Source organism: Streptodolium elevatio, assembly GCF_053592165.1.
Genome location: NZ_JBSFVE010000011.1, coordinates 131317 through 242937, shown reverse-complemented (window position 1 = coordinate 242937; position 111621 = coordinate 131317). Strand labels below are relative to the sequence as shown.

The following is a 111621-nucleotide window of genomic DNA, read 5'->3' as shown; positions in this document are numbered from 1 at the left end:
CTCACGGGCCGGATATGGTCGGGGCGGAGCGGTGGTCAGCGGACGCGTGCGTCCGTACCGCGGTGAGGCGCGCTCGGCGCGGGCCGGGTCATCAACACCTCCGGTGCTCGGGGCTCGGGCGAGCCGGGTCCGTCGGGACACGGGCGCGTCCGACAGAGGGACTGTAGGCGGCGAAGACTTCGCGTGCCACCGGTTTTCCGCCGTCAGGCCGTCGGGAACCAGCGGGCCGGACGTCCCAGCCGGGGCGGTTCGCCGCGCAGTTCCCCGCGTGTGCGCAGCGCGTTGAGGCACGCCGTCGTATCCACCAGCAGGGACTGCAGCGGGAACCCGGACACGGATTCCAGCGGGCGGCGGGTCGTCCGCGACGCCACCTCCCAAGCCGTCGACGCGCCGTCGCGCACCGCGCCCATCGCCTGCGCCAACTTGCCCTCGTGGTGCTCGCGCAGGGCGGCGAGGCGCGGGGCCAGGTCGGTGAACCGGTGCTCGTGTGCGGGCAGCACCTCGTCGGGGTCCAGTTCTTCGAGGCGGTCGAGCGCGCCCAGGAAGTCGGTCAGCGGATCGCCGTGGTAGCCCGCGTCGTGCATGCCGACGGGGAAGCGCGGCAGGACGTGGTCCCCGGAGAACAGCAGTTCGCGGTCCTCGTCCCAGAAGCACAGGTGGCCGGGCGAGTGCCCGGGCGTCCACACCGCGCGGAGGTTCCAGCCGGGTACGGGCGGGCGTTCGCCGTCCTCCAGGAGCAGGTCGGGGCGCGGCAGTTCGACGCGTCGGCCGGGGCGGGCCAGTTGCGCGGCGGCCTCGACGACGGCGTCGGGGGCGCCGGCGGCGGCGAGGATGTCCACGTGCCGCTGCGCCGCGTCGGTCTCCCACAGGGTGAGGACCTCGGCGTCCAACGGGTGGAGGGACACCCAGGCACCCGATTCCGCGCGGATGCGCCCGGCCAGGCCGTAGTGGTCGAAGTGCGCGTGCGTGACGACGACGCCGCGGATCTCCGCGATGGAGGTGCCCAGTTGCGCGAGGCCGCGCGCGAGGCCCGCGTAGCTGTCGTCGTTGTCCCAGCCACTGTCGATGACGTACGGCCCGCGCGGGGTCTCCAAGACGTAGACGACCACGTAGCGCGGGAGTCCGGGCAGCGGCACGGGCACGCTCCACAGCCCCGGCCGCACCTCCTCGACCGGCGGCAGCGGTCGTTGCGGTGCCACGGACACCTCCCTCTCGCCTGGACTTTCCTTCTCTTCTGTATAGATCACCGGCGCGTACGCCTCGACACGGCCCCTGCCGACGCACGCCGTGCAGGGCCGTCCGCCGTGGCTCGCGCTCTTGCCTTCCCCTTCCCAGCGCCTTAGCTTAACGAGCGTTCATTACGTCGCAGCGTGCCGCGCCCGTACGGCAGTTGGCGGGCGCGGCTGCCCGAAGCGGGAGTTCTCCATGCGCATCGAAGGCATCTCGGCACTCGTGACCGGCGGCGCGTCCGGCCTGGGACTGGGTACCGTCAAGCGGCTCGTGCGGGCCGGGGCACACGTCGTCATCGTCGACCTCCCGCAGTCCGCGGGCGACAAGGTGGCCGCCGAACTCGGGGACGGCGCACGGTTCGTGCCGGCCGACGTCACCGATCCCGATCAGGTCCAGGCCGCGATCGACGCGGCGGGCGAGGCGGGCCCGCTGCGCGCGGTGGTGCACTGCGCGGGCATCGGCAGCGCGATCCGGGTCGTGGACCGCGCCGGGAACCCGGGGGAACTGGCGGCGTTCGAGCAGGTCATCCGGGTGAACCTGATCGGCTCGTACAACATGCTGCGGCTGGGGGCGGCGGCCATGGCGGCCGGCGAACCGGTGGACGGCGAGCGCGGCGTGGTGGTGCTCACCGCGTCGGTCGCGGCGTTCGAGGGGCAGATCGGCCAGATCGCGTACAGCGCGTCCAAGGGCGGCGTGGTCGCCATGACCGTCTGCGCGGCCCGCGACCTGGCCGGCCGGAACATCCGCGTCAACACCATCGCGCCGGGGCTGATGGACACCCCGCTGTTCGACCTGCTGCGCGACGACATCCGCGACTCGCTGGCCGCGAGCGTGCCCAACCCGCGCCGCTTCGGCACACCCGACGAGTACGGCCAGACGGCCCAGTTCATCATCGAGAACGGCTACGTCAACGGTGAGACCCTGCGCCTCGACGGGGCGATACGCATGGCGCCGCGCTGATCCGCGACCGATCCGCGGCTGGTCCGCGGGCTTGTCACCCCCCGCACCGCCCCCGCCGGGCGCCGGGCGCCGCGACACCCCGCGCCCCGCTCCCCTCGCCCCGCTCCCCTCCCCCGGCTCCCCTCGCCCCGGCACCCCCGACTCACGAGAGGCTTCGCATGTCCGACGAGGTACTGGTCGAGCACACCGACGGCGTCATGCTCGTCACGATCAACCGCCCCCAGGCCCGCAACGCCGTCAACCGCGCGGTGAGCGACGGAATCGCCGCCGCCGTGGACGAGTTCGAGTCCCGCAAGGACCTCTCGGTCGCCATCGTCACCGGCGCGGGCGGGACTTTCTGCGCGGGCATGGACCTCAAGGCCTTCGTCGCGGGCGACAACGCCCTGCACCCGAAACGCGGCTTCGCCGGCATCACGAGCCGGCCGCCGCGCAAGCCGGTGATCGCCGCGGTCGAGGGGTACGCGCTGGCGGGCGGCTGCGAGATCGCCCTCGCGTGCGACATGGTCGTGGCGGCCGAGGACGCCAAGTTCGGCATCCCCGAGGTCAAGCGAGGTCTTGTCGCGGGGGCCGGCGGACTGATGCGGCTGCCGCGGCGGATCCCGTACCAGATCGCCATGGAACTGGCGCTCACCGGCGACCCGCTGACCGCGGCGGAGGCCCACCGGTACGGCCTGGTCAACCGCCTCACGGCGATCGGCGGCGCGCTCGCGGCCGCACGTGAACTGGCGGCCCGGATCGCCGCCAACGGGCCGCTGGCGGTCGCGGCCACGAAGGAGGTCGTCGTCTCCTCCGCCGACTGGCCCGCGGACGAGGCGTTCGCCCGCCAGCAGGCGATCGTCGGCCCGATCTTCACGTCCGCGGACGCCCGCGAAGGCGCGATCGCGTTCGCCGAGAAACGGCCGCCCGTGTGGAAGGGCGAATAGGCCCGCTTCCGAGGCGGCGATCCGCCGGGCGGTAAGCGCGGCACAACAACACGGGTCCCACACCGGCGGACGCGGTGGCGCACGGGTGGCGCCCGGGACCGGCGAACGCCTCCTCGGGTGTGATTTGCGGGTCCCGGGCCGGTTTCGGGAGGGACGACAGGGGCAGCGGCGCGGCAGGCCACACGCTTGCCGTACGGAAGGACTCTCCCCATGCCCGACCGCACGTTCGACGCACGTGACACCCAGATGGACGAACTCGCTCGCGAGCTGCGCATCGACGCGGTCCGGTCCTCCACCGCGGCCGGCTCCGGCCACCCCACCTCGTCGCTGTCCGCCGCCGACCTGATGGCCGTGCTGCTCGGGCGCCACCTGCGCTTCGACTTCGACGACCCGGCCCATCCGGGCAACGACCGGCTGATCTTCTCCAAGGGCCACGCCACTCCGCTCCTGTACGCCATGTACCGGGCCGTCGGCGCGATCGACGACGACGAACTGCAGAGCTTCCGACGCCGCGGCAGCCGCCTCGAGGGCCATCCGACGCCGCGCCGCCTCCCGTGGGTCGACTTCGCGACCGGCTCGCTCGGCCAGGGGCTGCCGCTCGGGGCCGGCCTCGCCTGGGCGATGGCCCGCCTCGAACGCCCGTCCGGGTCCGGCGGTCCCGGGGGCTCGGCGGGATCCGACGGCTCGGACGGTTCCCACCGCTCCGGCGCCTCCTCGTCGTCCTCGTCGTCCTCGTCGTCCTCGTCCGAGGGCGTCCCCCGCGTCTGGGTGCTGAGCGGGGACGGCGAACTGGCCGAGGGTTCTGTCTGGGAGGCGGCCGAGTTCGCCGGATTCCACCGGCTCGACAACCTGGTCCTGGTGGTGGACGCGAACCGGCTGGGCCAGCGCGGCCCGACCCGGCACGGCTGGGACCTCGACGCGTACACCAACCGGTTCAACGCCTTCGGCTGGCACACCCGGGCCATCGACGGCCACGACACGACCGCGATCGACGACGCGTTCGTCAATGCCGAGGACACCCTCGGCCGCCCTACGGCGATCATCGCGCGGACGCTCAAGGGCCGCGGCGTCCCCGAGGTCGAGAACCGTGAGGGCGCGCACGGCAAGCCCGTACCACAGCCCGACCTGGCGATCGCGGCCCTCGGCGGCGAGCCGCGCGAACGGGTGACCGTACGCACGCGGCCGCCGGTGCGCATGCACGCGGTGCCGCGCCCCGGCGACCGGGACGCGGACCGGGACAAGGACGCCGGGCTGCCGACGTTCGAGATCGGCGAGAGCGTCCCGACGCGCAAGGCCTTCGGCGCCGCCCTGGCCGCGCTCGGCAGCGCTCGCGGCGACGTGATCGCCATCGACGGCGAGGTCGGCGACTCCACCGGGCTCCAGCCGTTCGCCGAGCGGCACCCCGAGCGTTTCCTCGAGTGCTACATCGCCGAACAGCAGCTCGTGTCCTCCGCGGTCGCCGCGCAGTCGCGGGGCTGGGTGCCGTACGCGGCGACCTTCGCGGCGTTCCTGACCCGGGCGCACGACTTCCTGCGCATGGCCGCCATCGGCCGCGCCGACCTGTGCATGGTCGGCTCGCACGCCGGAACGTCGATCGGGCAGGACGGGCCGTCCCAGATGGGCCTGGAGGACCTGGCGATGTTCCGCACGCTGCACGGCAGCACCGTGCTGTACCCGTGCGACGCCAACCAGACCGCCCGGCTCGTCGCGGAGATGGCCGACGGGACCGGCATCCGCTACCTGCGGACCACGCGCGGCGAGACGCCGGTGGTGTACGGGCCGGACGAGGACTTCGTGATCGGGGGCAGCAAGCTGCTCCGCTCGGGCGACGCCGACCGGGCCACGCTCGTCGCGGCCGGGATCACCGTGCACGAGGCGCTGAAGGCCGCCGACCGGCTCGCCGAGCAGGGTGTACCGGTTCGGGTGATCGACGCGTACTCGGTGAAGCCGATCGACGCGGCCGCGCTGCGCGAGGCCGCGGCCGCGACCGGCTGCCTGGTCACCGTCGAGGACCACCGGCCCGAGGGCGGGCTCGGGGACGCGGTGGCCGAGGTGTTCGCGCGGACGGAGGCCGCGGAGGACGGGGCCGGCGGCGTCGGCGAGGGGACCCCGCCGCGGCTCGTACGGCTGGCGGTCCGGCACATGCCGGGGTCGGCGGCACCGGACGAGCAGCTCGCGGACGCGGGGATCGACGCGGCGGCGATCGAGGCCGCGGTGCGGGACGTGGTCGGCGGCGGGGAACGGGCGAAGCGCGGCGGATGACGCCGTACGACGGCACAGGCGACAAGTCGCGCGACCCATTCGCACGAGCCCCACTTGCACGAGACCGACTCGCACGAGGCCCACTCGCACGAGACCGACTCGCACTGACACAACCGCTCACACCGGCTCAAGACACAGACACAAAGCGGCGGCCCCCGGAGTTCTCCTCCGGGGGCCGCCGCCCGACTGCCTTGGTACCTCTGTGTAGTTCCTGCTGTTCCTGCAGTTCCTTCCGTGCCTGCCGTGTCTGCTGTTCCGGCCTCAGACCTCGCCGCGCCAGGCGCCCGTGGACCGGCCGTCCCTGGCCTCGATGAAGGTGCGGAACCGGTCCAGGTCCCCGCGGACCTTGCGAGTGATGAAGCCGAGCTTGTCCCCCACGGTCTCCGCGATGCCCTCGGGATCGTGCTCGAGTTGCAGCATGATCCGCGTGTGGCTCTCGTCCAGGCGGTGGAACGTCACCACACCGCCCTGGTCGGGGCCGGAGCGGCTGCGCCAGGCGATGCGCTCGTCGGGGATCTGCTCCGTGATCTCGGCGTCGAACTCCCGCTCGATACCGGCGATCCGGGTGACCCAGTGGGTGCTCGTCGCGTCGACCTGGTCGACCCGCTCGACCCCTTCCATGAACCTCGGGAAGTCGCGGAACTGCGTCCACTGGTCGTACGCGGACCGCACCGGCACCGCGACATCCACCGACTGCTCGATCGTCGTCATAGGCTGCTTCTCTCCTCTGGGACTTCTGCCGACGGGAGTTCAGTCACGACCGCTCAGGCGCTCGCGCTCCTCGTCGGTCCATTTGCGGGTGTCTCGCGGGCGTGCGTACGGCTCGGCGTCCTTGGGGAGCCCGTCCTCGACGATCGCGCGTTCGCGGACCAGTTCGGCGTCGAGTTCCAGACCGAGCAGGATCGCCAGATTCGTGATCCAGAGCCAGGTGAGGAAGATGATGACGCCCGCGAGGGTGCCATACGTTTTGTTGTACGAGGCGAAGTTGGCCACGTAGACCGCGAATCCGCCCGATGCCAGCATCCATATGGCCAGCGCCAGAACGCTGCCCGGAGTGACCCATCGGAAACCACGCCCTTTCGCATTCGGCGTGGCCCAGTAGAGAATCGCGATCATCGCCATGACGATGACCACCAGAATGGGCCATTTCACCACCGACCACACGGTCATGACGTGGTCGCCTATCCCCAGCGCGGTGCCGACCTTTTCGGCGATGCCGCCGGTCAGGACGACGATGAAGGCGCTGGTCGCGGCGAGGACCATCAGGACCATGGTCACCACGAGCCGCAGCGGGGTGGTCTTCCACAGCGGTCGGCCCTCGGGTACGTCGAAGACCACGTTGGACGCCCGGATGAACGCCCCGACGTACCCGGATGCCGACCACATCGCCAGCGCCAGGCCGATCATCGCGACCGTGGACCCGGTGCCGCTCCCGGAACGCAGTTGCGTGACCGCGTCGCTGAGCACGTCACGGGCCGAACCGGGGGCCAGTTGTTGGAGGTTGGTGAGGATCTCGCGTGCCGCCGCCTCGCCGACGATGCCGATCACCGAGACCAGCACGAGCAGTGCGGGGAAGAGCGAGAGTATGCCGTAGTAGGTCAACGCGGCGGCGCGGTCACCGAGTTCGTCGTCCTTGAACTCCGTGACGGTGCGCCGCAGTACCGCCCACCACGACCGCTTCGGCGAATCCGCGGGCCCGCTCATCGGCGATGCGGGACTACCAGCGGTACCACCGGCGGCGACCGCCGCCGGTGCCCGCGCCCCGGAAAAGGAAGCCGAGCAGCCACACCACGATCACGATGAGGGCGAGCCACCACAGCACCTTGAGCGCGAAACCGGCGCCGAAAAGGATGAGGGCCAGGAGGAGTACGAGTATGAGAGGTATCATGCTCAACCGCTGCCCCGAATTCCCGGTTCAACTCCGATGCCTTTGGGGGGCCGAGTACTCGATTGTTTCCGGTCGCCCCGGACCCGGTTGCCACCGCCGTCATACGTCGTACTCGCTTTCCTCCGGCCTTCTCGGTGCTTTGTGCGGGCCGGTGTTTGCCGATTCCGACCGAGGGCAGCCTCGCGCATGCGAGACCGGTACGGTCCCGTCGCCGCGACGCGACCGGGAGACACCCGACCGAGAGACACCGGACCCAAGAAAGACGAAAGCAGGTGGCATCCCATGGCAGCGGCACTCGACGGACGCAAGATCGCGTTCCTCGTCGCGCCCGAAGGCTTCGAGCAGGTCGAGCTGACCTCGCCGTGGCAGGCGGTCGAGGGGGCCGGCGGCACACCGAAGCTCGTGTCGACCAAGGGCGGCAAGGCGCAGGGCTTCGACCATCTGGACCGGTCGGACCTGTTCACCGTGGACGCAACGGTGGCCGACACGTCCGCGGACGATTTCGACGCCCTCGTCCTGCCCGGTGGCGTGGCGAACCCGGACTTCCTGCGTACCCGTGAGGGCGCGGTGGCCTTCGCCAAGGCGTTCTTCGACCAGGGCAAACCGGTCGCGGTGATCTGCCACGGTCCGTGGACGCTGGTCGAGGCCGGTGTGCTGCGTGGCCGACGGGTGACCTCGTGGCCGAGCCTCGCCACCGACATCCGCAACGCGGGCGGGGACTGGGTCGACGAAGAGGTGGTGGTCTGCAAGGACGGGCCGAACACCCTTGTCAGCAGCCGCAAGCCGGCCGACCTCCCGGCGTTCGACAACGCCCTCGTCCAGGCCGTCGCCGCCGGCTGAGCCCGGCGTCCGCGACGTGTGCGCTGCCGAAGACGTGCCGCCCTCCAACCGCGAGAACAGCGAAAGGCCCCCTGATGTTTGAGGACAGCAAGGCGTTCAGCGGCTTCGCCGTGCGCGACGTCGCCGCCGCCAAGGAGTTCTACGACCGCCTGCTCGGCGTGTCCACGATCGAGCGGAACGGTCTGCTCGAACTCCACCTGCCGGGCGGCACCACGGTCATGGCCTATCCCAAGGACGACCACACCCCGGCGACGTTCACCATTTTGAACTTCCCGGTGTCGGACATCGACAAGGCGGTCGACGAACTCACCGCCCGCGGTGTGACGATGCAGCGGTACGAGGGGTTCGAGGCCGACGACAAGGGCATCTGCCGCGACCCGGCCGGACCGCCGATCGCGTGGTTCACCGACCCGTCGGGCAACATCCTGTCCGTGCTGCAGGTCGACTGAGGCTCCGTGGCGTCGTCGTCGACGGCTCCGCGCCGCCGCCCTACCGAACGGCCCCGGCAGTCCTGAGCCTCCGGTCAGGCGACCCCGACAGCCTCGTCGGGGTCGCCTGAAGTCCGGTGGGTGCAGCGGGAGAGCGTACTCCCGATCCGCCTACCCCATCTCGGCGGCAAGCCGGTCGAGGCACTGCCGCCATCCGGCCGCGACCCCTTCGGCGTTGCTCGTGTCGGTCGGCACGTGCGTGAGGACGACGACGCTGCCGCCGCCCTCCCCCGCCCGGACCTCGACGCGCACGTGGTCGTCGAACTCCCGTTCGCTACCGCCGAGGTCGTGCTCGTCGAAGGCGAACACCCGCCGCTTGGGGTCGAAATCGGTGAGCGTCGCCTCGATGACGCCGCCTTCGTAGTCGAACGCGAGGCGGCCGCCGACCCGGGCCTCGAACGCCGCGACCGGGAAGGGGTACCAGCGGCCCAGTCGATCGGCGGTGCTGACCACGGCCCACACCTGCTCGGGATCGTGCGGCAGGCGGCGTTCGAGACGCAGTGCGGAGCGGCCGTTGACGACAACAGTGGACACCATGGGCAGCTCCTTCGACGACGGGTAAGGACGTTCTCATTGTCCGACCGGCAATACCCGCAAACCCGGCCACACCGGATCCCCGCGCGTGTCGCCTCAGTGGCCGGGCGCCCGCGTACCGAATCTGCGCACGTACCGTTTCTGCCAGGGCGTCTCGACCGCACGTTTGGCGTAGTGGGCCCGCACGTAGGAGACCGCTTCGTCGGCGGCGACGCCGTCGAGCACGGCCAGACAGGCGAGCGCGGTGCCGGTACGCCCGACCCCGCCCCCGCAGGCGACCTCGACCCGTTCGTCGGCGGCCCGCTCCCACGTCTCGCGCAGCGCGTCGACGGCGTCCACCCGGTCGGCCGGCAGGCGGAAGTCGGGCCAGCGGAGCCAGCGGCTGTCCCAGTCCACGGGCGGCGGTTCATGGCCGAGCAGGTACAGCCCGAATCCGGGGCGCGGGCCGTCCGGGAGCGGGCGCCGCAGGCCGCGTCCGCGGACCCGGCGACCGGAGGGAAGCCGCAGTACACCGTGGGTTTCGGGGTCCCAAGAGGCAGTCATGCGGCCACCCTAGCGGCGCACCGGAAGCGGGTCGGCCGAGGTGCTCGGAAAGATCGCCGAAAACGGATCATTCGCCCGTGATCGGGTAGCCGAAAAGTATGAGGACTCAAGAACTTGCCGCGAGCTTGGCGGTACCGCTGACTCTTGCGTTCATCGCCGCCGTGATTGTGGCGGGCTTGCTCATCTGGCCGGTCGTGAACGGCGTCCGGCAGCGCCGACGTCCGCCCCCGGACAATGCCCGCGAGGTCGCCTGGACCGCGCACGACGACAACGTGAGCCATGCCCGTGAACCCAACGAGATGCCGCAAGACGGACGTCGGCGGCTCCCGCACGAGATCGCCGGGTTCGGGACCTTGAGTTCCCGCCCGCGCCCCGACGAGCCGGCCCCGCCGGTCCAGTCTGCCCAGCCGCCGCCCGCGGACGGCGGGTCCACCCGCGAGTCCGCCCCGCGGCCGCCCGAATAGCGGGCGGTCAGCGCACCGAGTGGCCCGCCTTCGCCCTCGATCCGGCGCAGTTCCAGTCCTCGGGCCGCCGACCCGCGGCCCTGCTCGCGATCCGGATTCGGATTCGGGCCGATGATCCGCCCCTCGAATCGAGCGGGCCGGACCTCGAAATGCTCTTGTCCCGTGGGCATGTGCCTGTGAACCCTTCTCCCCGAGTTCTCGGTGCGCCGTCCGTACGGCGACGACGGCCGCCCGAGCACGCTCGGACCGGGAGGTGTGTGAGGGTTGCGCGCTACCCACTGGGACGGGGGTGAAGCGGCCTGACCGGCGCAATTTGCGGTGCCCCCGCAAGAAAACGTCGTTGCCGGAGCAAACAGCATCAAACTCTGGCAAAGAGACGACAATGGGTGGCAGTACCCGGGTAGTCGAGGCCGGGCGATCACGCGCACCGCCCCGGTGGAGTCCAGGAGGCCGCGCGATGCCGCCCACAGCCGATCGCTACGCCGTCACCCTCACGGGCGGCAGCGGCGGACCGCACACGCCACCGACGGTGCTGACCGTGCACCGCACCGAACTCCACGGTCCGGGCGGCTTTCCCGTCTACGCCGACGCAAGCGGGCTGTTCCGCGTCCAGATCGCCGGGGACATCGCGCGGCCGTTGACGGGGACGGACTCCTTCGGGCACAAGCTGCTGCACGCCGTACCGCTTCCGTGAGCGGCCGACACGGCGCGGCGCCATGTGCGGGTCTCCCGGCAAAGGATCACCCGGCCGCATCGGTCCGCCCGACACGGGTAGCCCCGTGGCAAGGCACGCTGTGCGCAGGACTCCGGAAATTCGGAAAGGAGCCACCGATGTCGGACCAGGAACGGGGCGACGACGTCTACCAGCCCGCGAACTCGGACGCGGGGAATCCCCCGAACGACGACCTCGACCTGCAGAACGCCCTGGGCGAACGGACCCTCGACGACACACTGGACGAGGGCTACTCGCCGCCCGAACGCCCTCTCGCGGTCGAGGACTACGGCACGACCCAGGGCGAGCAGGAGGCGGGCGAGTCGTTGGACCGGCGCCTCTCGCGAGAGCAGCCCGAGGTGACACCGGATCCCGGCGACGGCATCGGCGACCTGGCGGGGGGCAACGGCGAGCCGGTCGACGGGCAGGTGGGCGACGAGCGCACCGGACGACTGGCCGACGACGAGGCGGCGTCGCAATACGGATACCGGGGGCTCGGGCACGACGTGGGTATCGACGGCGGCGCGGCGACCGCAGAGGAAGCGGCAGTTCACACGATCCCCGACGAGCCGGGTGCATAGCTGCGTGATCGCACAACTGACCTGCGTGCGTGTGCCACGCAGATGAAGTACCGCTGGCTGCAAGGGTTTTGCGGCGTCTGACCGGGCCGCTCGGGCTGCCGCGGGCCCGGTTTGCCCGACGCCGTCTGCGCCGGTCGCCGAACGGGTCCGCGGGCGCGGCGGGGCGGCGCAGCACCGATTGTCCGCACCGGAGGACGCGCGTGGACAGGGACGCGGGGAGATTCCGCGGCGATTCCGGGGTGTTTCAGGGACCTCCGAGGGAGAAGACTCCTGATGCCGGGAGACGCCCTGGGTGCTCCGAGACCACGTCCCAGCAGGTCGGAAGCAGGTCGGGAGCAGGTTTGACACAGGTCGGAAGCAGGTCCGAAGCAGGTCGGTAGCCGCGCTCTCCACCGAGCCGCCGACGGTCGTCTTGCGCGCACGGTCCCCGACGAAGGGTAGGTCCGAGTACATGCTCGACGAGTCGGCTCCGCCGTGGGACGCGACCCTCGGCGTCGAGGAGGAGTTCCTCATCGCGGACCCGGTGCGGCTCGAACCGGTGGCGGCGGTACCCGACATCCTGCACACCCTTGAAGGGCGGGCCGTGGCCGCGGACCTGAAGCCGGAGTTGCTGGCCTCCCAGGTCGAGGCGGCGACCGGCGTGTGCGGCACGCTGGCGGCGCTGCGGGCCCAACTCGCGCAGTCCCGCCAGGTGCTCGCGGAAGCCGCCGAGGTCCACGGGGCCGTCGTGCTGTCCACGGGCTTCGCGCCTGACTCGCCGGACGGTGCCGTGCACGAGGTGTCCGCGGGTGAGCGCTATCAGAAGGTGGGCGACCTCTACCAGGCCGTGGCCACCGACTATTCGGCCTGCGGGTGCCACGTGCACGTGGGCATAGACGACCGCGAGACGGCGGTCGCCGTCGTGAACCATTTGCGGCCGTGGCTGCCGACACTGCTGGCGCTGTCGGCGAACTCCCCGTTCGCGGGCGGGCGCGACACGGGGTACGCCTCATGGCGCGCGGTGACGCAGTGCCGGTTCCCGGGCTTCGGCGTACCGCCGTGGTTCGCCGATCTGGCGGCGTACGAAGAGGCGTTGGCACGGCGCTCGGACCTCGGCATCACGGTGGACTCGCGGATGACGTTCTGGTGCGCGCGGCCGTCCGAACATGTGCCGACCGTCGAAGTGCGGGTCGCGGACGCCCTCGCGACGGTCGACGAGACCGTCTTGCAGGCGGGCCTGGTACGGGCGTTGGTGGTCCGGGCGCAATTGGACCTGAAGGCGGGCCGGGAAGCGCCGCCGGGCGACCCCTTCGTCGCGGAGGCCGCGATGTGGTCGGCGGCCCGGTACGGGCTGGACGGTCCGGGCGTCGACCCGCTGTCCGAATGCCGGGTGCCCGCAGGCCAGTTGGTGGACGACCTGCTCGCCCACGTCGAGGACGCGCTGACCGAAACCGGCGACCGCGATGAGGTGTTCGACCTCGTCGCGGCGGTGCGGTCGGCCGGGAACGGCGCGCGGCGGCAACGGGACGCGGCGCGGGCGGGCGGCGTTCGGCGGGCCGCGGACCTGGTGACGCTCAGGGCCGAACCGGGCGACACCGACGGCTGGTAGAGGTAAGGGTCTCGGGACGCCGCCGCCCCCGAGGGTGCGCGTCCGCGGGTGGACTGGCCAGACGTAGGCGTCAGACGTCGCAGAGTTGCGGGGCGAGCGTGGCGTACATCCACTCCTCCCACTCCCGCGGCGTCCAGCCGCGTTCGCGCACGAAGAGCAGGTACAACTCCGTGCTGAGCATGGCGTAGAGCAGGTCGGCGGCGTGCGCCGGCGGGACGTCGGGCCGCGCGCCGGGCTTGGCGGTGAGCGCCTCGGCCGCCGCGGACTGCACGATGAAGCGCGGGTCGGTGCCGCCGGGCCACAGGGCCGCCACGTCGGGGTCGGTCGCGGCAGCGGCGGCGAGCATCTCGGTGATGGGCGCGACCCGTTGCAGGACCGCGCGGGTCCCGGCGATGTGTGCGCGCAGGTGCGCGGTGGCGGTCGGGGCGGCGAGCGCGTCGCGGAACCACGCGCGGTCCATGGTCGCCACGGGTTCGTCGTCACCGGCGATGGTGACGTCGACCAGTTCCTTGAGCAGCGTGCGCTTGTTGCCGAAGACGAAGTAGATGGTCTGGACGGCGACGCCGGCCTCCTTCGCCACCTCTTGCAGCGTCGTGGCCCCGTAGCCCTGGGCGGTGAAGAGGCGGTGCGCCGCGTCGATGATCCTGCGCCGCGTCTGCCGCGCCTTCTCGGCCTGCTTCGCGCGGCCGCTCTTGACTGGAGTCATGGCTGGAGTGTAGCTCTAGAGCATCTACTAAAGTTTAACTCTAGATATAGGCACTAGACACGAGAACTAGCAGTGAGCACTAGTTGTGAGCACTAGTTGCAGCCGCCAGAGATGGAGCCCAGTCACCATGAGCGTTGTCCGCATCGTGCGCTTCAAGACCGACCCCGCCGACACCGAGGAGATGCTGACCCGGCGCGCCGCCATGGTCGACGTCGTCCGCGCCAAGGTCCCCGGCCTCGTCGAGGCCCGGCTCTCGCGCCTCGAGGACGGGACCTGGATGGATCAGTGGCACTACCGCACCCCCGAGGACGCCGCCGCGGCAGTCGCGGACGCCGACCGGCTCCCCGAGGTACGGGCCGCGTTCGCCCTCGTCACCGAGCCGGTCGGCGAAATGGCCGAGATCGTCGACGTCCGCTGACGCAGCGGACACACGGGATTTCAACGGGGCCTCAACCGACGCAAAGCGACAAGAAGGGACCGGGGGAACCGTGCGATGAAGGTTCTTGTGCTCGGCGGCTACGGGGCCGTCGGTCGGCACGTGGTGGCGGCGCTGCGCGAGGCGGGCGACACGGCGTACACCGCGGGCCGCGACACCGACAGCGCCGACCGCGTCGTCGATCTGCGGCACGGCGATCTGCCGCCCGCGGCCCTCGACGGCATCGACGTCGTGGTCAACGCCGCGGGCGTGGAGTTGCCCCGGCTGGTCGCGCGGGCGACCGACGCCGGCGCCGCGTTCGTCGACATGACCGCCTCCACCGGCTACGTATACGCGGTGGAGGCGATGTCCCCGGCGGCGCCCGTCGTGCTGAGCGTCGGGTTGGCGCCGGGGCTGACGACGCTGCTGGCCGCCGCGGCGTACGCCGACTCCCCCGGCCCGGTCGACATCGCCCTCGTCCTCGGCGCGGGCGAGAAGCACGGCCCGGCCGCGACCGCGTGGAGCTACGACCTGCTCGGCCGGCGGTTCCCGGACACCGGCGGCGGTCCGCCCGTACGCAACTACACGCGCGGCCGGCCGTTCGCGCTGCCCGGCCTGGGGCGACGGCGGCTCTACCGGGCGGACTTCTCCGATCAGCACACGCTCACGCGTGACCTGGGCGCTCCGGTCCGCACGTACTTCGGTATGGACTCGCGCGCCGCGACGGCGGCGCTCGCGCTGCTGACGCGCGTGCCGGGCGGCTCGCGGGCCCCGCGCGGGCTGCATCTGCCAGGAAGCGACCGGTGGTTGGCGTACGCCCGCACTGCCACCGGTCGCGCCTGCTGGGCGCAGGGCCGCTCGCAGTCGCGTGCCACCGCCGTCGTCACCGTGCGGGCCGCGCGCCGGGCCGTCGGGCTCGACGCCGGCGTCCACCACGTGACCGGGATCCTGTCCCTCGCGGAACTGGCCGCCGGGGACGAAGGCATCGGGATCCACACCCCGGCCGACTGACTCCCCTGGGGTCGGCCCCGCGGCAACAGCGCCGCGCGGTCGGGCAGCGGCATCAGGTAACCGTGCGTGCCGCGCCTCGGCTCACTCGGGCCAGTCCGACCCTTCGATGACCTCCACGAAGTCGATGCGCCGGAACCCCGGGGCGAAGTGCGCCAGCACATCCGCCTTGACGTTCCCGAAGGTCGTCACCGGGCGGTGCGCAATGCCGTCGGTGAACGCCGCGAGGATGCGCTTCTTGAAGTCCGGGCGCGGGTGCGCGGCCACGACGGCGTCGCGCGTGGCCGCAGGCAGGTCGGCGTACCCGATGCCGAGCACGTCGAGCTCCACGCCCGCGGTGACCAGCGCGACTTCGGGGGCCATCCAGTGCGGCACCTCCGGCGTCGTGTGGAGGGCGATCGCCTCCCAGACGAGGCGCACCGAGTCCTCCGGTACGCCATGCGACCGCAGGAACGCGGCGGCCTCTTCGGCGCCGTCGATCTCGAAGCGGCGGTCGTCGGTGCGGTACGCGGGGGTCAGCCCGAGGTCGTGGAACATCGCGCCCACGTAGAGGAGCTCGGGATCGAACGCCAGTTCCTTCCGGGTGCCCTGCCAGGCGCCGAACAGGTAGACGCGGCGGGAGTGGTCGTACAGCAGGTCGTCGGTGACGTCGCGGACCAGCGCGGTGGCCTCGGCGGCGATACGGCTGTCGGGGATGGCGATGTCGGCAATGCGCGTCATGGGAACTCCTCGGTTCGGTTGCGGCTGCGGCTGCGGCTGCGGCAGGTTTCGCGGCATCGGTCCCGGCCGGGCCGCGGCTTCTGCCGCCGTACGTTCCACCCTCCGCTCCCGCTGCTTCGCACGCGATGTCCGAACGGCCACGTATCCCTCGGATCAGGCCATCCCCGCGGCGTAGGCTCGCACCATGACCGCACAACCGCGCCACATCGTCTTCCTCGCTTTCGACGGCATGCGGCAGCTCGACGTCACCGGTCCGCTCGAAGTGTTCGCGACCGCGCGTGAGTTGGGGGCGCCGTACCGCTGGACGGTCTGCTCGGCGGACGGGGCGGACGTGACCACAGCCTCCGGGCGCCTTGCCGTGGACTCCCGCGCGGACGCCGTCCTGCTCGGCCCGATCGACACCGTGGTGGTCCCCGGATCCGCGGAGCTCGCCACCGGCCCGGCGCCACGCGCGCTGACGGCGCCGTTGGCCGAACTCGCCCCCGCCGCCGGGCGGGTCGCCTCCGTGTGCACGGGAGCATTCGCCCTCGCCGAGGCCGGCCTGCTGGACGGGCGGCGCGCCACCACCCACTGGCGCCACGCGGCGGCGCTGGCGGGCCGGTTCCCGCGGGTACGCGTCGAGCCCGACGCGATCCACGTGCGGGACGGGCGGGTCCTGACCTCGGCCGGCGTCACGGCCGGCATCGATCTCGCGCTGGCCCTGGTCGAGGCCGACGCGGGTGCCGCCCTCGCCCGCGACGTGGCCCGCGACCTGGTGGTTTTCATGCAGCGGCCGGGCGGCCAGTCGCAGTTCTCGGCCGCGCTGCGGGGCCCGGCGCCGCGGCATGACGCCTTGCGGGCGGTCCTGGACGCGGTGTCCGCGGACCCCGCCGGGGACCACTCCGTACCGGCGATGGCGGCTCGGTCGGGTTTGAGCGTGCGGCACCTGACCCGGTTGTTCCGGGACCGGCTCGGCGAGTCCCCGGCCGGGTACGTCGAGGCCGCCCGGGTCGAGGCCGCGCAGGCCCTGCTCGCCGACGGCGAGGCCGTGACGGCGGCGGCGCTGCGCAGCGGGTTCGGCGGGGACGAGTCGATGCGGCGGGCCTTCGGGCGGCGCTTGGGGGTGACCCCGTCGGCCTACCGGGCGCGGTTCCGCACAACGGCGACAGGCGCGACCGCCGAGACGGCCGAGACGGCCGCGACCGCCGCGGCTGCCGAGACGCCGCCTATCGGCGCGGACCGGGCGACCCGTTGACCGTCCTGCCCCCGAGCCCCGCGTCCCCCGGCCCTGCACCACCCGGCCCCGCTGCTCCCGAACCTGGTTCACCAGAACCCGGTTCACCGGGATTCGCGTCGCCCGGACGACCCCGGTCTCCCGGCCCGGAACCGCCGTCCGCCGCCGTGCCGTCGCCCGTGACCCGGGTCCCCGGGTGGAACAGGCAGGCCACGAAGCTCAGCACGAGTGCGGCGGCCATCCCGTAGAAGACGGCCTGCGTCGCCTCCGCGTAGTCCTTCTGGATCGCCGGCCAGACGCGCTGCACGAGTTCCGCGGTGGGTCCGCTGCCGGTGTGGTCGCCGCCACCCGCGCCCGTGATGCTGTCGCCGATCGAGTCGCCGACCGCACGGGCCTCGGTGCCCGGGAGCCCCTGGTCCCGCAGCGTGTCGGTGATGCGGTTGGCGGTGGAGTGCACGAGGAGTGTGCCGAGCGCGGCCATGCCGAGGGCGGAGGAGAAGTTGCGTACCGTCTGGGTGATCCCGGTGACCTCGCCGTACGACGCCCCGATCGACCGGTTGACCGCGTCCGTCGACGCGGGGCCGAGCAGCAGCCCGATCCCGGCTCCGGCCATGACGATGTAGATCCACTGCGCGCCGAGCGACAGGTCGGTGGCCTTGTGCCCCCACAGCGCGAACCCGGCCGCGCTGAGGAGTGTTCCGGCGAGCATGGCGGGCTTGGCGCCGCGTTTGTCGAGGATGCGTCCGCCGACCTGTGCCGCGGGTCCGAAGCCGGCGAAGAAGATCAGCAGGTACAGCCCGGCCTCGGAGGCGGACGAGCCCAGCGCGACCTGCGAGTACACCGACGCGAAGAAGAAGACCGGGACGAACGCGATCATCGCGAAGAACAGCACCGCGTTGTCGGCGGCGAAGGCGCGGTCCTTGAAGACGCGCACCTTGATCAGCGGGACCTCGGTGCGCAGTTCAATTACCACGAACACGGCGAGCAGCACCAGCCCGCCGATGATGCACGCCCAGGTGCCGGCGCTCCCCCAGCCCCAGGACTGGGCCTGCTGAAGTCCCAGCACCGCGAGCGCCATGCCGGCCGCCACCAGCGCGGCGCCCGGCAGGTCGAGGCGTTCGCGCCGGTGCTCGGTGCGGATGTCGGCGCGCAGCGTGAGCACGAGGGCCACGATCGCGACCGGGATGTTCACCCAGAAGATGGCGCGCCACGTCCAGGTGGTGAGCCAGCCGCCGAGGATCGGGCCGAGCGCGGTGAGTCCGCCGGACAGGCCGAAGAACAGCGCGAGGGCGCGCCCGCGTTCCTCGACCGGGAAGACCGAGACGACGATCGCGAGTGCGGCCGGGAACATGAGCGCGCCGCCGATGCCCTGCGTGGCCCGGAACACCACGAGCCACGTCTGCGCGATGTCGCCGGACGGCGCGGCGCCGCACAGCGCCGAGGACACCGCGAACACCGCGATGCCGATCAGCACCATCCGGCGGTGGCCGAGGACGTCCGACAGCCGCCCGCCGAGCGCGAACGCCGCCGCCATCGCGAGCAGGTACGCGTTCACCACCCACTGCACGCCCGAGGCGGTGAGCCCGAGTTCGCGCACGATGTCCGGAGCCGCGATCGAGACGATCGACTGGTCGATGAACGTCATCGAGACGGCGAACAGCATGGCCGCGAGCGCGGTGTACTTGCCGCCGCGGGCGGCGAAGCGGTTCATGCGGAGGCACTCCTTCGAGGGCCGCGCCGGGCGGCCTCGGGGCGTGGCGGCGCGCTCTTCCCGGGCGAGCCGTACGGTGTCGAGGCGTGGGCCCGAGGGCCCGGACGGTGTGGGCGAAGTCGCGCGGCTGGGCGCTACGCGTTGAGGACGTCCGCGAGGTCATACCGTGCGGGCTCGGCGAGTTGCGCGTAGGTGCAGTCGGCGGCGTCCTTGTCGGGCCGCCAGCGCCGGAACCGCGTCGTGTGCCGGAACCGGTCGCCCTGCGTGTGGTCGTACGCTACCTCGCACACCAGCTCCGGCCGCAGCGGGACCCAGTCGAGCGTGCGCCCGCCCGTCCAGCGGCTCACCGCCCCCGGTAGGCGGTCCGTCTCGTGCGCCTCGGCCTCGGCCCAGCGTGCCCAGGGGTGCTCCGCGAGGTCCTCGATGCGGTAGGCCGCGAGTTCGTCGACGAGTTCGGCGCGGCGGGCCATCGTGAAGGACGAGCTGACGCCGACGTTCTGCAGGCGCCCGCTGTCGTCGTACAGGCCCAGCAGCAGCGATCCGACGATCGGTCCGGACTTGTGCTCGCGGAAGCCCGCCACCACGCAGTCGGCGGTGCGCTCGTGCTTGACCTTGACCATCGCCCGCTCGTCGGGCCGGTAGCGGCCGGCGGGGTCCTTGGCCACGATGCCGTCGAGCCCGGCACCCTCGAACCGCTCGAACCAGCCCGCGGCCACCTCGGGATCGGTGGTCGCGGGTGCGAGGTGGACCGGCGCCGGCGTGTCGGCGAGCGCCCGCTCCAGGGCCGCGCGGCGTTCGGTCAACGGCCGTTCCATGTAGGACTCGTCGCCGAGCGCGAGCAGGTCGAACGCGACGAACGAGGCCGGGGTCGTCGCGGCCAGGTGCCGTACGCGCGACTCCGCCGGGTGGATGCGGTCCTGCAAACGGTCGAAGTCGAGGTGGTCGCCGGTCGCGATGACCAGTTCGCCGTCCACCACGCAGCGCTCCGGCAGCAGCCGCAGCGCGGCGTCCACGACGTCGGGGAAGTAGCGGTCGAGCGGCTTGGTGTTGCGGCTGCCGATCAGCACCTCGTCGCCGTCCCGGAAGACGATCGCGCGGAAGCCGTCCCATTTCGCCTCGTAGTGCATGCCGGGCGGGATCCGGGCGGCGGCCTTGGCGAGCATCGGCTTGACCGGGGGCATCACGGGAAGACGCATGGCCCCAGTTTGCAACTACAAACCCCCATAAACCCCGATCAACACCAACAATCATTAATTGCCATCAAATACGGCACTCGTCACATAGTCCTGGTTACCCTGAGGCATGAGCGCTGCCGAGCAACTGGAGATCGACGGCAGGTCCGTCCGCCTGAGCAACGCCGACAAGGTGTACTTCCCGGAGCGGGGCTTCACCAAGGGCGACGTCGTCCGGTACGTCATGGCCGTCGGCCCGGGGATGCTCCGGGCCCTCGCCGACCGGCCGACCACGCTGGAGCGCTACCCGGACGGCGTGCACGGCGAGTCCTTCTACCAGAAGCGCGTTCCGAAGTACCTGCCGGACTGGATCCCGACCGCGCGCATCCGGTTCCCGAGCGGGCGTACCGCGGACGAGATGTGCCCGGACAGCGTCGCCGCGCTCGTCTGGGCCGCCAACCTCGGCTGCCTCACCTTCCACCCCTGGCCGGTGCGCCGCCACGACACCGAGCACCCCGACGAACTGCGCATCGACCTCGACCCGCAGCCCGGCACCGATTTCGCGGACGCCGTACGCGCCGCCCACGAGATGCGGGACGTCCTGGCGGACCACGGCCTCACCGCCTGGCCCAAGACCTCCGGAGGCCGCGGCCTGCACCTGTTCGTCCCGATCCGCCCCGAGTGGACCTTCGTCGAGGTACGCCGCGCCGTCATCGCCCTCGGCCGCGAACTCGAGACCCGCATGCCCGACCACGTGACGATGTCGTGGTGGAAGGAAGAACGCGGCCAGAAGGTCTTCGTCGACTACAACCAGATGGCCCGCGACCGCACCATTGCAAGCGCCTACTCGGTCCGTGCCAACCCCAGGGCCACCGTCTCCGCCCCGCTCACCTGGGACGAACTCGACGACGTCCACCCCGACGACTTCGACATCGCCACCATGCCCGAGCGTTTCACCCGCCTGGGCGACCTCCACGCCGACATGCCGAACAACCCCTGCGACCTGGGCCCGGCCCTCGCCCTGGCCGACCGCCACACCCAGGACGACGAACTCGGCGACCTGCCCTATCCCCCGGACCACCCCAAAATGCCCGGCGAACCCCCCAGAGTCCAACCCAGCCGAGCCCGCCACCCCGAGACCTCCTGACCCCCCGCTTCCAGGTGCCGGAGGGCGGCTGCGGTGACAGCGGATCTTGGGGGACGGGCGGGGGGTGTGCGTGACAGGATTGGGGGGTGTTGGGATATGGGCGGTTTGAGACTCCGTTCGTCGGGCGCGGGGCGGAGATCGCCCGGCTGGACGAGGCGCTCGGGCATGCCCGGGCGGGCGACCCGCAGGCGGTGCTGGTCGCCGGCGAGGCCGGGGTGGGGAAGACCCGGCTGCTGACCGAGGCGACCGGGCTCGCGGCCGAGGCCGGGATGACCGTGCTCGTGGGGCACTGTGTCGACCTCGGCGAGGTGGGCCTGCCCTACTTCCCGTTCACCGAGATGCTGCGGACCGTGGAGGCCGACAGCGTTCTGACCGGGACGCTCGACGGGCATCCCCCCGTTCAGCGTCTGCTCTCTCCCGGCGCGCAGGACCAGGACTCCGGGCGCGAGACGGGTGTGCGGCTGCGGCTGCTCGACGACGTCGCCGCGCTCGTCGCCGATCTGGCGGAACAGGCACCGGTGTTGCTCGTGGTCGAGGACCTGCACTGGGCGGACCAGTCGACGCGGGACCTGCTGCGCTTCCTGCTGACCCGGCTCGCCCCCCAGCGTTCCGGCGGCACGGCGAGCCAGCGGGTGGCGCTGCTCGCCTCGTACCGGTCCGACGACCTGCACCGCAGGCATCCGCTGCGGCCGCTGCTCGCCGAGTTGGTGCGGCTGCCTTCGGTGACGCGCCTCGACCTCGGGCCGATGGACGACGACGCGGTGGCCCGGCTCGTACGGTCCTTCGACGCCGAGCCGGTGCCCGAGGAGACCGTGCGGCGCATCGTCGAACGGGCGGAGGGCAACGCCTTCTACGCCGAAGAGCTCCGTGCCGCGGCGGCCGAGGACAGCATGGGCGGCGTGCCGCCGGGCCTGGCCGAGGTGTTGCTCACACGCATCGAGCAACTGTCGCCCACCGCGCAGCGCGTGCTGCGCACCGCCGCCGTGGGCGGGCGGCGCGTCGAGCACCGCCTGCTGAGCGACGCCGTCGAACTTCCGGAGGAGGACTTGGAGTCCGCACTCCGGGAAGCCGTCGGACGGCACCTGCTCGTGTCGGACGCGGACGGCACGTTCGCGTTCCGGCACGCGCTCACGCGCGAAGCGGCGTACCGCGATCTGCTGCCCGGCGAACGGGTGCGCATCCACGGCCTGTACGCCCGCCTCCTGGCCGCCGACGACCGCCGCGCCGGGAGCGCGGCCGAGCGCGCGCACCACCACCGCGAGAGCCACGACCTGCCCGGCGCGCTCACCGCGTCGCTGGAGGCCGCCGACCACGCGGCGCGGGTCGGTGCGCCCGCCGAGGAGATGCGCCACGTCGAGTCGGCCCTCGACCTGTGGGACGCCGTGCCCGACGCCGTCGACCTCACCGGCACGGACGACGTCGCGCTCATGCTGCGCGCGTCGGCGGCGGCCGTACGCATGGGCGAGGCACACCGCGCCGTCACCCTCGCCCGCGCCGCCCTCGGCAAGGTCGCCTCGCACGCCGACACCAACCTCGCGGCGAAGGTCCGCTACACGCTCGCGTCGAACCTGATGAGCGTCGACAACCTCCAGGCGGCGTACGAGTTCAGCAGCCAGGCGCTTGCCCTGATCCCGGCCGACCCGCCGTCGCTGACCTGGCTGTGGGCCGCCGCCACCCACGTGCAAGCGGCCTACTACGTCAGCGAGTTGGACATCGCCCAGGAGCTCGGCGACCGCGTCGTCGCGGCGGCGACGGAACTCGGCGCGGACGACGTGCGCGCCGACGTTCTCATCAGCACGACCGGGATGAGCAAGGACAACCGGCAGACCGAGGCCGGCCGCGAACGCCTGCGCTCGGCGCACGACCTGGCGCGCAAGGCCGGCAACGCGGCGATCGAGCTGCGGGCGGTGTTCAACCTGGCCATGGGCTCCTACGAGGCGGGTCGCCTCGACGAGGCCCTCCGCTGGCTCGACGAAGGCCACGAACGCGCCCGTCGGACCGCGCAGTTGACGTCGCCGTACCCGCTGGAGATGCGCTACCTGCGCGCGCTCACTCTCTACACCGTCGGCCGCTGGGACGACGCGCTGACCGCCGCAGGAAAGGCCCCCTCGGCGTTCGGCCACGTCGACGGCGCGGGGCTGTACGTCCCGCTGGGCCGCGGCGAGCCCGGCGTCGCGGAGCGCGCCGAAGCGCTCTTCACCCGCAGGCCGTTCAACTGGATGGCCTCACTCGTCGGCGGCGCGGTCATGACCGAGGAGGCCGCGCTGCGGGGCGACGCCCGCGCGGCGGCCGACTGGGCCCGGCGTACGCTCGCCGCGCTGGAGGAGGACGGCCTCCCCTACCCCGACGTCGGGATCCGGCTCTCCGCGCTGGCGTTGGGCGCGATCGGCGACGAGTCGGCCGCGCTGCGTCGGACCGGCGACGCCGAGGCGGCCGCCGAATGGGCGGCGAAGGCCGACGAGTTCATCGAGCTGGCCCGGACCACCGAACGGCACCCCAAGCGCAACAACAGCACGGGCCCTGAGGGTACGGCGTGGTTGCTGCGGGCGGAGGCCGAACATGTCCGGATCGCGGGCGAGCCCGGCGTGGAGGCGTGGCGCAAGGCGGTCGCGGCGTTCGCCTACGGCAACGTGTACGAGCACGCCCGCACCCAACTGCGCCTGGCCCAGGCTCTCGTGGCCGCCGACGAGCGCGACGAGGCGGCGTCGGTCGCGCGGGCGGTCCGCGAGACGGCCGACCGCCTCAAGGCCGCTCCGTTGCGCGAGGCGGTGGACGCGCTGCTGCGCCGCGCCCGACTCGGCCCCACGGACTCCCGCGAACCGTCGGGCGACGCCACCGCGTTGACCGGGCGCGAGCGCGAGGTCCTGGAGTTGCTCGCCCTCGGGCGGACGAACCGCCAGATCGGCGAGGAGCTGTTCATCAGCGCCAAGACCGCGAGCGTGCACGTGTCCAACATCCTGGCGAAGGTGGGCGCGGCCTCGCGGACCGAGGCGGTGGCCATGGCGTACCGGAAGGGCCTCATCGCGGACGCCGGGCGCGGCGGCTCCTGATCCGCCGCGCTCGGCGCGCGCTGTCTGCCCGGCGACCGGTGCCTGCGCCCGTGCCGGGCACCGGCTTCCCGGTGCCCGTGCCCGCGGCGCGTGACGCCAAGTCCCGTCCCGTGCTCAGCCGTTCGGGAGGATCACGGCGCGGCCGTTGACCTTGCCGTCGTGCAGGCGCTCGTACGCCTTGGGCGCCTCGTCGAGCGTGTACGTCTCCACGTGCACGTCGACCGCTCCCGCGCGGGCGAGGTTCAGCACCTCGATCAACTCGCCCCGGCTGCCCCAGTACGGGGACGTCACGGCGACGTCGTACGGGATCGCCCCGAACCCGACCGGCACGGTGCCGCCGCCGAGGCCAACGATGGTGACATCGCCCTCGACCGCCACGCACGCGGCGGCCGTTGCCGTGGTGGGCGGCGCGCCGACGAAGTCGAAGACGGCCTCCGCCCCGAGACCGCCGGTGAGCTCGCGGACCTTGTCGGCCGCGGCGGCGTCGGACAGCACGGTTTCGTGGGCGCCGACCTGCTTGGCGAGCGCGAGCTTGTCGTCGTTGACGTCGAGGGCGACGACGCGCGCGGGGGTCATGGCGCGCAGCAACTGGATGGCCACGTGCCCGAGTCCGCCGGTGCCGATGACAACGGCGGTGCTGCCCGCGACGAGCTTGGGCACCGAGCGCTTGATGGCGTGGTACGGCGTGAGCCCCGCGTCGGTGAGCGGCACGGTCGTGACCGGGTCGAGCCCGTCGATCGGTACGAGGTGGCGGGCGTTGTCGACGAGCATGTACTCGGCGATCGCGCCGTCCGCACCGAGACCAGGCGGCCGGATGCCGAGCTCGTCGGCGCGCAGGCAGTAATTCTCCTTGCCCTGGGCGCACTTGGCGCACGTACCGCAGCCCCACGGGCCGTAGACGGCGACCGCGTCGCCGACGGAGAGGCCGGTGACCCCCGAGCCGAGCGCGGCAACCGTGCCGGCTCCCTCATGGCCCAGCGTGAACGGCAGTGGAAAGGACAGCGCTTCGGCGGGCATCGACATGACGGCGATGTCGGAGTGGCAGACGCCGGCCGCGGTCACGCGCAACAGCACCTGCCCCGGGCCGGGTTCGGGATCCGGGACGCTCACCAACTCGGGCGCTCCGCCGATCTTCCGGTACTGCAATGCCTTCATGTGCCTGCCTCCTTGGTGCGGCCTGGTGGTGGACCTTCCGGATCCGCGTGTGACGCGGCACCCGCGGCATCCGGGGCATCCGCGGTTTGCGCGAACGCCCCGCCTCCCGCGGCTTCCCCGCGGGCGTCGACGACGGCCGCGAGTGCGTCGAAGTACGCACCCACCAGCCGGGCCGGCGATTCCGGTACGCCGTGCCGCGCCCAGGCGCGCAGCACGGCCATGAGGGTTCCCGCGCCCGCGCCGACGGCGACCGCCGGGCGCGGGTCGTGGGCGGGGTCGACGCCCATGCGGGCGGCGATGATGCGTACCGACTCCTCTTCGGCGTCGGCGCGGATGCGCTGGTACGCCGCGATCAGCGCGGGCTCCCGGTCGATGCGCCGGAACAGTTCGAGCCGTCCGCGCAGCAGCGCGTGGCGGTCGCCGCCGAACTCCGCGGTGAGCCAGTCGACGACGGCGCGGCGGTACGCGGTTATCGGCCCCTCGCCCGGCGGACGCAGCCGCAGGGCGTCGTTGATGCGGTGCACGTCGTCGGCGACGACGGCCAGCACCGCGTCCTCCTTGCCGGTGAAGTGCCGGCTGAAGGTACGGCGCGTGACTCCGGTGCGCTCCGCTATGGCCTCGACGGACACCCCGGCGAGGCCGCGTTCCAGCAGCAGGTCGAACGCGGCGGCGCCCATGGCCTCGCGCGTACGGCGGGAGCGCTCCTTGCGGCGGTCCCGGTCCTGCTCGGTCGATGCGTTGTCCGCTGCGTCGGCCGACGCGGCAGTCCACCGGGCGGCCGGCGCCGCCGACTCCGCCGACTCCGCCGGCGCCGCCGAGGCCCGCGTATTGGCCCCTCCGGGGGCGGACGCGGAAATCTCGGCGGAAGCAACCATGGATCAACCATAACCCCGAAACTGTCCCAATGGGACATAACTCCTCCGGGGTGACGCCCGCGTGCCGGTCCGGCCGTCCCGCGGGCCGTCAGTAGGTCAGCCCGTGCCCGAACCGGAACACCGGCTCGGCGGTGTCGAACGGCACGTCCGGCCGGCTCTCGCGGACCGCCCGCATCGACGACGGCATGTCGAACGGCAGCTTCGCCGTCGGGGTGTGCCGCCCGAAGACCACGTCGAGCACGGCACCGTCCTCGGCGCCGAAGTCCGCGAGGAGCGCCGCACACGCGCCGGCCAGCTCCGTCGCGACGGCGGGCCGGTCCAGTTGCAGCACGACGACCGTGGGCACCGCGGCCGCGATCGCCAGGAGCCGGTCCCGCTCGGCGTCCGGGAATTCGAGCGAGCCCTGCCGGAACATCGACTCCATGAACCCGTCGCGCGGCTCGAACGGCGCGTTCACCCGCAGGACGGCCACGTCCGCCTGCGCCGGGTCGGCGACGATCTCGCCCGCGTAGCCGGCGGCCACGTCGGGGTCGATGCGCTCGACGTACACGCGCAGGCCGTCGGCGAGCGGCAGGGCCGGGGTCTCGCCGCGGTTGGTGAGCAGGACGGTCGAGCGGCGCTGCGCGTCCAGGCCCCGGGCCCGGTGCTCGGCGTGTCCGACCACGGCTTCGGCGGCGTCGGGGTCGACGTACCGGCGCTCGTCGAACAGTCCGAGCCGGAACTTCTCGCGCAGCACGCGCCGCACCGACCGGTCGACGCGGTCGGCCGTGAGGCGACCGGATTCCAGCAGGTCGACGACCACGGGCGCGCAGCTCTCGCCGCCGAACTGGTCGACGCCCGCCTCCAGCGCCTTCACCACCCGGTCCGGGACGTCCAGTTCCTCGACGCCCCAGCCGCGTGCCTCGATGTCCACCGGTCCGAGGCTCTTGGCCGTCAGCACGTTCCAGTCGGCGCAGACGATCCCGTCGAAGCCGTAGCGGCCGCGCAGCAGGTCGCGGATCACGTCCGCGTTGAAGCAGAACCCGACCTCCTCGTACTCCGTGCCGACCGGCAGCCCGTAGTACGGCATGATCTGCGAGCCGCCGACCGCGAACGCCGCCTCGAACGGGATCAGGTGGTGCTCGAACATGCCGCCCGGGTAGACCTGTTCCCGCCCGTACGAGAAGTGCGGGTCCTCGCCGTCCAACTGCGGTCCGCCGCCCGGGAAATGCTTCGTCATCGCGGCCACCGAGTCGGGCCCGAGGGTCTCCCCCTGAAGGCCCTTGACGTACGCCGCGACCAACCGCGCCGCCAGGTGCGCGTCCTCCCCGAACGTGCCGGAGATGCGCGCCCAGCGCGGCTCGGTGGCCAGGTCGGCCATCGGGTGCAGGGCCACGCGCAGCCCCACGGCGAGGTATTCGCGGCGCACGATGTCGGCCTGCTCGCGCACGAGTTCGGCGTCCCCGGCGGCGGCCATGCCGATGAACTCGGGCCACCGTGAGAAGTCCCCCGCGAACACGCTCGCCAGCGGGTTGTCGGTGAACGCGTGGCGCGGGTCCGACGACAACGTCACCGGGATGCCCAACCGGGTATCCGCCGCCCGCTCCTGGAGCCGGTTGTGCCACTGAGCGGTGGTCCTGGGGTCGGCGAGCTTGTGCACGTTGAAGTGTGACAGGCCCAACTCGCCCACGAGCCGTTCGGTGGCGTCGCTCAGCGTGCCGTCGGGCCCCTGCACGATCGGCGGGTGGAACAGCAGACCCGCCTTCTCCTGCGGCGTCATGCGCGCGATGAGGTCGTCGACACGCGCCTCCACCGGCACGCCCGGGTCCTGGTACGGCAACAGCGCCACCGCTCGCTCCTCACGCCGCGGCGCCCGTCATCCGCAGCCCTCAGGCCTGAGCCCGCAAGCCTGAGCCCGCAAGCCTGAGTCCTCGACCCTTCGGCCCGGCGGCGACCCACGCCCGTTCCTTGATGGTGTCAATGGGACCTTAGGCCATCATGATCACGACGGGAACGGTGACGATCGTCATGCGGCATGAGACCGGGGATACGGCATGGGCCCCGGGCGCACGTGCCCGCTCATCGGCCCCGGGGACCCGCCCGGCCCGCCGCCCGGCGCCTCACACCTCACCAGTCGACGTCGAACGCGTTCAACAGCGCTGCCGTGGACGGGACTTCCACGCCCTGTTCGGTCCAGATCGTCTTGCCCGACCTGCGGTAGCGGCTCCCCCACCGCGTGGTCAGCTGGGCGACCAGGAACAGGCCGCGCCCACCCTCGTCGGTGGCGACCGCGCGGCGCAGGCGCGGCTGCGTGTTGCTGGGGTCGGACACCTCGCAGACCAGGATCTCGTCGCGGACCAGCCGCAGGCCGACCGGCGCTCCGGCGTACCTGATGGCGTTGGTGACCAGCTCGCTTACCACCAGCTCGGTGGTGAAAGCCAGTTCCTCCAGACCCCATTCGCGCAGTTGACGGGAGGTCAGCTCGCGCGCCCGCGACACCACCGAGGGGTCGGCAGGCAGCTCCCACTCCGCGACCGCGGCGGCGGGGATGGCTCGGGTCCGGGCGAGCAGCAGCGCGATGTCGTCGTCCCGGGCCGGGGTCAGCCGCGCGACGACCTCCGGTCCGATCGCCTCCAGCGGCCGGTCGCGGTTCTCCGCGAGCACGTCGCACAGCAGGTCCATGTTGTCCCCGACGTCGACGCCGCGACGCTCCACCAGGCCGTCGGTGAAGAACGCCAGGACCGAGCCCTCCGGCAGGTCGATGTCGACCGCCTCGAACGGCATTCCGCCGACCCCCAGCGGCGGGCCGGGCGGCACGTCCACGAGTTCGGGGTCCTTGCCCGGCCGGAGCACGACGGGCGGAGGGTGGCCGGCACTGGCGATAGAGCAGCGCCGGGCCACCGGGTCGTAGACGGCGTAGAGGAACGTCGCGCCCTGGGCGGCCAGTTCGGAGGTCGGGTCGTCCGGGTCGTGCTCCGGCCAATAGCTCAGCACCAAGTCGTCGAGGTGGCTGAGCAGTTCGTCCGGCTCCAGGTCGAGGTCGGCGAGCGTCTGGACGGCGGTGCGCAGCCGCCCCATCGCGGCCGTCGCCCCCAGTCCGTGGCCCACCACGTCGCCGACCACGAATCCGGTGCGCAGCGACGACAGGGCCAGTACGTCGAACCAGTCGCCGCCGACCCCCGCTTCGCCTTCCGACGGGAGGTACGTGCCGGCCGTCTCGGCGGCGGCCGTCCGCGTGACCGGGCGCGGCAGCAGGCTCCGCTGCAGGGCGACCGCGGTGCGGTGCTCGCGGGTGTAGCGCCGGGCGTTGTCGACGCCGATCGCGGCACGGGAGGCGATCTCGGCGAGAAGGTCGGCGTCCTCGTCGTCGAAGTTGCGTTCGGTCCCGGTACGCCACAATGTGACGGCTCCCAGCACCAGCCCGCGGGCGAACAGCGGGATGGCGAGCATCGAGTGCGCGCCCTCGGGGATGATGCTGCGCAGCCCGGGCCCGTCGAGGCCGAGCGCCTCGGCCAGCACCGCCATGTCGGACACCGCCACGGCCGCGCCCTCGGCCACCGGCCGCAGCAGATTGCTGTCCGCGAACTCGGGCAGGAGGTCGCCGATTCCCGCCACTTCGCTGGGCCATTCGGCCTCCCCCGACGGCGCCACCGCGACCCGCCGCAGTTTGGGCGCGGTGGTGTCGATGACGCCGGGCTCGTCGCCGTGCAGCACGGGCTCCGCCAGGTCCACGGACGCCAGGTCGGCGAGGTCGGGGACGAGCACCTCGACCAGGCTGCGGGTGGTCTGGACGAGGTCGAGGCTGGCCCCGATACTCGCGGCCGCCTGATGCGCCAATCGGGTGTAGCGCTGGGTGCGCTCCTGAGCCGCCTCCCATTCCGCGGCGCGCTCGCGCGGCAGCAGCAGGACGAGCCACCCGTGTTCGTCGGCGTTCCCGGCGAGCGGCTGGGCGGCGTACCGGAAGTCGAGCGAGGCGCCGGTTCCGGAGGCGGCCCGGAACCTGGCGGAGCCGGCGCGGGTGGCCCCGGTGCCCGCCGCCAGCGCGGCACGCAGCCCGTCGGCGAAGTCCAGGCCCGCGAGCAGACGTCGCGCGGCAGGAGTCGACCACGCGACCGTCCCGTCCGCGCCGAGCACTACCGCGGCAGCCTCGACACCGTCGACCAGAAACGGCACCTCTCCGGTACCGGTCCCGCCGGGTGATCCCATCCTCGCTCGCCTTTGCCGTCGCGTTGCCGGAGCTTCAGTGAATCCCGGTGACCCGGGTGTTTCCACCCGAATGACCCGCTGAAGGACTCGTGCCGGTGGCACCACAGGCTACGTGCCCGATCCGGCGGCGAACGATGCGCGCGGAGCGGACGACTCCTCCTTGCGAGGTGTCCGGCGCGGTCCTTGCGAGGTGTCGGGAACGGGCTCGGGACAGGGGCCGGGCGAGGGTTCGCACCGGGGGCTGCGGAACCCGCGTCGAGGAGCGGCCGGCGTACGCGGCGTCAGGCCGTCCGGGTGACGGGCGCGGCGTCGCGGCGGTAGCGCGTCATGGGGCCGAGCAGGCCCGGGACGGTCTCGTAGGGGACAAGACCCAGACGCGTGACGATCGCGGCCGACGCGGTGTTCGCCTCGTCGACCTCGGCGAGCACGAAGGGCAGGCCGAGGGGACCGAGGGCGTGCCCGACCACCGCCCCCGCGGCCTCGGTCGCGTAGCCCTTGCCCCACACTTCGGGGGCGACGCTGTAGTACACCTCGAGCCCGAGGTCGTCGAGGGGTCGCAGGCCCGCCGTGCCGATCAGCGGCCCTCCGTCGGTGGTGCGCGCGATCCAGAGTCCGGCCCCCGCGGCGGCGAAGTCCCGTGTGCTGTCCTCGATCAGGACGTCGGTCTCCCGCGCCGTGGGCGGTACGCCGTCGAACAGGAAGCGGCAGACGTCGGGTTCGCTCCAGTGCCGGCGCAACTCGTCGCGGTCCGCGGTGCCGACGGCCCGCAACCGCAGGCGCTCGGTGCGCAGATCGTGATCGTGTGGCATGCCGCAGACCCTACGCCGGTTCCGGGCCCGCGCACGTGACCGGAAGGCCGAAGCGGGCGCGTACGCCCGGCGAGTAGAGCACGCTCACCGGCGGGTCCAGGGGCGCGGGCAGTCCGGCCGCGGTGATCAAGTCGTCGTCCAAGTGCAGGAGTTCCGCCTCGTGCAGCGGCCAGTGGCGGTGTGTGTTGGGCAGGTAGAGCGTGCGGCCGTGCCAGGCGACGTGCAGGCCCCAGCGGGCGGTGAGGAAGTCGGTGAGCGGGTCCGGGTCCGCGATGCGGTCGTGGACGCGGATGTGCACACTGCCCCCGGCGCCGCGCGGGCGCGGTGCGCGGCGCCGCGTCGTGTAGCGGAACTCGGGCGTCGTGCGCGTGCCGAGGCGGCAGACGTCCATACGCGCCCACATGTACGGGAGCCCGAACACCCCTCGCGCGACCAGGACGGGCACCAGGCGTGCGGCCTCCAGCGAGCGGAACACCACGCCCCGGCGGCCGGCCTCGTCGACCGAGTAGAGGCGTACGTTCGTCTCCGCGAAGCTGCCCAGGTACGGGATGCCCGGCCCCCAGCCGATGCCCACGCGGTCCATGCGGAACGGCACGAGGCCGACGTACGTGCGCCCTTCGAACGTGTCGGGCACGGTTCCGCGCGGCAGCAGGGGCGCCACGGCTGCGGGGTCGACCGGCCAGTGCAAGAAGGTCAGGTCCAGCCAGCTCTGGCTGAGCACGACCGGGCGCACCGGCCGCGGCGCGGACCGCGTCACCGGTTCGGGTTCCGGTCCCGGTTTCGCCCCCGGTTCCGGTTCCGGTCGCAGGCCACCCGGTTCGGTCGTCATGACTCCAGTTTGCCGGGGCGGATCAAGTCCCGTGGCCGCGCATCGGCACCAGGTCGCCACCCCACCCGTCGAGCACCGCCCCATCCCCGTCGGTCCTGGCCCCCGACTCCAGTTCGGCGAGCGCGTTGCCGTCGCGGGCGTTCTTCGCGGCGCGGTACAGGCTGTCGAGAAGGGCATCCAGTGCTTCCGCTGCCGTCCGGCGGGATTCCTCCGGGGTCGCCGTCCCCTTCTCCGTCACGAGGCCCTGGATCTGGCGGTCCGGGGTGTCTGCAGGACTCGCGCGTGCGCAAAGGCGTACCGGTTCCATTCGGTTCCGGAGCCGGGCAGGGCGTGCGCGCGTGCGGAAATCGGCGACGGTCATCGCCCACGCGTCCATGCGGTCGTCGCGCCGCGTGTGTGCGGCAATATCGCCGGCCCGGCGGCGGACACGGGAAAGCCCCGCACGCCTTGACGCACGGGGCTTTGCACGAGGTATATTGGGTGATTCTGCATACCGTTGATTCGCCGGTTACGTCACGGTCGAATTCGCGAATGCGGAATGATTAATGTAGTCATCGTAGCCGTCCGGGAGTCGAATTGTCAAACGCGGAATTGCGACACGAACAGGAATTCATCGACGTCCTGTACGCGCGCCTCGCGGACCTGCGTGCCGAGGCCGAGGCCGCGGTGACGCGCGAACTCGGGCGCGAAGACGACGGCACCCGGCAGGCGCGCGTGGAGCGCGACATCGCGGTCTTCGAGCAGTCGGCCCTGGTCGCCGCGCTGACCGCCGGCGAGAACGGCCTGTGCTTCGGACGCCTGGTGTTCCGCGACGGCGCGGACCACCACATCGGGCGCATCGGCATCCGCCGCGACGACGCCGAGCACTCCCCGCTGGTGATCGACTGGCGGGCCGAGGTCGCCCGGCCGTTCTACCTCGCGACCGGGCACACGCCGATGGGTCTGCGCCGCAGACGGCACATCACCACGTCCGGCAAGCGGGTGACCGCGCTGCACGACGAGATCCTCGACCTCGCGGACGACACCCGCACCGGCTTCGAGGGGTCGGACGCCGACGCCGTCCTGCTCGCCTCCCTGGACGCGGCGCGCACCGGGCGCATGCACGACATCGTGCAGACCATCCAGGCCGAGCAGGACCGCATCATCCGCGCGCCGCACCGCGGCGTCCTGGTCGTCGAGGGCGGCCCCGGCACCGGCAAGACCGTCGTCGCGCTGCACCGCGCCGCGTTCCTGCTGTACGCCAACCGCGAGCACCTGACCCGCCGCGTCGTCCTCGTCGTCGGCCCGAACCCGGCGTTCCTCGGCTACATCGAGGACGTCCTGCCGTCGCTCGGCGAGACCGGCGTGCTGTTCGCCACGCCCGGCGAGCTGTTCCCCGGGGTCACCGCGACCGCGATCGACACGCCGGCGGCGGCCGAGGTCAAGGGGCGGGCCGCGATGGCGGAGGTGCTCGGCCGCTTCGTCGCCGACCAACAGCGGGTGCCGGAGACGCCGTTGGTCATCGGGCACGACGACGGGGACCTCTTCCTCGACGCGGCGATCGCGGAGGCCGCCCGCCGCAAGGCGCGGGCCACCCTGCTGCCGCACAACCTCGCGCGCCCGGCCTTCGCGTCGCGCGTGATCGACGGGCTCACCGAGCAGTTGGTGGACCGGCTGGGCGCGGACCCGTACGGCGGACCGAACTTCCTGGGTTCGGAGGAGGTCGCGCAGTTGGCCATGTCGGTCGCCGAGAGCCCGGCCGTGCAGCTGGCCGTCGACGAGCTGTGGCCGCGCCTGACCCCGCAGGGGCTCGTCGCGGACTACCTCGCGGACCCGGTGTACCTGACCGACGAGGACGCGGCGGCGATCCGGCGCCCGGCCGCGTACGACCCCGTCTTCGGGACGCCGGCGACCGCCGAGACGACCGTCGAATGGACGGTCGCCGACGTGCCGTTGCTCGACGAGGCCGCCGAACTCCTGGGCAAGGACGACTCCCTGGCCCGGGCGGCGGCGGAGGCCGAGCGCCGGCGGCAGATCGCGTACGCGCAGGGCGTGCTCGACCTGTCGTACGGCTCGCGCACCCAGGAGTTCGAGGACCGCGAGGACGAGGACTCCGAAGTGCTGAGCGCGCACGACCTCGTGGACGCCGAACGACTCGCGGCCCGCCAGGAGGAACTGGACTTCCGCACCTCCGCCGAGCGGGCGGCGGCGGACCGCACCTGGGCGTACGGCCACATCGTGGTCGACGAGGCGCAGGAACTGTCGGCGATGGCCTGGCGGTTGCTCATGCGGCGCAGTCCGACCCGGTCGATGACGCTGGTCGGCGACCCCGCGCAGACCTCGGAGCCGGGCGGCTGCGGGTCGTGGGACCGCATCCTGATGCCGTACGTCGAAGGGCGTTGGGAGCGGGTCCGGCTGGGCGTGAACTACCGTACGCCGACCGAGATCATGGAGGTCGCGGCCGACGTCATGCGGGCGGGCGACCGGGCGTTCGAGCCGCCGGAGTCGGTGCGTTCGACGGGTGTGAAGCCGTGGTCGCGGCACGCCGCCGACGTGCCCGCGGCGGTGGCGCAGGCGGTCGCCCGGGAAGGCGTGGGCGCCGACGGCGGAGGCGCCGCGGGGCGCGTCGCGGTGATCTCCCCGCCGGAGTTCCTTGACGCGGTGGCCGCGGCGGTCCCGCACGCCGAGCGCGGCGTCGAGCCGGATCTGACGCGCCCGCTGGTGCTGCTGGACCCGCGGCAGGCCAAGGGCCTGGAGTTCGACTCGGTGATCGTCGTGGAGCCGGCCGCGTTCGCCCTGGCCGACCTGTACGTGGCGCTGACCCGTGCGACGCAGCGGCTCGGGGTCGTGCACGCCGGCGAACTCCCGGCCGGACTCACCGGACTCGCCCCGGCAAGCTGACCGGACGCCCGTGGGCGGGATTGCCCCGCCCACGGGTCCCGGCGCAGGTCGGCCGCGCATGGGCCGCACTTGCACTGCACATGGGCCGCACGTCCGGCACACGCCGGTGGCATCGGCCGCGGAGACACCCGGTAGCGTCGCGGCATGACCGACGAGTTCGCGTACGCTCCGGGCCAGATCGTCACCGTGTTCCGCTCGCGCCTCCGTCCGGACGCCGCGCCCGACTTCCAGGTCGTCGCCGCCGAAATGCTGGAGACGGCCCGGGCGATGCCGGGATTCGTCGACTACAAGGTCTACGTCGCCGAGGACGGCGAGCGCGTGTCCGTCATCGTCTTCGAGACCGCGGAGCAACAGCGCGCCTGGCGCGAGCATCCCCGCCACCGCGCCGCGCAACAGGCGGGTAAGGAACGGTTCTACAGCGACTACAGCATGCAGATCTCGGTCTGCGCGGCCGCGTGGCGCTTCCCGGACGCCTGAGCCGCGGCGCACGGCGGCGCTACTCCGTGATCCGCTCCTCAAGGCGTACGGTCACCCTGTCGCCGACCTCTTTGCCGATCACCTTCCGGACGTCCGCCTTGACGGGCAGCATGTGCGTGCCGTCGCCGCGTGCCATGAACGAGCCGCGGAAGGGCTTCCCGTCAATCGTGCCGCGCACCTTGACCAGGCCGCGTGTGCCGAAGAACTCGACCGATTCGGGCCAGACGACGTACGTCCAGCCTCCCGGGCTCGGGCTCTTCACCAGGTCGGCGCTGAACTTCTTGTCGATCCTGTGGTCCGGGGTCATGGCGGCCTCCAAAGTTTCCGTGTCCGGTCCCCATTTGACTTCGCGGACCGCCGAAACTCATCGGTCGGCGAGCTGCCCGGACTCGGATTCCGGCCGGACGGCCGCGGGGAACGCGTACTTCTCCATCAGCGCCCGGCGCTCCGGCGGTACGGCGGTCGGACCGGATGAGGTCATGTGGACCAGCACGGATTCGCACAGGCCGACGCATTCGGCGTCGTGGAAGAGTCCGAGGCCGTACTCGAAGGACGACCGGCCGAAGCGCGTGATGCCCACGCCGACGCGGTACGTGGCGGGGAACGGGGCCTCGCGCAGGTAGCGCGTACGCGTCTCCAGGACCACGAACCGGAATTCGCGCACCTGCGAGAAGAGCCCCTCGCCGAACATGCGCATGTTGAGGTTGGCCCGGCCGTCCTCGTAGAACGAGGCGATGGCGACGTTGTTGACGTGCCGCTGGATGTCCATGTCGCCGAACCGGGCCGGGACCTCGCGGACGAACGGATAGCTGTCCAGGCGCAGACGCGCCGGGTCGGGGACTTCGCGTACCTGTGCCACCGGGCAAGCATGCCGTACGTGTGCCGCGCACCCGTCAGGCGGGGACCAAGGGCCTGCTGGGAGGCACGAAGCCCCGCCGGCTACCCGGCGGGGCTTCGAGGGCGTGTTCTGCGTCGAGGACGCTTCCTAGAGCATCGTGGCCTTCATGCGTCGCGGCGCGTCCAGGATGCGGCTGATGATCTGGACGATGATCGGCGGCTGCTCGCTGGAGTCGTGGTCGCCGCTCAGCACGTAGTAGACCTGCTCGACCGACGGGGGCCCGACGGCGAGCGTCTGCTTGGCGGCCTCGACGGATCCGGCCTCGCCGGTGCGCATCATGTACGCGGCGCTCATCGAGCCGGTCCGGCCCACGCCGGCGCCGCAGTGCACGTACACCGGTCCCGCCGAGGCCTGCACGGTCCGCAGGAACTCGTCGACCTGCGCGGGCGTCGGGGTCTGGCCGTCGCGGATCGGCAGCCGGACCAGGTCGAGCCCGGCCTGCGTCGGACGCGCGATGTCCTCGGCGCTCATGTGCTCGGCGCGCAGGTCGACCACGGTGCGCACGCCCATCGCGGCGAGTTCCTGGTATCCGGCGTCGCCGGGCGCCGAACCGCGGTAGACGCGGTCGTCGACCTGCTTGAAGTGCTGCATTCCGGCGACGGTCTGGCCGGATCCGCCCGCGGTTTGCGAGGACGCCCAGGCGTGGACGCCGAGCATGCCGAGGAAGGCGAACAGCCACACGGCCGCGTAACCGAGGGCGGAGAAGACCAGCACCTTGGCGGTGCGCTTGGCGATCCGGCGGGCACGCGCGCGGGGGGCGGGCGGCTTGGGGGCGGGCCGGAGGACGGTGGCCTGGGAAGGTATGACGGGGGTGGCGGGTGCTGCGGAGGACTGCAAAGGAAATCACCGGGAGGGGCAGGCATACCGCAGCGCGAGACGCGACGGTCGGGCGAGCCCCGACACTAACCCGCATCGCCGGGGTGCACAATGCTGACCAACTGGAAATCGGCCCCAAAACGGCCTAAATGGCTACGAAATTAAAGAAAAAGGCCGTGACATTGCTCACGTCTCCGGCCAAACCGTGCTCCTGTCAGGGCAGCCACGGCGACGGCGGGGCCTGCCCTTCACCGAGGAAACTCGCCTGGATACCGGGGGCGTTGGCGTCCACGAGGCAGCCGCGCAACCGGGCGAGGTCGTTCTCGGTGAGCGCGGGGCGGACCACCAGGGCGAAAACATCCGAGCCGAGCTGGCTCAGGTCCGCGTTGTCGAGCGATCCCACCGTGATGCCGTGGCGGCAGCCCTCCCACAGATCGCCCGCGGCGCGCGCATTGTGCTGGGCGTCGCCCGGTGACCTGGTGTCCACCCGGAAGACCAGCGTCGTCGCCGCCGAGTCGGGCGGTGATCCGGGACGGGACTGCGTCGCGTCGCCGAGTGCGTCGATTCCCGCCGTGAGGCCGACGACACCGGCCAGGGCCACCGCGGCGAAGGCGGTCGTACGCCCAGGGCGGGGCGGCGGGATCGCCGGGGTGTCCTCCAGCCGCGGACCGGCCCGCAATGCCCCCTCGCTCGGCGCGGCCAGCGCCGCGAGGCGTCCGGCAAGGTGCCGGTCGGCGCCGGGCACGACCGTCATGCGGGCGATGCGCTGCACGACCCAGCTGATGCCGGACAGCACGACCCCGGCCGCCAGCAGCACCGGGATGAAGACCCGCTGCCCGGCGGCCGGATCGGCGAGGCGGGCCGCGTCCAGCCAGCGGAAGCGTTCGCCGGCGGCGTCGCCGGGCTGCTCGCCGGACTGTTCCAGACGGGCCTGCGCCAGGCGGCGGCGCACCTCCTCGCCCCGGCTGTCGGTGTCGGCGATCCGGTGCTCGAGCCGCGACATCCGGCTGAGCACCACGACACCCAGCAGGAACACCTCGATCGCGACGAACAGCACCCCGCAGATCAGCGCCCGGTTCCACTGCCAGCGGTAGAGGTAGACGACCAGGTAGAACAGGGTCGCCGCGGCGGAGAGGCCGCCGATGAGGTAGCTGACGTACTTCACGGCGAAGCTCCCTTTCCGGGCAGGGGACGGGGTGGTCGGGCGGGAACGCGGAGCCGCTCGGGATCCGCCGCACGGGCGGGGTCCCGGTGGCCGCCGGCGCCGGTGCCCTCGGCGTCGTCGGCGTCGTCGGCGGTGACATCAGCGGCGGCGGCGACCCTGGCGCCCCTCTCGGCCCTGCCGTCCGTGTGGCCCGCGTCGCCCGCTTCGCCCGCTTCATCCGGATCACCCGCATTGTCGGCGGTCCAGGTCGTCGTGACGGCCCTGACCTCGCCTGTGCCGCCGTCGACGGCGACCTGGGTACCTGACGGAAACCGCCCGACCGCATCGGGCACGGCCGTCGCCGTGGGGACGTGGTACTCGCGGGCCAGTACGGCGAGATGGGACAACGGGCTGCCGGTCTCCGCGACGAGCCCGGCCAGGCCCGGGAGGAGGGCGGCGAGCGCGGGGTCGAGCACGCGTACGACCAGCACCGCACGCTCCGGCCGCGGCCCCAGTCCGTCCCACACCGTGCCGGCACCGCTGCCGCCGCCCGCGCCCTGCCCCCCGGCGTTTGCCTCGGCGCTCCCGCGCCTCGTGCGCCGGGCGGGCTCCGGCACCGGTTCGCCGTCGGCCAGGCGGAAGGCCGCCGGCAGGGCCTCGCGGTCCGGCCGCGGCAGCCGATCCGCCAGATCGGACGGCACGGTGCCGCCGTCTCCGACGGCCACCAGCTCCGCCCAGCGCAGCAGGCCCGTCCGGTCGACGTCGTCCAGCAGCCCGGCCGCGACGAGACGCACGCCGAACGCCCGGATCATGCCGGCCTGCATCTCCTGCACCCAGCGAATGCGCAGGCGCAGACCCTCGCGTACCGGCAGAGACGACACACCGCGCGGCACGCCGGTCCAGGCGGTCGCGGGAGGCATGCGCGCGGGCGCGGTCAGCGACGGCGGGAACAGCGCCAGCAGCACCGGATGGGCGGTGAGCAGTGCCGCGTCGTCCAGCCCGGCCGCGCGCCCCTCGGTGAGCACCGCCAGCGCCTCCGCGGCCACGGTCGTCTCGTCGCCCGGCCCCAACAGGGCCCCGGCCAGCGACTCCTGGGCGTGCAGCGCGGACAGCACGCGGCGGCCCCACGACGCCGCGTCGAGCACCTGACCGCTGGACAGCCGGGAAGGCGACGGGAGTTCGGTGAGCTGCCGGTCCACGTCGGCCATCAGGTCGAGGGCGAGCAGCGGGAGCGTCGTCCGCAGCCGCCCGAGGCGCCACGCCGCACGCACCTTGCGGGCCGGCGGCACCGGATTGAGCACGTTGAGGGCGCGGTGCCTGGGCGGGACGACGCCGAGCAGCGCCAGGTCCGCCGCGGCCCGGCCGTCGACGGCCACGACCGGCGGAACGGATCGCAGCGTATGCCGCGACGCCGCCCCCAGGATGTCCAGCGCCACGGTGAGCCCGTGCGCCATCGGCTCCAGCCACAGGTCCTGTTCGAGCGGCTGCAGCACGCCCGGGAACGTCTCGGCGACCGGGCCCGGGCCCAGCAGCCGCGCGCCGCGCGGTACTTGTGCGGCCATCGCGGTGATGGGACGCGACTGGAGCAGCCACAGGCGGTCGTCGGCGTCGAACGCGAACTCGATGTCCTGCGGACCGCCGAACAGATCGGCGGCGCGCCGGGCGAGCACGGCCAGACGCCGCAACCGGCTCGGGCCCAACAATCGCTCTCCGTGCGGCTCGACGGGCTCCCGGTCGAGCAGCCGGCCGGCCCGGGTCATGCGGTAACGGACGCCTTGCGTGGTGCCGTCGACCAGGGCCGCGGGCCCGCCCGCGGCGACGGCGACCACGATCCGGTCGGTGCGCCCGCTGACCGGGTCCGCGCCGAACATCACGCCGCCCAGTTCGGGCCGGAGCATGGGTTGCACGAGCACCGCCATGCCTTCGTGCGGCGGGCGGGGTGTCTCGACGAGGGCGGCGGAGTCGAGGACCTCGCGTACGGCGTCCGTGAACGCGTCCCATCCGCGTACGTCGAGCACCGTGCGGAAGCGGCCGGCCATCGACGATCCTTCGGTGTCCTCGTACCGCGACGACGACCGCACCGCCAAAGGGCGTTCGTCGCTTCCGGCGAGTCCGTGCCACGCGGCCCGCACCGTCGTCGCCGTCGTCGCGTCCAGGAGGCGGCCGTTGCCGCCGGGGTTGGTCGCGACGGTGTCGGTAGTGACGGTGTCGGCAGTGACGGCCGTGCTGGCCTTGTCGGCGGCGCGGCCCGCGTGGCCGTTCGCGGACGGCCCCGGCACGAGAGCGAATCCGGGGAGTACGGGCAGTCCGGCCGCCGCGGCACGCGCCAGGTTGGCGGCCTTGGCGCCGGTGAGCTCCGGGTGCCTGGCCCGCTCGGTGTCCAGAGGGACCACCGGGGACGTCTGCGCAGCCTCTGCCGAGTCGGGCCGCATGTTCACGGCTCCCTTCCACCGCCGGGTCGCGGCCCGGCGCCCGGGGAGCTCCCGTCAGGCGTGGCGCGTCGGGAGCCTGGCGTTCAAAAGCCGCGGCCAGACATCAAGCATCGCTCTTACCCCCACCTAGTGACAAGAAGTGACAAATAGCGCAAATATCCCGGTCATCACCGGTCTACGCGTGGCCACCCACCGTGACCGGACCGATGGTGAGATCCGGGCGGCCTTCGAGCACGACACCGACCCGATCAACCTGCTCCTCCAGATCGGCGCGCTGCCGTCGCGTGAGGGTGACCAGCGGCTCCACGGTGACGTGCAGCTTGCGGCCGGAGCGGCGCACGTGCCACAAGCCCGCGACGACACCGTCCACGACGAGGTTCTGGAAGTTGCCGCGCAGCACACGGTCGGCGGCCTTGCCGGGATACAGCAGTTCCGGCGGCTGGTTGCCGACGCGGTAACTGTAGGTGTCGAAGTACGGGAGCAGCCGTACGCCGAGGTGCTCGGTGGGCGGGGCCGCGTCCGCGGCGGCCTCGAACAGGACGTGATCGGCGGGAAGCCACGCTTCGCCGCTCCCCTCGCCGTCCAACTCGACCTGGACCGGCCGGAGACCGTCGCCCGCCTCGGCGAACACCTCGGCGGCCCACGGCTTCGGGGCGGCCAGCCAGTGGGCGAACCGCTGCGGCGTGGAAGGGCCGTAGGCGTTGAGATAGGCCCGCAGGACGTGCCCGAGCGCCTCACGTGGCTCTGCGGGCTCGAACGGATTCAGGCGGTGCGGATTGGTGTACGTCACCTTCCGCCCCCTGTTGGGCCCGAAGGCCAGGACACCGCGCAGGCCCGCCAGGTGCTGGGCCTGCCGCCAACGCGGCCACATGGTCTGGAACGCGGGCATGACCAAGTCGCCCGCCCACTCCCCCGCCCGCTCGACAACCGCGTCGCCCAACTCGTCGATGGTCAGGTCGGCCGCCTTGAGGCTGTCCGCAATTGCCTCGATGACGGCCTCGGTCTGGTCGTCTGTCATGCGCACGCCTTCCGGGAAGGCGTTCGACGCCATCGGCGGCGCCGACGACAAGGCCCCGACCCAGTACGGCATTTCGGCGGCGGGGAGGAAGTGCACCGTGCCACGCGGGCCATACGTCTTGACGATGCTGTGGTGCTGCCACAGCGCCTCGCGTACGTCCTGCCGGGTGGCCCCTTCGACGCGCAGTCCGATGCCGAGTTCGGCGGCGGACATCACCTGGGCGTGCGCACCGGCCATGGCGGTGACGGCCACCGGCACCAGCGTGGCGGGCGTGTCGCCGGCGAACGGCGTGCCAAGCCCTTGGGCGGCGAAGCGCGCGGCACAGACCTGCCCGCCGGTGAGACGCGGCGCTGCTTGCTCGTTCGTCATGATCACATCCGACCCCATATGCCGGCTCCGTGGCCAGCCTGCCGGCCGCTGGACGCGCGGCAGTGCGGCGGATCGGTCCTGGTCAGGCGGGATCCGCGAGGCGTCGTGTCATCCGAAACCCACCCAAATCAGCAGCGTCCGCGTACTGCTGTGCGGCGGTACCGAGGCGTAGCCTGGGACATGTGAGGAAGTCGGTCGTTCCTCGTTTCAGCTTGCGCGTGCTGCTGATGCTCCTGCTGGCTCTGTTGATGCTGCCGTTGACCGCCGGTACCGCCCGGGCCGCCGGGGTCAGCGAGATCGCGGCGCACTTGCGCGGAGACCCCGTCTACACGGAGCCGGCGGCGTCCGACGTCCTGCCGGCGTCGACGGCGGACGCGCTGCGCGCGACGATCCGCGACTCGGGAAAGCCGGTCTTCGTCGTGGCCGTCCCCGCGGATTCGCCGCTGGCGGCCTCGGGTTCGCGGTCGGCCGTGCTGTCGGCGCTGCGCGAGGAGGTCGGCCGACCTGGCGTGTACGCGGTCGCCGTCGGCCGCACCTTCGACGCCGCCGCGGACGCGTCCGTCATGTCGCCGTCGCGGCTCGCCACCCTCAAGAGCGACAGCATCGCGGCACACCAGGGCGACGGCCCCGGCCTCTTCACCGAGTTCGTGGACGGCGCGGTGGCCGACTCCGGCCCCGGGACGGCATCGTCGTCCGACGGCGGGTCGAGCGGCGGGGCCATGGGCTTCGTGGTGCTCGGAGTCCTGCTGGCCGTCGGGGTGTTGGGCGTCCTGCTGTACCGCCGCCGCGGCCGACGCCGCCGGGCGGACCGCGAGCGGGCGGCACTCGAACAGGTGCGCCCCACGGTCGACGAGGACATCACGGCGTACGGCGAAGCCCTCGACCGCACCGGCTTCGACCCGGGCGCGCCCGCATCGGACGACGCCATGCGGGAGGACTGGGCGACGGCACTCGACGCATACGACCGGGCCAAGTACGCGATGGCCCGCGCCCGCAAACCGGACGACGTACGCGACGTCAGCGAGGCCTTGGACGACGGCCGGTTCGCACTCGCCACGCTCGACGCGCGGCGTATCGGAGAGCCGCTGCCGGAGCGGCGTCCGCCGTGCTTCTTCGACCCGCGGCACGGCGTGTCGGTGCGCGACGTGGAGTGGGCGCCGGCCGGCGGAGCCACCCGTACCGTCCCGGTGTGCAGTGCGGATGCCGCACGGCTCGACGACGGTCTGCCGCCGTTGGGCCGCCAGGTGGAGACGCCGGAGGGCCGGCGCCCCTACTGGGAGGCGGGACCGGCGTACGCCCCCTGGGCGATGGGCTGGTACGGCGGCATGCTGCTCCCCGGCCTGCTGATCGGCACGACGCTCGGCACCGCGGCCGCGGCACCCGACCCGTACGGCGCGGGGTTCGGCGACGGCGGAGGCGGCGGGGACTTCGGTGGCGGATTCGGCGGTTGGGGTGACGGCGGAGGAGGAGGCTGGGGCGGCGATGGTGGGGGCGGCGGGTTCTGACCGCGTGATGCCCACTGCTCCGCTGCTTTCGCCGAGTCGGTGCCCTCGTCGAGCCGGTGTGATGTTTTGTCGGTGGGTGTCGACGAAAAGGCGGCGGAGGCCTGTTACTTATTGCTGTTGATGCGTACTGCGCCTGTCGACTTTACGCTTGCGCGCGCGTCACTCGCTGGGTCGGGAGCGAAACGCGGATGCCTGAGCGCGTGGGACCAGGCGCAGCTTGTCGTCCGGCCCGTCGTGCCGGGTCCACATCAGGATCCAGCCCATCGGCTCCGCGATGCGAGCCACTTCCTCGGCGGTGAGCAGGCGGCGGTCCATCGGGTCGAGCGTCACCACCGGGGGCGGTCCCGTCTTGCCCGGGTCCTTCTTCGCCCGCAACGTTGTGCTGCGCGCGAATGCGTTCGCCAGGGTCTGCGTGGCCCAGATCTCCCACTCTTCGCGGGTCCCGTCCAGTTCCAGGCGCATTTTGCGGCGGCTCAGCCACATCGAACCGGTCTCGACGTCGGCCGAACGTGTCCCTCCCGGGCCGGCAGCGGCGGCAACCAGGGCCACCAGCCACAGCACCCCGATCGCCGCCGAGTAGAGCGGCTGGAGGACGAACTGCGCGTACACGCTCGCCCGCGAGCGCTTTTGGAACGGCCCCAGGGGAGTTCCGGCCGGCGGCTCCCCGACCCAATACGGCTTCCTCGACTGCTGGCCCACGCCCCCATCCTGCCCTCACCCGCGCCACTCACGCGGCCCCGCCCCCAATACCGATCACCCCATCGCCAACTCGCCCCGGCCGCCGGGCAAACGGCGACGGCCAGACGGCGTGGCCCACGACGCGGGCACCGCGGCGGAGCACATGGGTCGGCACCCAGGGCAGGAGCGCCGTGGCATCATCGTGGCACCACGATCTGGCACCACCTGACACCAGATGACGTCATTGACTAACTACCTTTATCATCCCGCTAGTTCATCGATATCGGCCTCTCTCGACGCAGCCGTGACGCCATGAAAGCGCCAGAAAATTTGCAAGTGGCGCCATCGTGATGCCATGATGGCACCATGGACCTGACACCGTACGTCGACCACCTCCGCAACGATCTCGCGGTCGCCGCCGAGGCCGGCGGCGACGAGGCCCGCGCCCTCGCGGACCGCATCACCGCGCCGCTGGAGTCGGCGGCCCGGCTGATGCTGCTGAACGCGCTGTCCGCGGCGGCCGACGAGATCACCCGGGACCTCGCGCCGGGCTCGGTGGACGTGCGGCTGCGCGGTCTTGACCCGGACTTCGTCGTCAACCTGCCGTTCGACCTCGTGGTCGAGGAGCACGGGGGCCCGCACGAAACACCGAGTGCGGCAAAGCCCGTGCCGCCGTCCGAGGGCGACGAGGGCAATACCTCACGCATCAACCTGCGCCTTCCCGCGCATCTGAAGCAACGGGTCGAGGAGGTCGCCGGGCGCGAAGGCCTGTCGGTGAACGCGTGGCTCGTCCGCGTGGCCGCCGCGGCCGTCGAGCCCTCCGACGAACGCAGGCCGCCCCCGCGGCGCGTCGCGCGGGGCGGCGACCGCTTCACCGGCTGGGTGCACTGACCGCGGCCGGCCAGGCGGCCTGCCACGCAAGGCCGTTCCACGCGCACGCGGTGGATTCGGCGTGTTGTTCTTCCCGGGGTCCGACCCGAGGTATCCGGTCCGCCCGGTCGGCGGCGGCCGTCAAATCAGCGATCACATCACCGGCGAAAGCCACTTGGAGGGGACCGCTATGCCTACGTTCGACACTCCCAAGCCCATCTCGATCGACATGCACCTCGAGGCGGGAATGGTGCGCATCCACGCCGAGGACCGCACCGACACCGTCGTCGAGGTCCGACCGAGCAACGGCGCACGCGACAACGACGTGCGCGCCGCCGAGAACACGCAGGTCGACTACGCCGACGGCAAGTTGACCATCAGGACGCCGAAGCAGCGCTCGCCGTTCTCGCGCGCCAACTCGGTCGACATCACCGTCACCGTGCCGTCGGATTCCAGCGTCCACGGCAATGCCGCGCTCGCGCACTTCCACGGCGACGGGCGGCTCGGGGCGGTACGCCTCAAGGTCGCGATGGGCGACATCCACCTCGAACGCACCGGCGAACTGCACCTGACCACCGGCTCGGGCGAGATCTCGGTGGACAGCGCGGCGGGGCGTACCGACATCAACACCGCCTCCGGCAGCGTGGACGTCCGCGACATCACCGGCGACGCGGTGATCCGGAACTCCAACGGCGAGACCCGGGTCGGCGAGATCCTGGGCGAGCTGCGCGTGCGGGCGGCCAACGGACACATCGAGATCGCGCGCGCCGGCGAGAGCGTCCAGGCCAGGACCGCCAACGGCGACGTCCGGATCAAGGAGGTCGTCCGCGGCAGGGTGGCCCTGGAGACCGCGCACGGCGAGATCGAGATCGGCGTACGCGAGGGCAGCTCCGCGTGGATCGACGCCAACACCAGCTTCGGCAACGTCCGTAGTTCGCTGACCGCTTCGGACACCGCCCCCGGCAAGTCGAGCGACAAGGTGGAGGTCCGCGCCCGCACCCAGTTCGGCGACATCGTCATCCACCGCTCCTGACCCCCGGTACGGGGGCCACCGCCCCCGAGGCTCCACTCGTCCACTCGTCCACTCGCCCCTCGCCGCGATCCGCCCGTCTCCCCAGGCGAACCGCACTCGGCTCCAAGGAGACAGCATGGCCCCGCAAGTCGCGTCCGCCTTCGCCGAGCAAGCGCGGATCGGTGTCATCTGGGGAGGCATCTTCGGCCCGCGCCGGTTCTCGGCCCGGCTGTCGGCGGTCGCCGCGCAGGTGCTGCCGAAGCACACCTCGGACCCGGGTACGTGCCCGGCCGCCAAGATCGCGTCAGGAACGCCCGGCTAGCGGTCAAGACCGCGCCAGGACCCCCTTGTGCGGGGGAAAACTCCTGGTCAGACGCCTACCGTCGAAGTCGTCAGGCCCACCGGCGGACCCCGGTCCGCGGGCCCGCCAACCCGACGGAGGCAACCGTGTTCCGCACCGCCAACCCCGACCCCCGCAACGAGGGCCCCGACGATCGTCGGCGGGACCGGACCGTGTTCGCCCCCGGCCGCCCCGGGCCCGCGCCCGCCTGGCAGCCGATGTGCGCACGACGCGCCGCCTGCGCAATCACCGCGGACAACGGTGTCGAGCCCAAGGCCGGGTACGACGCCTCGGCCGCGCCGTCCTCCACTGCTCGGTCCGACGCATCGTCCGCCGCAAGGTCGGTGACCCGATCGGCCCCCCCGTCGAACCCGCAATCCGCCGCCGAGGCCCTCCCGCCGCGCGTGCCGCTGATGCCGCATGTGCGGACCGCAGGAGCGCGTTACCTCCTGGTCCCGGTGCACACGACAAGCCACGGCACTGATGTGGTGCGCTTCTTCCAGGATCCCGTGGGGCACCGGGTGGCCGTGGCGTTCACCTCGGTGGCCCTGCTGCGCAACGTCTGCGGTGCCGACCAGCGTTGGACGGAGATGGCGGAGGAATGCCTGCGCGAGACCATCGCCGGCCACGGCGTCGGAACCATCGTCCGCGACCCGCGCCTGGGCGCGGCCCCGGTGAAGAGCGCGGCCCCCGGCACACCTCGGCCGCCCGCCGCCTGATCCGCGGCCGGGTTCCACCCGGCAAACCCGGCGCTCCGCACGAGCACGGCGCACACCGGGGCACGGGAACACGAGGTACGAGATGACAAGGCTCACCACGCCCGGAACGCGTCTGCCGCGGCCTCGCTGCCCGGCGGACCCCGCAAGGGCAGGCGACAGGCGGCGGGGCCGCGGGCAGCCGGACGACAGGCGGATGGGAACTCCGCCACCCGCAGGCGTACAGGTCAGGAACTCTTCTCCAGGAAGCCCAGCATGTCGTCGGCGTGCTCCTCCTCGACCGACAAGATGTCCTCGAAGACGCGGCGCGTGGTCGGGTCGGCGTCGCCGAGCCACCCGATGATCTCGGTGTACGACTGGATCGCGATGCGTTCCGCGATCAGGTTCTCCCGGATCATCTCGGTCAGGTCCGTGGACGTCTCGTACTGCGAGTGGGACCGCTGGGCCACCGTCGCGGGGTTGAAGTCGGGTAGGCCGCCGAGCTGGGTGATCCGTGCGGCGAGCTTGTCGGCGTGCTCCTGCTCCTCGTTCGAGTGCACCAGGAACTCCTCGGCGACCGTCTCGCCGTGCACGCCCTTCGCCGCGAAGTGGTGCTGCCGGTAGCGGAGCACGCAGACGATCTCGGTCGCCAGCGCGGTGTTGAGCACGTCGATGACCCGCTCCAGGTCCGCACCGTAGGCGGCCGTCACCGGCCCCTTGCCGATCTCCTGCCGGGCCTTCTCCCGCAGTGTCCGCACATCGCTCAGGAACTCAGCCATTTGCTTCAGCGCCCTCTTTGCTCGGTGGTCAGCGTCCGGCGCCCGGCCGGGTGCACCGCACCCGCCGCACGCGATCTCGCGACTACCCGTTGGACCGTGAAGCAATCACGCCCGCACCTGCACCCCCGTCCGTGTCACGTGTCGGCTCGCGCGCGGTCACATCCCCGACAGCGGTCGCCAGATCGCGCGGGAGACCCGCTGCGGGTCGCCGGCCACGCGCGGGGGCAGGTCCCACATCCGCGTTTTTCCGCCGGCCCGGGCGAGCTTCGTCCCGTCGTACATCGGTACCGCCGATCGGCCGAACCGCCAAGCGCCGCCGTAGATCCACACCATCACCGGCATGCCGGCGGCACCGAGGTCGGGCGTCCAGACGTTGGTCGTCAGGCAGTCGAGTCCGTCCTCGGGTTCCCATGGGGAGGCCTCCCCCGGCACCATTGCGGTCTGCGGCAGCGCCGCGCCGAAGACGTACGCGGGCCGGATCCCCGACCACGGTTCGCGCGGCGCCGGAGCGACGGCCAACTCGCAATGTGGCGGCGGGTCCTGACGAATCCGGCCGCCGAATTGACGCACTCCCGCGAGTGCGCCGGGCCACCGGCGCCGCCCCGTCCGTGCCGGCCGCCACGGCCTCCCGCGTACCTGCGTGGCTTGCCCGACTTGCGCGCCTTGCGCGGACCGACATGGACGCACCGAACGCGGCCTCCGGTGCCAGTGCGTCCGCGTGCCGTCAATCACATTTCGGAAGGGCAACGCGGCCCGGAGATCGCGGCGTCGAGCAGGACGGGAACGCGGTACGACAAAGGGGTAATTCATGGCAGCGGTGAACGCACGCGGAGCACGGCGCCTGCGGCGCGGGTGGGTCGGCGCGGTGGTGGTGGTCGGGCTCGCCCTGACCGGGTGTTCGGGCGGCGGATCGGACTCCGGTGACGGTTCCGGGGGCAAGCCCGCGGGCAAGGCCGCGCCGCAGGATCCCGGCAGCGCGGCCCCGGCCGCCGCTCCCGCCGCGGTCCTCACCATCACCCCCGGGGACGGCGGAGTCCTCGCCCCCGGCGAACCGGTCACGGTGAAGGTCGAGGGCGGCAAGATCGGCGCCGTGACGGTGACCGGCGAGGACGGCAGCGAGATCGCCGGGGACACCGCCGACGACCTCGCCTCGTGGCGTTCGACCGGCGCGCTGCACACCGCCACCCGCTATACCGTGAAGGCCTCCGCGACGAACACGGCCGGGCAGCAGGCGCAGGCCACGGCAGCGTTCCGGACCGAGCAGGCGGACAAGAAGGTCCGCTACCAGGTGAACGTCGCCGATGGCCGGCAGATCGGCGTGGGCCTGCCCATCTCCGTCGTCTTCGACTCGCCGGTCAAGAACCGCGAGGCGGTGGAGAAGGCGCTCTCCGTCGTCGCCGACACCCCGGTCACCGGCGCCTGGAGGTGGGTCAAGGACCGCAACCTCAACGACGGCCAGCGCATCGACTTCCGCCCCAAGGACTACTGGAAGCCCGGTACGAAGATCACCTTCAAGGCCGACCTGGACGGCGTCGACATCGGGGACGGCCGCTTCACCATCCGGGACTCCGAGGCCAAGGTGACCGTCGCCCGCTCGCTGGTGGCGACCGTCGACGTCAAGACGCACCAGATGACCGTGGTCGAGGACGGCAAGCCCGACACGGTCATCCCGATCACCGCGGGCGCGCCGGGGATGGACACCTGGAACGGCACGATGGTCGTGATGGACCGCAACTCCAGCGTCCTCATGGACGGGCAGACGGTCGGCTACGGCGGCCAGTACCGGGACTACTACAACTGGGCGCTGCACACGACGGCGTCGGGCACGTATGTCCACGAGAACGCCAGCGCCAACGTCAACGCGGGCAAGAAGAACGTCACGCATGGCTGCGTCGGCCTCGCGAACGACGGCACGGCCAAGAAGTTCTACGACCGCGTCATCGTGGGCGACGTCATCAAGGTGGTCAACTCGGCCTCGGAGACCGTCGACGTCGGCAACGGCTACGGCGACTGGAACCTGTCCTGGGAGCAGTGGACTTCGGGCGACGCCGCGGTCGCGGCGGCGGCCGGCTGACGAAGGGCCGCACCCGGTACCCGGGCCCGCCGCACATCCCCCGCAGGTCCGGTCGCCGCCGCCCCCCGGCGGCGACCGGACCGCCTGCGGTCAGAGCCCTGAACTCCGTTGCCAGATAAGGCGTGACGGTGCGAGTGGATCGGCCACCACGGACGGCTCGCGGTCCCAGATGCGCACACCCGGGTCGGCCGCGGCGTGCCCTTCCGCCAGCCACGTCGAAGGCATTGGGAACAGCGAGTCGGAGTTCATGGCCGTGTAGAGCCGCCCGTCCGAACTTCCCGGGTAGCCCGTCCGGTAGGCGTCAGGGGCGTCCGCCCCCAGGCCGAGGACCCGAGCCGTGTACGCGAGGCCGATGTCGCGCCGCGCCGGTCGAGGGGCCGACTTGTCGCGGCGGGGGCGACTGCGCGCCATCGTGAGCATGAACGGCGCGACATGGCCTCGGGTGTCGTCCACGCGTCCGGGTCCGACGCCATCGCGGCCAGCGGTACGTCCTGGACGGCGAGCAGGCGTTCCGGTGCGGCGTCCGCGAGCGCGCCCGGGTCGGCGCCGGCCGCGGCGCAGATGGGCCGCGAGACGCGTTCCGCCCCCTCCTCGGGCGGGTAGCGTCCGGCCGGGCTCTGCACGATCGCGCGGCGGAACGGGCCGCGCGCCGGGGGCGGTCAGCAGCGCCGCGATGGACGCGCCGCCGCCGGACTCGCCGAACACCGTGACGTTGTCCGGGTGTCCCCGCCGAAGCCCGCGATGTTGTCGTGCACCCAGGCCAGGGCGGCCGCCCGGTCCAGAAAGCCCCCGATTGGGGGGTGCGCCGGGCGCCAGGCCGAACCCCTCGAAGCCCACCTGTAGTTGAAGGTCACGACGACGACGCTGTCACCTGCCGGCACGGCGCCGTCGTGGGCGGGGTCGGCGGCATGCCCGCGCTTCCACCCGCCGCCGTGGATCCAGACCAGGCGGCGCGGCGAACGGAGTTCCCTTGAATACGGTGAGGCCGTCGAGCACGACGCCTTCGACCGCGCCTGCGGTGGTCTTCACGACAGACCCCATGATGGGCGTCCTTTCGGGGGATCGGGCCCATCCGTATCCCACGCGCGACAACGCGGCAAAGGGGTCGAACGAGGGTCGTCCGGATTATCGGGTCGACGCGCGGTGGATTCATTTCCTGCATTCACCGGGTGAATTCCCGATTGCCGCCCGTGCTCGGAGGCAGCACCCCGGTGACCCGTCCTTGACACGTTCCGACAACGCTGACGAGCATGAGCGCCATGACCCTCGAGGCGGATCGCAGCAGGTGCTGCGCGCCTGGAACCTGCGTCGGCTGCTGGAGTGCCTGGAGCACGGCCCCACATCGCAGGTCGAGCTGGCCGCGACGTCGGGGCTGTCCGAAGCAACCGTCTCCAATCGGGTCCGCGTGCTGCTCGAGGACCGGCTAGCGGTCCAGGAGGCGGGCCTGCGGAACGGGCGGCGCGCCAAGCTGCTCCGGCTGCCCGATCCGCACCGTGCCTGGCAGGTGGGGATCGACATCGGCCGCACGCGCATCAGGGTGGTGGCGTCGCCCGGACCGGCGGATCCCGAGGGTGCGCCGGACGGCCGGGGGCCGACGTACGAGGCGGCGATCCCGGTGCCGTGCCCCTACTCACACGCCATTGACACGGTCGCGCGCCTGGTCGACCGGTGCGCGGCGGACGGCCGGACCCGGGCAGACCTGTCCGGCGCCGTCATCGCCGTACCTGGCCTGGTACGGGTGAGCCGGGCGCGCAGGGCCTGTTGGGCGAGGGCTACCACCAGCACATGGGCTGGGGCAGCGTGCCCTTGGCCCGCGACCTCGGTGCCGCGCTGGGGACCGAGGTCGCGGTGGAGAACGACTGCAACCTCGCGGCGCTGGCGGAGATGCACGCGGGGGCGGCGCGGCCGTACCGCGACTTCATGTTCGTGCTGGGCGAGGCCTACACCGCCGGCGGCCTGGTGCTGGGTGGGGAGATCTACCGGGGCGGCGGGGGTGTCGCGGGCGAGTTCGGGCACTGCGTGGTCGAGCCGGGCGGGCGGCCCTGCTGGTGCGGCCGGCGCGGGTGCCTGGAGACGGTGGCGGGCGAGGCGGCGCTCCTCACCGAGGTCACTGGGCTCACCGGCGGCTCCGGGATCGCCGGCGTCACCGGGGTCACCGGGCTGTCGCCGCGCGCGGGGTTCGGGACGCCGGCTGCCGGTGCGGAGGCCGGGGAGCCGGGTCCGCAGGGCGCGCGGGTCGACCCGGCGCGCCGCGGGACCTGGCGGAGATCGTGGCGCGGGCGCTGGCCGGCGATCCGCCGTGCCAGGCGGCCGTCACCAAGGCGGGCATCGCGATCGGCTCGCTGGTGGGCGCGGTGGCCACGCCGCTGGACCTGGACTGCGTGGTCGTCGGCGGCACTCTCGCCCGCGCCGGAACCCTTCTGCCGGAAGCCGTCCGGGCGCATCTCACGCTGTACGTCGGGCGCCTGCACCCGGCCACCGTCGCGGTCCTCGCCGCCGAGCTGGGCGACGACGCCCCGTTGCGCGGCGCGCTCCTCCAGGCACGGCACACGAGCCTCGCCCGGTCCGGCGGACCGAGCCGGTCCTGAACTCCCGCGGGCGGGCGGCCTCGTGGCTGGGACGCCGTCCGAGATGCCGTCTGCGGCACCGTCCGTGATGCCTGCTGCGACGCGGCACGAGGGCAGTTCGGGAGATGTACGGGAGAGGCGTACGAGAGGCACGGGATAGGCACACCCTGCGCATTGACTGCCGGTCTGAGCGAAAAATACCTTCGCGTCATGACAACGGTGGGGGACATTCTGGTGATCGGTGCCGGTCCCGGCGGCGTCGCGGCCGGTGCCCGGCTACGCCGGGCGGGGTACGACTTCCTGATTCTGGACCGGGGTTCCGAGGTCGGCGGGACCTGGCGCGACAACAACTATCCAGGCTGTGCCTGTGACATCGCGTCCTCGCTGTACTGCTTCTCCTTCGCGCCGAATCCCGACTGGAAACGGGCCTACGGCGAACAACCGGAGATCCGCGACTACTTGCAGCGCACCGCACGCGATTTCGACGTAATGCGCTCGATCCGCTTCAACGAAGAAGTGAAGTCGGCCCGGTGGGACGGGCAGGCCTGGGAGGTCAAGTCAACCGGCGGCACCTACTCCGCCCGCGTGCTGATCACCGCGACCGGGCCGTGGAGCGCGCCGCTGGTCCCGGAGTTGCCGGGTCTCGACCAATTCCCCGGCGAGATCTTCCACTCCGCGCGCTGGAATCACGATTACGACCTCAAGGGGAAACGGGTCGCGGTCATAGGGACGGGCGCGTCGTCCGTACAGTTTCTGCCGATGGTGCAGCAACAGGTGGACAATCTCTATCTGTTCCAGCGCACCGCGCCGTGGATACTGCCGAAGTCGGACTACCGGCTGTCGAAGCTCGAGAAGGGCCTGTACCGCAAATTCCCCCGGTCGCAGAAGGCGATGCGGACGGTGCAGTACGGCATCCTGGAGTCGCTGAGCTACTTTTTCCGCCACCCGCGGGCGATGCCGGCGCTGCAGAAGGCGGCCCTGTGGAACATCCGCCGCGGGGTCAAGGACGAGGCGCTGCGCGAGATCCTCACACCGGATTTCGTCATGGGCTGTCGGCGCGTGCTGCTGTCCAACACGTACTATCCGGCGGTCGCCGCGGACAATGTCGAGGTCATCCCGCACGAGTTGGTGCGCGTCGAAGGCGACCGCGTGATCGGGGCGGACGGCACCTCGCGCGCGGTGGACGCGATCCTCTTCGGCACCGGATTCCACTACAGCGACCCGCAGATCGCCGCGAAGGTCAGCGACGAGAAGGGCCGTACGCTCGAAGACCTGTGGAAGGGAAGCCCCGAGGCCTACCTCGGCACGTCCGTGCACGGCTATCCGAACCTGTTCATGCTGCTGGGCCCGAACATGGGCTCCGGCACCGGTTCGGCGATAGCCGCGATCGAGGCCCAGGTCCGGTATGTGCTCAGTGCGCTGGACACCATGCGGGACAGGGGCTGGCACAGCGTGGACGTACGCGCCGGGGTGCAGGACGAGTACAACGCCGAGGTCCAGAAGGCGCTGAGCTCGACCGTCTACAACCCGGTGGGCTGTACGGGCAACTACATCGACCGCAACGGCCGCAACAGCACGATCTGGCCATGGTCGTTCGTCCGACTGAACCGGCGCATCAAGGAGTTCGTCCCGGACGAGTACCACGCGGTCGCCGGCAAGGAGTCCGCGATGTCCTGACCGCAGCTCGGCACGGACAAGCCCCGCGCGCCCGGCGCGCGGGGCTTCGCGTGTGCTCAGGCGTCGGCGGACGTGAGGGGCCCGCGGGACGCGTCGGACCGGTACCGGGCCTCGACGGGGCCGTCCAGTGTCTCGTGCCGGGGCCGCAGTGCACCGGTGACGAACAGTTCGCGCATGTACGTGCGCCGCTTCTTGCCGCTCGTGCTGTGCTTGATGGTGCCCGGTTCGACGAAGCAGATGTTCGCGACCGCGACTCCCGCGTACTTGCTCAGGTCGGCGATCGCGATCCCCGCCAGGTCGGCCGGAGACAGGTCGGGCGCCGCGGCGCCGCGGTCGTCGCCGCCGGACTCCCCCTGAGATCCCGTGAGTTCGGGTCGTTCGGCCGGGGCGGGGCGCTCGGGGCGTGGACCGAGTTCGTGGAGCATGACGACGTGCTCGCCGTCCGCGCACTCGACGCCGAAGGCGACGGTGTTGCCGGCCGCGAACGCCGGGTGCAGCGTGCCGAACCGCGCCTCGAGGTCCTGCGGGTAGATGTTGCGGCCCCGGACGATGATCAGCTCCTTGAGTCGCCCGGTGATGTAGAGCTGTCCGGCGGAACGGACCGCCAGGTCGCCGGTGCACAGGAACGGGCCCTCGCCGCCGGCGGTTTGCCCGCCGAAGACCGCGGCCGTCTCCTCGTCCAGCCCCCAGTAGCCCATCGCCACGCCCGGACCGCGCAGCCAGACCTCGCCCACGCGCCCGTCCGGCAGCTCGCGGCGGGTGCCGGGGTCGACGATGCGCGCGTCGTAGCCGAAGGGGTCGGGGCCGCTGGAGACCAGCGCACGGTACGCCGACTCGTCCAGCGGGCCGCCGTCCGGTCCGGTCTTGCCGGTGGCCACCGGCACGAACTCCCCCTGTTCCAGGGCCTCCGCGTGTACGTCGGTCACCACCGGGTCCTGTCCCGGCGAACTTCCGGTGATGAACAGCCCCACCTCGGCCATGCCGTAGCACGGACACATGGTCTCGGCCCGGAACCCGGCCGGTGCGAACCGCTCGCGGAAGGCGGCGATCGTGCCGGCGTGCACGGGTTCGGCGCCGTTCGCCGCCACCAGCCAGTTCCGCAGGTCGAGTCCGGCGGCACGCTCCGGGGACACCCGCCGCACGCACAGGTCGAACGCGAAGTTGGGGGCGGGGCTGAGGCCGGAGTGGTATCGGCTGATCAACTCCAGCCAGCGGGAAGGGTCCCGAAGGAATGCGGTCGGCGTCATCTTGACCGCCTGCCCTCCTTGGCGAAGCGCGCTCAGCAACCCGCCGATCAGGCCCATGTCGTGGTAGAGCGGGAGCCAGCTGACCGTGTTCATGCGCGGCGGCAGGTGGAACGATCGCTCGATGAGGTCGATCGTGAAGACCAGGTTCTCGTGCGAGAGCATCACTCCCTTGGGCTCGGTGGTCGAGCCCGAGGTGAACTGAAGCATGGCGAGGTCCTGTCGACGCACCGGCCGGGGCCGCCAGTCGGCCGCGCCGCCGAGTGCCGCGGCGTCGGTCGCGACGCAGCGCAGTTTGCCGCCTTGGGCCAAGTCGGCCACGAGCGGGAGGTGTTCGGCGTCGATGAGGACGACCGATGCGCCGGACGCATCCAGGATCCGCTGGAGACGGCGGAGTTGGCTGCCACTGCTGTTGAGCGGCAGCGGCGCGGGCACCGCGGCGACGCCGGCGTACAGGCAGCCGAAGAAGGCCGTGGCGAAGGCGGTCCCGGTCGGGTAGAGCAGCACGGCGCGGTCGCCGGGTGCGCAGTTGTCGGCCAGCCACGCGGCGATGCCGCGTGCCCCGGCGTCGAGTTCGCCGTACGTCAGGGTCGCGTCCGGGTGCGCCGGGTCGTCCGGCACACAGGTGACCGCGTGGCGCGACGGCACTTTCGCGGACAGGTTCCGGACGTCGCGGACTATGGTGTCGAACTCGTCGGCGCCGGGGCCGTGTGCGGGCCACCCGGGATGCGGGCCGCTGTCCCAGGCCCCTCCCGGGTCGGTGACGTCGACGGGCACGACGTGGTGCTCACGCATGGTTCCTCCTCGGATCCGCACGGTTCTGGTGGTCCGGCCCGGTGACGCGGTCCGGCCCGCGAACTCGCGGGCGGAAACGTGTCGTTCACCCGCCTCGGGCGGCGCCCGCACAGGGCCGGGGAGCGTCGGCGCCGCACTTGCTCCGGCAGGACTCGGGCACGGAGCACAGGCATCGGGACGGGGCATCGGGGACCGGACGTCAAGGACGAGGCATCCGGGGGAGGTAGCGGGGGAGCAGACGGCGGAGTCCGTGGACCGGGGCCGTCTTCACCCGGTCCGCGGTGGTCGAACCGCGGGATCCCCGGCGGACGCCGCCGCTGTACTGCACGGGCGGCATCGCCGGGGCGGCGGGGGTCAGCTGTGCTCAGGCATGTGTTCCCTTCAGGTCGGCGTGGTCGCCGGGCGCCGCGGGTGTGGTCTCCGCGGGTACGGCCGGCTGCGGCCGCCGGGGCATCCAGACCATGGCGATGACCGCGCTGACGAGGGCGACTCCGGCACCGACCCACATGGCCGCGGACAGGGCGTCCAGGAACGCGGCGTGCGCGGGCCCGGCGAGTTCCGGCGCCGCGCGCAGCGTGCCGCTGAGCGACGACGCCGACTCGTCGGACAACCCGTCCCCGGCGGAGCCGAGTTCGCTGCGGTACACACTGCCGAGCACCGACCCGAGGACGGCGATGCCGAGTGCGCTGCCGGTCTGCCGCATCGTGTTCGCGATGGCGGACCCCGCCCCGGCCCGCGCGCGCGGCACCTCGGAGAGCGCCACCGCGATGACCGGGGAGAGCGTGAGCCCGAAGCCCATGCCGGTCACCGTCTGCGCGATCTCGAACGCCCACAGCGGGGTGTCCCGGTCGACCGTCGCGTAGTACGCCAGCGCCGCGGCCATGAGCAGCGCGCCGGTGGCGACCACCGCCGCATGGCCGAACTTGGCCGTCAGGGCGTCGCTGCGCGCTCCGCTGACGAGCGCGCCGATCGCCACCGGCAGCATGAGCAGACCCGACTCCAGGGGCGTGTAGCCGCGCGACACCTGGAGGTAGAAGACCATCACGAAGCCCCCGCCCAGCACGGCGAAGGCGGAGGAGAACAGGACCGTCGACCCGGCCGCGAACGAGCGCTTGCGGAACAGGGACAGGTCCAGCGAGGGGTTGTCGATGCGGCGCTCCACGGCGAGCAGCACCACCAGGATGACGACGCCCGCGGCGATGGGCACGAGCACGACCGGGCGCAGCCAGCCGTCCGGTTCGCCGCCGGAGATGATGCCGTAGACCAGCGCGCCCACCCCGGCGATGGACAGCGCGACACCGGCCAGGTCCAGGCGGCCCGGCGACGGGTCCCGGGTCTCCGGCACGTACATCACGATGAGCACGACGGCGGCCAGCGCGAGCGGCACGTTGACCAGCAGTACCGATCCCCACCAGAACCCGCCGAGCAGCGCGCCGCCGACCACCGGGCCGGACGCGATGGCCAGGCCCGCGGACAGCGACCACAGCGCGACGGCCTTGGCCCGCTCGGCCTCCGGGAACACGTTGGTCACCACGGCCAGCGTGCAGCCGGGGACGACGGCCGCGCCGATGCCCATCGCGCCGCGCCAGACGATCAGTTGCGTCGGGTCTCCCGACCACGTCCCGATCGCGGACGCGACGGTGAAGAACAACAGGCCCGCGACCAGCACCCGGCGGCGTCCGTAGCGGTCGCCCAGGACGCCGGCGGTGAAGAGCAGGGAGGCGTACACGAGGGTGTACGAGTCCATCGACCACTGCAACTCGGCGTTGGACGCCGAGAGTTCCTTCTGCACCTCGGCCAGCGCCGCCGTCATGATGTTGTTGTCCATCACCGTGATGAACATGCAGAGCATCATCACGAGCAGGATCAACTTGCGGCGCGGGTGCCCGGTGTCCTGCGGCGTCGCCTCGGCCGTCACCGGCGTACCTCCTTGACGTCCGCCGGACGGGCGGCGGTGCCCCGTGCCGCGGCGTGCGGCTCCCGCGGTGTCCTTCGCAACGCTTCGGTGCTGTGCCGTGGCACTTCGGCGCCCCCTCCGTCGGTCCAGCCGATTGGTCGCGCCGGGGATCGAGAGCGCCGGAACTGCCCTCTGAGCGTGCGTGACGGACCCGGGGCATTTGCCGGGCGCCTCGGGCCCCTGGACGTCTCCACGCACCCGACGCTGTGCTACCCCCGTGCCGAACGGCCAGTCCTCGCAAAGGAATCCGGGCCGTCCGGGCCGTGTGCTGAAGGCTACCGCCGGGTAGGACGGTCGGCAACGACCCCGCCCCGGCCAAAATTCGGCGTCGTCACGTGTCGATCCGGCCCCCGCTCCGCGCAGGTGGCGCCCGGCGCGGAAGATCGGGAACGGCGTTCCGATCTTGGCCTGTTCACGACGCCGGCACCCGCGCCCTCCGGCGTTCGCGGCCACGCGAGCGGCACCCGCGGGCCGCCACCGGTCGCCGGCACGCCGTCCGGCCATGCCGCCGCAACGATTCTTCCGACGCACCGGCCGACTCGCGGCAAGCTCCCCGAGCCATCCGGAGAAAAGCCCTCCGAAAGCCCGCGGGCGCGCCGGATATCCGGCGGCAAGTCCGACAACAGTTCCCGGGGCATGTGGGTCACGAAGAGCCCGGCCCCCATCCCGACCGAGACCCCGGCCTCGGGACGCATCCCGAAGTTCCGCCTCCCGCCGGAGTATTCCGCACCGCGCTCGCTTCCACACGCCGGCTCCCCGAAATCCATTCCTTGACCTCTTGAATTCAATGAATTCAATTCCCGAAAAGCCGCCCATTCGTTATCGCGAATCATTGACGGACGCAGTTCTTCCTCTATACGTTGCGGCGAGTCCCGCTCGTTGAGGAAGGTGGGCATGGCAATCCTCCGCCTGGTCCTGCGACGACTCGTCTCCTCGGTCCCACTCCTGTTCACCGTCTCCACACTCACCTTCGCCCTCGTGTCCCTCGTCTCCAGGGTCCCCGGCGATCCCGCCCGGACGATCGTGGGACAGCACGCGACCGAGCAGCAGTACGCCGAGGTCCGCGACCAACTCGGCCTCGACCATCCCCTGCCGGCCCAGTACTGGAACTGGCTCGAGCGCGTCACCGGACCGCATCCGCCGCAGTCGCTCGCCGACGCAGTGAGCGGCGCGTGGGCGTCCTTCGCCCGGACCTGCGAACCGGGCCCCGGCCGACCGGTGTTCGCCGCGGACCGCGCGGGGGACGCGGGAGCCCCGCAGATCATGACCTTCGACGCGCGGTCGCACGTGGCAGCCGGTCCGCTCGCGGACGTTCGGCAGCTGACGGCCAAGGACACAGCCCCGCATCCGCCCACCGAGGAGGGACGCCCCACATGACCGATTCCCCGCCCCTGCCGGCCGGTGGCTGCTGCCGTTCTGGCCGGTGCTCGACGGCGTCACTCTCGACCGCGACCCGCTCGCCGCGGCGGCGGCCGGAGCCGCGCGGGACGTCGACGGGCTCCTCGGCTGGACGCGCGACGAGGCCACGTTCGCCTTCGCGTTCGACCCGCATGTCGACGCCGCCACGACGGCCGGGGGTTACCGACGGGTTCTTCCGTACCCCGGGCCTGGCCCTGGCCGAAGCCCGTGCGAAGGACGATGTGCCGCTCAGGCTCTACCAGTTCGACTGGGCGACCCCGAGCGCGGAGGGCCGGTTCGGCGCAACCCACTGCCTGGACCTGCCGTTCACGTTCCACAACGCCGAACGCTGGTCGCACGCCCCGTTCCCGGCCGGCGCGGACCCCGAGGAGGTCGAGGCACTCGGCACCGCGATGCACCGGGCCTGGATCGCGTTCGTGCGTACCGGCAACCCGGACCATCCGGGGATCCCGCACTGGCGGCCGTACGACGAGGACACGTGTGCTGTGCTGCGCTTCGACACGGCCATCACATCGAGCGCACCGTTCTCCCTCGAGGAGCAGTCGACGGACGGCGAGGACCGACTGCGTTGAGGGGGTGGCCGCGCACGAGCGCACTACCGTGCGGCGGTTCGCCGACGGTCGGCGCGCGGCCTCCGGGCCGGCGCCGCTCAGTCCTCGACCGGCAGGCCCGTCACCAGGTGCACATGGTCGAGGCTCGACGGGGCCAGGTGCTTGTGCAGGGCCTGGAAGACCCGGCGGGCATCGACGGCGTTCCAGTCGTCGGGCAGGAGTTCGGTGGGCAGGCCCGGGTCGAGGTAGGGCAGTCGGCGCCATTCGGTGAGCATGGGGACGTACACGCGGAAGGCGGGGTCCGGGCCGACCGGCGGGCCGGTGGCCAGGGCTTCGGCGAGGGGGCCGTACGTGGCGGTGAACTCGGCGTACTGGTCCTCTATGGCCTTGAAGTCCCACCATTCGCTGACCGCGGTGTGCAGGTCGGAGAACGCGGCGTAGTCGCCGGCGAAGAGGTGGACGTAGTCGCTGAGCCCGACGCGCGTGAGGGTGGAGCGCGCGTCGTCCAGGAGGCGCCCGGGGGCGACCCAGACGCCCGGGGACGCCTTGCCGAAGCCGAGCCAGGTCAGCCGCGAGCGCAGTTGGTGGCGGTGGGCCCGCTCGCTCTCCGGGACGGAGAAGACCGCCACCACCCAGCCGTCCGCGAGGGCGGCGGGCTCCAGGTTGCCGAAGATGCGGCGGTCGCCTTCGTCGAAGACGGGGCCCATGGCGTCGCCGAGGCGGTAGCCGGTGCCCGTGCGGCGCTCCTGGACGAGCGTGCCGCGCTTCTTGAGGCGCGAGATCGCGGACCGGACGGCCGGCGCGTCGACGTCGAGTTCGGCCATCAGCGTGATCAGGTCGGCGATCGAGATCCAGCCGCCGCAACGTCGGACGAACGCACCGTAGATGGTGTTGATGAGGGAACCGGGTCGCGTCGCGCTCTCGCCCATGACCGCCTTCCTGGATTGTGCCGCGGTGATCCTACCCAGGGCCGGTCCCGAGGGTGGTTCCGGGCCGTGATCTCGGCGCCGGGTGCCTGACGGAGGGTGCTGAACGACGGGTGCTCACTGACGTATGCTCAGCTACCGGCTCGGCCCGTGCCCGCCGACACCGCCCCGCTCACCTCGGCGGCGAACCGGCGGTCGGAGATGGCGACGACGGGCCGGCTGATGCCGCACAGCGTCGTCAGTTCGTGGGCGCGCAGCAGCGGCATGGTGGTCACGACCACGCCGCCCGCCCGCAGTACGCCGAACCAACAGGCGACCAGCCAGGGGTTGTTGGGTCCGCGCAGCAGGACGCGGTTGCCGGTCACGAGGCCGAGGTCCTCGGTGAGGACCTGGGCGACCTGGCGTGCGCGGTGCAGGAGGCCGCCGTACGTCCAGGTCTCGTGCGCGGTGACCAGGCAGCGGCGGTCCGGTCCGAATTCCGCGATGCGGTCGTCGAGCAGGGACGTCGCGCAGTTGAGCCGGTCGGGGTAGTGCAACTCGGGCAGTTCGAAAAGCAGTTCGGGCCACTGTTCGGTGGGCGGTAGTCGATCGCGACAGAAAGTGTCCGCGTGTGCGGATGGGGACAGCTCCATGCATGCCACCTCGTCCTGGTGTCAGCGGGTCCACCGTCAAGTTATCCCTCAATCCTGACGACAATCAACGGTACGCGATATTTGTTCGGTGCCAACCTGCGAAAATCACCCGGTCGGCCCCGTACGACGCACAGCGCTGGAGCGTGAGATGGACGTGATCGTCGGCACCGCGTACGGCAAACTCCGTGGGACCGCCTCGGACGGCGTCACCCGTTTCCTCGGAGTCCCCTACGCGGCACCGCCGTTCGGCGCGAACCGCTTCCGGCCGCCGCGACCGCCGGCCCCCTGGGACGGCGTCCGCGACGCGGACGCCGTCGGCCCCACCGCCCCCAAGGCCCCCTACCCGGCACCCCTGCACGACCTGCTCCAGGAGATCGCCGTCGACGGCGAGGACTGCCTCAACCTGAACGTCTGGGCACCCACGGGAACGGTGGCCGCTCCGGTCATGGTGTGGATCCACGGCGGCGCGTTCCGCAACGGTTCCGGGTCCGCGCCCGTATACGACGGATCGGCTTTCGCGCGCGACGGCGTCGTGTTCGTGACGTTCAACTACCGCCTCGGCGTCGAGGGCTTCGCCGAACTCCCCGGCGCGCCGCGCAACCGCGGCCTGCTCGACCAGATCGCGGCACTGACCTGGGTGCGCGACAACATCGCGGCGTTCGGCGGCGACCCGTCCCGCGTCACCGCCTTCGGCGAGTCCGCGGGCGCGATGAGCGTGGCCACGCTGCTCGCCATGGACCTCGGGCTGTTCCACCGGGCGGTCGCGCAGAGCGGGGCGGGGCAGATCCTCCAGGAGCCCGAGGACGCCCTCAAGGTCACCGCCGCCGTCGCCGCCCGGCTCGGGGTCGCCCCCACCGCGGAGGCCCTCGCGGCCGTCGCCCCCGAGGACCTCGTCGCCGCCCAGGCCGAGGTCGCCGCCGAGGTGGCCGCCGCTCCGGATCCGCGGCGCTGGGGCGCCTCGACGGTCCACTCCGGCATGGCCTTCATGCCGGTACGCGACGACGCCCTCGTCCCCCGCCCGCCCGTCGAGGCGATCAGAGCGGGCGCGGGCCGCGGCGTCGACCTTCTCATCGGCTCGAACACCGACGAGTTCCGCCTCTACCTCGCGCCCGCGGGCCTGACCAAAGTGCTCTCCGAGGCGACCGCCGCGCGCGTCCTCACCGGGCTGGGCATCGACCCGGGACTGGCCGCCGCGTACGCCGCGAACCGGCCCGACGCCCGCCCGGGGGACGTGGCCGCCGCCGTCGCGACCGACGGGTTCTTCCGGATCCCGGCGTACCGCGTCGCGGAGGCCCGGGCCGGGCACGCCGCCACCTGGGTCTACGAATTCGCCTGGCAGTCCGGCGCGGTGGGGCTCCCCGACGAACTCGGCGCGTGCCACGCCCTGGAGATCGGGTTCGTGTTCGACACCCTCGGCCGACTGGACGGCGCCGGCCTCGCCGGACCGAACCCGCCGCAGTCCGTCGCCGCGCGATGCACGCCGCGTGGGTCGCCTTCGCCCGGGACGGCGATCCGGGCTGGCCCGCGTACGACACCGCGACGCGCCCGGTGCGGGTCTTCGACACCGAAACGCGGCTCGACCACGACCCCCGCCCCGACGAACGCGCCCTGTGGGCGGACCGCTGAGGCGTCCCGCGGAAGATCGACTTCACCGTTCCCCGGCGCATGCGGACGGGCCTGTGCCACGATCAACGTGTGGAGCACATCCGACGGTGACAGCGGCGGACGCCGACCGAGGCGCAATGCCCGGTGCGTCCGTGCACCCGGACGGAGGGGGGAAGACACATGGGGATCAAGGGCTATGACGTCTCCGACTACCAGCAGTCGATTCCGGACGACGCGCAGTTCGTGTTCGTCAAGGTCACCGAGGGCCGCGGCCACATCCAGGACAACTGGAGGGCGAAGGTCAAGGAAGCCCGGGCCCAGGGCTGCGTGATCGGCTACTACCACTTCGGCCGCAGCGACGTGCCGCCCGCCCAGGAGTTCGACAACTTCCGGCGCGAGGTCGTGAAGGAACTGCGGGCCGGGGAACTGCTGGTGTACGACTTCGAGCCGTACAACCAGGACGTCTCCGCCGCGACGGCCACCACCCGCAAGAACGAGTTCCTGCGCCTGATGAAGGACGCGTTCCCGGGCCACCGGTGCGGGATGTACACCAACGTCGACTGGTGGACGCGCACCGACGACAACCACGGCGACTTCCTCTGGATCGCCGACTACGTCGAACCGGGCAAGCCCGGGATCCGCGCACGGTGGATGTTCCACCAGTACACGGAAGACCCGATCGACACCAACTTGTACCCGGGCACCCTTGCCGAACTGCGCGCGTACGCGGGAGGCGGCACGATCGGCACCACCGCCGCGGGCGGCGGCACGGTCCTGCTGCCCGTCAACGGCTACCTCGCGGCGGCGGCCTGGCAGCCGGGCGACGGCGAGCGCGTCACGTACGGCAAGCTCATGAACGTCCGCACGCGCCGCATGCTGCAGGCCGCCGAGGCGATCCTCGGCCGCAAGTTCCGCGTCACCCAGGGCAGTTTCAGCACCGGCGTCAGCGCGAGCGCGGGCACCCACGACGGCGGCGGCGTCCTCGACCTCGTCCCGCTGGGCTACGACGAGGTCAAGGCCCTGCGCCGGGCGGGCTTCGCGGCGTGGAACCGCCTCAAGGCGGACGGCTTCCCCGACGAGCACATCCACGCGATCGCCGTCGGCGACCCGACCATGTCGCCGTCCGCGAAGGACCAGGTCGACTCGTTCTTCCGCGGACGCAACGCGCTCCGCGGCCAGGGGCCCGACAACTTCAGGCTTCGGGAGGCCGACCGCGTCCTCACCGGCATCCACCCCGACGAACCGCCGCCCGCCGCTCCGACCCCCGAGGAAGACGCCGAAATGTTTGCCCCGTACGAGTTCACCTCCGGCGCCACCACCATCCCCCTGGAGCCGTCCAACGGCGGGGCGATGAAGTGGGGGAGCCTCTACTTCGCCTTCAAGGTCGCGGAGGGCGACAACAACAACAAGCCGGTCGCCAGCGTGCGCATCGAGCTCCAGCACGACGACGGCCGCTGGTCGCTGTGGAAGCCGAACTTCGAGCAGACCGTGGACAGTCCCCGCTGGGTCGCGGTGCTGCCCGACGGGTACGCCGCGCTGCGCTTCTACACCAACGTCCGCTGTCACGGCTACGTGACGGGCAAGTCCAACGCCTGACCGCCACGCTGTGCGGCACCGGTCACCAGGCGAAGGCCTCGGGGGACGGGCCCGGGCCCGGGAACACGGCGTCCAGGTCGGCCAACAGGCTTTCCGGAAGCGTGAGTTCGACAGCCCGTAGCGCCGAGTCCAGTTGCTCGCGGGTGCGCGGCCCGAGGATCGGTGCGGTGACGCCCGGGCGGGTGAGCAGCCATGCGAGAGCGACTTCGGCCGGGTCGAGGCCGTGCTCGGCGGTGAGGTCCTCGTACGCCTGGACCCGTGCGCGCGTCGCGGGGTCCGCGAGGCCCTCCGCCGAACGGCCGCTCACCGACCGTGATCCGCCGCCTTCGCGCTCCTTGCGCAGCGCGCCGCTCAGCAGGCCGCCGCGCAGCGGGGACCACGGGAGCACGCCGAGGCCGTAGTCCGTCGCGGCCGGGATCACCTCCATTTCCGCGCGGCGTTCCGCGAGGTTGTAGAGGCACTGCTCGCTGACCAGGCCGAGTCGGCCGGTGCGTGCGGCCGACTCGTTGGCCTGCGCGATCTTGTAGCCGGGGAAGTTCGAGGACCCGGCGTACAGCACCTTGCCCTGCGCGACGAGGACGTCGATCGCCTGCCAGATTTCTTCGAAGGGCGTGGCGCGGTCGATGTGGTGGAACTGGTAGATGTCGATGCGGTCGGTGCCGAGCCGGCGCAGGCTGTCCTCGACGGAGCGGCGGATGTTGAGGGCGGAGAGCCGGTCGTGGTTGGGCCAGGACGGGCCGCCGGCGGCCATGTTGCCGTACACCTTCGTGGCCAGCACGACCTTGTCCCGGCGCCCGGCCCCCTTTGCGAACCACGAGCCGACGATCGACTCGGTGAGGCCCTTGTTGTCGCTGCCGCCGTAGGCGTTCGCGGTGTCGAACAGGTTCACGCCGGCGTCGAGGGCGGCGTCCATGAGGTCGTGGCTGTCCGCCTCGCCGGTGAGCGCACCGAAGTTCATCGTGCCCAGCACGAGGCGCCCGACGCGGAGGCCGGTGCGTCCCAGTTGCGTGTATTCCATCGCTCCAGCCAACGCCGCTCGCGGCGGGCGGGCAAGCGGGACGCGCCGGGCGGCAGGCGCAAACGAAGCCTGCGGGGCGGGCCGGTGCCCAGCGGCAGCCGAGTCTGCGAATGCCGATGCGGGCAGGCCGTCGGTTCTCCGGCCTGCCCGCGCCCACGCTCCGGTGCCGTACGCGGCTACTTCTTCCAGCGCCCGTCCTGGAGCAGCTTCCATGCGGTGTTGCAGCTGTCCGTCCGGCACTGCTTCAGGTACCCGAGGGTGTCGCCGTAGTGCTGTCCGGGGAACCGCTGACGGATGCCGGCCTTGCGGCATCGCGAGATGAAGTTGTTGGCGATCTCGCCGAGGTTGTCGCGGGCGTCGCAGACGCCCCGGGCGAGATCGGGGGCGGCGGCGGACGCCGCCGGCAGGCCCGGTGCCGCGGCGCCGGCCACGGCGGGGGCGCCGGCGAGCGTACCCAGCGTCAGGGCGGCGGCGACCAGGCCGCGGACGAGGTTGGCGCGCACGGTCAGCAGCTCACGAACTTGGCGTAGGCGATCCACACTTCGCCCTTGCCGTTGAGGCTGACGTTGCCGGTCTTGTGGAGGCCGGTGTACTTGCCCTGGTAGTGCCGCAGCTCGCCGAACTGCGATTCGAGGGTCATCGACGGGGAGTCGAGCGCCCAGTCGCCGGAGTACTCGGCCCAGACGCCGTCGATGCCGTCGGTGCCGCTCCCCCAGCAGGCGCGGCCGCCGTGGTACAGGACCAGGTTGCCGTCGTACTGCATCTCCAGGCGGTAGCCGCCGTTGGTGAGGCAGCGCCCGGGGAGCAGCTTGTCGGTGAACGACGAGCCGACGCCGCGGCAGTCGCTGCGGGCCGCGGAGTCGGCGGCCGGCGCGGCGGGCGCACTGCCGGAGGCGGCGCCGGTGGTGCCGGTGACGGCGGCGAGCACGCCGACCGCCAGGAGGACACGGGCACGCGAGAACTTCCTCATGCGGGACCGCCCTTCGTTACAGTGCGAGTTCGAATGAGCACTGAACGTAGCAGCCCCCGTCCGGGCAAGTCACCGGTTGGTTGCCCGGTTCGCCAGTACGTGTGAAGACTGTTCAGCCGTGTGCGGCCGGCTCAGGCCGGTGTGCCGCCCCAACTTCCGGGCGTATACCGCTTGGTCGTCGCTCGGCGTGCGGTCACGAAACCGGCGTGCCGGCGGCGACCGCCATCCGGGCGACGAGCGCGCGGACCTCGTCCCGGATGTCCTCCTCGGTACGGTCCCCCAACCCCGCGGCGGGGATCAGGAACGGTGCGAAGAGCCCCCAGCCGAGCACCGCGAGGACCGCGGTCGCGGACACCACGCGCGGGTCGAAACCGGACGCCTCCCCGGTCCCCGGGATGCGGCCGGACGCCGCGGTGCTCCCTGCCTCGGTGCGGCTCGCCTCCGTGCTCCCCTCCTCCGTGCTCCCCGCCTCCGCGGCCGCGGCCTGCCGTGCCCACTCCTCCTCGATGAGTTCGCGCACCCGGGTGACCGCGGGCGTCTCGTCGGTGAAGACCTGCGAGGTGTCGCTGTCGAGGATCGCCCACGCCAGCATGCGCGCGTACGCACGCGGGTTGCGGCCGAGTTGCCCCAGAGCGGTGTCGAGGTCGTCGGCGCCCGCGACCACCTCGGCGCCGCGGGCGGAGGAACGCCGGAACACCTCGGCGAGGATCGCTTCCTTGGTGCCGAAGTAGTGGTGGATCAGGCCGTAGTTGACGCCCGCCTTGCGGGCGATCTCGCGCAACGAGACCGAGGCCGGGCTGCGCTCGTGGAACAGCTCGGTCGCGGCGTCGAGGATCTTCGCGGCGGCTGCCTGTGCGTCGTTCGCGCGGGGCCGGGATGCGGCCGCCGTACCGGCGTGGGCCGGTGCGGGCTCGGGCGTGCGGTTGTCCATACGGAGAAGTCTGGCGGATCCGCGGCGCTCGCCGGCACCTGCCCTGTTGCCGCGTGTTCGGTGTGCCGTCCGGCTCACTGCCGGACGGCGGTCACGTCCAGGTTCAGGACGACCTTCCGGCTGATCGTGAGTGCGGTGGCGGCGTTCCAGTTCACTCCCCAGTCCGTGCGGACGATCGTCGTACCGCCGGCGAACGAGATCCGGCATGCGCCGCGCGGACCGCTGGGGTCGTGCTCGGCGGCGGTGAGCACCAGGTCCAGCGTGACGGGGTTCGTCACGCCGCGGATCGTGAGGTCGCCGGTCAGCTTGAAGGCGTCGCCGTCGAGCCGTTCGACGGCGGTCGAGGCGAAAGTGACCAACGGGTGGCGTTCGGCGTCCAGGAACTTGCCGACCAGCAGGCCGTCGCGCTGCGCGTTGCGGGTGCGGATGCTGTTCGCCTCCATGGTGAACCGCACCTCGGACCGGGCGGGATCGTCGCCGTCGAGGTATCCGCCACCCTCGAACGCGCCGAACCAGCCGGGCACCCTGGTGGCCATCGTGTGCCGGGCCACGAACCCGATGCGGGTGCGGACGGTGTCCAGGACGTAGTGGCCGGTCAGCTCGCTGAGCTTGGTGGTGGTCGCCATGGTCGGGTCACTCCTTGCGGGAAGATGCGCTGCTCACGGATGTGGGCGCGGGCGCGCATGCCGGTGCGGGCGTCGCGGACGTCCGCCGGGTGCCGCGCCCTCACCCGTACGACGACGGCGGTCCGCAAAATGTGAGGTCGGTGCCCGCGTCACATTCCGGCGGGCTGTCTCGTCGTACCGGTGACGGCACATGCGGCGACGAGGAGCGGCGACACCATGGAGAGTGCGGGAGAACCGGGGAACGGCCGGCCCGATCCGAGGCTCGGCGCGATCATGAGCGAGCGGCGGCACCTCTTCAACCTGGCGTACCGGATGCTCGGCTCACTGGCCGATGCCGAGGACGTCGTCCAGGAGACCTATGTCCGGTGGTACGCCATGCCCCGCGCGCGCCAGGACGCCGTCGACTCCCCCGCGGCCTGGCTCACCAAGGTCGCCGGACGCATCTGCCTGGACGTGCTCGGCTCCGCACGCGCCCGTCGCGAGAGCTACGTGGGCGAGTGGATCCCGGAACCGCTGCCCGACCGCGGGGAGTGGGCGTTCGGGCGTTCGGACGCCGCGCTGGCCGCCGATCCCGCCGACCGGGTCACCCTCGACGAGTCGGTCGGCATGGCGTTCCTGGTCGTGCTGGAGTCGATGACGCCGGCCGAGCGGCTCGCGTTCGTGCTGCACGACGTCTTCCGCTATCCGTTCGGCGAGGTCGCCGAGATCGTCGGCCGGTCCCCGGCGGCCTGCCGCCAGTTGGCCACGTCCGCCCGCCGCCGACTGCGCGCGACGCGGATCCCCGCCACCCCGGCGGCCCGGCGCGCCGAGGTCGTGCGGGAGTTCAAGCAGGCGTGGGAGGCCCAGGACATCGACGCCCTGATCGGCCTCCTCGATCCCGATGCCACCGCGGTCGGGGACGGCGGCGGCCTCGTCGAGGCGTCCCTGCGGCCGATCGACGGCAGCGAGCAGATCGCGCGCTATCTGATCGACACGGTGGGCATGCCGGCCGGGCTGACGCTGCTGGAGCGTACGGTCAACGCCCAGCCGGGCCTGGTCGCCCGGCAGGACGGCGTCACCGTGGCGGTGTTCGCGTTCGACGTCGCGGGCGACCGGATCACCCGCATCTGGGGTGTGCGCAATCCCGAGAAGCTCCGGCCGTGGACGACCCCGTCCGCGGGCGAGTCGCCGCCGGGGCGGGCGCCGTCCCCGGAGCGGGAGTCAGACGAGTCCTAGCATGTCGAGGGCGTTGCCGCGGGCGATGCGGTGCAGGTCCTCGGGGCCGACCATGCCCGCGATGCGCTCCAGGATCTCCCGGGTGCGCGGCCATGTGCTGTCCTGGTGCGGGTAGTCGGTCTCGAACGTGATGCGCTCGATGCCGACGGCCTCGCGGGACAGGACGCCGAAGTCGTCCTCGAAGAAGCATCCGAACACCCGTCCCGCCGCATAACTGCTGGGCAGTTCGGTGATCGCGGGGTCCAGTCCCGCCCACGCGGCGCTGTGCCGGAAGATGTTGTCGACCCGTTCCAGCACGAACGGCATCCAGCCGATCTGGCCCTCCGAGTACGCGATGCGCAGTCGCGGGAAGCGCGCGAGCACTCCGGACATCAGCCAGTCCACCAGGGAGTACTGGGCGTTCGCGAACGTCAGCGCCATGCGCACGCCTTCGGGCGCGTCCGGCGAGGTGACCGGCATGCGCGAGCTGGACCCGATGTGCATGCACACCACCGTGCCGGTTTCGTCGCAGGCCGCGAAGAACGGGTCCCAGTGCCGGTCGGGGTCGTGCACGGAGGGCAGGCCGAGATTGGCGGGCAGTTCGGTGAAGGCGACGGCCCGGCAGCCGCGGGCGGCGTTGCGGCGTACCTCGGCCGCGGCGGCGACCGGGTCCCAGAGCGGGATCAGGCACAGCGGCAGCAGTCGGCCGCCGGAGCCGCCGCACCACTCCTCGATCATCCAGTCGTTGTACGCGCGAACGCCCAGCATCGCCAGGTCGCGGTCCTTCGCCTCCAGGAACGCCTGGCCGCAGAAGCGCGGGAACGTCGGGAAGCAGAGCGACATCTCGGTGTGGTTGAGGTCCATGTCGGCCAGCCGCGCGGCCGGGTCGTGGCAGCCGGGGCGCATGTCCGCGTACCGGATCGGCGCCATGGTGAGGCTTTCGCGCGGGAAGCCCACGCATGCCACCACCTGCGGGATCGGTTTGTGCAGGTCTTCGTAGACCCACCAATCCGTCTCCGGGCCGTCGCCCCCGAAGTGGTACTTCACGGTGTTGGCGGTGACGTGCTCGGTGCGGCAGGTCGCCCGCACGACGCGCGGTCCGGTGTCCCGGTGGCGCGCCGGAAGGCGGCTCGTCCACACGTCCGGCGGTTCCACGACGTGGTCGTCCACGGAGACGACCAGCGGGAGTTCGGCGGTCGGTCCGGCGGTCGGTACTGGGTTCACGGTGGTCCTCCGAGTCCGGCTGGGCTACGTTTAGCCAATGGCTAATGAGCCGTGAAGTCAAGACGCATGAGACGGCAAGGAGGTGTCCCCGTGTACGACCTCGTGATCCGCGGCGGAACGGTGGTGGACGGCTCGGGCCTGCCCGGCCATCGGGCGGACGTCGCGGTGGCCGGCGACCGCATCGCCCGTGTCGGGCGCGTACGGGAGCGCGGCGCGGTGGAGATCGACGCGACCGGGCACGTCGTCACGCCCGGCTTCGTCGACGGCCACACCCACATGGACGCCCAGGTCTTCTGGGACGAGCAGGGCAGTTGCTCGGCGTGGCACGGGGTCACGACCGCCGTCATGGGCAACTGCGGCTTCACCCTCGCCCCCGCGCGCAAGGAGGCCCGTGACCTGGTGACCCGCAATCTGGAGCGCGCCGAGGAGATCTCCGCCGCGGCGATGGCCGAGGGCATCGAGTGGACCTGGGAGACGTTCCCGGAGTACATGGACGCCGTCGACCGCCTGCCCAAGGCCATCAACTACGCGGCGCAGGTGGGCCATTCGGCCCTGCGCACCTGGGCCATGGGCGAACGCGCCTTCGACGGCCCCGCCGACGCCGACGACATCGCCGAGATGGTCCGCCAGTTGCGGGCCGGGCTGCGCGCCGGGGCGTTCGGGTTCACCACCACGCGCAACGACAACCACGAGACCGCGGACAACCGGCCCGTGGCGTCCCGGCTCGCGGACTGGGACGAAGTCCGCCGCCTGGTGGGGGTCCTGGCCGAGGAGGGTGCCGGCGTCTTCGAGATCACCCACGAACCGGCCGCCGCCCGCGGCGACGAGGAGCGCGAGGAGTACTTCGCCCGCCTGCGCGATCTGGCGGCCGAGACCGGGGTGCCGTTCAACTTCGGCGTGTCGGGCCGCGGCGGCGTGTTCCACGGCCTGCGGCTGCTGGACGCGATCGCCGCCGCGGGCGGGGTCGCGTACGGGCTCGGCCACAGCCGCGGCATCAACACGGTGACGTCGTTCCGCACCAAGACGGCGTTCGACAAGCTGCCGCTGTGGCGCGAGATCCGCACGCTGCCCCTGGAGGAGCAGCGCAAGGCGTACGAAGACCCGGACACCCGGGCCAAGTTGGTGGACATCGCGGACAACGGGCCCTACGGGCGCGCGATCGGCGCAGAGGCGCGGCGCCCCGACTTCGAGCGCATGCGGGTGTACGACCGGCCGATGCCGCCGCTGCGCACCGTCGCCGACGTCGCCCGCGAGCGCGGTACGCACCCGGTCGAGACCGTCCTCGACCTGGCGCTGGAGACGGACTTCCACCAGTTCTTCATCCAGGCCGTGGTCAGCGACGAACCGGCGGACCTCCTCCCGGTGTTGCGGCACCCCCGCGCGGTGATGACGTTCACCGACAGCGGGGCGCACGTCGGGTCGATGGCCGACGCGTCGCTGCACACCCTGCTGCTGGGCTACTGGGTGCGGCAGGAAGGCGCCTTCAGTCTTGAGGAGGCGGTCCGCATGATCACGTTGGCGCCGGCCATCGCCTGGGGCTTCCACGACCGGGGGATGGTGCGCGAGGGCATGGCGGCGGATCTGAACGTGATCGACCCGGCGACGGTGGCGCCGCTGATGCCGGAGGTGGCGTACGACATCCCCGGCGGCGCGTACCGCCTGCGCCAGCGCGCGACCGGGATCCACGCGACCGTGGTCGCGGGCCGCGTGGCGTTCCGCGACGGCGTGCACACCGGCGCGCTGCCGGGCCGCCTGGTGCGCGGGCCGCTCGCGTCGGGGCGGCGCTGACCGCCGCACCGGCACCGAGCGGTCGCCGAGCGCCCCGGATCCGGCCGCCCGGAAGTCCTGCCGCGTGGCCGACGTGCCGCATTATGCGAACACGTCGGCTATCCATGCCCATAAGGCAAGGGGCATGGACGCCCGTCCGACACAGGTATACAACGTCCGTGCACCTGTGCAAGTCGAGGACGTGGAGAGGCCGTTGGAGCCCGTCAGCGGCGCACCGGAGGACGAGGGAGGGACCGCCGACGTGCTGCTCGGCCCCCGGGGTGCCGCGACCCGGTCCCGCATTCTGGAGGCGGCGGCCGTGTGCGTGCGGCGCTGGGGCATCCGGCGCCTGTCGATGAACGACGTGGCACGCCAGGCGGGCGTGTCGCGGCGCACCGTCTACATGTACTTCCCGGACCGCGACACCCTGGTCGAAGCGGTGCTGGAGGCCATGGCCGCCGCCCTCGTGCTGTCCATCACGCCGGACGTGCGCCGGCACGCCACGCTCGCCGCGCAGGTCGCCGAGGCGGCCGTACGCGTCCATGCCCTGCTGCCCGCCGAGGCCGAACTCGGCCTCGGCCGCCGCCCCGGGGAGTCGGTCAGCGCGGCCATGATCCTCGTGCGGTGTCCGCGCGTCATCCGGACCTGGCTGGCCTTCTGGCGCCCTCTCGTCGAGGCGGCCCGGGACCGCGGCGAGATCCGCGCGGACATCGACGCCGACACCGCCGCCGAGTGGATCATGCGCCTGCACATCTCGCTCGTGACCTTCCCCGCGCAAACGTTCGACGCCGAGGACCCGGAGCAGGTGCGCCGCTACGTCGAGGCGTTCGTGCCCGGCGGCTTCGCCTCCTGACCGGCCCCGAACACCCGTGCGGCGCAAGCCCGCACGTCCGCGGCCGACGCCGAATTCGCCTGGCTCGCGCCACCATTCGCCAGGCATCGCAAGGGCCGCATCGCCGTTGGAGGCCGGTGTGAACCGGCTATGCTCCGGATGACCCAGTGACGCGCGGCGACTACTGCCAGTACTCGCCGCCGCCGGGCTCCATCGACCGCCGAGGCGGGGTGGCAGGGGGCCAGCGCAGACCCCCGGCGCCGACGGGACGGCACGACAACGGGACGCGGCACGCCCGTTGGCCGTCGGGCACGTCGTGTCGCCACGCTCCGCGAAACCCAGCGGGCACCGGGCACCGGGCACCCGGGCACGTTTCTTCGCCATGCCCTTCGGCATGTCCGCATCCGGTGCCCTTCCCGTCCGCATGATTCCGAGGAAGTCCATGGTCCGAGTCGGGTCACCACCCGAATCCCCGCGTCCTGCCGCCCCCGCCGGTCCGGTCTGGAATGGTCCGGTCTGGCTGATCCCCGTCACCGCCACGGTCGCCTGTTCGGCCGTCGCCGTCGCGCTCGTCGACGGTGACGCACGCCTGGCCGTGGGAATCTGCCTCGCCGTCGCCTCTGTCGCGGTGGCCCTGGTCACCGCGGAGTCGGCGCGCCGAGGCAGTCGAATAGTCGCTCACCAGGCCCGGCACGAGGCCGCGACCGGCGACCTGCGCGCCCGGCACCAGGCCGAGATCGCCGCGCTGCGCCGCGGTATCGCGGCCCAGGAGTCGGCGATGCTGCGCCTGACCGGCGAACAGCTGCCGAAGGCGATCCTGCACGTGCAACAGGGCGAATCCGCCGAGGAGGTGCTAGACGGACTGGTCCGCGGCCAGGTCGACGCACCCGAGGTCTCACCCGACTTCGCGGCGGCGCGCCTCGCGGTGCTGCGCTCGGTCGCCGAGGCGGTCGAGGCCGAGGAGGGCATGCGTGACTCCGCGCAGCGGGCGTTCGTCAACATCGCGCGGCGTGTGCAGGCGATCGTCCACCAGCAGGCCACCGACCTGCGGGAGATGGAGGAGCGGCACGGCGCCCAGCCGGACGTATTCGGCGATTTGCTGCGCCTGGACCACGGTACGGCGCTGATCGGCCGGCTCGCCGACAGCATCGCGGTGCTCGGCGGCGCGCGGCCCGGCCGCCAGTGGCAGAACAACGTCCCGCTCTACAGCGTGCTGCGCGGCGCGGTCTCCCGCATCACCGACTACCCGCGCGTCGAGTTGCTGGCGGTCACCGAAGTGGCCGTGGTCGGCATGTCCGTCGAGCCGCTGATCCACGCGCTGGCCGAACTCCTGGACAACGCCACGCGCTACTCGCCCCCGCAGACCGTCGTGCGGGTGAGTGCGAGCGAGGTGCAGTCCGGCGTCGCGGTCGAGATCGAGGACGGCGGCATCGGCCTGGCAGAGGAGGCCCGCCGCCGCGTCGAGCGGCTGCTCGAAGAGGCGTCCGCCGGCCTCGACCTCGCCGACCTGGGCGAGTCCCCGCGACTCGGGCTCGCGGTGGTGGGACGCCTGGCACAGGAGCACGGGTTCCGGGTCGCGCTGCGGCCGTCGGCCTACGGCGGCGTCCGCGCGATCCTGGTGATCCCCAAGGAACTGATCACCACCGCACCGGTGTCCGTGGTCTCCGGCGCGGCTCCGGGGCTCGACGCGCTCCCCGCGGCCCGGACCCGGAAGCCGTCCGGCCCGGCGCGCGGGGCCGTGTCCCGCAGCACCGCGACGCACGGAACTGCGGTGCACGGAACGGCCGCGCGCGACGACCGCGGGCCCGGGAACCGCCGCGACGGTGGCGAACACGCTTTCGGAGAACGCGAGTTCGACGAACGTGTGTACGGGGGGCGGGGCCGCGGTGGGCCCGAGGACCCCGAGGACGCGGTCGGGCGTACCGCCAACGGGCTGCCGCAGCGCCGCAGGCGCCTCCCCGCGACCCCGCCGAGGGTCGGACAGCCGCAGACCGCCCCGGCACGGACCGACTCGGCGCCGCCGCCCGCGGCCGGTGCCGCACCGCACGCCTCCCCCGAACCGGGGCTGTGGCTCGCGGCGTTCCAGAGCGCCGTGTCCGGGGAGCCGCCCGCCCCCGGCGGCCGCGACGAAGCGTTGGACGAGGGAGACCGGTAGTGCAGAAGCGAGCAGACCTCGACTGGATCCTGAAGGACCTGGCCGATTCGGTCCCGCAGACCCGCCATGTCGTGGTGTTGTCCGCCGACGGGTTGTGCATCGCGCAGCACGGCTGCGACATGGACACCGCCGACCGGGTCGCGGCGGCGTGTGCGGGACTGCAGAGCCTGTCCGCCGCGATCGCCACCGAATTCCCGCACGGGGACGGGCGCATGCGCCTGGTGGTGATCGAGATCGGCGGCGGGTTCTTCTACCTCATGGCGGCGGGGGTCGGGGCGTACCTCGCGGTCCTCGCCGACGAGGGCGTCGACGCGGGCCTGATGGGCCAGCGCATGCGCGATCTGGTCGCGCGCATCGGCGAGCACCTGAGCAGTCCCCCGCGGGCGACCCCGGCCGGGCGGGCCACATGACAGGTCCGCGGCGATTGGGCTGGGACGAGGGGGTTCCGGAGCGGCTGTACGTCATCACCGGCGGCCGCGGCACCGACTCCCCCCTCGACCTGGTCACCCTGATCGTGTCGCGGTCCACACCCGATCCGGTCATGCAGCCCGAGCACGCCGCCATCGTGCGGATGTGCGAATACCCGTTGTCCGTGGCCGAGATCTCGGCCTACCTCGCGCTGCCGGCCAGCATCGTGATGGTGCTGCTCGCCGATCTGCTGGCGGAGGGGCGGGTGGAGGCGCGGGCGCCGGTCCCCGCCGCGTCGCTGCCGGACATCCAACTGCTCGAGGCGGTGATGCATGGACTACGGAATCTCTGAGCCCGGCCCGCGCGGCCGCGGCGGCGCGTACGGCGTCCCGGCGGCCGAGCGCACCGCGATACCCGGGCCCCGCGCGCAGGACGTGCTGCCGGCGTCCGCCGCCGCGGCCGTGAAGATCGTGATCGTGGGCGGCTTCGGGGTCGGCAAGACCACGATGGTGCACGCGGTCAGCGAGATCCGGCCGCTGACCACCGAGGAGACCATGACGCAGGCGAGCGAGGACGTCGACAGCGTCACGGGGGTGGAGCGCAAGACCGAGACCACGGTCGCGATGGACTTCGGCCGCATCAGCATCAACGACCGGCTCGTGCTCTACCTGTTCGGCACCCCGGGCCAGGAACGCTTCTGGTTCCTGTGGAACGGCCTCTTCGACGGGGCCCTGGGCGCGGTCGTCCTGGTCGACACCCGCCGCCTTGAAGTCAGCTTCGACATCATCGGCCGCCTGGAGGAGCGCGGCATGCCGTTCGTGGTGGCCGTGAACGCGTTCCCCGACGCGCCGACGCACGAACTGGCGGAGCTCCGCGACGCCTTGGACCTTCCCGAGTGGGTCCCGGTGGTCGGCTGCGACGCCCGCAGCCGCGCCTCCAGTCGCGACGTCCTCCTCGAACTCACGCGCTACCTGCACGCCATGACGCTCGCCGATTCGGAGGCACGATGACCACGCCGACCGCCGACGACGGCACCGCCGCGGCACCGCCCCCCGGCTGCCCGGCCCACGCCGCCCACCCTGCAGATCCCGCAGAAGCCCCACACGCCGCTCACGCGCCCCGGTCCCCCGACCCGGCGACGCGCTCGGCGGCCGGCATCGCCCGGCTGTCCAGTGACGAGCACAAGTCCGACCCGATGGGCATGTACGCCCGCCTCCGCGCCGAATACGGCTCGGTGGCACCGGTCCTGATGGAGGGCGACCTGCCGGCCTGGCTCGTCCTCGGCTACCGCGAGAACCTCGACGTGGTCCGCACGCCCAACCGGTTCTCCCGCGACTCGCGCAACTGGGGGTCGTACCGGCGCGGCGACGTCGCGCCGGACTCGCCGCTGCTGCCGCTGGTCGGCTGGCAGCCGTTGTGCGCGTTCCTGGACGGCGAGGAGGCCGAGCGCCTGCGCTCCGCCGTCACGGACAGCCTCGGCAGGCTGGACCGCAGGGGCGTCCGCCGGCACGTCACGCGGTTCGCGAACCAGCTCATCGACGGATTTGCCGCGGACGGTACGGCCGACCTGGTGGCGCAGTTCGCCGAGCAGCTCCCGATGCTGGTCATGACGCAGTTGTTCGGCATGAAGGACGAGTACGGCCCCAGCCTGGTCGAGGCCACCCTCGACCTCGTGCGCGGCAGCGAGACCGCGTTCCGGAGCAACGAGTACGTCGTCGAGGTCCTGGAGCAGTACATCCCGCTCAAGCGCGAGCAGCCGGGCCACGACATCGGCTCGTGGCTCATGGCGCACCCGGCCGGACTGAGCGACGAGGAGGTGCTCCAGCACCTGCGCATGATCCTGGTCGCGGCGAACGAGAACACCACCATCTGCATCGGCAACACGCTGCGCATGGTGCTGACCGACCACCGCTTCCGCGCCTCGCTCGCGGGCGCCCGGATGACCCTGCCCGACGCCGTCGAGCAGGTGCTGTGGGACGAGCCGTCCACGATGGTCTGCCCGGGCCGCTGGGCGGTCGGCGACACCGAGTTGGGCGACCGGCAGATCAAGGCCGGCGACATGATCCTGCTCGGTCTCGCGGCCGGGAACGCGGATCCGGAGATCCGCCCGGACCTGGCGGTGCCGATGCACGGCAACCGCTCGCACCTCGCGTTCAGCGGCGGTCCGCACGAGTGCCCGGGGCAGGACATCGGCCGGGCCATCACCGAGACCGCCGTCGACGTGCTTCTGGCGCGCCTGCCGGACATCCATCTGGCGGTCGAGGACAAGGAGTTGGTGTGGGTGTCGTCGTGGATGTCGCGGCACCTGACGGCGCTCCCGGTGGTGTTCACCGCGCGCCGCCCGTCGCCGGCGGGCGAGGTGCCTGCCGCCCGGGGGCCGGGTCGCCCCGGCGAGACCGAGGCGGCGTGGTCGGCGGGACAGGGCGTCGGGGCGCGCGAGGCGGCGGTCGCCGGGCGGGCCGGGCCGTCCGGGCAGTACGCCGCGGACGGCCACCCGGCTCCGCCGCCAGTTCCGGCGTCCGCCCCGACGATCGGCCGGCCCGCGGCCGCCCCGTCCCGGCGTGCGCCCCGGCGCTCGTTGTGGCGCCGGTTCACCGGCTGGCTCAGCGGCCGGTGACGGCGGCGCGGGGCTCCGGGACCATCGGCAGCCGGTCGGGGTGCGCGACGGCCGCCGCGACCTCCTTGACCGGGGTGCCGGGGACAGGGCGCAGCCGCCAGCGGGACAGGATGGTGGCGACCGCGACGGCAATCTCCATACGCGCGTACGCGTCCCCGATGCATTTGCGCGTCCCCGCGCCGAACGGCATGAACTCCTCGCGGGGCCTGCCCTCGCGGTTGGCCGGCAGCCAGCGGTCGGGGTCGAAGCGCTCGGGGTCGGCGTACACCCTGCGGTCCCGGTGCATGGCGTAGAGGCTGAAGGCGATCTCGGTGCCGGGCGGAATGCGTACGCCGCCCATCTCGACCTCGGTGGTGGCGCGGCGCATCAGCATGGGCATGGCGTGCAGGCGCGAGACCTCGTCGACGACGCGGTCGATGTAGCCGAGCTTGCCGACCTCGGCGAGGCCGACCGGGCCGCCGGCGAGCACGTCGTCCACTTCGGTCAGCACGCGCCGCTCGGCCTCGGGGTCGGCGGCCAGCTCGTGGAAGATCCAGGCGAGGGTGGACGCGCTGGTCTCGGTGCCCGCGAACATGACGGTGACGAGTTCGTCGCGGATCTCGTCGTCGGTCAGCGCGGCGCCGGTGTCGGCGTCGCGCGCCGCGAGCAGGGTGGACAGCAGGTCGATGCCGCCGGTGTCACCCGCGCGCCGGGCCGCGGCCACCAGGTCGCTGATGACGGCGCGCAACCGCGCTGTGGCGGCGTCGAATTCGCGGTAAAAGGGCACCGGGGCGCGGTCCAGGAACTCGGGCAGCACGGCCCGCACCAGTACTCCTTTGATGAGGACGGGTACGTCGTGGCGCACCGCCTCGGCCGCCTTGGTGTCGAGGTCGGCGGAGAACAGCGTGGCGGTGACGGTGTTTATGGCGTAGTCGTACAGCGCCTCGTTGAGCGGGATCGCGCGGCCGGGTTGCCAGGAATCCGCGACCAGGCGGGCCTGTTCGGCCATCGTGTCGGTGTACGCGGCCAGCGCGGCGTGGTGGAACATCGGCTGCATCAGGCGCCGGTGCCGGCGGTGGACCTCCTCGCCGGCCGTCACCAGCCCTTCGCCGGCGATCTTGCGGGCCCTGTCGAAGAGGCGGCCCTTGTCGAAGTGGCGGGCCTTGGTCACCAGGAGCTCGTGGATGAGCCGGGGGGTGGTCACGAAGTAGACGGGCATCGTGCCGAGTTCGACCCGGACGATGTCGCCGGTGTCGCGCAGCGAGCACAGGAAGGGCAGCGGTCGGCGCAGCAGGGGAAGTGCGTGCCCGAGGACGGGTATGTGGCCGGGGGCGCGCGGGACGGAGCGTAATTCGGCGGCCATCCGGGTCTCCATTCGATCGTTCGAGGGTTGGGGCGGGTCGTGCCGGTGTGCGGGTGTCACGGGGGCGGGATCTCCCACCACCACGCGATCGCGGGGATCGGCAGTGGCTCGCGGTCCCAGTCGGTGGGGGTGTCGCGGAACCGTTCGGGGAGTTCGGCGGGGTCGCCGGGCGTGGTGTAGCGCACCGACGTGACCCCCCAGTCCTGGGCGGCCCGGATGAACGCGCCGAGGCTGCGTAAGTACTGGCGTAACTCCGGTCCGGCGGAGGCGAGGAGGCGGGCGCGTTCGCGCAGGAACAGGACCAACACGCGGTCGCGCTGGGCGATCGCGACGGGGAGCGCCTCACTGGGGCTGAGGCCGTACTCGCTGCCGAGCACCTTGAGGACGTTCAGGTAGTAGCCGTCGCCGCGGCTCTCCTTGTGGAACGAGACGATGTCGTTGTCCCAGGTGATGACGAAAAAGGCCATCTCGGCGAGGGCGCGGACCCGTACCGAGTCGCGTTCGTCGGGTCTCAGGTCGTACCCGTGGGCGAATTCGAGGACCGGTAGGAACACCGATGTGGCGCCGTCGTACAGGCGCATGAGCGTGTAGTCGTTGAGGTCGGGGACGGTGCCCAGGCTGCGGTGCGACGCCTCCCACACCACCGACATGAAGTACTCGCGCAGGGCGTCGACCCAGCGCGCGACCTGGGCCGGGCTGGCGAGCAGGGATATCCGCCGCCGCAGATCGCGCAGGGCGCCGGCGAGCGGGTCGTCGGTCATCATCGGCACTTCCGGGTTCTGCGCGATGCGGACGAGCCGGGAGAGCACCGCGACCAGTTCGCGGGGGTCCGTGCCCGCGGGTCCTTCCTCGCAGTGGCCGTCGTCGACGCCGAACAGCCACAGGATGAAGTCCGCGAGGATGCGTACGGCGTCCTCCTGCCCCTCCGGCAGGACGCGCGAGGCGAAGGCGCCGATCTCCTGGGCGACCAGGCGCCCGCGTAGTTCGTCGGTGCCGATGCCGAACTTGTCGGCCCACTCGGCGGTCTGCCGGTCGATCTCGGCGTGCCGCGGATGGATCGCGGGCGGGAAGGGCGAGTAAAGCGGTGGGACGGCCAGAATCTGCGTCATGTTCGACCACCTTGGCTAACCGCACGGCTGAGGGCATCGGCGAGGGTATCCGCAAGGATCTTGCGATCGTGCTCGACTTTTGCGGTGAACTGCCCCGCTTTTCGGTCAGTTTGCGACCGCCGACCTGCCGGTCAGGGCCCGTTCGACCCGGCCGGTACGCGTGGCCCGGCACGTCCGCGGGGCGACCGGACCGTCGGTTGGCGGCGCCGGGAATGCATGCCGCGACCCGCCCGTTGTCCGGGTACAGTCGGAAGCACCGCAGCGACGGCCGGGACCACCAGGGCCCGGGTCGGCGGCGACGAGCACGGACGGACCGCAGTCATGGCGTACCGGGTGGGAACGCGAGCTAGTCGCGTCGAGTCGGAGATCTGAGGACCTCTCAGACCCAGTTCTCGGCCCGGCTCGGCGTGTCGCCCTCCCCCTGAAGCGACTCCCCTGTGAGGTACCGCCGTCATGCGTTCGACGCAGATCCGAAGCCTGTTCACGGACTTCTTCACCTCCCGAGGGCACCGGCATGTGCCCTCCAGCCCCTTGGTACCCGCCGAGCCGACACTGCTTCTCACGAACGCCGGAATGAACCAGTTCACTCCGTACTTCGTCGGTGACGGCGAGCCACCATTCCCCCGTGCCACCAGTGTGCAGAAATGTGCGCGCACGGTCGACATCGAGAACGTCGGACGGACGCATCGGCACGCGACGTTTTTCGAAATGCTCGGAAACTTCTCCTTCGGCGACTACTTCAGGTCCGAAGCTGTCGCCTACGCGTGGGAGCTGGTCACCCGGGAGTTCGGGCTACCGAAGGACCGCCTCTGGATCACCGTCTACCGGGACGACGACGAGGCGGAGCGGCTGTGGCGCGCGCTCGGCGTACCCGCGTCCCGCATCCAGCGGCTCGGCATGGCGGACAACTACTGGTCCATGGGCGTGCCCGGGCCGTGCGGCCCGTCGTCGGAGATCCACTTCGACCGCGGCCCCGCGTTCGGCCCCGACGGCGGGCCCGCGGTGGACGGCGAGCGGTTCATCGAGCTGTGGAACCTCGTCTTCATGGAGTCGCGGCGCGGCGAAGGACCGGAGAAGGAGGGCTACCCCATCCTCGGCCCGCTGCGGCGCAAGGGCATCGACACCGGGCTGGGCCTGGACCGTCTTGCGACCGTGCTCCAGGAGGTGCCGAACGTCGTCTCCACCGACCTGCTGCTCCCGACCCTGCACACGGTGCGCGAACTGTCCGGCCGCGACTACCACGTGGACGGCCCCGACCGGCGGTCCTTCGAAATCGTCACCGAGCACTCGCGCTCCGTCGCGTTCCTGATCGCGGACGGGGTGCTGCCGGCGAAGGACGGGCGCGGCTACATCCTGCGGCGTTTGATGCGGCGGGCGGTCAGGCACGCGCGGAGCCTGGGCATCGAGGGGCATGTGCTGCCCGCGACCACCGCGAGCGTCGTGGCGAACCTGGGTGACGTCTGGCCCGGGCTGCGCGGGCAGTCCTCGCTGATCGAGCGGGTCGTGACGAGCGAGGAGGAGTCGTTCGCGCGCACGCTGAGCCAGGGCACGCGGCTGCTGGACGCGGCGATCACGCGGACGCGCGACGGCGGTGGGACGGCACTGACGGGCGAGACCGCGTTCGAACTCGCGGACACGTACGGCTTCCCGGTCGAACTGACAGTCGAGGCGGCGCGCGACGCGGGGCTCGGCGTCGACGAGGACCGGTTCGCGGCACTGCTGGAGGAGCAGCGCCGACGGGCGAAGACCGCCGGCAAGGGGAAGACCGCCGAGGCGCTGCGCCGCCTGGAGGTCTACCGCGAATTGTCGGCGCGGCTCCCCGCCACCGAATTCCTCGGTTACACACGTCTGGACGGCGAGGGCAGGGTACGCGGCATCGTCGCGGACGGCCACGTCGTCGAGGCGGCGTCCCCCGGTGCCACCGTCGAACTCGTGCTCGACCGCTCGCCGTTCTACGCGGAAGCGGGCGGGCAGGTCGGCGACACCGGCGTCATCACCACCGAGGGCGGCACGAAGCTGCGCGTCACCCACACCCGGTACGGCGTCGAGGGGTTCCGCGTGCACTCGGCGCAGGTACTCGACGGCGAGGTCCGCACCGGCGACGCGGTGTGGTCGTCGGTCGACGCGGACCGCCGTGCCGCGCTGACGCGTTCGCACTCGGCGACGCACATCCTGCACGCGGTGGTCCGCGCGATCCTCGGCGACCACGCCCGCCAGCAGGGTTCGCTCGTCGAACCGGACCGGCTGCGCTTCGACTTCGCGCACTTCTCGGCGCTGTCGCCCGGGCAGCTCGCGGACATCGAACACGCGGTCAACAACCACGTGTTGGCCGACCCCGAGGTCAGGGCGTGGTACGCGGACCGCGCCGAAGCGGAAGCGGCGGGTGCTCTCGCACTGTTCGGCGAGAAGTACGGCGACACGGTCCGCATCGTGGACATCGGCGACTTCTCCCGCGAGCTGTGCGGCGGCACCCACGTCGCGCACGGCGCCCAGGTCGGCGCGTTCCGCCTGCTCGGCGACGCCTCGATCGGCGCGAACCTGCGCCGGGTCGAGGCGCTGACCGGTCACGAAGCGCTCGATCGGGGCGAGAGCGAGCGGCGGCTGCTGCGCGAACTGGCCGATCTGCTCGAGACGCGGCCCGCGGACGCACCCGGCGTGCTGCGCAAGCGCCTCGACGCGCTCGGTGCGGCGCGGTCGCGGCTCGACGGCATGCGCACGGACGAACTCCGAAGGCAGGCGCGCGTTCTCGCGGACGGTGCCGAACCGGCGGGCGCCGGCGGACACGTGGTCGCGCGTACCGTCGACGGGGTGACGGCGGACGAGCTGCGCGGCCTCGCGTCGGAGGCGGTCGCCCGGCTGCGCGGACCGGGCCCCGGGGTCGTCGTGCTCGGCGCGACCGACGGCGGCAAAGCGCTCCTGGTCGCGGCGGTCTCGCCGGAACTCGCACACCAAGGCGTGGCGGCACGCGACCTGTTGGCCGACGCGGCACGGCTGGTCGGCGGCGGTGCGGGCGGCAAGGGCGCACTCGCGAGCGCCGGTGGGCGCCGTACCGGGTCGCTGGACGAGGCGCTGCGCACCGCGGCGTCCCGCGCCCGCGAGGTACTGGGCTGAGTCGGTCCCGGGACCGGGATTTCCCCGGTCCCGGGAGCGACCGCCCGCGCCACGGCCCCGCGTTGCCCGACCCCCTGTGGCAACGGCCACGTGTGGCAACGAAGTCCGGTATGCCCGCCACCCGACACCGCCCGCCGACGAGCACGCCGCGCCGCGGTCCGACCGCCTTGCGGCAGTCCTCCCGAGGCACCCCGGAAACCCCTTTTGGTACTCCACTATCCGTTCGCCGCGCCCCGGTATCCCATTTCGGCGGACGCCCGGCCGGAGCCCGCCGGGGAGGTAGCGTTCCGCTCGCCCGAGCGACCGGAGCGTGTGATCTCTGCACGCGACGCGTGTGGTCTTCGCCGGTGCGGGCGGCGCCCGTGGGAACCGGGCGTGCGTGGGCTGCGGAAGGGGTCACGTGACACAGCGGGCGACGGCACCCGGGTCCGACGACGGCGAAACGCCCCGTGTCCGGGCGCGGAAGTGGGCGATCGGGGCCGCGGCCGCCGCGCTCGTCGTGGTGGCGCCCATCGTGATGGTCGCCGACGCGGTGTCCGACCGCGGCGAGTCGCGCTCCGAGTCCGTGGTCCCGGACCTGGCGGGCGGGGACGGGGCACACCCCGGCTGGGAACTGACGTGGTACGACGAGTTCGACGGCGGCGCCCTGGACGGCGGCAAGTGGATCACCTGCCTGTCCGGTTACGACACCACCAAGCCTTGCAAGGGAGCCACCGACGGCGAGCAGCAGAAGTACGTCCCCGAGCAGGTCCGGGTCGCCGACGGCGCGCTGCAGCTGACCGCCGAGCGCAAGCCGACCGACGGCCTGCCCTTCGCCTCCGGCGCGGTGAGCACCGGGGCCCGGGCCGGCGAGTCCTTCGACGCCAGTCGGCAGCTGTTCCACCCGGGCATGTACGTCGAGGCGCGGGTGCGCCTGGCCCCCGGCGCGGCGATGTGGCCGGCCATGTGGCTGATGCCCAAGGTGCCGAAGGCACCGTACCTGCCGGAGATCGACGTGTTCGAGTTCGCCGGCGACCAGCGGATCGCCCAGGCCCGCCTGCACACGGACGGCCCGTGCCGGACCGGGTTGGGCGAGGAACGCGGCGAGCGCGAGTGCTACGGCGAACTGGCGCGAGCGGGAACGTACTTCGCCGACGAGTACCACCTGTTCGGGATCGACTGGCAGGCCGACCGGCTCACCTACTACGCGGACGGCGAACCGGTTCTGTCGGTGCTCGGCGGGTCCGTGCCGCGTGAGCAGATGTACCTCATCTTCAACCTCGCGGTCGGCGGCACCATGGGCGGGGACACCGCGCAGACCCCGGCGAAGTCCACGATGTCGATCGACTACGTGCGGGCCTGGGCAGGCTCCGGCCAGGTTCCGGTCGGCATCCCGAACGACGCCGGGACGGGCGGCGGGGCTCCCCCGGCCACGCTCGCGCCGACCGCGCTCCCGCCGAGCCCGCCCGCTCCGTCGTCGGCCGCGCCGAGCACGGGTTCCGCCCCGCCGACGACCACGACGCCGCCGCCTCCGGTGCGGACCACCAACGCGCCCACCACGTCGTCGCCGCGCCCGCCGAAGCCCCCGGCGTCGTCGGCCGCGCCCCCGCCCCCTCCGTCGGCTCCGCAGGGCGACCCGTGGCTGGAGTTCCTGGCGCCGGCCGACTACAGCACGGTCCGCGGCATCGTCACCGTCCGGGTACGCGTCAACGGTCCCCGTGACCGCGTCCAGGAAGTGTCCTTCTACCTCAACTCGAAGGACTGCAACTCGCCGAAGGGCGACGCGACGTGGATCGGCTACGACCGCGACGACGACAACGACGGTGTCTACGTCATCTCGTTCGACTCCCGCCGGCTCGACAACGGCTGCAACACCGTCTCGACGGTCGGCATCGACGTCGCCGACGAGTACCGCTACTACCCGCCGGTCGGACGCGTGCACCTGGACGTGTACGTGGCCAACTGACGGGTCAGGGCCGCGCGGCGCCATCCTCCGTCACGCGCCGCGCGGCCCTTCCTCCCCTGTGCTGGGCGGGGCCGGACGTACGTCTGCCGCCACAGTCGGCCACTGACCCGGCAGCCGTTCCCCCAGCCAGGCACCTGGCCACGCAACCGGCCGCCGTCCGGCAGCATGGGCCCGGGCTGGTTGGGCACCCATCTCTATATGGCTGCCACACACATCGAAACCGAACGCAAGTACGAAGGCGGCGCCGCCGAAACCCGCCTGAACCCGAGCGGCCTCCCGGGTGTGTCGGGAGTGGTCCCCGCCCCGGACGAGGAGCTCGACGCGGTGTACTACGACACCGCCGACCTGCGGCTCCTCGCGCACGGAACGACGCTGCGCAAGCGCGCGGGCGGGCACGACGAGGGGTGGCACCTCAAGCGCGGCAAGGGCGACGACCGGCGCGAGGAGATCCAGCTGCCGACGACGGACGACGACGTCGTACCCGAGGAGCTGCACGTACGCGTGAAAGCCCTCGCCCGCGGCAAGCCGCTGGTCCCGGTGCTGCGCATGCGCACCCGGCGCGAGCGCGAGCACCTGGTGGACGGGCACGGCGCAGCGGTCGCCGAGATCGCCCGGGACCACGTCGCCGCCGAGATCCTGGACGCGGCGCGGCCCGGCGGCCGCCGCCCCGCCGGCCGGCGCCGAGCGGGCGCCCGGGGATCCGGCGCGGCACCGGGCACCGGATCGGCCGGCGAGGACGCGCCCGGGCGCATCGTGTCCTGGGCCGAGCTGGAGGTCGAGTTGGAGAACGGCGCGGAGGGAGCGGCCGCGAAGTCGCTCCTTGATGCGGTGGAGAAACAACTCGCGTCCGACGGCTGGCAGCGTTCGGCCAGCGCGTCCAAGACGGCCCGGGTGTTCGCCGACGGACACCACACCCGGGCAACGCCGCGACCGCCCCGGGCCGGCAGTGCCGGGCAAGTCGTACACGATCGGCTCGTCGAGCAGGTCCGTGTGCTGGTCGCGACCGATCCGGGGGTGCGCCTGGACGAGGAGGAGGCCGTCCACGACATGCGGGTGGCGGCGCGGCGGCTGCGAAGCCTGCTGCGGTCGTACCAGCGGTTGTTCGACCGCGCGGTGACCGACCCGGTGGCCGACGAACTGCGGTGGCTGGGCCGGGTCCTGGGGGACGCGCGCGACCACGAGGTGCTGGCGGCCCGGCTCACCGGGCGGGCGGACGACCTACGCCTCGCCGACGCCACCGGGGCGACCGCGGCCGATCTGGCGGATACCGGGGCGCGGATCCACGCGACGGAGTTGCGGTCGTACGGCCTGGCGCGCGCGGCCGCCCTCGCGGAGCTGGACAAGCGGCGCTACTACCGGCTGCTCGACAATCTCGCCGCCATGGCGGCCGATCCGCCGCTGCGGGCCCGCGCCGACCACGACGCCCGGCCGGAGCTGCGGCGGACCCTCAGGCGCGAGCAGCGCAGGCTCGCCGACCGCGTGGCCGCCGCCCGGTCGGCGCCGGTCGGACCGGAAGGGGATGCCGCGCTGCACGCCGCCCGCAAGGCGGCCAAGCGGGCGCGCTACGCGGGTGAGACGGCCCAGGCGTTCGCCCCGGCGGCCAAGCGGTTCGCGAAGCGGACCAAGGACGTGCAGCGGCTGCTGGGCGAACACCAGGACGCGGTGGTCGCGCGGTCCGCGGTGCGGCGCATGGCGGTCGAGGCCCGCGCCGCGGGTGCCGATTCGTTCGCGTACGGGCTGCTCTACGCCGCCGAGGACCGCGCCGCCGCCGACTCCGCCGCGCGGCTCCCGAAGGCGTGGAAGCGCGCCAAGGCAGGCAAGCTGACCCGCGTCTGAGCGGGCTCCGCGGACCCGGCCCGCGTGCGCGGCCGGACCGACGCGGGCTCGGCGGCGCGCCCGGTTCGGTGGCGGTTGCCGGTTGCGGGCGCGACCGCCGGTGAGACGGCGTAGCCGTGAAGCGGGGCGGGCAGGTGTCCGGCCCGGTCACGCGCCCGCCCCTGGCAATTGCGTAGGTGCCCTGCCGGTCAGGCGCCCATGCGCGACAGGGACGCCGCGGACAGCAGGCGCTCGTAGCGGCGGCGCATCGTGCCGCCCAGCAGGCGGACCGGCGGCGGCACGGTGGCCGTCACATTGGCGACCGCACGCCGGTCGGCGCCCTCGAACATCCACGGCTGCACGAACATCAGCACCGCGCGCGGGGCGGTGGCGAGCAGGCGTCGCTCGACCGCGAGGTAGTCGCGTACGGCGACCCGGGCCAGCACCGGGAACACCGCTGCCTCCTCGCGCCGCAGGTGCTCGTGCACGAGGGTGTCGAACCGGGCGGCGGCGAGCGGCAGATCACCGAGAGTGCCGGGTGTCGCCAGGGCGGCCGAGACCGCGGCCATCGCCCGGTCGAGGCCGGCGTGGTCGTCGTCGAGCACGTCGTCGACGGACACGCCCGTGCGGCGCCGCAGCTCGGGCCAGAACTGCTCGTCCTCGCTGTGGTGGTGCCAGTCGACGGCACCGCGCAGCCGCTCCCACCACGCGGCCGTCGCGGCCTGGCGGCCCGGCCCCGCGGCGACGGACGGCGCGGCGGCGACCAGCCTGCGCGCGTCCCGGCGCATCGCCCGGTGCAGCAGGGCGAACGCGTGGAGATGACCGGGGATCAGGTCGAGCCCGTGTTCGCTGGACACCGCGGACGGTGCGGACTTGGCGTTGGCGGCGGCTGTGGCGCTGGCAGCGTCGGTGGCGTCGACCGGCATGGCGGGCTTCCCTTCCTCCCGGGTGCCGGCCTGTTTCCGGCGCTCCCTTTCCGTGCCTCCATCTCAACGCACGCCGCGTCGGCGCTCCATCGCCGTGACTCCAGGCTTCATACGCGATCGTCTCGGCCCAGGCCGTAGACGTCGACGGCGTTCCCGCACTTCACCGGGAACCGCGACGGGATCACGAGCACCCTCGCCTGCTACCTGGCCGCGCACGCGTCCACCTGGCTCCCGCCTGGCGACGTCGGGCACATCGTCGTCTGAATTCGTTTGCCCCGGCGGGACCGGGCACATAGCGTTGCCGGAGGTCCCGGACATCGCGGGGCCCGATGCCGTCTGCGCGATTGCGCGCAGTGCCCGACCGGTTCTGGAGAGCGCCCATGTGTTGCTGCTGCTGCGCGGCGGCCTGCTGCGTCGCGGTGACCCGCGCCGGCCTGGGGTTCGCCGCGACCATGTGCTTTCCGACGTGGCGTACGCGGCGCGGCCCCGGAGCCCTGACCGGCCGGTAGCGCCTGCCCGCTCCCCTGCCGCGACGTCGTCGTGCACGCCGTCGCGCAGCCGCGTCCACGCCTGCCCTCACTCAGGTCAGGGCCCCTCGCCCGATTCCGAACATCCGTGTTCGGGCAGGCGAAGCGGCTCTCCGACGGCACACGCCTACGGCACACGCTCAAGGCGCTCGCTCACAGCACACGCTCACGGCACACGCTTTCGGTGCAGCCCCGCGCGCCGGGGCCCGGCCGCGCCTCACGCGCGCGGTCCGTCACCCCGCGGGTCTCGCCTGCCCGTCCCCAGGAAAGGGACGCAGGCCGTGGCCCGCACCTCCACACGCGACCGATTCCGTCGCGAACTCTCGCAAAACTTCCTCTCCCCTGCCGCCGCGCGACGCTTCGTACGGGTCGCCCGTCCCGCACCCGACGCGCTCGTCCTCGAGGTCGGGGCGGGGCGCGGCGCCGTGACAGCCGAGCTGGCCTCGGTGTGCGGCGGAGTCGTCGCGTACGAACTCGACCCGCACCACGCCCGGTTCCTCCGGGACCGCTTCGCCGCGGGACCGCACCCCGTGACCGTCGTGCGCGGCGACTTCCTCGGCGCCCGCGCTCCGGACGGCCGATTCGAGGTGGTCGGCAACGTGCCGTTCTCCCGTACGTCCGACGTGGTGGCCTGGTGCCTTGCGGCACCGCGCCTCGACAGGGCGACGCTGGTGACCCAGTGGGAGTACGCGCGCAAACGCACCGGCGGTTACGGCCGCTGGACGCTCCGCACGGTACGTACCTGGCCGACGTTCTCGTGGACCCTCGCCGGGCGCATCGCCCGCACGGAGTTCCGGCCGCAACCGCGGGTGGACGCGGGGATCCTGCGTCTGACGCGGCGTCCGGTGCCCCTGTTGCCGGCGCAATTCCTCGGCGCGTACGAGGAATTGGTCGACATCGGATTCACCGGCAGAGGCGGATCGCTGCACGCGTCGCTGCGTCCGCATGTACCGCGCCGCGTCCTGGACCGCGCGTTCGCCGGGGCCGGCATCGAACGCACAGAGGTGGTGGCCGATGTGTCGCCCAGTCAGTGGATCCGGCTGGCGGAGGAGTTGCTCGACTGAGGAACCGCGCGCCGACAGACGTGCCTACCGGCCGACAGCGCGTCAACCGCGCGAACCGGCCCAGAGGAAGCGGCGCTTCGTGCGCCGTCGGACGGGGTGCCTGCGTACGGCGCCTCGTCCGGCGGTGACTTCGCCGACCCGGTGCCAAGGGTTGTCGGGGGACATGACAGGCGCCTTGCGCGATGCCGCCGCCTGGATCTCGACGTGCGCGTCGTGCGCGGTTCCGTGCAACGCCTCGTCGTGCGCGAGGAGGGCGGCCCGCAGCGCGGAGCCCGCGAGGCCACGGCGGCGGGCCCTCACGGCCAGCCAGGACAGAAACCCCACCGATGCGCCGACCGCGGCTGTGACCACCAGGAACGCGACAAGACCGGCCATGGCCACGACACTACCCCGGGGCCGGGAGTCGCCGGGCGCGCTGTGTTCAGGCCGCGGCGCCTGCCCGGGGGCTGAACACAGCGCGCCCGGCTTCGGCATCCTCGGCGGCCAGGAGCCGCACGATCTCTCGGACGGCCGTACGACCGGCCCGGTTGGCACCGACCGTGCTCGCGGAAGGGCCGTATCCCACAAGGTGGATGCGCGGATCGGCGGCCACGCGGGTGCCGTCCATCCGGATCCCGCCGCCCGGTTCGCGCAGGCCGAGCGGGGCAAGGTGGTCGAGCGCCGCGCGAAAGCCGGTGGCCCAGACGACGGCGTCCGCCTTGACCGTGCGAGGACCGTCGGCGGTGTCCCACGCGACGCCGTCGGGGGTCAGCCGGTCGAACATCGGGAGCCGCCGCAGCACTCCGCGCTCCCGTGCCGCGCGAACCGCCTCGGTGGGCGGCAGACCGGTCGCGCCCACGACACTCTGCGGCGGCAGTCCGCGGCTGACCCGGTCGGCCACCTGTGCGACGATCTCGCGGCCGATCTCGGGGGTGAAGGGCTCCTCGGTGAACTTCGGCGGACGCCTCGTCACCCATGTCGTCGTGCCTCCGGCCGCCGCTATCTCGGCCAGGAAGTGGATCGCGGACGTTCCGCCCCCGACGACCACCACGTGCTGTCCGCGGAACTCCTCGCCGCCGCGGTAGTCGACCGTGTGCAGCTGCCTGCCGCGGAACTCCGCGGCTCCCGGGTAGAAGGGGACGAACGGCCGGCGCCAGGTCCCCGAGGCGTTGACCAGCGCCCGTGCGGTCCACGTGCCTGCGTCCGTCGCGACCACGAGCCGGCCGTCGTCGCGCGACCGGACCTCGACCACCCGGACCGGACGTACGACGGGCAGGTCCATGGCACGCTCGTACGCCGCGAAGTACTCCGGGACCGCCGCACGCGCGGGCCGTTTCGGGTCCCCGGGCTGGAAAGCCATGCCCGGCAGGTCGTGCACGCCGTGCACAGACTCCATGAGCAGCGTCGGCCAGCGGTGCCGCCACGCGCCGCCGGGGGCGTCGTCGGCGTCCAGCACCACGAAGCCGAGGCCGGACCGGCGCAGGAAGTACGCCGCCGACAAGCCGGCCTGGCCGGCCCCGACGACGACCACGTCCACGTCGCGGCCCGGCCCGGAGGCCGCCGCGCGGCGCTCACGCCCGGAAAGTTCCATGCCCTCGACAACACACACATAGCGTGCGCGCTTCCCTGGGGCGGCCCTGTCTCTTGCAGCATGGCGTGGATCACGCGGATCACGCGGATCGCACTCGCGATGGGGATTGCCGTGCCGCGGTCCCGCCCCCTTGGATGGAAGGGTGATCAGCGAACGTGAACTCGGCCAGGTGACCGATTTGATGCTCGTGGTGGCTTGCGACGAGGTGCTGCCGAGATTCGGCGCACTCTCGGACGCGGAGGTCACCGAGAAAGGTCCGGGCGACCTGGTGACGATCGCGGATCGCAGAGCCGAGGAGCGGCTGACCGAGGGGCTCACCGCGCTGCTGCCGGGCTCGCGCGTGGTGGGTGAGGAGGCCGTGCACGCCGACTCGGGCGTGTTGCGGGAGTTGGAGGGCGACAGGCCCGTGTGGATCGTCGACCCGGTGGACGGCACGGCCAACTTCGTACGCGGCGACGAGCGCTACTGCATGCTCGTGGCGCTCGCCACGGGCGGCAAGGTGCACGCCTCGTGGACGTACGCCCCCTCGCTCGGTCTGATCGCCACCGCGCGGCTGGGCCGGGGAGCCCTCTACAACGGCCGACCGGTGCGGGTGCCGGGGGCGCCCCTCGTGCGGGACACCGGCGATGCGCCCGAAGGCGGATCTGGAAGCACCGGATCCGGAGGCACCGGTTCTGGGAGTGCCGAGGCGACGGGTGCCAAATCCCAAGGGTCCAGGGCAGCGGGTGGCAAGGCCAGGGGCGGCAGGACCGCCAGGGGCACCGGGGCCGCGGCCGACAAGCGCGCGGCCGACAAGGCCGGGAGCGGGCCCAACGCCGCGAACGGCAAGGCCGCCGGCGGCGGGGCGGTCGCCGCGCGCCCGCGTCTCCGGCTGACCCATCCCACGTACCTGCGGCCCGAGCACAAGGACATGCTCGCCAAGCTCCGCACCCCGGAGTTCTCGGTCGAGCCTTCGACGTCGGCGGGGCTGGAGTACGTGGACCTGGTCCGCGGCGACGCCGATGCGCTCGTCTACACGTGGGAGAACCCCTGGGACCATGCCGCGGGGTTGCTGCTCCTGGCCGAGGCCGGCGGGGTGGCGGCCAACCTGGACGGGTCGCCCTTCGCGTTGTCCGGCGGCAACGCCCTCCCCCTCATCGCCGCCGCGAACGAGGAACTGACCGCGGACCTGGCCAAGCGCCTGACCACGTGACCGTCTGACGCCGATCGCCGGTCGCCGGACACCTCAGTCCCGGCCGCCCGGCCGGTCCGGCCCGGTGCCCGGACCGGCCGGGCGGCTCAATGCACCGACGCGCAACTGAAGCCGCCCGCGCCGTAGCTGGAGTGGTGCCCCGTCCCGGTGTACGTCGACGAAGTGCCGCGCGGCCGGGGAGGTCGGAAGAGGTCCGACTGCGGGAACAGGTCCTCCCACCACGTCCTCAGCGTGTACCCGAACTCCTCCTCGACCGCCGACACCGCCGCGGCCTCCCAGCGGACCGACGCGCCGGTCTCGCGCAACGCCCGTACGGCGGGCTCCAGGGCGAATCCGGTCAGCGGCTCGGCCTCCTCCCACCGGTGCGGCTGGGTGTCCGTGGGCAGCGGGCTCTCCGGTGCGAGGTCGTGCCGGTGCACGGTGACCTCGGCGTCCCGGCCGCGGCCGGTCACGAGAATCCCCCACAGCGGCAGGGCCGCCAACTCGCGGGCCTTGGCGCGGCGTTCCTCGGTGCGGGCGCGTTCCTCCGCCAACCGGCGCTCCGACACCTCGCGCTCCGCGGCGACATGTCGGCCGACTGTCACGCGCGTCGGGTGGTACGCCGCGTCGGCTGCCGCCACCTCCGCTCGGTACGCCTCGATCGCACGCGCCCAATCGCGTTCCACGTCCCGCATTCGCCACCACAGCAGGCGGTTGCCGAGCTTCTCGCTCTCCACCTCGTACCGTTCCCGGGCGATCGCCGTCCGGTCGGTCGCGGCGGAGACGGCGTCGAGGTAGTCCAGCCCGACGGCCAGCCACTCCGCGTGCGCGTCGGGCGTACACCTCACCGCGGCTAGGGAGTGCGCGAGACCGATGCTCAACGCCACGAAGGCGACCGGTGGTTCGGCGTCGAACGGGTCCGTCCAACGCAGTTCGGTGACGTACAGCGGATTGCCGTCGAAGAACTCGGTGTCCCGCCTGAGTTGGTTCCGATGCTGGTCGACCCGCCTCCGGAATTCCTGGTGTTGCCGACGCCAGCCGCCCCAGTAGCTCACCTCGACCCCTCTCCACGACGCTCCCCACCCGCTCCCACCCACTCTCCGCCGCCAGGACACCCGGAAACAACCCGGAGATCCCTCCGAAGCGCGCGGAAAGGGACGAGTCGGAGGGCGGGCGCGCCCGGCAGGCGCGATGCTGCTCCGGCACGGCGCGTCGCGGCGTGCGGTATTCGCCGCGTTGCGGCGTTCGGTATTCGCCGCGTTGCGGCGTTCGGTATTCGCCGCGTTGCGGACTCGGTGGGCGGGCGGCTACGCCGACACGGCCTCCAGGGCGTCGGCGGTCTGCGCGGGCCGCGTGATCATCAGGTCGTGCCCGGCCCGGACTTCGGCGGTACGGGCGTTCTTCAGGCGCGCGGCGAAGGAACGGGCCAGCGGCGGCGGGATGGCGGCGTCCTCGGTCGCGACGACGTACCCGGTGGGGAGGCCGAGGGCCAGGAACGCGGAGAGCCGGCCGGGCTCGACGAGGGCGGCGGGCGGGTAGGCACGGTGGCGTTCGAGGACCCACGCGCGGTCCTCGTCGGTGCCGTCCGGCATCAGGATCTCGGTCATGAGCCGGTGGTCCGTGCGTGCCGTGCCGTCCGGCTCGATGGTGACCGCGCGGGCCACCTCGGGTGTCTGGGGGACCGCTTGGATCAGCGTCTCGCCGTCGTCGGCGACCACCGCGGCGAGGAACACGACCCCGGCGACCCGGTCGGCGGCGGCCTCGGCCACCCGCGGGACGACGACGCCGCCCATGCTGTGGCCGACGAGCACCACGTCGCGGAGATCCTCGTACTCGAGCACGGCCGTGATGTCGGTGACGAACGTCGCGAACGGGGTCCGCGGGCCGCCCAGATGGGCGCGCTCGCCGAAGCCGGTCAGGGTCGGGGACCATACATCGTGGCCGCGGACGCGCAGTTCGCGGGCGAGGCGCTGCCAGCACCAGCCGCCGTGTCCGCCGCCGTGGACCAGTACGAACGTCCGTCCTCGGGTCACGCCACCTCCGCGGTCAGGCCCCGTGCCACGACTGTAACTGACGAACCGTCAGGAGGCCGGCGTCCTGACGGTTCGAGCCGCGAGCCGACGTCAGGCGGTGCGTCGCGAGCGGCGGGTGACCACGCGGAACACCCCGTACAGCAGGTCCAGCGCGCCGATCACGATGAGGACCACTCCGAGCTTGTCGAGTTCGACCGCGGGGATGTCGACATCGCCCGCGTAGAGCTTGAGGAGGGCACCTATGACGATGCCGAATGTTCCGATCACCACGTCGCGCATTGCGGCCCCGCTCGTCTGTTCGGTCCTCGGTCGAACTTGACGGTAGCCGGGCGGCGCGGAGAGGCGCTTCGTGCGCGGGCAGGAGATCCCGCTGCCCCATTCGATGTACGCCGTCGTCTCATTCCGTCGCGTCGGGACCGAGCACCCCGTGCAGCACGAGGTCGGTCAGCGAGGCGACCAGCCCCTCCACGTCCCGCACATCGCGGATGCACAGCGCGAAAATGGCCGCGCCCGCGATCGTGTCGAACAACGTGTCGGCGTCCACCCCTCGGCGCACCTCGCCCGCTTCGACCGCCTTCGGCAGCTGCCGGGTCAGGCTCCCCCGCGCGGCGGTCTCCAGGCGCGCCGCGAGGATCTGCTGCAACGCCGGGTCCGAGCGGATCTCCGACATCAAACCGGGGATCGCCTCGCGCGTCGCGGGCTCCGCGAACATCTGTACGGCGCCCCGCACCGTGCGCCGGACCTCGGCCGCGAATCCGTCGTCCGGCTGTTCACGCGGTTCGATGCCGACGAAGACCGCCTCGTGCACGACATGCGCCTTCGACGGCCAGCGGCGGTAGATGGCCGGGCGGCTGACTCCGGCGGTGGAGGCGATGAGGTCGATCGAGACGCCCGCGTACCCGTGTTCGATCAGCAGTCGGCGGGTCGTCGCGAGGACCGCCTCGTTGATCGTGGGATCGCGGTGCGGGCCATACCGCTGCCCTGTCCTCGCCGGGTGCGACATGGAGGCCCGAGCCACGCACGGCAAGGTCGTCGTGACCAATCTGCCGACTCCGTAAGGGACTTGGTGCAGGAAGGCGCCGGGCACGGGCGGGGTGAGTCACCCGGCCCGAGCCCGGCGCTCCGTGCGCATGACCCGCGCCTGCGTCCGCACCGTCCTCCTGCCCGCACTCGTGCCCGACGCGCCGCAATTGCTTCCCCCGCCGCGCGAACTACGGGACGTCGTAGGACAAATGATTGCGGTCAGTCACTGGCGCACGCCCGGGCGGTGTGGACCGTGGTGGCGGTGAGGTAGAAGGCGTCCGGACGCCACAGGATCCCGGTCGGGGCACCGTCGTCGACAAGCCTGTCCAGCGTCTCGCGGTCCTGGGCATCGAGTTCGGTGTCCAACAGCGAGCGCAGGCGCGTCAGATGGTTGTGCAACTGCTCGCGGGCGGCCAGGCCCAGGGGCGCCGGGTGGTCGGTGAGGAACGTCCGGGACCCGGTAGGCACCAGCCCGGCGGCCGCCAGCATTGCCGGCCAGTCCTCGACCAGCGAGACGGCGCCCGGGAGTTCGGCACGCATCGCGGCGAAGCGCGCCTCGTTGGCGACCTCCAGGCGCGGCAGCAGCCCGGGTCGGCCGATGCCGATGTCGCGGGGCAGGAACCGCAGCGGCAGGCCGCGCTCGCCCACCGCGAGGACGCCGCCGGGGCGGAGCCGGGCCGCCAGGTCGCGCAACGCTGCCTGCTGGTCCCCGAAGTGGTGCACGACGTCGCTCGTCCACACCAGGTCTGCGGACGGCAACTCGGTGAACTCGTCCGGTAGATCGGCCTTCCGGGTCACCAGGCGGTCGGCAAGGCCCCGTTCGGCCGCCCGGGCACGTACGCGCGCCAACAGGCCGTCGGCCTGGTCGACTGCGACGACCTCGGCCCGCGGGAACGCCCCCGCGAGCACGCACGCGGCCACGCCCGGACCGCTTCCGACGTCGAGGACGCGCGCGACCGCGTCTCCGTCGCCCACCAACTCGCCCAGCCACGCCGCGGCTTGCTCAAGCGCCGGCATCTGGAGCTCCGCGCCGCGCTCCAGCAGCGGGCCCAGTTCGTCCCAGTCGACGTCGTGGGCGCCTTCGCCATGGTTGTGCGAGTGCGAGTGCTTGTGGTCGTGCTTGTGGTGCTGGTCATGCTGGTGTCCGTGCGCGTGCTCGCGGCTCGCGGCGCGGTCCTGCGGGTCGCCGTGCTGGTCGCCGTGTTGGCGGCTTTGCTGACCGGTCATGTTTCTCATCCTCTTCTCGGGGCGCGGCGTCGATCGCGAGGCGCGCGGGGGTGGGCCGACCTGGCATACGGGGGCGTCAGTGGACCGGGCCCGGGGAGAACGGCGGCAGGTACGCGGCAGTCCGCCGACTCGCGACCGCGTGCGCGACGTCCTCTTCGACGAGCTCGATGTTGAGCGCGAAGGCCGCCGCGGCCCCCATGCCGGCCGCGGTGACGACCTGGGCACGCGGATCGCGGACATTCCCGACCGCCAGGACCCCGGGGACGCTGGTACGGCCCGCCTGGTCCACGACTACCCACCCGTTCTCGTCGGCCGCGCAGCCGAGTCCGGCGAGCAGCGTGTCGTGCGGCACCATCTGCGGGAGCACGAACACCGCCTCGCGCGCCACCACCCGCCCGTCCGCAAGTTCGACGCCGCTCAACGCGTCGGCGGCCGTGTCGACGACGACGCGCTTCACCGCACCCTCGACGACCCGTACCCCGCGGGCCGCCAGCCGCTCCGCCTGCTCCGGCCGCAGCTCCGCGGTGTGCCGGAACAACACGACGTCCTGGGACCACTGCCGCAGCAGCAGCGCGTGGTCCACGGATCCGGGGTGGGTGCCCAGCACGCCGAGTGGCCGGTCGCGTACCTCGTAGCCATGGCAGTACGGGCAGTGCAGCACGTCGCGGCCCCAGCGCTCACGCAGCCCCGGGATGTCGGGCAGGACGTCGCGCAGCCCGGTCGCGACCACGATCCGCCGGGCCCACAGCACCGGCCCGCCGGACAGCGTCACGTGGAATCCGGCGGCCACGGCGCTGCCCGCGCCCGGTCGTGCGCGGCCGGCCGCGTCCGCGTCGTCGCCCGCCTCGATGCCGTCGACCCGGGCGTCGATCAGGTGCACGCCGTACCCCGCGACCTCGGCCCGGCCGACCGCCAGAAGCTCGGCCGGTGCCATGCCGTCGCGCGACAGGAACCCCTGCATGTGGGCCGCGGGCGCGTTCCGCGGCTCGCCCGCGTCGACGACCGCGACGCGGCGGCGTGCCCGCCCGAGCACCAGCGCCGCGTTCAGCCCGCCCGCGCCGGCCCCGACGATCACCACGTCGTACCGGCCCGCCTCGTCGGCACCCTGCGCGCCACCCGCGCGACGCGCCCGGACCGCGGGGCCCGCCTCGACCGCTCCCCTTGTCTGCACCATGTCGACCACCTCCGACGCCAGCGTGTCGCGATGGTCCTCATCCGGCAATCATTGTTGCCGTTTCCGGGAATCGGAGATCCAATGGTCGGCATGGAGCACTCACCCGCAATCGCCCAGGCCCTGACCGAGGTCGGTCCGCGGCTCCGCCGCCTGCGCACCGAGCGCGGTGTCACGCTCGGCGCGTTGGCCGAGGCCACCGGGATCTCGAAGAGCACGCTGTCGCGCCTGGAGTCGGGGCAGCGGCGTCCGAGCCTGGAGCTGCTGCTGCCGATCGCCCAGGCGCACCAGGTGCCGTTGGACGAGTTGGTCAACGCGCCGGAGGTCGGCGATCCGCGCGTACGCATGACGGCCCGGCACGTGAACGGCAACGTCGTGCTGCCGCTGACCCGGCACCCGGGCCCGCTCCAGTCCTACAAGATGGTGCTGCCGAAGTCCCGGTCGAATCCGGACCCGTGCACGCATGAGGGCTACGAGTGGCTGTACGTCCTCTCCGGGCGCCTGCGCCTGGTCCTCGGCGAGCACGACGTCATCCTGGGGCCCGGCGAGGCCGCGGAGTTCGACACGCGCGTACCGCACTGGTTCGGGACCACGGGCGAGGAACCCGTGGAGCTGCTCAGCCTGTTCGGCCGCCAGGGCGAGCGTATGCACGTACGCGCCAAGCCCCGCGCGAAGACGACGTGACATGACACGCACGGGGCCCGGCGACGTACCGGCACACGGTCAGCCCACGCTGTGCTCCACCACGGAGTGATGTTCGCACTGCACGGAGTAGGCCACATCGGCCGGCATCTGCACCGCCGGCTGCTCGCAGGCCCCCACGGTGGTCTGGTTCCAGTTGCCGTCGACGCCGGTGTCGGCGCCCGCCGGAGCCGCCCAGGACAGCAGGGCCGCGGCGACGGTGCCCGCGGCGAACGCGGTGTTGGTGATCTTGGTCATGTCCCCACCAACGATTGTCCCGCCGCGCCGACACGCTCGGGGTGGATGGCGGCGGCACCGCGCGGCATCGAATCTCCTATGCTCGACCGGGTGGACCGGCCGGGAGGTCGGTTCGCAGACATGCACTCAAGTCCAGGAGGGTCCCCCACAGTGGGTGAGAACGTCTACTTCAAGGTCTCGGCCGACGGCCAGAGCCTCGGCACGATCACGTTCAAGCTGTACGACGACGTCGTGCCGGACACCGCGCGGAACTTCCGTGAGCTGGCGACCGGCCAGAACGGCTTCGGCTACGCGGGGTCCACGTTCCACCGCGTGATCCCGGACTTCATGCTCCAGGGCGGCGACTTCACCGCCGGCAACGGCACCGGTGGCAAGAGCGTCTACGGCAACAAGTTCCCGGACGAGAACTTCCAGCTGAAGCACACCAAGCCGGGCCTGCTGAGCATGGCCAACGCGGGGCCGAACACCAACGGCTCGCAGTTCTTCATCACCACGATCGTGACCGACTGGCTCGACGGCAAGCACGTCGTGTTCGGCGAGGTCGTGGACGGTATGGAGGTCGTCAAGGCGATCGAGGCGCTGGGCTCCAGCGGCGGCCGCACCAGCAAGAAGGTCGTCATCGACGAGTCCGGCGTCGTCGGCGCCAAGGGCTGACCGACGCGACGCATCGGGACAGGCGATGGCCGACTTCGCGGAGGAGCACGAACCGCCGGCGACCGTACGCCTGTTCATCGCGGTCGCGCCGCCCGACGACGCCAAGGCGGAGTTGGCGGACGCGCTCGCTCCGGTGTACGAGGCGCATCCCCGGCTGCGCCGGAACCGCATCGAGGACTGGCACATCACGCTGGCCTTCCTCGGTGAGCTTCCGTCCGACGTGGTTCCCCGGCTGCGTACGGCACTTGAGGCCGTCGCGGCGTCGCACCCGGCGCTCGCGCTGGAGTTGTCCGGGGCCGGGCACTTCGACGACCGGGTGCTGTGGTGCGGCCTGCGCGGCGAGGTGGCCGGACTGCACCGGCTGGCCTCGGCGGCCCGGGCCGCGGTGGCGGCGAGCGGCGTGCGGTTCGACGACCGCCCGCTGAGCCCGCACCTCACGCTGGCCCGGGCGCGGCGCGACAACCCGGACGGGGTGCCGCAGGCCGCCGCCGAGTTGTCCGGCTTCACCGGGCGGCCCTGGCGCGCGGAACGCCTCCACTTGGTGGGCAGCAACTTCGGCAGGGGCCCGGGGCCGATCCGCTATCGCGATGTCGCCTCCTGGCCGCTGACGGGCGGTGCCCCGCCGCGCTAGTCGCGACGGGGCACCGCCCCCGCTGTCTGCCCGCGGCCGTCAGGTGCGTCCGCCGGTCACCACCTCGGCGATCGAGCGCGGCACCTGGGCGTACGCGGCGAACCGCATCGTGAACGCCGCGCGGCCGGACGTCCGGCCGCGCAGGTCGCCGACGTACCCGAACATCTCGGCGAGCGGCACGTGCGCGGTCACCACACTCGCGCCGGAGCGCTCGCCGATTGCCTTGACCTGCCCGCGCCGGGCGTTGAGGTCGCCGATCACGTCGCCCAGGTGGTCGGACGGCGTGGTGACCTCGACGGCCATGACCGGCTCCAGCAGCGCGGGGCTCGCGAGCCGGGCGGCCTCCTGGAAGGCCGTCGTCCCCGCGATGCGGAAGGCGCCCTCGGACGAGTCGACCACGTGGAAGTCGCCGTCCAGCAGCGTCACCCGTACGCCGGTCAGCGGATAGCCCGCGAGCACGCCCGCGTCCAGGGCGGCCTGGCAGCCCTCGTCGACCGACGGGACGAACTCACGCGGCACGCGGCCGCCGACGACCTTGCTGACGAACTCGTAGTGCCCTCCTGCCCAGGGTTCGACGGCGATGCGGATCCGGGCGTAGTGGCCCTTCCCGCCGTTCTGCTTGCGGTACGTGAAGTCGTGCCCCGGCACGGCCGCGAGCAGCGTCTCGCGGTACGCGACGCGCGGCCGGCCGACGTTCGCCGCGACGTCGAACTCCCGCCGCATGCGGTCGACCAGCACCTCCAGGTGCAGTTCGCCCATGCCCGACACCACGGTCTGGCCGGTCTCGCGGTCGGTCTCGGCGCGGAAGGACGGGTCCTCCTCGGCCAGCCGCTGGATCGCGAGCGCCAACTTGTCGGCGTCCGCCTTCGATACGGGCTCGATGGCCATTTCGATGACCGGGGCAGGGAAGTCCATGGACTCCAGGACCACCGGGTGCGCGGGGTCGCACAGGGTCTCGCCGGTGACGGTGTGGCGCAGCCCTTGGACGACGACGATGTCGCCGGCGGCCGCCGAAGTGATCTCCTCCCTCTTGTCGGCGTGCACGCGGTAGAGCTTGCCGATGCGTTCCTTCTTGTCGCGCACGGAGTTGCGTACCGTGCCGCCCGTTTCGACGTGTCCCGAGTAGATGCGCAGGAAGCTCAGCTTGCCCAGGTGCCGGTCGGTGGCGACCTTGAATGCGAGGGCGGAGAAGGGCTCGTCGTCCGAGGGGAGGCGTACGACGGCGGTTCCGTCGGGTGCCTCGCCTTCGACCGCGCCGATGTCGAGCGGCGAGGGGAGATAGCGCACGATGCCGTCGAGCAGCGGTTGGACTCCCTTGTTCTTGAAGGCCGTTCCGCACAGCACCGGGGTCACGACCGGCCCGTCTCCGGTACCGGACGCGATGGTGACGCGGCGTACCGCCTCGTGGACCTGCCGCTCTGTGGGCTCGCCCCCACCTCCCAAGTACTGCTCCAGGAAAAGCGCGTCGTGCTCGGCGACGGCCTCCAGCAGGCGCGTACGCCACTCGGCGGCCGCCCCGGCGTGGGCGGCGGGGATGTCCACCACGTCGTACGCCGAACCGAGTTCGGCGTCGACCGGCCACAGCACCGCGCGTCGGCCGATGAGGTCGACGACGCCGCGGAAGCCCGCCTCCGCACCGATCGGGAGTTGCACGACGAGCGGCACGGCGCCCAGGTGCGTGCGGATCATCTCCACACAGCGCGCGAAGTCCGCGCCCGCCCGGTCGAGTTTGTTGACGAAGCAGATGCGCGGCACGCGGTACCGGTCCGCCTGCCGCCACACCGCCTCGGACTGCGGCTCGACGCCCGCCACGGCGTCGAACACCGCCACCGCGCCGTCGAGGACGCGGAGGCAGCGTTCCACTTCGACGGTGAAGTCGACGTGGCCGGGTGTGTCGATGATGTTGACGCGGTGCTCGACGCCGTCGAGCTGCCAGTGGCAGGTGGTCGCCGCGGAGGTGATGGTGATGCCGCGTTCGCGCTCCTGGATCATCCAGTCCATCGCGGTCGTCCCGTCGTGCACCTCGCCCGCCTTGTGGGAGACGCCGGTGTAGAACAGGATCCGCTCGGTGGTGGTGGTCTTGCCCGCGTCGATGTGGGCCATGATGCCGATGTTGCGGACGGTCGCGAGGCTGCGGACGGTGGTGGTCATGACTGTGCTCTTCTCCAGGTGAGATGGGGTTTTCCGGGCAGGCGGAAGCCCGTCCCGAGGGTTCGGCCCCGCGCGGGCATGCCGAAGGACGGCACGTGGCCGGGGATGGGAAGGCGCCCGAGGGCAGCGGGCAACGCCCCTGCTGTCCTGGGGGCTTCAGGAGTCGGTACGTCGGGTCGCTGACGACACGTGAGAACGCCGCGGGCGCGCGGAATTGCGCACCAGGAGCGGGGTCAAGGCCGCGGTCGGCGTGAACTCCCGGAGCGGGTACCGCGAACCGAGACCGTGGTCACGGTCGCGGTCGGTGTCATGCTCCGATGTGAGTCGTCACGACCCGGCGCGATCGGGCCAACGGCCCTTCCACGGCTCCCTGTTCGTGGAGACGTGCGCGACACGGGGGCGCGTGCCGACAATTCGACACCGCCTGTCACTCCGTGTGGTGATGGTCGCACGCATGGGGTCAACGTAGATCGCCGGAAGCGTCGCCGTCACCTGGTTTTCCGACCGCGCGGAGCGGGCCGTACCGGTCACGCCCGTCCGGCGACGACGTCGCGCGCCGAGGCCACGAAGGCGTCGACGACCGGACCCGACGTCGCCGGGTCCCACGCCAGGTCGATGCGCAGCGGCTCGGTGTCGGCGAGACGCACCCACACGATGTCGGGCCGGGCATAGAAGGCCGCCATCGACTCCGGGGCGATCGACGCGCCCTGTCCCGAGGCGACGTTCTCCAACATCTCCTCGGCGTTGTGGTTCTCCGCGCCCCAACGCACCTCACTTCCGTCCGGACGCGGGTCCACCGCCCACCAGCGGACCCACTCACGAGGGGCCTGCCGCGTCCAGGCCAGTGGCACGTCGCGGATCTGAGCCAAGGTCAGTTCCGGTTCCCCGGCCAGCGGATGGTCCACGGGCAGGGCGATCACCCGTTGCTCCTCTGCGAGTCGCAGTGATGCGAGGCCGGTGAGGTCGTTGGGCTGCCAGACGTACGCCGCATCGACCTCGCCCGTACGCAGCGCCGGCACCTCGCTGCCCCAGTTGTAGCGCTTGAGCTCGAGCTCGACACCCGGCCGCAGTTCGGCGAAGCGGGCGCGGATGCGCGGCCCGAGCGTGCCCGCCCCGCTGGCCTGGAAGCCGAGGCGCAGGCGCCCGGCGTCGCCGGTCGCGTGGCTGCGCGCGACCTCGGCGAACTGGTCGGCGGCCCGAAGCGTGCGGCGTGCGTAGGGCAGCAGGTCCCGGCCCGCGTCGGTCGGCTCCATGCCGCGCGAATGGCGCGTGAAGAGCGCGACCCCGAGCTCGCGCTCGAGCTGCCGGATCGCGTGGCTCAGCGACGGCTGGCTGATGAAGAGCGTCTCGGCGGCCCGTCCGACGTGCTTCGTCTCGGCCACCGCGACGAAGTAGCGCAGCTCCCTGAGGTCCATGGACCCCACGCTACCTGCGGTCATAGACGCGGTCTATCGACTATTCGGGAGCCGGTCTTGGACCCGGGCTCGGCCGTGCGGCGAAGGTCGTACCAGCCCCGACGAACGCATCGGGGATTTTCCGAAGGGCTCCCCCTCATGTCTGTCGACACCGTGCTGCGCGAGGCATCCACGACGAAGACCGCCGTTGCCCCCGCGGTCGCGGCGACCTCCGCTCCGCGGCGGGCCCGTTGGGTGGCGCTCGCCGTGGTGTCCGCCGTCAACGCCCTGGACTCGGCCGGATTCGCGGTCGCCAACACCGCGCTACCCGACATCGACCGGTCGCTCGGCCTGGGCCCGACCCTGGTGCCCTGGGTCATGACGGTGTACGCCCTGACATTCGCCGGCTTCCTGCTGTTCGGCGGACGGGCCGCGGATGTCCTGGGGCGCCGCCGGATGCTGCTCGCCGGAGTCACCGTCTACGCGGCCGGCGCGGCGGCGTCCGCATTCGCCCCCACCGGGGCGGTTCTCATCACCGGCCGCGGACTCCAGGGAGTCGGCGCGGCGCTGAGCGGACCTCCGGCCCTGGCGCTCATCGCGTCGATCTTCACCGACGCCCGCGAACGTGCCACCGCGATGGGCATATACGTGGCGGTCAGTGCCTCCAGCTTCTCCGCGGCACTGGTGTTCGGCGGGGTCATGACCTCGGCCGCGGGCTGGCGGGCGCCGTTCCTCGCGCTGCTCGTCATCGCGTCAGTTGTCGCGGTCGTGGGCGCCAAGGTGCTGCCGCACGACGCGGAGCGTACGCGGGGCAGTCTCGACATCCCCGGCGCGACGCTGATCACGGGCGGTCTCATGGCACTCGTGTACGGGGTCGGCCAGGCCGAGCACGCGTCGTTCACGGCGGCGAAGGTGCTCGTGCCGGTCGCCGTCGCATTGGTCCTGCTTGTGGGCTTCGTGGCCCGTGAACACCTGGCGGCGCAACCTCTGTTGCCCCTCGGGCTGCTGCGCATCCCCACCGTGCGCGCCGCGACCGTCTCCGGCGTCGTCTTCTACACCACCCTCGTAGGGATGCTGTTCTTCGCACCGCTGTACCTCCAGGGCGTGCGCGGCTACAGCCCGCTCATGAGCGGCCTCGCCATCGCCCCGATGGGCGCCACCGTCGCGGCCACCACCGCGGTCGCGGCCGGACTGATCGCCCGCATCGGGCAGCGCGCGACGCTGGCCCTCGGCTTCACCGTCATGGCGGGCGGACTGTCCACCTGGCTGCTGATGGGCACCGACACGAACTACTTCACGGTGCTGCTGCCCGGCCTGGTCGTGATGTCCTTCGGCCAGACGCTCGCGTTCGCCGCGATGATGTCGGCGGCCCTCACCGGCGTCGACGCCGAGCGCCACGGCGTTGCGGGGGCGGTGAACATCACCGCGCAGCAGATCGGTTCGGGTCTGGGGACCGCCGTACTCGCGACCGTCGCGGCGGCGGCGACGGGGCCCGGGACCGCCGGACTCGTCGACGGCTACCGGGCGGGCATCGCCACCGCGGCCGCGATCGGCCTGCTCGGCGCGCTGTCCGCGCTCGTGCTGCTGCGCCGCCGCTGAGCGGCGCGGGCGCGGGGACGGACACGGGAGTTCGGGTACGCCGGGGGACCGGCACACCGAACTCCCGTGTCAGCGTTGCCCGTGGTACTGGTCGTGCCAGGACTCCAGGAGCCAGCCGAAGGTGTCCGGCGGACGCGACACCGCGAGGCGGGCGATCTCGCAGACCCGCGCGGGCGTCATGCCCCGGCGCTGCTCGACGGCGAGGGGGTGCGCGGGGTCGACCGGGGTGAACAGCGCGGCCTGTCCGGAACGCCGGCGGATCGAGACCGGCGGCTCCTTGGTCCAGGGGTCGTACGGCAGCCGGTTCGCCAGCACGGCGTCGCCCGAGATGGTCGGCCCCCAGGTCGGGACCCGGTACGTCTGCACCCACACGTCCCACGTGAACACCTCGTCCAGCGACGGGACGGGGATCTCGATCGAACCGCGCAGGAAGTCCCCCACACCCTCGATCTCGCAGCCCCACAAACTGAGGTAGCTGGCCATCTCGTGGGCGGCCATGGCCCCCGACCACTCGTCCGGAGCCTCGAAACGGTGCACCAGCGGTGCTTCGTGCGGCTCGCCGCAGACCTCGCACTGGAAGCTCAGCTCGTTCGCCATGTCGCCACCCTAGGCCCGTATCGTCACTCGTTCGGGCAGTCCCGGGCGACAAAGGTACGGAGCACACGGCATGAAGCACAACGAAAGCGACAAGGCGCTCGAAGACCGGCAGCGGCAGATGGCGGCCGCGTTCTGGGATCACGAGTACGCGCAGGACCGCTTCGCCGACCTGCCGCCGGACCCTTTCGTCACCGACATCCTGGGCGCGGCATGGGCGCACGGCCTGCTGCCCGGCCCCGGGATCTACATCGGCGTCGGCAACGGCCGCAACTACTTCCCGCTTGTCGAAGGCGGCCTGGACCTCGTCGGCCTGGACATCTCGACGGTCGGCCTCGCCGCGATCCGAAAGCGCGCGCCCGGGCACTACGCGCGCCTGGTGCACGGCGACCTGTCCGTGCTGCCCGCCGGGGAGACCTTCCCGGTCGTCATCGGCCTCAACGTGTTCCACCACGGCGACCGCGACACCGCGTACGCGCACATCCGCGCCGCACTCGAAGTCGTCGCGCCGGGCGGCCTGTTCGGCATCCGGGTCAACGCGGTGGGCACCACTCCCGGCCGCCCGTCCGAGGTCGCCGCGGAGTACGACGACGGGTCCGTGACGCGCCGCTACCTCCCCGAGGACGGCATGCCGCCGCTCCTGTCCCACTTCTTCACGTCGGCGGCCCTGGCGGGCCTCCTGGCGGCGTACGAGCCCGTCCTCTCTCTGACCCTCGACGACACCGACATCGCCACCGGTCGTCCGGGCGATTGGCGGCGCTGGCAAGGTGTCTACCGTCGGCCCGCATGACAGGGCACGGGTCGGCACGGACACACGGAAAAGAGCGACGCACCATGGTCAACGTCGGAATCTATTTCGACCTGCGCAACCCGGAGCCGGCCCGCCGCAATTGGGCGGACCTCTACGCCTTCACCCTCGAACTGTGCGAGGAGGCCGACCGCCTCGGCGTCCACTCGATCTGGCTCACCGAGCACCACCGCTTCGAAGACGGGTACCTCCCGCAGCCGCTGACCATGGCCGCGGCCGTCGCCGCCCGTACCCGCAACGCCCGCATCGGCACCGGCGTCACCATCGCACCCCTCCGCCACGCGGCCCACCTCGCCGAGGAGGCCGCGATTGTCGACCTCGTCAGCGGCGGCCGCCTCGAACTCGGCCTCGGCACCGGCTACCGCATACCGGAGTACGCCCTCTTCGACGCGGACGACGCGTACCGCACCCGCTACTCCGCCACCGACGCCCGCGCCCGCGACATCCGCCACCTCTGGGACACCGGCGCCGTCACCCCGCCCCCGGTCCAGGCCCGCCCCCGCATCTGGCTGGGCTACCAGGGCCCCCAGGGTGCCCGCCGCGCCGGCCTCCTCGGCGAATCCCTCCTCTGCGCCAACCCGGACCTCGTCGAGCCCTACCGCGCCGGCCTCGCCGAGGGCGGCCACGACCCGGCGTCCGCCCGCATGGCCGGCCTCCTGAACGGCTGGATCACCCACGACCCCGAGCGCGACTGGCCCGAGGTCTCCACCGCCCTCGCCCGCCAGTGGGACAGCTACCACCGCCACGCGGTCGAAGGCACCGGCGCCCCGGCCCCCAAGCCCGTCAACCCCGACCGCTGGCGCTCCCGCGGCGTCAGTGCCGCCCCCGCGCACTTCCTGCACGCCACTCCGGAGCAGGCCGCGGCCGACATCCGCGCCTACCTCGCCGGCTCCCCCGTCGAGACCGTCTGGTTCTTCGCCGACCTGGGCGGCATGCCGGAGTCCATGGCCCGCACCCACGTGACCACCCTCTGCGCCGACCTGGCCCCCCTCCTCCGCGACGCCTGACCCCCAGCCGTCGCACGCCGCCCGTCCGTCCCTGGACCGCGTACCCGGGACGGGCGCGGCGGGACGGGGCTGAGCGCCGCTTTCCCCGCGCGCGCCACCCCAACCTGCGCCACCGTGGAAGGACACGCCCGCCCCCGGGACCGAGGAGCCCCCGCATGTCCAACCACACGTACCGCGTCACCGAGATCGTCGGCTCGTCCCACGAAGGCATCGACGCCGCCATCACCAACGCCATCACCCGGGCCGCCAAAACCCTCCACAACCTCGACTGGTTCGAGGTGACCCAAATCCGAGGCCAAATCACCGACGGCCAGGTAGAGCATTACCAAGTAGGCCTGAAAGTAGGCTTCCGCCTCGACGAAACCGACTGACCAAGTGGGCCCAAAGATAGGCTTCCGCCGCGGCGAACGGTCCACTCGACTGGCGGCAACTCAGTCCAACGGCGGAGAGCTCGGATAAATCACGGCTGGTGTCTAGCCCAGTAGCAGACTCTCGGGCCCGTAAATCCCGGCACCCAGTCGGCCCACCCAATCCGCTGCGACGTACATCTCTCCCGTCGCGTCGAGACCAATGAACTCCCGCCCGCGCGCATGGTCGCCGATCGGTACGAAGTGCTGCCCGATCAATGCGTCCCAGTCGACGAACCTTCCCTCTTCGACCACGCTCCTGAGCAGGTCCAACGCGAACTCCTCACGCGTCCGTGAGAAATCCGACCCCACCTGCGGAAAGCTCAGTCCGCCAAACTGCCGAAGAAATTCCGCTGCCGCCGCGTCTGTCGTAGACGGTCCGGAAATACATGGACGCCTGGCAGGCGCAGGGGTTGAAGGCCTCTTGTCGTCATTCGGGTGGGGTGTCGGACGCCGGGCGTGGGGCTCCGCAGCGGGGGCAGGGTTCGCCTTCGGGGGTGGCGGCGGCCTGGTCGGACAGCCAGTTGTCGTAGCGCAGCCACAAGCGGGCCAGCCACTCGTTGGCGCCGGCCGGCGGCTCCGCGGCGACGACCGGCATCGGCGCCGTCTCGATCAGGTGCAGGAGCGACCAGGCCACGCCGAAGCTGCCGTCCGCGCCGAAACTGCCGATCAGCAACTGGGCTTCCTCGGCGGTGACGGGCCTGTCGATCGCATCCAACGCGGCACACATCCGGTCCAGGGTCTCCCCGGCCGCGACGGAGGTGTCCGACTCGGGCGGCAGCGGCCCCATGGCGACGAACCTTCGGACCTCCGGCCTGATGCCTCCCTCGTTCGGGGTCACGCGTCGGGCACCAGGACGAGTTTGCCTACGACTCGGCGTTCGGCGAGGGCGGTGAGGGCTTCGGGGGCCTGGTCGAGGGGGTAGGCGGTGGGGGTGACCGGGTTGAGGCGGCCGTCGGCGGTGCCGCGGATGATCTCGGTGAGCATGGCGGGGAGTTCGCCGGGGTTGCGGCGGGCGTGGTCGCCCCAGTCGACGCCGATGACGGTGCGGTTGGTGAGCAGGATCTGGTTCGCGGGGAGTTGCGGGATGTCGCCGACGGCGAAGCCGATCACGAGGTAGCGGCCGTGCGGAGCGAGGGCGCGCAGGGCGGAGGCCGCGTACGGGCCGCCAATGGGGTCGACGACGATGTCCGCGCCGCCACCGGTGATCTCGCGGATGCGGGACTTGAGATCCTCGTCGGCGTAGTTGACGGTGGCGTCGGCGCCGGCCGCGCGGGCGGCGTCGAGTTTGGCGGGGCCGGAGGCGGCGGCGATGACGCGGGCGCCCAGGCCTCGGGCGACGTCGACGGTGGCGAGGCCCACGCCGCCCGCGGCGCCCAGCACGACGACCCACTCGTCCTTGGCGACCGTGGTACGCCGGGTCAGCGCGAACAGCGCGGTGGCGTAGCTCTCGATCATGCTCGCGGCGGTCTCGAAGCCGACCGCGCCCGGGAGCGGGGCGCAGGCGGCGGCGGGCACCAGCGCGTGCGAGACGTAGCCTCCGGGGCGCGGTGAGCCGCACACGACGCGGGTGCCGACGGCCGGGGCGTCGATGCCCTCGCCGAGTTCGCGGACGACGCCCGCGACAGCCATGCCCGGCACGTACGGCAGGGGCGGCTTGATCTGGTACAGGCCTCGTACGAGCAGGCCGTCCACGAAGCTGACCGCGCTCGCGCGCACCTCGACGAGCACCTGGCCGGGCCCGGGTGTCGGGTCCGGGGCCTCCTCGACGCGCAGGTCGTCGACGGGACCGAAGCTGCGGCACACCACTTGGCGCATTGCGTGACTCCCCCACGTTTGTCGCCGTTCGTCCTCCGGGGCCGCCGGTCCCGTTGCGCCGGTGCGACCGGCGTGCACCGACCGGGGCACCACGGGCACTCTCGCACAGGCGTCCGGAAGTTCGGCGTTCGCACCCATACTCGGATCGGGCGCCGGTTCGGCGGTGGCCACCCGTTCGGCGCACCGCGCCGGTACCGCGCGCCCGGGGTGCGCTGCGGCAAGAGAGTGAAACCGCGCAACCAATCGCCGTCGACCGGGTTGGACAGGTCGCCGCGGCGGTACAGCAACTCCCTTCCCAGCCTTCCCAGGCAACGACGTACGAAGGAATTCTGATGGCGAACAGCTTCCAGCGTGTTTCGGCTACCGCGGTCATGGCCGCGTCGGTCTTCGGCCTCACCGCTGTGGGCGCTCCGGCGGCCATGGCCGGCGGCAACGACGACGGCAACACCGCCGTCCAGGCCGGCAACCAGTCGGCTCAGGCCATCGGCAACTCGAGCAGCCACGGCTTCCTGAGCCCGAACATGGGCGCCGTGCAGGGAGGCGTGGTGAACTGCTTCGGCCTCCAGAAGGTCGACGTCAACGTCCCGGTCGGCGCGCTCATCGGTGCGGGCATCGGCGTCCAGGACGTCCTGACCGACCAGGTCCAGCAGGTCTGCAGCCCGAACGCGATGCAGCAGACCGGCGACGACCCGCTGGCGAACGTCCTGTCCAGCGTTCTGTCCGAGAACGGCTGACCGACCCCGCTGCCCGCGCGGGACTCCTCCACCCCGCGCGCCCCGGCCCGTGACCCTGCCGGGGGTTGACCAGAGGTAGCGGGCACCGCGCGGTGCCGGGCGTGGTGGCCGGGGACGCGGCCGGTCGGTGCAGGGGGCGGGAAGG

General features: G+C 72.4%; 105 protein-coding genes and 3 pseudogenes. 52 read left to right on the top strand and 56 right to left on the bottom strand.

Going from position 1 to position 111621, the window contains the following annotated elements:
* Positions 1-203: 203 nt before the first annotated feature.
* Positions 204-1199, bottom strand: coding sequence for an MBL fold metallo-hydrolase (locus ACWD12_RS21650; protein ID WP_450100878.1), 996 nt, complete (start codon positions 1197-1199; stop codon positions 204-206).
* Positions 1200-1425: 226 nt separating this feature from the next.
* On the opposite strand from ACWD12_RS21650, the gene ACWD12_RS21645 reads away from it, so the two are divergent.
* The 3 genes from ACWD12_RS21645 to ACWD12_RS21635 all read left to right on the top strand — a co-directional run bounded on the left by ACWD12_RS21645 (position 1426) and on the right by ACWD12_RS21635 (position 5375).
* Positions 1426-2190, top strand: coding sequence for an SDR family NAD(P)-dependent oxidoreductase (locus ACWD12_RS21645; RefSeq protein WP_450100877.1), 765 nt, complete (start codon positions 1426-1428; stop codon positions 2188-2190).
* 158 nt (positions 2191-2348) lie between these two features.
* Positions 2349-3113: a crotonase/enoyl-CoA hydratase family protein gene (locus ACWD12_RS21640; RefSeq protein ID WP_450100876.1), complete on the top strand. Its 765-nt coding sequence runs from the start codon at positions 2349-2351 to the stop codon at positions 3111-3113.
* Positions 3114-3323: 210 nt separating this feature from the next.
* Complete coding sequence (locus ACWD12_RS21635) at positions 3324-5375, top strand: transketolase (RefSeq protein WP_450100875.1); 2052 nt, start codon at positions 3324-3326, stop codon at positions 5373-5375.
* A 261-nt stretch (positions 5376-5636) separates the two neighbouring features.
* On the opposite strand, the gene ACWD12_RS21630 is transcribed toward ACWD12_RS21635, so the two are convergent.
* Genes ACWD12_RS21630 through ACWD12_RS21620 form a run of 3 tightly spaced genes read right to left on the bottom strand, consistent with a single transcriptional unit; the run spans position 5637 to position 7263 of the window.
* Positions 5637-6086, bottom strand: a complete 450-nt coding sequence (locus tag ACWD12_RS21630; protein WP_358358533.1) for an SRPBCC family protein — start codon at positions 6084-6086, stop codon at positions 5637-5639.
* Positions 6087-6125: 39 nt separating this feature from the next.
* A complete protein-coding gene (locus ACWD12_RS21625) occupies positions 6126-7079 on the bottom strand; it encodes a YihY/virulence factor BrkB family protein (protein WP_358358535.1) in 954 nt (317 codons plus the stop codon).
* A gap of 13 nt (positions 7080-7092) precedes the next feature.
* Positions 7093-7263: a hydrophobic protein gene (locus ACWD12_RS21620; RefSeq protein WP_358358538.1), complete on the bottom strand. Its 171-nt coding sequence runs from the start codon at positions 7261-7263 to the stop codon at positions 7093-7095.
* Positions 7264-7545: 282 nt separating this feature from the next.
* On the opposite strand from ACWD12_RS21620, the gene ACWD12_RS21615 reads away from it, so the two are divergent.
* Entirely contained in the window at positions 7546-8103 is a 558-nt protein-coding gene (locus ACWD12_RS21615; protein WP_450100874.1) for a type 1 glutamine amidotransferase domain-containing protein, read from the top strand.
* 74 nt (positions 8104-8177) lie between these two features.
* Positions 8178-8552, top strand: a complete 375-nt coding sequence (locus ACWD12_RS21610) for a VOC family protein (protein WP_358358543.1) — start codon at positions 8178-8180, stop codon at positions 8550-8552.
* Positions 8553-8702: 150 nt separating this feature from the next.
* Here the strand turns inward: ACWD12_RS21610 and ACWD12_RS21605 are convergent, their stop codons facing one another.
* A complete protein-coding gene (locus ACWD12_RS21605; protein ID WP_358358545.1) occupies positions 8703-9128 on the bottom strand; it encodes an SRPBCC domain-containing protein in 426 nt (141 codons plus the stop codon).
* A 93-nt stretch (positions 9129-9221) separates the two neighbouring features.
* Complete coding sequence (locus tag ACWD12_RS21600; RefSeq protein ID WP_450100873.1) at positions 9222-9668, bottom strand: protein-tyrosine phosphatase family protein; 447 nt, start codon at positions 9666-9668, stop codon at positions 9222-9224.
* Between the two features lie 98 nt (positions 9669-9766).
* Between ACWD12_RS21600 and ACWD12_RS21595 the strand changes: the two genes are divergently transcribed.
* From ACWD12_RS21595 to ACWD12_RS21580, 4 genes are all read left to right on the top strand, one after another.
* The gene (locus tag ACWD12_RS21595) at positions 9767-10132 is read left to right on the top strand and encodes a DUF6479 family protein (RefSeq protein ID WP_450100872.1); all 366 of its coding nucleotides are present in this window, start codon (positions 9767-9769) and stop codon (positions 10130-10132) included.
* Positions 10133-10589: 457 nt separating this feature from the next.
* Positions 10590-10826, top strand: coding sequence for a DUF6296 family protein (locus ACWD12_RS21590; RefSeq protein WP_450100871.1), 237 nt, complete (start codon positions 10590-10592; stop codon positions 10824-10826).
* Between the two features lie 137 nt (positions 10827-10963).
* The gene (locus ACWD12_RS21585) at positions 10964-11425 is read left to right on the top strand and encodes a DUF5709 domain-containing protein (protein ID WP_358358555.1); all 462 of its coding nucleotides are present in this window, start codon (positions 10964-10966) and stop codon (positions 11423-11425) included.
* A gap of 451 nt (positions 11426-11876) precedes the next feature.
* Positions 11877-13013, top strand: a complete 1137-nt coding sequence (locus ACWD12_RS21580) for a carboxylate-amine ligase (RefSeq protein WP_450100870.1) — start codon at positions 11877-11879, stop codon at positions 13011-13013.
* Positions 13014-13083: 70 nt separating this feature from the next.
* Here ACWD12_RS21580 and ACWD12_RS21575 read toward each other — a convergent pair whose 3' ends face one another.
* Positions 13084-13719, bottom strand: a complete 636-nt coding sequence (locus ACWD12_RS21575) for a TetR/AcrR family transcriptional regulator (RefSeq protein WP_450100869.1) — start codon at positions 13717-13719, stop codon at positions 13084-13086.
* 127 nt (positions 13720-13846) lie between these two features.
* Here ACWD12_RS21575 and ACWD12_RS21570 point away from each other — a divergent pair, with 127 nt between their 5' ends.
* Positions 13847-14137 carry a hypothetical protein gene (locus tag ACWD12_RS21570; RefSeq protein ID WP_450100868.1) on the top strand — a complete coding sequence of 97 codons (291 nt, stop codon included), beginning with the start codon at positions 13847-13849 and terminating at the stop codon, positions 14135-14137.
* Between the two features lie 75 nt (positions 14138-14212).
* Positions 14213-15145: an NAD-dependent epimerase/dehydratase family protein gene (locus tag ACWD12_RS21565; RefSeq protein WP_450100867.1), complete on the top strand. Its 933-nt coding sequence runs from the start codon at positions 14213-14215 to the stop codon at positions 15143-15145.
* An 81-nt stretch (positions 15146-15226) separates the two neighbouring features.
* On the opposite strand, the gene ACWD12_RS21560 is transcribed toward ACWD12_RS21565, so the two are convergent.
* The gene (locus ACWD12_RS21560) at positions 15227-15862 is read right to left on the bottom strand and encodes an HD domain-containing protein (protein ID WP_450100866.1); all 636 of its coding nucleotides are present in this window, start codon (positions 15860-15862) and stop codon (positions 15227-15229) included.
* 184 nt (positions 15863-16046) lie between these two features.
* Between ACWD12_RS21560 and ACWD12_RS21555 the strand changes: the two genes are divergently transcribed.
* Complete coding sequence (locus ACWD12_RS21555) at positions 16047-17096, top strand: GlxA family transcriptional regulator (RefSeq protein WP_450100865.1); 1050 nt, start codon at positions 16047-16049, stop codon at positions 17094-17096.
* On the opposite strand, the gene ACWD12_RS21550 is transcribed toward ACWD12_RS21555, so the two are convergent.
* Complete coding sequence (locus tag ACWD12_RS21550; protein ID WP_450100864.1) at positions 17068-18786, bottom strand: MFS transporter; 1719 nt, start codon at positions 18784-18786, stop codon at positions 17068-17070. The two genes, ACWD12_RS21555 and ACWD12_RS21550, sit on opposite strands and share 29 nt — an antisense overlap.
* 134 nt (positions 18787-18920) lie before the next feature.
* Entirely contained in the window at positions 18921-19982 is a 1062-nt protein-coding gene (locus ACWD12_RS21545; protein WP_450100863.1) for an ATP-dependent DNA ligase, read from the bottom strand.
* 106 nt (positions 19983-20088) lie between these two features.
* Here ACWD12_RS21545 and ligD point away from each other — a divergent pair, with 106 nt between their 5' ends.
* Positions 20089-21105 carry a non-homologous end-joining DNA ligase gene (gene ligD, locus ACWD12_RS21540; protein WP_358358578.1) on the top strand — a complete coding sequence of 339 codons (1017 nt, stop codon included), beginning with the start codon at positions 20089-20091 and terminating at the stop codon, positions 21103-21105.
* Between the two features lie 89 nt (positions 21106-21194).
* Positions 21195-24155: a helix-turn-helix transcriptional regulator gene (locus ACWD12_RS21535; RefSeq protein ID WP_450100936.1), complete on the top strand. Its 2961-nt coding sequence runs from the start codon at positions 21195-21197 to the stop codon at positions 24153-24155.
* A gap of 114 nt (positions 24156-24269) precedes the next feature.
* Here the strand turns inward: ACWD12_RS21535 and ACWD12_RS21530 are convergent, their stop codons facing one another.
* The 7 genes from ACWD12_RS21530 to ACWD12_RS21500 all read right to left on the bottom strand — a co-directional run bounded on the left by ACWD12_RS21530 (position 24270) and on the right by ACWD12_RS21500 (position 32246).
* Complete coding sequence (locus ACWD12_RS21530; protein ID WP_450100862.1) at positions 24270-25310, bottom strand: NAD(P)-dependent alcohol dehydrogenase; 1041 nt, start codon at positions 25308-25310, stop codon at positions 24270-24272.
* Positions 25307-26185: a TetR/AcrR family transcriptional regulator gene (locus ACWD12_RS21525; RefSeq protein WP_450100861.1), complete on the bottom strand. Its 879-nt coding sequence runs from the start codon at positions 26183-26185 to the stop codon at positions 25307-25309. The genes ACWD12_RS21530 and ACWD12_RS21525 overlap by 4 nt, the downstream gene beginning before the upstream one ends.
* Positions 26186-26273: 88 nt before the next feature.
* Positions 26274-28013 (bottom strand): glycoside hydrolase family 3 protein, encoded by a 1740-nt coding sequence (locus ACWD12_RS21520; RefSeq protein WP_450100860.1) that lies wholly within the window; start codon positions 28011-28013, stop codon positions 26274-26276.
* Positions 28014-28291: 278 nt separating this feature from the next.
* The gene (locus tag ACWD12_RS21515) at positions 28292-30370 is read right to left on the bottom strand and encodes an ATP-binding SpoIIE family protein phosphatase (protein WP_450100859.1); all 2079 of its coding nucleotides are present in this window, start codon (positions 30368-30370) and stop codon (positions 28292-28294) included.
* A 281-nt stretch (positions 30371-30651) separates the two neighbouring features.
* Positions 30652-31179 (bottom strand): GNAT family N-acetyltransferase, encoded by a 528-nt coding sequence (locus tag ACWD12_RS21510; RefSeq protein ID WP_450100858.1) that lies wholly within the window; start codon positions 31177-31179, stop codon positions 30652-30654.
* Between the two features lie 10 nt (positions 31180-31189).
* Complete coding sequence (locus ACWD12_RS21505; RefSeq protein WP_450100857.1) at positions 31190-32008, bottom strand: YqjF family protein; 819 nt, start codon at positions 32006-32008, stop codon at positions 31190-31192.
* 22 nt (positions 32009-32030) lie between these two features.
* Positions 32031-32246, bottom strand: coding sequence for a hypothetical protein (locus ACWD12_RS21500; protein WP_450100856.1), 216 nt, complete (start codon positions 32244-32246; stop codon positions 32031-32033).
* 353 nt (positions 32247-32599) lie between these two features.
* Here ACWD12_RS21500 and ACWD12_RS21495 point away from each other — a divergent pair, with 353 nt between their 5' ends.
* Complete coding sequence (locus ACWD12_RS21495) at positions 32600-34888, top strand: HelD family protein (protein ID WP_450100855.1); 2289 nt, start codon at positions 32600-32602, stop codon at positions 34886-34888.
* Between the two features lie 144 nt (positions 34889-35032).
* Entirely contained in the window at positions 35033-35365 is a 333-nt protein-coding gene (locus ACWD12_RS21490) for an antibiotic biosynthesis monooxygenase family protein (protein ID WP_450100854.1), read from the top strand.
* Between the two features lie 19 nt (positions 35366-35384).
* Here ACWD12_RS21490 and ACWD12_RS21485 read toward each other — a convergent pair whose 3' ends face one another.
* The 6 genes from ACWD12_RS21485 to ACWD12_RS21460 all read right to left on the bottom strand — a co-directional run bounded on the left by ACWD12_RS21485 (position 35385) and on the right by ACWD12_RS21460 (position 42042).
* Positions 35385-35672: a DUF1905 domain-containing protein gene (locus tag ACWD12_RS21485; RefSeq protein ID WP_358358604.1), complete on the bottom strand. Its 288-nt coding sequence runs from the start codon at positions 35670-35672 to the stop codon at positions 35385-35387.
* 57 nt (positions 35673-35729) lie between these two features.
* Positions 35730-36224, bottom strand: coding sequence for an acyl-CoA thioesterase (locus ACWD12_RS21480; RefSeq protein WP_450100853.1), 495 nt, complete (start codon positions 36222-36224; stop codon positions 35730-35732).
* A gap of 126 nt (positions 36225-36350) precedes the next feature.
* On the bottom strand, positions 36351-37100 hold the full coding sequence (locus ACWD12_RS21475) for a protein-tyrosine phosphatase family protein (RefSeq protein ID WP_450100852.1): 750 nt from the start codon (positions 37098-37100) through the stop codon (positions 36351-36353).
* A gap of 193 nt (positions 37101-37293) precedes the next feature.
* Entirely contained in the window at positions 37294-38244 is a 951-nt protein-coding gene (locus ACWD12_RS21470; RefSeq protein ID WP_450100851.1) for a hypothetical protein, read from the bottom strand.
* Positions 38241-40655: a PEP/pyruvate-binding domain-containing protein gene (locus ACWD12_RS21465; protein WP_450100850.1), complete on the bottom strand. Its 2415-nt coding sequence runs from the start codon at positions 40653-40655 to the stop codon at positions 38241-38243. The genes ACWD12_RS21470 and ACWD12_RS21465 overlap by 4 nt, the downstream gene beginning before the upstream one ends.
* 175 nt (positions 40656-40830) lie before the next feature.
* Positions 40831-42042, bottom strand: coding sequence for a winged helix DNA-binding domain-containing protein (locus tag ACWD12_RS21460; protein ID WP_450100849.1), 1212 nt, complete (start codon positions 42040-42042; stop codon positions 40831-40833).
* 182 nt (positions 42043-42224) lie between these two features.
* Between ACWD12_RS21460 and ACWD12_RS21455 the strand changes: the two genes are divergently transcribed.
* Positions 42225-43547, top strand: a complete 1323-nt coding sequence (locus tag ACWD12_RS21455) for a hypothetical protein (RefSeq protein WP_450100848.1) — start codon at positions 42225-42227, stop codon at positions 43545-43547.
* Between the two features lie 159 nt (positions 43548-43706).
* Here ACWD12_RS21455 and ACWD12_RS21450 read toward each other — a convergent pair whose 3' ends face one another.
* Complete coding sequence (locus ACWD12_RS21450; RefSeq protein ID WP_450100847.1) at positions 43707-44246, bottom strand: hypothetical protein; 540 nt, start codon at positions 44244-44246, stop codon at positions 43707-43709.
* A 345-nt stretch (positions 44247-44591) separates the two neighbouring features.
* Here ACWD12_RS21450 and ACWD12_RS21445 point away from each other — a divergent pair, with 345 nt between their 5' ends.
* From ACWD12_RS21445 to ACWD12_RS21430, 4 genes are all read left to right on the top strand, one after another.
* Positions 44592-45116: a hypothetical protein gene (locus ACWD12_RS21445; RefSeq protein WP_450100846.1), complete on the top strand. Its 525-nt coding sequence runs from the start codon at positions 44592-44594 to the stop codon at positions 45114-45116.
* Positions 45117-45285: 169 nt separating this feature from the next.
* The gene (locus tag ACWD12_RS21440) at positions 45286-46128 is read left to right on the top strand and encodes a DUF4097 family beta strand repeat-containing protein (protein WP_450100845.1); all 843 of its coding nucleotides are present in this window, start codon (positions 45286-45288) and stop codon (positions 46126-46128) included.
* Between the two features lie 115 nt (positions 46129-46243).
* The gene (locus ACWD12_RS21435) at positions 46244-46429 is read left to right on the top strand and encodes a hypothetical protein (protein WP_450100844.1); all 186 of its coding nucleotides are present in this window, start codon (positions 46244-46246) and stop codon (positions 46427-46429) included.
* 125 nt (positions 46430-46554) lie between these two features.
* Entirely contained in the window at positions 46555-47166 is a 612-nt protein-coding gene (locus tag ACWD12_RS21430) for an SAV_915 family protein (RefSeq protein ID WP_450100843.1), read from the top strand.
* A gap of 224 nt (positions 47167-47390) precedes the next feature.
* Here the strand turns inward: ACWD12_RS21430 and ACWD12_RS21425 are convergent, their stop codons facing one another.
* Both ACWD12_RS21425 and ACWD12_RS21420 read right to left on the bottom strand, forming a co-directional pair.
* The gene (locus ACWD12_RS21425; protein WP_450100842.1) at positions 47391-47921 is read right to left on the bottom strand and encodes a ferritin-like domain-containing protein; all 531 of its coding nucleotides are present in this window, start codon (positions 47919-47921) and stop codon (positions 47391-47393) included.
* A 156-nt stretch (positions 47922-48077) separates the two neighbouring features.
* Positions 48078-48440 carry a carboxylesterase family protein gene (locus tag ACWD12_RS21420; protein WP_450100841.1) on the bottom strand — a complete coding sequence of 121 codons (363 nt, stop codon included), beginning with the start codon at positions 48438-48440 and terminating at the stop codon, positions 48078-48080.
* A gap of 289 nt (positions 48441-48729) precedes the next feature.
* Between ACWD12_RS21420 and ACWD12_RS21415 the strand changes: the two genes are divergently transcribed.
* Positions 48730-49995: an Ig-like domain-containing protein gene (locus ACWD12_RS21415; protein ID WP_450100840.1), complete on the top strand. Its 1266-nt coding sequence runs from the start codon at positions 48730-48732 to the stop codon at positions 49993-49995.
* Between the two features lie 90 nt (positions 49996-50085).
* Here ACWD12_RS21415 and ACWD12_RS21410 read toward each other — a convergent pair whose 3' ends face one another.
* On the bottom strand, positions 50086-50448 hold the full coding sequence (locus ACWD12_RS21410; protein WP_450100839.1) for a hypothetical protein: 363 nt from the start codon (positions 50446-50448) through the stop codon (positions 50086-50088).
* A gap of 206 nt (positions 50449-50654) precedes the next feature.
* Positions 50655-50933: a carboxylesterase family protein gene (locus ACWD12_RS21405; RefSeq protein ID WP_450100935.1), complete on the bottom strand. Its 279-nt coding sequence runs from the start codon at positions 50931-50933 to the stop codon at positions 50655-50657.
* Between the two features lie 101 nt (positions 50934-51034).
* On the opposite strand from ACWD12_RS21405, the pseudogene ACWD12_RS21400 reads away from it, so the two are divergent.
* The 4 genes and pseudogenes from ACWD12_RS21400 to ACWD12_RS21385 form a co-directional block, all read left to right on the top strand.
* Positions 51035-51403 (top strand): annotated as a pseudogene (locus ACWD12_RS21400) (winged helix-turn-helix domain-containing protein); the annotation flags it as partial.
* 377 nt (positions 51404-51780) lie between these two features.
* Positions 51781-52092: pseudogene (locus ACWD12_RS21395) on the top strand (ROK family protein); the annotation flags it as partial.
* The gene (locus ACWD12_RS21390) at positions 52044-52583 is read left to right on the top strand and encodes an ROK family protein (RefSeq protein ID WP_450100934.1); all 540 of its coding nucleotides are present in this window, start codon (positions 52044-52046) and stop codon (positions 52581-52583) included. The pseudogene ACWD12_RS21395 and the gene ACWD12_RS21390, both read left to right, overlap by 49 nt.
* Positions 52584-52772: 189 nt before the next feature.
* Positions 52773-54239, top strand: coding sequence for a flavin-containing monooxygenase (locus tag ACWD12_RS21385; RefSeq protein ID WP_358359900.1), 1467 nt, complete (start codon positions 52773-52775; stop codon positions 54237-54239).
* 56 nt (positions 54240-54295) lie between these two features.
* Here ACWD12_RS21385 and ACWD12_RS21380 read toward each other — a convergent pair whose 3' ends face one another.
* Both ACWD12_RS21380 and ACWD12_RS21375 read right to left on the bottom strand, forming a co-directional pair.
* Positions 54296-56278: a fatty acyl-AMP ligase gene (locus tag ACWD12_RS21380; protein ID WP_450100838.1), complete on the bottom strand. Its 1983-nt coding sequence runs from the start codon at positions 56276-56278 to the stop codon at positions 54296-54298.
* 364 nt (positions 56279-56642) lie between these two features.
* On the bottom strand, positions 56643-58196 hold the full coding sequence (locus tag ACWD12_RS21375; protein ID WP_450100837.1) for an MFS transporter: 1554 nt from the start codon (positions 58194-58196) through the stop codon (positions 56643-56645).
* A 933-nt stretch (positions 58197-59129) separates the two neighbouring features.
* Between ACWD12_RS21375 and ACWD12_RS21370 the strand changes: the two genes are divergently transcribed.
* On the top strand, positions 59130-59612 hold the full coding sequence (locus tag ACWD12_RS21370) for a hypothetical protein (protein ID WP_450100836.1): 483 nt from the start codon (positions 59130-59132) through the stop codon (positions 59610-59612).
* 173 nt (positions 59613-59785) lie between these two features.
* Entirely contained in the window at positions 59786-60226 is a 441-nt protein-coding gene (locus ACWD12_RS21365) for a carboxylesterase family protein (protein ID WP_450100835.1), read from the top strand.
* A gap of 77 nt (positions 60227-60303) precedes the next feature.
* Here ACWD12_RS21365 and ACWD12_RS21360 read toward each other — a convergent pair whose 3' ends face one another.
* Both ACWD12_RS21360 and ACWD12_RS21355 read right to left on the bottom strand, forming a co-directional pair.
* On the bottom strand, positions 60304-61134 hold the full coding sequence (locus tag ACWD12_RS21360; protein ID WP_450100834.1) for a PaaX family transcriptional regulator: 831 nt from the start codon (positions 61132-61134) through the stop codon (positions 60304-60306).
* A 128-nt stretch (positions 61135-61262) separates the two neighbouring features.
* Positions 61263-61763 carry an AMP-binding protein gene (locus ACWD12_RS21355; RefSeq protein WP_450100833.1) on the bottom strand — a complete coding sequence of 167 codons (501 nt, stop codon included), beginning with the start codon at positions 61761-61763 and terminating at the stop codon, positions 61263-61265.
* A 148-nt stretch (positions 61764-61911) separates the two neighbouring features.
* Here ACWD12_RS21355 and ACWD12_RS21350 point away from each other — a divergent pair, with 148 nt between their 5' ends.
* Both ACWD12_RS21350 and ACWD12_RS21345 read left to right on the top strand, forming a co-directional pair.
* Positions 61912-63699: a carboxylesterase/lipase family protein gene (locus ACWD12_RS21350; RefSeq protein ID WP_450100832.1), complete on the top strand. Its 1788-nt coding sequence runs from the start codon at positions 61912-61914 to the stop codon at positions 63697-63699.
* Entirely contained in the window at positions 63612-64964 is a 1353-nt protein-coding gene (locus ACWD12_RS21345; protein ID WP_450100933.1) for a glycoside hydrolase family 25 protein, read from the top strand. The genes ACWD12_RS21350 and ACWD12_RS21345 overlap by 88 nt, the downstream gene beginning before the upstream one ends.
* A gap of 22 nt (positions 64965-64986) precedes the next feature.
* On the opposite strand, the gene ACWD12_RS21340 is transcribed toward ACWD12_RS21345, so the two are convergent.
* The 5 genes from ACWD12_RS21340 to ACWD12_RS21320 form a co-directional block, all read right to left on the bottom strand.
* Positions 64987-65982, bottom strand: coding sequence for an aldo/keto reductase (locus ACWD12_RS21340; protein ID WP_450100831.1), 996 nt, complete (start codon positions 65980-65982; stop codon positions 64987-64989).
* A 176-nt stretch (positions 65983-66158) separates the two neighbouring features.
* The gene (locus ACWD12_RS21335) at positions 66159-66485 is read right to left on the bottom strand and encodes a hypothetical protein (RefSeq protein ID WP_358359938.1); all 327 of its coding nucleotides are present in this window, start codon (positions 66483-66485) and stop codon (positions 66159-66161) included.
* Between the two features lie 2 nt (positions 66486-66487).
* The gene (locus tag ACWD12_RS21330) at positions 66488-66952 is read right to left on the bottom strand and encodes a hypothetical protein (protein WP_450100830.1); all 465 of its coding nucleotides are present in this window, start codon (positions 66950-66952) and stop codon (positions 66488-66490) included.
* A gap of 193 nt (positions 66953-67145) precedes the next feature.
* Complete coding sequence (locus ACWD12_RS21325) at positions 67146-67883, bottom strand: TetR/AcrR family transcriptional regulator (protein WP_450100829.1); 738 nt, start codon at positions 67881-67883, stop codon at positions 67146-67148.
* Positions 67884-67957: 74 nt separating this feature from the next.
* Positions 67958-68509: a YceI family protein gene (locus ACWD12_RS21320; RefSeq protein ID WP_450100828.1), complete on the bottom strand. Its 552-nt coding sequence runs from the start codon at positions 68507-68509 to the stop codon at positions 67958-67960.
* Positions 68510-68725: 216 nt separating this feature from the next.
* On the opposite strand from ACWD12_RS21320, the gene sigJ reads away from it, so the two are divergent.
* Positions 68726-69724: an RNA polymerase sigma factor SigJ gene (sigJ, locus tag ACWD12_RS21315; protein ID WP_450100827.1), complete on the top strand. Its 999-nt coding sequence runs from the start codon at positions 68726-68728 to the stop codon at positions 69722-69724.
* Here the strand turns inward: sigJ and ACWD12_RS21310 are convergent.
* Complete coding sequence (locus ACWD12_RS21310) at positions 69710-70927, bottom strand: amidohydrolase family protein (RefSeq protein WP_450100826.1); 1218 nt, start codon at positions 70925-70927, stop codon at positions 69710-69712. The two genes, sigJ and ACWD12_RS21310, sit on opposite strands and share 15 nt — an antisense overlap.
* Before the next feature lie 90 nt (positions 70928-71017).
* On the opposite strand from ACWD12_RS21310, the gene ACWD12_RS21305 reads away from it, so the two are divergent.
* From ACWD12_RS21305 to ACWD12_RS21275, 7 genes are all read left to right on the top strand, one after another.
* A complete protein-coding gene (locus ACWD12_RS21305) occupies positions 71018-72715 on the top strand; it encodes an N-acyl-D-amino-acid deacylase family protein (protein WP_450100825.1) in 1698 nt (565 codons plus the stop codon).
* 193 nt (positions 72716-72908) lie between these two features.
* Positions 72909-73547 (top strand): TetR/AcrR family transcriptional regulator, encoded by a 639-nt coding sequence (locus ACWD12_RS21300; protein ID WP_450100824.1) that lies wholly within the window; start codon positions 72909-72911, stop codon positions 73545-73547.
* Between the two features lie 421 nt (positions 73548-73968).
* The gene (locus ACWD12_RS21295) at positions 73969-75681 is read left to right on the top strand and encodes a sensor histidine kinase (RefSeq protein WP_450100823.1); all 1713 of its coding nucleotides are present in this window, start codon (positions 73969-73971) and stop codon (positions 75679-75681) included.
* A complete protein-coding gene (locus ACWD12_RS21290) occupies positions 75681-76091 on the top strand; it encodes a roadblock/LC7 domain-containing protein (protein WP_358364602.1) in 411 nt (136 codons plus the stop codon). The genes ACWD12_RS21295 and ACWD12_RS21290 overlap by 1 nt, the downstream gene beginning before the upstream one ends.
* A complete protein-coding gene (locus tag ACWD12_RS21285; protein WP_358364604.1) occupies positions 76088-76441 on the top strand; it encodes a DUF742 domain-containing protein in 354 nt (117 codons plus the stop codon). The genes ACWD12_RS21290 and ACWD12_RS21285 overlap by 4 nt, the downstream gene beginning before the upstream one ends.
* Positions 76422-77099: a GTP-binding protein gene (locus ACWD12_RS21280; protein ID WP_450100822.1), complete on the top strand. Its 678-nt coding sequence runs from the start codon at positions 76422-76424 to the stop codon at positions 77097-77099. Before ACWD12_RS21285 ends, ACWD12_RS21280 begins: the two co-directional genes overlap by 20 nt.
* Entirely contained in the window at positions 77096-78706 is a 1611-nt protein-coding gene (locus tag ACWD12_RS21275; protein ID WP_450100821.1) for a cytochrome P450, read from the top strand. Before ACWD12_RS21280 ends, ACWD12_RS21275 begins: the two co-directional genes overlap by 4 nt.
* Here ACWD12_RS21275 and ACWD12_RS21270 read toward each other — a convergent pair.
* Positions 78693-80048: a cytochrome P450 gene (locus ACWD12_RS21270; RefSeq protein ID WP_450100820.1), complete on the bottom strand. Its 1356-nt coding sequence runs from the start codon at positions 80046-80048 to the stop codon at positions 78693-78695. The two genes, ACWD12_RS21275 and ACWD12_RS21270, sit on opposite strands and share 14 nt — an antisense overlap.
* 56 nt (positions 80049-80104) lie before the next feature.
* A complete protein-coding gene (locus ACWD12_RS21265) occupies positions 80105-81157 on the bottom strand; it encodes a selina-4(15),7(11)-diene synthase (protein ID WP_358364610.1) in 1053 nt (350 codons plus the stop codon).
* A gap of 453 nt (positions 81158-81610) precedes the next feature.
* Between ACWD12_RS21265 and alaS the strand changes: the two genes are divergently transcribed.
* The 3 genes from alaS to ACWD12_RS21250 all read left to right on the top strand — a co-directional run bounded on the left by alaS (position 81611) and on the right by ACWD12_RS21250 (position 88049).
* On the top strand, positions 81611-84268 hold the full coding sequence (gene alaS / locus ACWD12_RS21260) for an alanine--tRNA ligase (protein WP_450100819.1): 2658 nt from the start codon (positions 81611-81613) through the stop codon (positions 84266-84268).
* Positions 84269-84668: 400 nt separating this feature from the next.
* Positions 84669-86213 carry a glycoside hydrolase family 16 protein gene (locus tag ACWD12_RS21255; RefSeq protein WP_450100818.1) on the top strand — a complete coding sequence of 515 codons (1545 nt, stop codon included), beginning with the start codon at positions 84669-84671 and terminating at the stop codon, positions 86211-86213.
* Positions 86214-86411: 198 nt separating this feature from the next.
* A complete protein-coding gene (locus ACWD12_RS21250; protein WP_450100817.1) occupies positions 86412-88049 on the top strand; it encodes a CHAD domain-containing protein in 1638 nt (545 codons plus the stop codon).
* Positions 88050-88237: 188 nt separating this feature from the next.
* Here the strand turns inward: ACWD12_RS21250 and ACWD12_RS21245 are convergent, their stop codons facing one another.
* Positions 88238-88954, bottom strand: coding sequence for a hemerythrin domain-containing protein (locus ACWD12_RS21245; RefSeq protein WP_450100816.1), 717 nt, complete (start codon positions 88952-88954; stop codon positions 88238-88240).
* Between the two features lie 808 nt (positions 88955-89762).
* Here ACWD12_RS21245 and erm point away from each other — a divergent pair.
* The gene (gene erm, locus ACWD12_RS21240; RefSeq protein ID WP_450100815.1) at positions 89763-90545 is read left to right on the top strand and encodes an ErmE/ErmH/ErmO/ErmR family 23S rRNA (adenine(2058)-N(6))-methyltransferase; all 783 of its coding nucleotides are present in this window, start codon (positions 89763-89765) and stop codon (positions 90543-90545) included.
* 42 nt (positions 90546-90587) lie between these two features.
* Here the strand turns inward: erm and ACWD12_RS21235 are convergent, their stop codons facing one another.
* Positions 90588-90920 carry a hypothetical protein gene (locus tag ACWD12_RS21235; RefSeq protein ID WP_450100814.1) on the bottom strand — a complete coding sequence of 111 codons (333 nt, stop codon included), beginning with the start codon at positions 90918-90920 and terminating at the stop codon, positions 90588-90590.
* 46 nt (positions 90921-90966) lie between these two features.
* Positions 90967-92115, bottom strand: coding sequence for an FAD-dependent oxidoreductase (locus ACWD12_RS21230; RefSeq protein WP_450100813.1), 1149 nt, complete (start codon positions 92113-92115; stop codon positions 90967-90969).
* Between the two features lie 181 nt (positions 92116-92296).
* Here ACWD12_RS21230 and ACWD12_RS21225 point away from each other — a divergent pair.
* Together ACWD12_RS21225 and ACWD12_RS21220 are read left to right on the top strand one after the other, a co-directional pair.
* Positions 92297-92722, top strand: a pseudogene (locus ACWD12_RS21225) (inositol monophosphatase family protein); the annotation flags it as partial.
* Positions 92723-93025: 303 nt separating this feature from the next.
* Positions 93026-93307, top strand: coding sequence for an inositol monophosphatase family protein (locus ACWD12_RS21220; RefSeq protein WP_450100932.1), 282 nt, complete (start codon positions 93026-93028; stop codon positions 93305-93307).
* A gap of 86 nt (positions 93308-93393) precedes the next feature.
* Here the strand turns inward: ACWD12_RS21220 and ACWD12_RS21215 are convergent, their stop codons facing one another.
* From ACWD12_RS21215 to ACWD12_RS21190, 6 genes are all read right to left on the bottom strand, one after another.
* Positions 93394-94341 (bottom strand): hypothetical protein, encoded by a 948-nt coding sequence (locus tag ACWD12_RS21215; protein ID WP_450100812.1) that lies wholly within the window; start codon positions 94339-94341, stop codon positions 93394-93396.
* A 252-nt stretch (positions 94342-94593) separates the two neighbouring features.
* Positions 94594-95319 (bottom strand): alpha/beta fold hydrolase, encoded by a 726-nt coding sequence (locus ACWD12_RS21210; protein ID WP_358363489.1) that lies wholly within the window; start codon positions 95317-95319, stop codon positions 94594-94596.
* A gap of 90 nt (positions 95320-95409) precedes the next feature.
* Positions 95410-95598 carry a DUF5708 family protein gene (locus ACWD12_RS21205; protein ID WP_358363491.1) on the bottom strand — a complete coding sequence of 63 codons (189 nt, stop codon included), beginning with the start codon at positions 95596-95598 and terminating at the stop codon, positions 95410-95412.
* A 118-nt stretch (positions 95599-95716) separates the two neighbouring features.
* The gene (locus ACWD12_RS21200; protein WP_450100811.1) at positions 95717-96337 is read right to left on the bottom strand and encodes a TetR/AcrR family transcriptional regulator; all 621 of its coding nucleotides are present in this window, start codon (positions 96335-96337) and stop codon (positions 95717-95719) included.
* A gap of 224 nt (positions 96338-96561) precedes the next feature.
* Positions 96562-97569, bottom strand: a complete 1008-nt coding sequence (locus ACWD12_RS21195) for a class I SAM-dependent methyltransferase (protein ID WP_450100810.1) — start codon at positions 97567-97569, stop codon at positions 96562-96564.
* 76 nt (positions 97570-97645) lie between these two features.
* Positions 97646-98743, bottom strand: a complete 1098-nt coding sequence (locus ACWD12_RS21190) for an NAD(P)/FAD-dependent oxidoreductase (RefSeq protein ID WP_450100809.1) — start codon at positions 98741-98743, stop codon at positions 97646-97648.
* A 90-nt stretch (positions 98744-98833) separates the two neighbouring features.
* Here ACWD12_RS21190 and ACWD12_RS21185 point away from each other — a divergent pair, with 90 nt between their 5' ends.
* Positions 98834-99424 carry a helix-turn-helix domain-containing protein gene (locus ACWD12_RS21185; protein ID WP_358363501.1) on the top strand — a complete coding sequence of 197 codons (591 nt, stop codon included), beginning with the start codon at positions 98834-98836 and terminating at the stop codon, positions 99422-99424.
* Positions 99425-99463: 39 nt separating this feature from the next.
* Here ACWD12_RS21185 and ACWD12_RS21180 read toward each other — a convergent pair whose 3' ends face one another.
* Positions 99464-99679 carry a hypothetical protein gene (locus ACWD12_RS21180; RefSeq protein WP_450100808.1) on the bottom strand — a complete coding sequence of 72 codons (216 nt, stop codon included), beginning with the start codon at positions 99677-99679 and terminating at the stop codon, positions 99464-99466.
* Positions 99680-99829: 150 nt separating this feature from the next.
* Here ACWD12_RS21180 and ACWD12_RS21175 point away from each other — a divergent pair, with 150 nt between their 5' ends.
* Together ACWD12_RS21175 and thpR are read left to right on the top strand one after the other, a co-directional pair.
* Complete coding sequence (locus ACWD12_RS21175; protein ID WP_450100807.1) at positions 99830-100333, top strand: peptidylprolyl isomerase; 504 nt, start codon at positions 99830-99832, stop codon at positions 100331-100333.
* Positions 100334-100358: 25 nt separating this feature from the next.
* Complete coding sequence (gene thpR, locus ACWD12_RS21170; RefSeq protein ID WP_450100806.1) at positions 100359-100964, top strand: RNA 2',3'-cyclic phosphodiesterase; 606 nt, start codon at positions 100359-100361, stop codon at positions 100962-100964.
* Positions 100965-101003: 39 nt separating this feature from the next.
* Here the strand turns inward: thpR and fusA are convergent, their stop codons facing one another.
* Positions 101004-103115 (bottom strand): elongation factor G, encoded by a 2112-nt coding sequence (gene fusA, locus ACWD12_RS21165; protein WP_450100805.1) that lies wholly within the window; start codon positions 103113-103115, stop codon positions 101004-101006.
* A 527-nt stretch (positions 103116-103642) separates the two neighbouring features.
* A complete protein-coding gene (locus ACWD12_RS21160) occupies positions 103643-104530 on the bottom strand; it encodes a LysR family transcriptional regulator (RefSeq protein WP_450100804.1) in 888 nt (295 codons plus the stop codon).
* Positions 104531-104668: 138 nt separating this feature from the next.
* Between ACWD12_RS21160 and ACWD12_RS21155 the strand changes: the two genes are divergently transcribed.
* A complete protein-coding gene (locus ACWD12_RS21155) occupies positions 104669-106108 on the top strand; it encodes an MFS transporter (RefSeq protein ID WP_450100803.1) in 1440 nt (479 codons plus the stop codon).
* 69 nt (positions 106109-106177) lie between these two features.
* On the opposite strand, the gene ACWD12_RS21150 is transcribed toward ACWD12_RS21155, so the two are convergent.
* On the bottom strand, positions 106178-106705 hold the full coding sequence (locus tag ACWD12_RS21150; protein ID WP_358364478.1) for a DUF2199 domain-containing protein: 528 nt from the start codon (positions 106703-106705) through the stop codon (positions 106178-106180).
* Positions 106706-106775: 70 nt separating this feature from the next.
* Here ACWD12_RS21150 and ACWD12_RS21145 point away from each other — a divergent pair, with 70 nt between their 5' ends.
* The 3 genes from ACWD12_RS21145 to ACWD12_RS21135 all read left to right on the top strand — a co-directional run bounded on the left by ACWD12_RS21145 (position 106776) and on the right by ACWD12_RS21135 (position 108888).
* The gene (locus ACWD12_RS21145) at positions 106776-107492 is read left to right on the top strand and encodes a class I SAM-dependent methyltransferase (RefSeq protein ID WP_450100802.1); all 717 of its coding nucleotides are present in this window, start codon (positions 106776-106778) and stop codon (positions 107490-107492) included.
* A gap of 44 nt (positions 107493-107536) precedes the next feature.
* Positions 107537-108517, top strand: coding sequence for an LLM class flavin-dependent oxidoreductase (locus ACWD12_RS21140; RefSeq protein ID WP_450100801.1), 981 nt, complete (start codon positions 107537-107539; stop codon positions 108515-108517).
* 155 nt (positions 108518-108672) lie between these two features.
* Positions 108673-108888, top strand: a complete 216-nt coding sequence (locus ACWD12_RS21135; protein ID WP_358364487.1) for a dodecin — start codon at positions 108673-108675, stop codon at positions 108886-108888.
* Between the two features lie 102 nt (positions 108889-108990).
* On the opposite strand, the gene ACWD12_RS21130 is transcribed toward ACWD12_RS21135, so the two are convergent.
* The 3 genes from ACWD12_RS21130 to ACWD12_RS21120 are packed head-to-tail and all read right to left on the bottom strand — an operon-like array spanning position 108991 to position 110742.
* Entirely contained in the window at positions 108991-109311 is a 321-nt protein-coding gene (locus tag ACWD12_RS21130) for an SUKH-3 domain-containing protein (RefSeq protein ID WP_450100931.1), read from the bottom strand.
* Positions 109312-109354: 43 nt separating this feature from the next.
* Positions 109355-109714 (bottom strand): hypothetical protein, encoded by a 360-nt coding sequence (locus ACWD12_RS21125; RefSeq protein ID WP_450100800.1) that lies wholly within the window; start codon positions 109712-109714, stop codon positions 109355-109357.
* 47 nt (positions 109715-109761) lie between these two features.
* Positions 109762-110742, bottom strand: coding sequence for an NADPH:quinone oxidoreductase family protein (locus tag ACWD12_RS21120; RefSeq protein ID WP_450100799.1), 981 nt, complete (start codon positions 110740-110742; stop codon positions 109762-109764).
* 332 nt (positions 110743-111074) lie between these two features.
* Between ACWD12_RS21120 and ACWD12_RS21115 the strand changes: the two genes are divergently transcribed.
* Positions 111075-111476, top strand: a complete 402-nt coding sequence (locus tag ACWD12_RS21115; protein WP_358364495.1) for a rodlin — start codon at positions 111075-111077, stop codon at positions 111474-111476.
* Positions 111477-111621 lie beyond the last annotated feature (145 nt).

Bases quoted from the DNA above. Each gene is read 5' to 3' on its own strand.
- ACWD12_RS21550 (WP_450100864.1), bottom strand. From the start codon at position 18,786: ATGAACCGCTTCGCCGCCCGCGGCGGCAAGTACACCGCGCTCGCGGCC.
- ACWD12_RS21195 (WP_450100810.1), bottom strand. From the start codon at position 97,569: ATGACCGGTCAGCAAAGCCGCCAACACGGCGACCAGCACGGCGACCCG.
- ACWD12_RS21250 (WP_450100817.1), top strand. From the start codon at position 86,412: ATGGCTGCCACACACATCGAAACCGAACGCAAGTACGAAGGCGGCGCC.
- ACWD12_RS21135 (WP_358364487.1), top strand. From the start codon at position 108,673: ATGTCCAACCACACGTACCGCGTCACCGAGATCGTCGGCTCGTCCCAC.
- ACWD12_RS21160 (WP_450100804.1), bottom strand. From the start codon at position 104,530: ATGGACCTCAGGGAGCTGCGCTACTTCGTCGCGGTGGCCGAGACGAAG.
- ACWD12_RS21595 (WP_450100872.1), top strand. From the start codon at position 9,767: ATGAGGACTCAAGAACTTGCCGCGAGCTTGGCGGTACCGCTGACTCTT.
- thpR (WP_450100806.1), top strand. From the start codon at position 100,359: ATGGCCGACTTCGCGGAGGAGCACGAACCGCCGGCGACCGTACGCCTG.
- ACWD12_RS21360 (WP_450100834.1), bottom strand. From the start codon at position 61,134: ATGGGCGAGAGCGCGACGCGACCCGGTTCCCTCATCAACACCATCTAC.
- ACWD12_RS21220 (WP_450100932.1), top strand. From the start codon at position 93,026: ATGCTCGCCAAGCTCCGCACCCCGGAGTTCTCGGTCGAGCCTTCGACG.
- ACWD12_RS21635 (WP_450100875.1), top strand. From the start codon at position 3,324: ATGCCCGACCGCACGTTCGACGCACGTGACACCCAGATGGACGAACTC.
- ACWD12_RS21465 (WP_450100850.1), bottom strand. From the start codon at position 40,655: ATGCGGCCCGACTCGGCAGAGGCTGCGCAGACGTCCCCGGTGGTCCCT.
- ACWD12_RS21490 (WP_450100854.1), top strand. From the start codon at position 35,033: ATGACCGACGAGTTCGCGTACGCTCCGGGCCAGATCGTCACCGTGTTC.
- ACWD12_RS21385 (WP_358359900.1), top strand. From the start codon at position 52,773: ATGACAACGGTGGGGGACATTCTGGTGATCGGTGCCGGTCCCGGCGGC.
- ACWD12_RS21435 (WP_450100844.1), top strand. From the start codon at position 46,244: ATGGCCCCGCAAGTCGCGTCCGCCTTCGCCGAGCAAGCGCGGATCGGT.
- ACWD12_RS21120 (WP_450100799.1), bottom strand. From the start codon at position 110,742: ATGCGCCAAGTGGTGTGCCGCAGCTTCGGTCCCGTCGACGACCTGCGC.
- sigJ (WP_450100827.1), top strand. From the start codon at position 68,726: ATGGAGAGTGCGGGAGAACCGGGGAACGGCCGGCCCGATCCGAGGCTC.
- ACWD12_RS21590 (WP_450100871.1), top strand. From the start codon at position 10,590: ATGCCGCCCACAGCCGATCGCTACGCCGTCACCCTCACGGGCGGCAGC.
- ACWD12_RS21485 (WP_358358604.1), bottom strand. From the start codon at position 35,672: ATGACCCCGGACCACAGGATCGACAAGAAGTTCAGCGCCGACCTGGTG.
- ACWD12_RS21525 (WP_450100861.1), bottom strand. From the start codon at position 26,185: ATGGTTGCTTCCGCCGAGATTTCCGCGTCCGCCCCCGGAGGGGCCAAT.
- ACWD12_RS21505 (WP_450100857.1), bottom strand. From the start codon at position 32,008: ATGACGACCGAACCGGGTGGCCTGCGACCGGAACCGGAACCGGGGGCG.
- ACWD12_RS21560 (WP_450100866.1), bottom strand. From the start codon at position 15,862: ATGACGCGCATTGCCGACATCGCCATCCCCGACAGCCGTATCGCCGCC.
- ACWD12_RS21355 (WP_450100833.1), bottom strand. From the start codon at position 61,763: ATGGAGCTGTCCCCATCCGCACACGCGGACACTTTCTGTCGCGATCGA.
- ACWD12_RS21185 (WP_358363501.1), top strand. From the start codon at position 98,834: ATGGAGCACTCACCCGCAATCGCCCAGGCCCTGACCGAGGTCGGTCCG.
- alaS (WP_450100819.1), top strand. From the start codon at position 81,611: ATGCGTTCGACGCAGATCCGAAGCCTGTTCACGGACTTCTTCACCTCC.
- ACWD12_RS21460 (WP_450100849.1), bottom strand. From the start codon at position 42,042: ATGACGAACGAGCAAGCAGCGCCGCGTCTCACCGGCGGGCAGGTCTGT.
- ACWD12_RS21640 (WP_450100876.1), top strand. From the start codon at position 2,349: ATGTCCGACGAGGTACTGGTCGAGCACACCGACGGCGTCATGCTCGTC.
- ACWD12_RS21530 (WP_450100862.1), bottom strand. From the start codon at position 25,310: ATGAAGGCATTGCAGTACCGGAAGATCGGCGGAGCGCCCGAGTTGGTG.
- ACWD12_RS21555 (WP_450100865.1), top strand. From the start codon at position 16,047: ATGACCGCACAACCGCGCCACATCGTCTTCCTCGCTTTCGACGGCATG.
- ACWD12_RS21580 (WP_450100870.1), top strand. From the start codon at position 11,877: ATGCTCGACGAGTCGGCTCCGCCGTGGGACGCGACCCTCGGCGTCGAG.
- ACWD12_RS21545 (WP_450100863.1), bottom strand. From the start codon at position 19,982: ATGCGTCTTCCCGTGATGCCCCCGGTCAAGCCGATGCTCGCCAAGGCC.
- ACWD12_RS21645 (WP_450100877.1), top strand. From the start codon at position 1,426: ATGCGCATCGAAGGCATCTCGGCACTCGTGACCGGCGGCGCGTCCGGC.
- ACWD12_RS21320 (WP_450100828.1), bottom strand. From the start codon at position 68,509: ATGGCGACCACCACCAAGCTCAGCGAGCTGACCGGCCACTACGTCCTG.
- ACWD12_RS21425 (WP_450100842.1), bottom strand. From the start codon at position 47,921: ATGGCTGAGTTCCTGAGCGATGTGCGGACACTGCGGGAGAAGGCCCGG.
- ACWD12_RS21285 (WP_358364604.1), top strand. From the start codon at position 76,088: ATGACAGGTCCGCGGCGATTGGGCTGGGACGAGGGGGTTCCGGAGCGG.
- ACWD12_RS21125 (WP_450100800.1), bottom strand. From the start codon at position 109,714: ATGGGGCCGCTGCCGCCCGAGTCGGACACCTCCGTCGCGGCCGGGGAG.
- ACWD12_RS21325 (WP_450100829.1), bottom strand. From the start codon at position 67,883: ATGGACAACCGCACGCCCGAGCCCGCACCGGCCCACGCCGGTACGGCG.
- ACWD12_RS21145 (WP_450100802.1), top strand. From the start codon at position 106,776: ATGAAGCACAACGAAAGCGACAAGGCGCTCGAAGACCGGCAGCGGCAG.
- ACWD12_RS21235 (WP_450100814.1), bottom strand. From the start codon at position 90,920: ATGGCCGGTCTTGTCGCGTTCCTGGTGGTCACAGCCGCGGTCGGCGCA.
- ACWD12_RS21180 (WP_450100808.1), bottom strand. From the start codon at position 99,679: ATGACCAAGATCACCAACACCGCGTTCGCCGCGGGCACCGTCGCCGCG.
- ACWD12_RS21365 (WP_450100835.1), top strand. From the start codon at position 59,786: ATGTCGACGCCGCCACGACGGCCGGGGGTTACCGACGGGTTCTTCCGT.
- ACWD12_RS21625 (WP_358358535.1), bottom strand. From the start codon at position 7,079: ATGAGCGGGCCCGCGGATTCGCCGAAGCGGTCGTGGTGGGCGGTACTG.
- ACWD12_RS21605 (WP_358358545.1), bottom strand. From the start codon at position 9,128: ATGGTGTCCACTGTTGTCGTCAACGGCCGCTCCGCACTGCGTCTCGAA.
- ACWD12_RS21570 (WP_450100868.1), top strand. From the start codon at position 13,847: ATGAGCGTTGTCCGCATCGTGCGCTTCAAGACCGACCCCGCCGACACC.
- ACWD12_RS21155 (WP_450100803.1), top strand. From the start codon at position 104,669: ATGTCTGTCGACACCGTGCTGCGCGAGGCATCCACGACGAAGACCGCC.
- ACWD12_RS21295 (WP_450100823.1), top strand. From the start codon at position 73,969: ATGGTCCGAGTCGGGTCACCACCCGAATCCCCGCGTCCTGCCGCCCCC.
- ACWD12_RS21230 (WP_450100813.1), bottom strand. From the start codon at position 92,115: ATGGAACTTTCCGGGCGTGAGCGCCGCGCGGCGGCCTCCGGGCCGGGC.
- ACWD12_RS21380 (WP_450100838.1), bottom strand. From the start codon at position 56,278: ATGCGTGAGCACCACGTCGTGCCCGTCGACGTCACCGACCCGGGAGGG.
- ligD (WP_358358578.1), top strand. From the start codon at position 20,089: ATGAGCGCTGCCGAGCAACTGGAGATCGACGGCAGGTCCGTCCGCCTG.
- ACWD12_RS21330 (WP_450100830.1), bottom strand. From the start codon at position 66,952: ATGAGGAAGTTCTCGCGTGCCCGTGTCCTCCTGGCGGTCGGCGTGCTC.
- ACWD12_RS21280 (WP_450100822.1), top strand. From the start codon at position 76,422: ATGGACTACGGAATCTCTGAGCCCGGCCCGCGCGGCCGCGGCGGCGCG.
- ACWD12_RS21575 (WP_450100869.1), bottom strand. From the start codon at position 13,719: ATGACTCCAGTCAAGAGCGGCCGCGCGAAGCAGGCCGAGAAGGCGCGG.
- fusA (WP_450100805.1), bottom strand. From the start codon at position 103,115: ATGACCACCACCGTCCGCAGCCTCGCGACCGTCCGCAACATCGGCATC.
- ACWD12_RS21115 (WP_358364495.1), top strand. From the start codon at position 111,075: ATGGCGAACAGCTTCCAGCGTGTTTCGGCTACCGCGGTCATGGCCGCG.
- ACWD12_RS21275 (WP_450100821.1), top strand. From the start codon at position 77,096: ATGACCACGCCGACCGCCGACGACGGCACCGCCGCGGCACCGCCCCCC.
- ACWD12_RS21585 (WP_358358555.1), top strand. From the start codon at position 10,964: ATGTCGGACCAGGAACGGGGCGACGACGTCTACCAGCCCGCGAACTCG.
- ACWD12_RS21270 (WP_450100820.1), bottom strand. From the start codon at position 80,048: ATGGCCGCCGAATTACGCTCCGTCCCGCGCGCCCCCGGCCACATACCC.
- ACWD12_RS21340 (WP_450100831.1), bottom strand. From the start codon at position 65,982: ATGGAATACACGCAACTGGGACGCACCGGCCTCCGCGTCGGGCGCCTC.
- ACWD12_RS21415 (WP_450100840.1), top strand. From the start codon at position 48,730: ATGGCAGCGGTGAACGCACGCGGAGCACGGCGCCTGCGGCGCGGGTGG.
- ACWD12_RS21510 (WP_450100858.1), bottom strand. From the start codon at position 31,179: ATGCCACACGATCACGATCTGCGCACCGAGCGCCTGCGGTTGCGGGCC.
- ACWD12_RS21370 (WP_450100836.1), top strand. From the start codon at position 59,130: ATGGCAATCCTCCGCCTGGTCCTGCGACGACTCGTCTCCTCGGTCCCA.
- ACWD12_RS21150 (WP_358364478.1), bottom strand. From the start codon at position 106,705: ATGGCGAACGAGCTGAGCTTCCAGTGCGAGGTCTGCGGCGAGCCGCAC.
- ACWD12_RS21265 (WP_358364610.1), bottom strand. From the start codon at position 81,157: ATGACGCAGATTCTGGCCGTCCCACCGCTTTACTCGCCCTTCCCGCCC.
- ACWD12_RS21140 (WP_450100801.1), top strand. From the start codon at position 107,537: ATGGTCAACGTCGGAATCTATTTCGACCTGCGCAACCCGGAGCCGGCC.
- ACWD12_RS21445 (WP_450100846.1), top strand. From the start codon at position 44,592: ATGGACCTGACACCGTACGTCGACCACCTCCGCAACGATCTCGCGGTC.
- ACWD12_RS21620 (WP_358358538.1), bottom strand. From the start codon at position 7,263: ATGATACCTCTCATACTCGTACTCCTCCTGGCCCTCATCCTTTTCGGC.
- ACWD12_RS21190 (WP_450100809.1), bottom strand. From the start codon at position 98,743: ATGGTGCAGACAAGGGGAGCGGTCGAGGCGGGCCCCGCGGTCCGGGCG.
- ACWD12_RS21440 (WP_450100845.1), top strand. From the start codon at position 45,286: ATGCCTACGTTCGACACTCCCAAGCCCATCTCGATCGACATGCACCTC.
- ACWD12_RS21610 (WP_358358543.1), top strand. From the start codon at position 8,178: ATGTTTGAGGACAGCAAGGCGTTCAGCGGCTTCGCCGTGCGCGACGTC.
- ACWD12_RS21515 (WP_450100859.1), bottom strand. From the start codon at position 30,370: ATGGGATCACCCGGCGGGACCGGTACCGGAGAGGTGCCGTTTCTGGTC.
- ACWD12_RS21205 (WP_358363491.1), bottom strand. From the start codon at position 95,598: ATGCGCGACGTGGTGATCGGAACATTCGGCATCGTCATAGGTGCCCTC.
- ACWD12_RS21245 (WP_450100816.1), bottom strand. From the start codon at position 88,954: ATGCCGGTCGACGCCACCGACGCTGCCAGCGCCACAGCCGCCGCCAAC.
- ACWD12_RS21615 (WP_450100874.1), top strand. From the start codon at position 7,546: ATGGCAGCGGCACTCGACGGACGCAAGATCGCGTTCCTCGTCGCGCCC.
- ACWD12_RS21600 (WP_450100873.1), bottom strand. From the start codon at position 9,668: ATGACTGCCTCTTGGGACCCCGAAACCCACGGTGTACTGCGGCTTCCC.
- ACWD12_RS21350 (WP_450100832.1), top strand. From the start codon at position 61,912: ATGGACGTGATCGTCGGCACCGCGTACGGCAAACTCCGTGGGACCGCC.
- ACWD12_RS21565 (WP_450100867.1), top strand. From the start codon at position 14,213: ATGAAGGTTCTTGTGCTCGGCGGCTACGGGGCCGTCGGTCGGCACGTG.
- ACWD12_RS21630 (WP_358358533.1), bottom strand. From the start codon at position 6,086: ATGACGACGATCGAGCAGTCGGTGGATGTCGCGGTGCCGGTGCGGTCC.